The sequence below is a fragment of the Solibacillus sp. FSL K6-1523 genome, from assembly GCF_038005225.1.
Classification (GTDB): Bacteria; Bacillota; Bacilli; order Bacillales_A; family Planococcaceae; genus Solibacillus.
This window is the reverse complement of record NZ_JBBOSU010000001.1, coordinates 2,301,518-2,416,860: the sequence shown is the minus strand read 5'-3', so window position 1 is coordinate 2,416,860 and position 115,343 is coordinate 2,301,518. Positions and strand designations below refer to the sequence as shown.

The window sequence follows — 115,343 nt, the reverse complement described above, 5'->3', positions numbered from 1 at the left end:
AAGAAAAGGTTAATCGAAAATCAATTTATAGGGGTGAATCCACAATGAAAATTGATAAATCGTTGAAGGAAGAGATCAATGAAGAGATGGAAAAAGTCCAGGTCCCGTCTTCAATATACGAATTTGCTAAAAACATTAAGGAAGAGTCAGAAAAAAAATCGGATATTAAAAAATTACCAAAGAGAAAAAGAGGTTGGAGAAAATCTCAATTTGCGGTTGCAGCGGTTATTAGTTTTGGTATATTAACGGGTTCCGTATTCCTAAATCCAACTATGGCGGAAGTGGTATCAAAAATCCCATACTTAGGACAAATATTCCAAAAACCTATACCTGAAGTGATTTGGGAAGTGTTAGAAAAAGAAGGGTATAAAACGGCAGGAATTGGCATGGGTATATGGGAAGGAAAACCACAGTTTGACATACAGCTGCAAGGGACGGAGGAATACGTCAGTCAAGAAAGGGAACATGTATTAACTATTTTGTCCGAAACTTTGAATAATAAAGGCTATGATAATTACGAGTTAAAGGTTTCTGACGTGAAGGAAGTATCTCCTTTCCTAGCTGAGATAGTAAAACAAAGAGAGCAACTAGGAGACAAGTTAATGCAGGATTTACAAGTTGCAGGGTATTCAATTATGAATATTAATGCATATAGCCCTGTTGTTAAAGTGTACATCCCGATAGCCGATGAAGATAAGGAAGTAGAAATCTATAAGGCGGTGATTAAACTTTTGGAAGCAAACAATACACCTAAACAAGTTCAGGTTATAACTCGAAACGTTTCGGAGGAAGAAATTGAGATGCAGTGGAAGCCTTTCATGATGAGCATTGAAGAAGAGTTTTTCCTGAAAAAAGAGTACGGGGTAGCTGACATTAAATATTCCTATAAGCCTGAAAAAGTGACGATTACCATTAAGACAAATATCGAATCAACGGATGTAAAGTCAAATGAGACGGTAACCAAAATCCGAAAAGGAATTACTGAGTTCCTAGATAGTGAAGAAGTAAAAATAAAGGTAGGGAATCAAAAATATGAGCTAATTGTTCGAGATAAGAAAGGCAATGATTTTCCCTTTTAAAGAACTTGCGAATGATAATTACCCCCACTAGTTTTTGATGAAATATCATACTTATTTAATAGGTATGCTAGTAAGGGTAATATATTGAAAATTCTTAATTTAACTAGAGGAAACTATCGATATCAATCAAATAAGTATTGTACAAGGACTTACATTTGATGATAAGAGAAATGGTTAAACATAAAGTCCCGTAGTTGGAGTTAGATTGATTTATTAATTAGTGAAAATAGCTGAGTTGAAAATCCACATCTCAGGGTTTTTTTTTAGCACAGCTATTTATTTAATATGATTAGCGCTATTTGTGTAGACGATATATTTAGATAATGGAATTTCGATTTGTAGTTAATTGTCTGAATTGTTTTAGCACCTGGTGCAGGTTATTTATAAATAATCAAATTTGATGATGTGAAAATTTGGTGGGGGGCTAATTGTATTGAAGAAAACATTTGGTGAGTATGCGACTAATAATGGGTCTATTGAATACTCGATTGTAGGGATAGGAGAACCAGTACTCGTTTTTCATGGTGGACATTCAAATTGTAAAGAAGAATTTGGATATAAAGCATTATTAGAGAATGGCTTCTCAATTATCACACCTTCTAGAGCAGGCTACGGGAAAACTTCTAAGGAAATAGGTGATACCCTTTCCATTGCCTGTGACAATTACGCAAAGCTATTACAGCATTTAAATATAGAAAAAGTTCACGTATTGGCTATATCAGCTGGTGGACCAACAGGGATTATTTTTGCGGAAAAATTTCCACACTTTACCCGTTCACTTACTTTACAATCTGCAGTTACTAAAGAATGGCTCACTCCAAAGGATTGGACATATATGGCAGCATCGATGTTATTTAATTCTAGAATTGAAAAGTATACTTGGGGCATGATTTCAGCGATGAGTAATCGTTTTCCTCACCTTATTTTCAAACTGATGTTTTCTTCTTTTAGCACTTTAAAATACAAAGATGCAAAAGACAAAATTAATGGCAATGACATTGCATTAACTGCTCAAATGAATAATCGCCAACGCTCTGGACATGGCTTCTTAATTGATTTATCACAAACTATGGAACTATCTGTTAAAGATTTGAAATCTATAAATTGTCCTACCTTAATTATGCATAGTAAGTTTGATAGTTCAGTTAGTATAGAACATGCAAAGCTAGCCCACGAAAATATCCTACATTCAAAACTATGTCTATTGGATACTTGGGGACACTTGATCTGGCTTGGTAACTTATCCAAAAATACTGACGAGATAGTCATAAACTTTTTAAAAGAAAATAACAATTGATTAAGTAATTCTTCTCCTCAGCAGTCTAGTTGAATATCGGAGTTGCAACGGCAGGCCTTTTTCTTATTCTAATAAAAGGTTGCAAAGGAACTAGGAATAGAAGGTTATGAGCAATTTTAAAAAAATCAGGTACGATCAATTAATGGGGATGAAAAGTAATGACTGAAATAGACCGTTTAGTGGGATATGGATACGAGAGGTATAGTTAATATGAAATTTTTATTTATAGAAGTAGTAACTATGTTGATTTTATACCTATGTTTTTTTAACTACATTACCACTAAGATAGTAGGACAACACAAGTATAAAATGAACAAATTTTTTTTAAAACTAAAACTGAAATCAATAGATAAGAATCTACGATAATTATTTTTGAACTGAACCCTGAAATAGTGGATCTATTTGAGGGTCAGTTCATAATCATGCAGAATGCTTCTTTTTATTTAAAATTATTGTTGATAAAATCTAAAGTGGATGAATATTTTTTAATTTCACCTTCTTGAAATCTAATACCGTCATCTGAACTCACTTCTATAAAATTATATTCGATCGAAGCTTTTGGCGTAATCGTCTTTTCGAATAAATTGAAAATAGAGTTCAAATCTTGTTCGAGAAAGTTATTTGATTTAGTTAAGGTGTTATCTTTAAAATAGATCGTTACAAAAATATTCGTACATTCCCCATTTGCGTTAACTTCCCTACAATTAAACCAATAATCATCATATTCGGAATCAAAAGTGAATCGATCGTTTTCAATTTTCTTTTTTTCAGATGCCCATTTTTTATTTTGATAAAAACTTGCGATGTTTGCGTTTGTTTTTTTCATTTTAAGCAAAAATTCTTCTTTTGTATTGACATCCTTCAATGCCTTTATTTCGAATACAAAGGATCCTCTTTCATGATTTTCTCTCATATCTGAGACAATAACCTTGTCAAATAACGCCCCGCTTTGTTTTATTAATTTATATAATTCGAATAGGTGGTCTAAATCTTTTTCTTCAAAATTTTTTATTTCCATAGGAAGGTTGGAATATAAGAGACCCCAAATTTCCTTTCCTTCTTCTCCAAAAAACACTCTATTTTCATTATCGAAGGATTCGCTAAATCCAAGTTTTTTGATATCTGGTATAACATTATCTAATTTATGCAGTTCCGTATCTGCTGCTATTGCAGTTGAATAATTGTCTCTGATTAAATGCTTCCCTTTGTAATTAAGTTTAGGTTCATCTTCCGTTATAAATGACTCCACTATAACCGAAAACTCCATTTCTTGATGGTCAACAGGAGCGACAACGTATGAATCTTCACCTAATTCTAACTCATTTTTATATGAATTTTTAATGACAATATCAATGCCATGTGTATCTTTTACATAATCCTTTATTAATTGATCGTTTGAAAGAGAACTACATGCACTTAAAATCATGACTAAAAATAATGAAAATATCGCAAATCCTTTTTTCAATTTTTGTCCTCCAATTTATATTGTAAAATTACATAGTAATTATAGCAGAAGAATAACTTAAAAAATATTAATAGAATGTTACGTTTTACGAAATGAATCGTTTATACAATTGGAAAGATTAAATGGGGGAAGTGAATTGGATGTGAAGTTTGTTGATTTGTATGATGCTTATTTTGATGACATTTATCGTTATGTGTATGTAAAGACGAGTAATAAATGGGAAACGGAAGATTTGGTGAGTGAGGTGTTTCGGAAGGCATTTGAGAAGTTTTCTATGGTGGAGGGGCATCCGAATGATAAAGCATGGCTGTTTACGATCGCGCGGAATACGGTCATTGATTACTATCGGAAAAATAAAAGTGTGCTATTGGGAGATGAATTCGAACAGTATTTGAGCCCGCTTCCATTTGAAGATCCGTTTGAAGGGAAGACGGAGCAGGAATGTTTACAAAAAAGTTTACGGCATTTAACAGAAGCCGATTTAGAAATTACGGAGTTACGCTATTTTGCAGATTTGAAATTTAAAGACATGGCGGTCATTTTGAATAAAGAGGAAGGGTCGCTTCGTGTAAAGTCAAATCGTATTACAAGAAAATTAGGTGTTTTAGTGAAGAAGTGTTTGGGGGGATTGTGATGGAAAATGAAAAAATAGAGAAAACACTTTACAGGTTAAGAGATGAGATTGAAGTCGACACGGATTTAAAAAAACAATTGCGTAAAAATTTTGTGAAGAGTAGCAAGAAGAGAAAATGGAAGCATGCTTGGATACCTTTAATTGCGGCAGCTATTTTGTTTTTAGCTTTTGTATTGCCGAATGAACAACTACCATACGTGAAGGCAAGTTCGTTAAAAATTACGAATGCCATTTCGTTTCTTGATATTGGAAGTGGGGAAATAACCGCCTATACGTACCATGATGGACGTTTGTATCTTTCATTAGAAGGCAGAGGTATTTTTGTTTATGAGAATGAATTGAAACAAGTTTTAGAGGATGTAGCAGATAGTTTTAGTCGTTTGTCTAAGGTGGATAAGCTTCTTTATACGCATAATGGAGATGTGTTTTTGCTAGATGTGAAAACTGCAAAATCGGAAAAAGTGCTAGATAGTAATTCAGATTCTAGTTATATTTATCCGGAATGGAAGGATAAAGACCACATATATTTAACAAAAGTAACGGGTAAGGAAAAACAAATTGTAGAAGTAAATGTGCAAACAAAGGAAGAGACTTTCATTGTAAGTGGAGAAATGGTCTCTTATGTGGAGAAGGAACAAAAATTGGTCTTCGAGCGCCATGGAGAAATTATTATTTATAATGTAAAGAGTGGAAAAGAAAGCATTGTGGATCATGGGAAGAATCCATCAGTTAACAAAGATGGAAATTATATTTCGTATGTGAAAGTGCATTCGGGGGTTGAAGATGTATGGATTTCAGATATGGATTTGGAAACAAAAAACAAGGTCACGACTAATCCGCCCCCACGTTTTGAGCCTTTGGATAAAGGGATGTATCATTATCAATTTCCGATTTGGGGTAAGGATGGGCGTACATTGTATGTTTTGAAAAAGAGAAATAATGGTGAAAACGGACTTGCAAAAATTATGAAAATCGAATTGAGTGAACAATCGAGTACGGAGATTGAAACGGTGGAAAGTTATTTACAAGCATTAATGGTGCGGGATGATGACTTTGCAAAAAGCTTACTCAAAGACCCTCCAGAATTTTTAACGTATTCGAATCCTAAACAAATTGGCTTTCAAATATTGGAGACGATAAAAAATGAGCACTCTACTTCAGTAAAAGCGGAAGTGTATTGGACAGACACAGCTCTTGCTTATTACAAAGTGTCCACGTATGACTTTACTGTTATGAAGGAAAATGAGCGATATGTGATTGAAACAGTGAATGAGCTGTCTGTCACAGAACTATTGTCAAATGAAAAAAATGAAATTGAATTGGTGAAGGATGGCAAAGGGGAGGTACTTTTCTCTTTACAAGACATTCCCCAATCATATATTCAAACGGACAATATTCGTTTCAGTTCCTTACTACGTACACATGATGAAAAGAACTTAATCTTTAGTTTGCAGGGAATGGATGAACCGAGTAACGTAACCTTACTTTCTTTCAATCGTGAAACAAAAACTTTCAATCTGTTAGCAAACCTTGAAGGGGGAGTTATGTATAAAGTGGCACTGGACGCGACTGGACGCTATTTAACTGCCGACTATTATATAGATGATTTAGATCCGAAATTGTTGCTAATTGATATAGAAAAAGGAAAGCAAACACACTTTACGAATGTCAATACTGTATTTTGGAAGGGCGAAAAACTCATCCTAGAAGAAGTGGCGGAAACACATTCGATGTACTATCAATATGATCCACAAACGGGTGGTAAAATAAATTACTAATGAATACAATATTAATACAGTAAATACAAGTAAAAAGATGCCCTCAAATGATTTGAGGGCATCTTTTCATATCGTTTTGCACAGCACGAGCTGCCTAGTGGGACCACAGCCGGTCATGTAATGTCCTACCTGAACCAAACTCTAGGATTTGAAAGATCGTTAAAGTTTAAACGTTGTACTTTAATAGAAGAAGAACTTTGATCGTTGAACGTTTATATTTAAGTGTTGAGCGTTGAACTTTTCTATCTGTTTACAACTTATAATTGTTTAGTTTTGTAGGTTTGTGGCTTGTTTCAATGTTTTAACTCGCGGGAAAGCCACGAAACGCGAGCGACGTTACGTTTGCTGTTTTCGCTAGGCTATGCAAATAAACTATAGTTCAATAAACGTTGTTGCGTTTGATTCGGATAATACTGCATCAACTTCAGACTCAAATTCTTCAATCTGCGCAGTTAACATATCGATAATTTTTTTTACTTGCATTGGATCAATCAGCTCGTATTCATTACGCTTCATGAATGTTTCGGTATGTAATTGGACTTCATCAGGTGATTGCTTGTCCTTATTGCCTAGGATATTAACTAAATACGTTTCAAGTTTTTCAGGTAGTGCCTCGTTAGCTTCAGTCACTTGTGTAATGGCACGTTGGTATTGTCTGCGTAATTTTTCGACAACGTCCTTTTCAAATTGAATGGATTGCTTACGTTCGATTGCCTCAGCTACTGTCATTGTTACTGTGCCGATTTGTACGTTTGTTTGCGCATTCGATGCAACAACGAGGGCCTTTAAGCGGTTACGATACGAGATGAGGCTGATTACTTTATCATAAGAGCCTTGCATCTCCTTTTTGAACTCTTCAATGGGCATCCCGTCGATCTTTTCGTTACTTTTACGATTAGCACGGATGAGTACAACATTTTTTGTAGCAGCGTCTATGCGTTCGTTTAGCATTTTTAACTCAGATAGTGCGCGGTGTAGCGATAGTCTTTTCGATTCCATAGCGTACCTCACTTTTATGTAATTAAGTATTTTTTAATAATACTATAGTTCATCTTCTTTTACCAATTGTGGACTAGGTGGTTAACCGTAAAACCCTACTACGTGAACCTTAGTCAACGTAGTGGGGTTCTTTGTACTTATTTTCTACAAAATATCCTTCAAGCCGTAAAAACGTTTTTGATGTTCCTTTAATTCTTTTTTCACGTCGTGTAATTCCTCTTCAAGTTTAGCTATGTCTTGGCGCATCGCAATACTTGATTTCGAATAGTCTGAACGCTCGTTATTTAGTTCACTCATGCTTTCTTGAATAGCTGCGTACCGCTGTTGCTCCTGTTGTAAAATCGGGCAATTCATTGCTAGGAATTCAGCTACGAGCTGGTTTTCCGTTTGCTCGACCTCTTTTTCTATGGCACGGATTTCGTTTTTTAAAGAATTTTTATCAAAAGCCGAAGTTAACGTATTCCAAAAGCCAGAATGCTTAGAATTGCTCATCATTTGGACTTCTAATGATGCGATATGCTCCTTTTTACTCGCCGATATTTCTAATAAGCTTGTGTAAAGCGCGGATTGTTCCTCAGGTTGAATGCTATAAATCATTTGTTTGAATGAGCGGTGAAGATGCTCCATTTCATCGATTAAATTGGCAATGTCCTTAGAAATTTCACTCGATTTTTTCTCTAATGCTCGAGCATTTTTTTCATTAAATGCAATTTCTTTTAAAAGTTTGTGCTGCTGCGTATTGAGCTCAATTTGTTTCTCCCGTTGATGCTGCCAGCGAGAAATAAACGCCTGAAGATTTTGTTGTTCCTCCTCCTCATGACCAACTCCAACAATTAGTGGCAAAGTCATTTGTAATAGGACAACCGGTACTAATTTTTTGCGTAAATGTTTATTTTGACGGGTTAATAACCAGCCGCCACCACCTAATGCAAGAGGGATAAGGACAAATGGATTAACGATTAATGATAAAAGTGTCGTTGCAAATGTATATACACCAAATGGAAGTGTCACGCCAATAATGGCCATCGACGTTGCAATCGCGGTCGTTAACGTTGTATATGCAGCAAAACCTGCGACCTCCACGATGATGGAGAGAACGATAACAGAACCTTGTGTCAGCATAATTTGTCGGACCGTGTCATTTGTTAAGTCATCAATATTAAGTTTTTCTTTCAGTTGAGCCTGTTTTTCAGCAGGTAATTCCATTAAAAATTGATGGATCTTTTCAGTGAAATCATTGCGTTCTTTTTCATTGAATTCTTTAAATTTCCCATCAAACGTTGAAAATACCTTTTGCATTTGATAATGAATCATGAATTGAAGTGCGGATTTATCATCGGCACTATGTACAAATTCCTTATATTCTTTTTCATCCTTGAGCATTTCTTCATGGGCACTTTGAATAACTTCTGCACATTTTTGTTCAATTTCAAGTGCAGTATCATAATGGGTGCCTTTTAGTTCATAGATTTCAGTAAGCTTTAAAAATAAGTCAATTTGCAGCGCTTCATCCGAAATATGGTCGAGCTTTTCGATTTCTTTTTCGAGTGATGCATTAAAATGATCGACATCCTTATTGAATAAATCTTTTGTTTTCGCGCTAATTAAGCTAACGATGTTTGTTTTAAAGAGCAGCGAATAAATCATTCGTAACTCTTGTCCTTTTAAATGGACTAAAGAAGATGTTAGTAGTTTACCATCCATATATGCATTCCTCCTCTATGTAACTCTATTGTATGATGAAATGAGCTAACTAGCATTATGTATTTTATAAAAATGGAGGAAAACACGGTATAAAAATTTAATTTTCAGAAAACTATTGACTTCTTTTCTCGAACACTTTAAACTTGCTTTCAAGACAACAAAACAAGCCTTGATTGGAAATAGTAGAAATGCCGTATGCTTTTAGAGAGCCAGTGGGTGGTGTGAACTGGTACATACAATTTCGAACTCGTCCATGAGCTACAACCTGAACTTTAAGTAGGGAAGTCGGAAGCCACCGTTAAAGGGCAAGACAGTGTATGCTGTCGTAAAGGGGAACGGATTTCAGCAATGGCCGTTCAATTAGAGTGGTAACGCGAGCAAACCTCGTCTCTATCGGATTTAATCATCCGTGGAGGCGAGGTTTTTATATTTATTCAGCCTGTGTTTCTAGCACTTGCTAAATAAAAAATTCCTCGCGATTCAATAATGAAGACTATTCCTTCACAGGAAGCTTCCACTAGTAAATCAAAATGAACTGGAAAAGGGGTTTTGGAAAATGAGTAGAAAAATTTGGGTATTTGATACAACGTTACGTGATGGCGAGCAAGTGCCAGGTGCGAAATTAAATTTATATGAAAAAGTAGAGATTGCTCAACAACTCAAAAAGCTTGGTGTCAATATCATTGAAGCTGGATTCCCTGCTTCTTCACAAGGTGATTTTGATGCAGTAAAAGCAGTGGCACAAAAGGTTGGTAATACATCGGACATCATGATTACCGCTTTAGCACGTGCGGTAAAAGAGGATATTGATTCGGTCTATAACGCAGTCAAATATGCTGAAAATCCAATGATTCATATGGTGCTTGGTACTTCGGATATTCATGTTGAAAAGAAATTTAGCAAGTCTAAGGACCAAATTTTACAAATTGGTGTAGATGCTGTGAAATATGCGAAAACACTACTACCACAAGTACAATATTCAACGGAGGATGCATCACGCTCTGACTTTGAATACCTTTGGAAGACAATTGAAGCCGTCATGAAAGCGGGCGCGACAATGATTAACGTGCCTGATACGGTTGGGTTTGCAGAGCCAGAGCAATGGGGCGAGCTAATTTACAGGCTGAATGACCGCATGAAAAATTTAGATGATTCGGTATTACTATCGGTGCATTGCCATAATGACTTAGGGATGGCAACAGCGAATACACTGGCTGCGATTAAAAATGGTGCGGACAAAGTGGAATGTACGGTTAACGGTATCGGCGAACGTGCAGGGAATGCGGCGCTAGAAGAAGTCGTGATGGCACTGAAAACACGTGGTGATATTTATGATGTCTTTACGGATATTAATACGAAGGAAATTATGAATACATCACGTCTCGTTTCTAGTTTTATGGGGCTAGATGTGCAGGTGAATAAAGCAATCACAGGAGATAATGCGTTTGCCCATTCTTCGGGTATTCACCAAGATGGTCTTTTAAAATCACGTGATGCGTATGAAATTGTGCATCCAGAAGATGTCGGTCTAGATGATATGGAACTTGTGCTAACGGCGCGTTCTGGTCGACATGCCGTTAAAGATTCGTTATCAAAACTTGGTTTTAAAGACTTTGCAGATGAAGAATTTGAAGGCATCTTTGAAGGTTTCTTAAAATTAGCTGACTCGAAAAAAGAAGTGTACAATCACGATTTATATGTAATTGTTGAGAATTATTATGAAAAGGCAGAGAAAAATAATCCAAATAAGGAAAGCTATTCGAATCAATTTTTTGAACTTGTTGATTTACAAGTTGTTTCGAATGCAACATTCCCATCTGCAAGTGTAAAAATCCAACGTGGTGAGGAGATTTATAAATCAAGCGCGGTCGGATCAGGCCCAATTGATGCATTGTATTCGGCCATTGCTGATACTACAGGCATTGAAGTGAAGCTGATTGAATATAATATTAGCTCGGTTTCTCGTGGTCAAGAGGCGCTTGGTAAAGTGAAAATCACTGTAGAGCATGAGGGCGAAAAGTATATCGCAAAAGCTGCTGATACGGATATTTTAAAAGCCTCTGCACTCGCTTATATTAATGTGATTAATAGCATTGTCGTCGCACAAATTCAACCGCAAAAAGTTGAAGTGAAGGTAACGGTGTAATAACTATATGAAAAGAGTTCTTCATGGCTAACTGGCTGTGAGGAGCTTTTTTGTTTGGATTCAAGAAAACAATTTTGTAAAGAGATTTCCATGGAATATGATTTTTTCTTTATATTTGCAATTCAAATAGTCGATTTGCCTGTTACTATAGCTCCGAACGAGTATTGATTATCCACTTTAAATTAACTATGCTCATAGGAATAAACCTCACAAATCAATCTGACAAAACCGCTTGCTTCATGCTACTAAACACCACTATTATACCCCCAATGATGCACGCACCAATTCCCAATCATGCTATAATCAAATCAACTACAAGAGGTGAAATGCTATTAACAAAAAAGCATTAAAACGTATCCCTTTAGACAAGTTTATTGACCTGAAAATTGATTATTCGTTCAAACAATTATTTGGAAATGAACAAAATAATAAGATTACAATTGTCTTTTTAAATGCGATTTTGCAGAAAACAGGTCGCGACATCGTAAAGGAAGTGCTTTTCATTAACCAAGAACTCGGTGGAGAATATGAAGAGGATAAGCAATCGCGTCTCGATATTGTCGTTATTACGCAGTCGGGTGAACGAATTAATATTGAGATGCAGCTCGCAAACAAATACAATATGTTTAAACGAACAATGTACTACTGGGCGAAATTGTATGAAGGCCAAATGAAAAAAGGGGATGGTTATGAGTCACTATTACCGACGATCACCATTAATATTTGTGCGTTTTCCTTATTCAAAGACATGAAAAATTACCATTCAACTTACCATTTATATGAAGATTCTACATTAGAGCGTATAGAAAAAGATAATGATGTTTTAGAAATTCACTTTATTGAAATGAATAAATTTTTAAAAGCATGGCAGGATTATTTATTAAATCCGTTAAACGATTTATTGGCGCGCTGGCTGTTGCTACTTGGCATGGTTGATGCACGAAAGAATAAAGTTTATGTGGATATTTATAAAGAATTGGAGGAACTCGCGATGAAAGATGAAAACTTGCAGGAAGCGTTAACGGTGTGGGAAAACATGAGTCAAACTCCCGAAACGATGTATGCGTACCAATCTCGATTAAAGTACATGTTGGATGAAGAGGCGAAATATGTAGATACATTGGCGAAGGGGAAGAAAGAGGGGATTGAAATTGGAAAAGAAGAAGGGATAAAGGAAGGTATTGAACATGGAATTAGACAAGTAATTATTAGTTTAATCGAAAATGGATTTACGGATGCCGACATAGCTCAAATGTCTAAACAATCAAAAGAGTATGTACAAGCGATCCGAAGTGAAATGGAGTCAAAGTAGCAATGCTTGATTAATCAATAAAATATCGAATATGCGTTACACTAGATGCACAAATAATGCATATTTAATAGCCAAAAGAAGGCGTGAAAAAAGTGTTTAATAAGAGAATCATCATCCGTATGGCATTTATAGTAATAGTAGGATTTATTATTATCCAAGCTTTACGGTTAGGTATGGAGCCTACACCTAATCCTTATAAACTTCCAATATCAAGATATGAAACATTAGATTCTGACCACTTTTCTGTTACAATTGAAATTTTTAAAGTCGAAAATGCAAAAGAAAAAAAGGGGAAATATGCAACGGTGGCGATATCCCAAAATGCTAACTCGCTCATTTCGTTTCCAGAGGATGCAATTATACCTTTTCAAATAGAGGGAACAGAATTAAAAGGAGAAGCGAAACTAGGTAGTGTTACTAAGATAGAAGGTCCAACAATCCATTCAGAAGAACTACAAAAATTAGTGGAAAATAAAGAGCCAATAACCGTTATTCTTGATGATTACGAACAGGTTCAAATGATTTACCGAACGCCGCAAGAACCGAGTAAGTAGTAAAAAAATTAGTGGTTTTGCTAAAAATCAAAAAGGATTTGAGCACATCCACTCAAATCCTTTTTCTAATAATAAATCGTCAATGTTTGTCCAGCCTCTATAAAATTAGAACTTAATTGGTTCCATTGCATGATAGAAGTAACGGAAACTTCATTCGCTTCCGCAATTAAAGGCAGTGAATCGCCATCTTCTACTTGAATCGTTTTTTTATTTTGAATTGGTTTGTCGTATTGCGCTAAGTCATATTGTGCAATTAACGCATTCAATTTTTCATAGTATTTGGAATCAGTGGCGTAGGAGCCCGTTAAAAATTGGGTCGCATCTTTATAAGACGTGGTATTGCTTTTAAAAACGCTCGTATAATAATGCTTGTTCCAAGACACGCCATTCCGAAGCAAGTTGACATAATCCTTCAATGAATCTTCATAAGAAGCATACTTGCGGAATTCCGCCTGAATTGTTGTCATATTACCCGCGCCATCATCTTCTAACGTTTCAAGCAATACAGAATTATTTTGATGCTGTCCCTTTATGCCAAATAGATTATAGTTCGGAGCGGTAGCGAGTCCACTTTGTCCACTGTTGCTCTCGAGAATGGCTTGCGCAATCATAACTGACGCATATAAATCATTGTCAGCTCCAAGCTTCCGCGCTATTTCTGCGATTTCTCCTATAAATTCTTCAACAGCTGGTCCTTCCTCGATTGGTTGTGGGGTAGCCGTGTTAGATGGGGTAAATATAAAGTAGACGGCGCCGAAAATCAAGATCCCGAGGATGGCACCTAGAACTAAGGTTGCTAGTAAAATCTTTCGAATAAAAGCCATGTCAAATTACGGATGTTGAAAGCTTACAACACCTTCCTCCTTCCTATTGTAATATAATATAAAAAATTAACTGTTAAATAGAGTTTATCATTCTTTTAACGAAATAGGGTGTGAAATAGTTTCAAATTATAGCTAATTACAATAATATTTTGAGCCTCGTTCAAGCGATAAAATATTGTATTAAAGTGTTTGAATTGAAATGACGAATGCTGTAACTTAGTCTTTCAAAAAGGTAAAATGACTTTAAAAAACAAATAACATGAGGTGTTTGAAAATGTACGAGCAAAAAACGAAAGAAACAGACGAAAGTGTTGTTGAATTTATTGAAAAAGTTGAGAGTCCCAAAAAACGGGAAGACGCGTATAGATTGATCCAAATGTTCACAGAAGTAACGGGCTTTGAAGCGAAAATGTGGGGGCCGAGTATTATTGGATTCGGTGCCTATCATTATGTGTATAAAACAGGTCATGAAGGGGATGCACCGCTTGTAGGTTTTTCACCGCGGAAGGCAAAAATTAGCTTGTATTTTGCACCGGGTGATCCAGCACGTGAAGCGCTTCTTGAAAAGTTTGGTAAACATACAACGGGGAAAGCGTGTGTGTATATTAATAAAGTAGATGATATTGATATAGACGTTTTAGAAGAGTTGGTTCGTCAATCCGTTTCGTTTTTACAAAGCTTGTATCCTGAAAAAAAGTAAGCAATCTTATTCACATAAAGCGATCAATCATGCACACAAATCTCATGCAAATTATAAACTAGAGAATAAAGAAAATATGGTACTTTTCAACTTGAAAAGAGGTGTTTATGTGTGCTAAGAGAGTCGGTTCAATCATTAGAAAATGGCTTTCAATTATTCGATTGGTATCACCTAAGTTGGCTGTTGTTAACGGTATTTGTTATTTACATGATGTATAAAATATATCACGGTGCGGATTTAGCAGGACAAAGGAAAATAAAAATACGATGGGCGCTCGTCATTTTGTTGTTGGAAAGTATCAAAAATATCCTATTAATCATACAGGGGGATTTCTCATACGATTCATTACCCCTCCATCTTTGCGGATTGGGCATTTTTATCGTATTAGCACATGCCATTTTAAAAGGACATCATATGGATATGCTACTCTATTGTTTAACGATGCCAGGTGCATTCATGTCGCTCGTAACACCAAATTGGACGGATGTATCCGCGTTTAATTATTTCCATTTTCACAGTTTTTTCTTCCATCTTCTTTTATTTGCCTATCCAGTGACAATGCTATTTTCAAAGGAATTAAAGCTATCGATACGCAAAATATGGCAGCCGATTTTATTTTTAAGTGTGACCGTTCCAATAGTTTACGTTTTGAATGGTTGGTGGGGGACGAATTTTATGTTCCTCAACGCACCGGCAGAAGGGACACCGTTAGTACTGCTTGAGCAATATTTTGGAGAGCAGTATTATATTTTAGGCTTCATTGGGCTCGTAGTTATTTTTTGGTTATTTTTACTTTTACCAATTTTGCTTTTTAAACGTTTCTTGTACGGGAAAAATCATCGTTATTATAAGTAATTAAAAAGTGGATGCGACAATATATTGTGGCACCCACTTTTTTTCCGTTTAACGATTATGTCCATAATGCCCCGGGTTGGCAATGGCATCAATTGTACTAACCCAGCGATTTGTATAATTGAAGAAGCCTGCTATATACGCCGCTTCTAACACTTCATGGTCATTAAAACCAGCTGCTCGAAGTAAATCTACTTCGTTCGTTGTTATTTCATTTGGGTAACGCGTCACGCGATAGGCATAATCACATAATGCACGTTGCTTTTGGGATAATTCCGCTGAACGGTAATTATACGTTAACTGGTCGACCCAGCCTGGATTTTTCGTTAGCCCGCGCAAGATATCGCTATGTGACGTTAAGCAGTAGTTACAATTATTTGTTGAAGATACAACAAGTCCAATCATCTCTTTTTCCGCCGTTGATAAATAGCATGTTTCTTCATTAAATAAAGAATATTTAAAGTCTAAAAAGCCTTTATACTGCGCGGCATTAAGCGGAAGTATTTTAAATAAGTTATTGATGAAACCGTTTTGCTCAAGCTGCTTTTCGACATATCCATCAAATAACTCCTGTAAGTCTTGTGGAATATCTTCTTCGTTTGGCTTTTGTAAATAAGAGAGCTGTTCATTGTATTTACTCATAGCGGTCATTCATAACTCCTCCTCAAAGGTAATTTTCTGAATTTACTATAAACTACATTTCTCTTTAATTCAAACTATTTTAATAGGAATAATGTAAGAATTTTTAATATGAAACGATATATCTTTCTACTAGTGTATGATTACATTATGAATGGAACAAAAATCACATTAGCAAGCGAGGAGTAACAACATGAAAATTACGAGGGATCAACTAGAAAAAAATCAAATTTGGCTATTTGCTATATTCCTTTTGCTTGGGGGGATGGTTGGAAGTTTTAATGAACATTTCGCCGCAAATTTAGAATGGCTCATTTCGCCACTTATCGAGGTACTTATGTATTCGATGTTTACGCAAATTCCATTTTTAAAGCTGCGTGAAGCCATTTCAAATATCCGATTTATCGGAGCATTATTAATAGGGAATTTTATAGCGGTGCCGATTATTGTATGGGTTTTAATCATACTATTTCCGCTTTCGCCACCTATTTTAGTCGGTGTTTGTTTTGTGTTACTTACGCCATGTATTGACTATGTTATTGTTTTTACCCAACTCGGTAAGGGCAATGAGAAATTAATACTAGCCTCCATGCCGATTTTATTTGTAGTGCAAATGCTATTGCTTCCATTATATTTATGGCTATTTATTGGAGAAGAGATGGTGGGAGTTGTCCATATAAAGCCTTTTTTAGAAGCGTTTTTATTATTAATCGTTGCACCACTAATTTTAGCGGTCATTACCCAATTTTGGGCTAAAAAGAACGCATTAGGGGAGAAGGCATTAGATTTAACAGCATGGTTGCCGGTTCCATTTATGGCGATTGTTTTAATGGTCGTCGTCGCTTCACAAATTGGGAAAGTATACAGTGATTTCAAGCTCATTTTGCCTGCCATTCCTTTATATATTTTGTTTTTAATTATTACCCCGTTTGTTTCGCGGTTTATTGCATATGCATTTCGTTTAGATTCGGGAGCAGGAAGAGCGTTAATTTTTAGTACGGGCACGAGAAATTCACTTGTCGTTCTTCCGTTAGCACTCGCTTTACCTGAGTCTTGGGCAACACTAGCCGCTGCTGTAATTGTAACGCAAACGATTGTCGAGTTAGTAGGCGAATTATTTTATATTAAAGTTATACCTAAATTGATGTAAGGATTTACAACGAAAAATAGGAGGTGGATCGTGGTGTTAGCCGCCAAAAATTATATGAGAAAAATGATTGAACCATTTATTACGAGTGACATTGTAAAAGAATTACGGGATGGGGATGCGGTTTATTTTTACGGAACCGCTGAAAAATTGCTTGCAGAAGTTTATTTGGAGGAGCAAAAAATAAGTGAAATCACTTTTTTTCATAAGGAACTGAGTACAGATCCCATTTCTCGGGAGCAATTACACGCGATTATTAAGCAAGTGCAGCAAATTTTTCAAAAGGAAGATTATGTCCTGTACCATATATGGGATTCGGATGATTCATTTGAAATAGAACTTACTTTACAGGAGCCACGATTTCAGCTACCGATTCATTCGACAGGGATGAGATTGGATATTACGAAGGGCGGGCAGCTGGAGGAAATACGCTTTTTACAAGATGATGTTGAAATTACATATCCGGACAAAATCATCTCAAAGGAGCGAGCACGTCAATTGTTAATCGAGCAGCTGTTAATGAAAAAAAGTATCCTGCCTGCGCATAATTGGCAATACGGCTATGCATCGAATCATGAAATAATGGGGATTGAAGTGGATGGTAAAGTGCAATTTACACGTGATCTTCCTGAAATGAAAGGTGCCGCATTTAAAGAATTGCCAATAGTGGAGCAAGCAACTAATTTACAAGTATTTCTATTAGGTGGACGAGCTTGTTCGCTTGAACGGTATGAAAGAGAAGATGGCGAGAGGATTTGGACAGTAGATGATGAGGATTTCGAACGAAAAGTTGATGGAAATCCATTTGACCGCGCCTGTATCGCATTAAAAACGATTGTTGGTGACGAATATGCACATTACTTTTTTGAATCCATACCGAATATTTATGCGTCCCTAGGCATGGAGGATATAGCGGAAGAGATTATTACGTATCGCTTTGTGTATGTAATAGACGACAGCTCATTCGACTTTTTAGCTGTATCGATTTCAGTCCATCAAGCAACGAATCAAATTTGCTCGGTCAAGGTTCCGTATATTCCATTTGAAAAATTGAAACGTGCGACACAGCCGAAAATTTCGTTAGAGGAAGCGAATGCGATTGCACATCGTTTAGTTGATGTAGAATTAACCTTAGTGCTTGAAGGATATGGCTCGAACCGTTATCAATTCGTATATTCAATGGATTATCCAACTTCCCCAACACAAGGGCATATCCATTATATTGATGGTGAAACTGGGGAAGTGCATTTTGTAGAGACTGGGTTTTAAATTTTTGCTATTGAAGTTGATAGAACGATTTGTATTTAATAAATGCGCTACCTCGTATGAATGGTGGCGCCTTTTTTTTCGTACAAAAGTCTAATGTCTATTCGATCATGACGATACAGGGATGGGGTGAAGGGAATGGGCTTCTCAATAGTTACTCGGCTGTTTGTTAGACTTGTCTTTTAATAATAGAATATCAAAAAAATATCTTTTTTTAATAAAAAAGATATAACAACTCGTAATTCTTGCTATTTCTACCTCTATTTCCTATAATTTATATGGAGAGTTTATAGGTAATTACAACTTGTGAATTGTGAAAAATTAATAGAACTAAAGACATAGGTGGAAGTTGCATTTACTGTCCATTTATTTCGCGATATACGCGGATAATAAACTTGTAATTTAAAAAGAATAAGAGAGGGAATATTTATGAAGCTATCCATTAACAACAAATTATTATTAGGTTTTTCAGTCGTAATTTTCATACTAATGCTAACAGTTGGCGTAGGTTATTATCAAATTAATTCGGTTAGTAATACGTATAGTGATTTAGTGCAGGATAAAGCAAAAAAAGCAGTTGATATTAAAGGTTTACAAGTCGCAGCTAAGCAGGAAATACTGAGCATGCGCGGTTATTTAGTGATTAATGATAAGCAATCATTGCAAAGTTATTCGGAAGCAGTGACGGACTTTGCAGAGAAATACGAGAATTTATTGGGTAGATTTAAAATTCCAGAAGCAATCGCATTATTGAAGGAAATTGATCAAGTTGAGGAGGAATACCAACAGTTTACTAAACATGTTTTTGAATTAAAAGAACAAAATCAAATAGAAACAATCAATCAATTGCTTTCTACACAAGGTGCAGATATAGTAAGTAGATTTGATGAAAAGGTCGAAAATCTATCAAGTTATCAAGATGCTTTACTAAATACGGGTGATAGTGAAGCCATTCATCAGGTAGCTAATACGAAATCACAAGTTTTAATATTAGGTGTTCTTGCTATTTTAATTGGAGTTGGAACAGCTTTTATTATGGGGAGACTTATTTCAAAACCGGTAGTGGCATTAGCTAGTGTCGTTTCTAGAGTTTCTGAAGGTGATCTTACTGTGGAAGAGATTAAAATTAGAAATCGAGATGAAATTGGGAACTTGGCAAATTCCTTTAATTTAATGACGAGGAATCTGAAAACTTTGCTCGAACAAGTCAGCTTAAATTCAGCGCTTGTCGCTTCTTCTGCCGAGGAGTTGACGGCAAGTGTTGAGCAAACTACCCAAGCTACCAATCAAATTGCAACTGATATTCAAGATGTAGCAAGTGGAGCGGAAGCACAAGGGCAGGGGGCTAATGAGAGCTCACAAGCAATGGGTGAAATGACAATCGGTATTCAACAAGTAGCAGAAGCAACTTCCTCTGTTTCAGAATTAGCAATCGAAACGGGTAAAGAAGCAAATAGTGGGAATGAATCTCTACAAAAAGTTATTTACCAAATGAATACGATAGACGAAGCTGTAAATAATTCTGCCATTGTTGTTAAAGATTTAGGGGAACATTCAAAGGAAATTGGAAAGATTATTGAGGTCATAACATCCATTGCAGATCAAACGAATTTGCTAGCGCTAAATGCAGCGATTGAGGCTGCACGTGCAGGTGAACAAGGTAAAGGATTTGCAGTTGTTGCGGAAGAAGTTAAAAAACTTGCTGAGCAATCTAAACATTCAGCAGACCAAATATCTCTGTTAATTTATAAAATACAAAGTGACACAACGCATGCAGTAAATGTTATGAATAAAGGAACGGAAGAAGTCAAAGTAGGATTGGATGTTGTTCAGCAAGCAGATGAAGGTTTTGAGAAAATTCGCAAGTTAATTGAGCAAGTGACAGCTCAAATTCAAGAAGCTACTGCGGCATCTGAAGAAATGTCAGCGGGTGTTGAACAAGTGAATGCTTCTATTGAAGAAATTGCTAGAATCGCTCAAACTTCTGCTAATAACACACAAAATATCGCCTCTGCATCAGAAGAACAATTGGCGTCAATGGAGGAGATTGCTTCTTCCACATCTGCTTTATCTCAGATGGCGGAAGATTTGCAGGAACAGGTGAATAAATTTAAATTATCCTAGGCGTGATTTAATGCTATAAGCAAGTTAAGCGCGTTATAGTTTTTATTAAAAATACAACCTTAAGAGTTAATTGCTTAAGGTTGTATTTATTATCGTAACAATTTAAACATTAAAAGAATGTTCATTACCGAATTCTATGAATGGACCAAACAATCCCACCTGAGTTCGCGCCCCCCAAGTTCAGTGTCAAAGTTAAACCATTTGCTTCATAAAAGAGATCAATCGTATCCCCTGCATTTAATTCTACATCCCCAGTGAGTGTAATGGTCCCATTTCCTAAAATTCCACGTATGGTTAATACTAGTACGCTAAGGTTTAATAAAGGAAATAAGCCGCTTATTAAATTGGCCGAACCGTTTCTACGAATAGCGAAAGAAGGGTTAATATTTGAGCCTAGCGTAACGCTAAGGGCCACAGTTGTAGAGTAGTTAATGGTTGCCTCTAAACAATATTTCCCAGCTGTCGGGACTGTAAATATACCCGTCGCAGCATTGAAAGTAGGGGCTGTGTAAAAAGGAGATGCTACACTCCAGTTATTTAAAGTAGTAGATCCACTAACGGATAAAGTCTGTTTGAAAGCCGAAAACCCTTCTATAAAAGCAGGCCCAGTAGCTCCGGTAGGTCCAGTAATTCCCGTTAATCCAGTAGGACCAGTGATGCCAGTAGATCCGGTAGCTCCAGTAGGACCAGTGATGCCAGTAGATCCGGTAGCTCCAGTAGGACCAGTGATGCCAGTAAATCCGGTAGTTCCAGTAGTTCCAGTGATGCCAGTAAATCCAGTAGGTCCAGTAGTTCCAGTGATGCCAGTAAATCCAGTAGGTCCAGTAGTTCCAGTGATGCCAGTAAATCCAGTAGGTCCAGTAGGTCCAGTGATGCCAGTAAATCCGGTAGTTCCAGTAGTTCCAGTGACGCCAGTAAATCCGGTAGCGCCAGTAGGACCAGTGACGCCAGTAGGTCCACGTGGTGAGCAACCACATGAAAATTGCGGCTGACAACCAATACCACCACAAAAGTTATTCGTACAGCCACAGGGGTAACATCTACAATTTGGACAAGTTTGTCGGCTATAATAATCTCCATAAGTCATAATCTCACCGCCTTTCACTACTATTTTATTCAATAGAAGAGATAGAGGCAGAAGATAAGTAACTATAAAATACTATAAAAAATTGCACATAGAAAAAATAGTATTTTCATACTGGGCATGGGCAAATCTTAAATTAATACAATAGGGAGGGGGTTGGAATCAAAATAATTCTAAACTGTACGAATTGATTCTTGCACCACCCCAATTATAAAGATGGAGGCTTAATATTACATGAAGATAAAACTAGTTCTTGACGTGGATGACTGAAAGACCCTTTCAATTCAATAATCACATCATCAACCGATTTTATGCTTTGACAAATGGAAAGAATGATCACAACCTCTATACAATTTGTATTGCTAGAAAAGGAAGGGATAATATGTGCCCTGCAATTCACATCGATTGTTTGACAATGTATTTTTGTTCCAGGAGGGGCGCATAAGAACGCGGTTTCAACTTCAGAAAATGGGAAGACAGATTGGAAACATATTTCTCCAGCATCGTTAAGAAAATGAACGCAAACAAAGCCTTGTATTAAGAAGTCGATACATTGCAACATCATTGTTTCTCCGAGTGCCTTTTGAACATAAACGTTTGATCGATTTTTTGAACTGGTCAATTCTTTCCATGTTACAGAGCAATCACCCATCAAAGAAAGGGGCTTACCATGACAATCAGATAAAAAACAAATCGCCTTCTGAATATCTTGAACGGAATTAAAATTGTTCTGATCATTTGGATGAAAATGAAACATAATTTTAAATTCTCCGTAGCAACTCTCGATATTCCCATTGTTTTCTATACATTGCACTTCAATCGAAGAAAGGTGCGAAAAGGTACCTGAAAATGAATTTCCCTCGTTTACATCCGCCTGTTTTTCACCGTTCACAAACACAGTTAATGGATTGCCATGTCCATTATAATAATTAATGCAGATAGTGCCTCCGATTTGGCTAATTCCGTATGTAGTCCATAAAATGGTCGGACTGATTTCGCCGCAAGGTACAGAAAAATTACAACAAATTAGATCATGAAGCTGTGTGTCATCTAATTGAATTTTTTCTTTTAATTTGATGACCGTAGAGGTAGTGATCCAATCTAACACCCTCGGCACCTTTACACAATGAACGGTAGCTCTTTCATTTGACATCGGTTAATTCGCCCCCTTTCTTCAATGTAGTGCGCTTTTATATCATATGTGTATCAATACAAGAAAGAAACTACTGTCGTCCCGGACAAGAGCATAGTTTTTTGTGAAAATGGATGTTTTCTTTTAAATTATGTATTGCCTATTGATTAACGTGGTAGCCATTGTAAATTTCTTTTAACATGATAGGGCTATTAAATAATAAATGATTGAGAATTTATACCTTAAGAACATTTCAAGAGGTAAATTGGAGCATAATCTCAAATCGAAATCCCAATTGAATATATATTTTAGAGGTTACAAGAGTCTATTCATTTTTAGCAACCACGCATTTAATATAATGTAAGATTAAATTATGCTAGGAAGGAGTTGAAATTATTTTATGTGTCAGAACTCTATGGTGTCAGGAAGTTTTAGTTGTTGTGAGCCGAAAAATTTTGTGCAAGATAAAATATGTAATGATTTCCAAGTGGTAGGTATTGATGAAGCAACTGCGGAAATTCTGTATGCGACAAATCCAAATGATGTGATTTATGCATCTGGATTTGTTAAGAATACAGGACCTCTCCCAATTACTGTACAATTTGTAAAAGGGGCAGACCCAGTTACAGGTGCAGGTGGTACGGTTGTAAGAGAAACTGAAGTTCCAGTAGGAGGAGCATTTACTTTTACAATTTCACGATTTGATACAATTCGTGCATTTTCAGCTACTGCGACAGTAGATTTACCAGCGGCAGGAGAATTTTGTATAACTCCTCGCTATTCAATTAGCTAATCGTTTCATTATTTTTTTCCGTTATAAAAAGTAGGAAAATATAATGGAAGTGCGTTTTTAATTAGAAAATGTAGATTTACCTATATTAAGACGGTAAAGCGTTTATTATGAGACTATAGCGATTACAAGTGCGGGTTCCGTGTTTGTAATCGCTTTTTTGTAACTTAATTAAAATTAGAGGGATGGATGTGATTTAATCAAGGCTTATTATGTATGGATTGAACAAATGTGTGTTGATATTCTATTTTGGAATTTCAAATTTGAAAAAATGCCGAAACGCTGATGTGACTGCGTTTCGGCATTCTTAAATTCAAGTATATTTGATGTGAAGGTGATTAATTAAATCGCCAATCGAATTTCATTAACTAGTTCGATGACATGACCAAATGATACCGTTATTAAGGCCGCCACCTAAATTAAGTCCTATAGTCAAGCCATTTGCTTCATAAAACAGACCAACTGTATCGCCTGCATTTAATTGAACTTCGCCAGCTAGTGTGACGGTTCCATTTCCTAAAATTGCTCGTAAAGTTAATACTAATGCTACGTTGACATTTAATATTGGGAATAAGCCACTTATTAAATTTGTCGTTGTATTAATTCTACGAATAGTGAATGCAGGATTTACTGTTGATCCTAGTGAAAGTGATAGTGCAGCAGTGGTAGTATAGTTAATTGTTGCTTCAAAATTATATTTTCCTGTTGTTGGTACTGTGAATACTCCTGTTGTGGCATTAAAGCCAGATAATGAGAAATAAGGATCTGCTGTATTCCAGTTTGTAATCTGAGCAGATGCGTTAACATTATTAAGTTGGTTTGATGCTGAGAAACCTTCCGTAAATGCAGGTCCAGTTAATCCAGTAGGACCGGTAGCCCCAACTAAGCCGTTTAATCCAGTAGGTCCCGTAGCTCCGATAGGCCCAGTACTTCCAGTAGCGCCGTTTAATCCGTTTAATCCAGTAGGTCCAGTAGCGCCCGTAGCTCCAGTGTCCCCGGTATTGCCGGTAGCGCCATTCAATCCGTTTAACCCGGTAGGTCCCATAGCCCCGGTAGATCCAGTGTTCCCAGTACTACCGGTAGCACCGTTCAAACCATTTAATCCAGTAGGTCCAGTAGCGCCCGTAGCTCCAGTGTCCCCGGTATTGCCGGTAGCGCCATTCAATCCGTTTAACCCGGTAGGTCCCATAGTGCCGGTAGGTCCAGTGTTTCCAGTACTACCGGTAGCACCATTCAATCCGTTTAATCCAGTAGCCCCGATAGGTCCAGTGTTCCCAGTATTTCCGGTAGCACCATTCAGTCCGTTTACTCCGGTAGGTCCAGTAGCTCCGATAGGTCCAGTATTCCCAGTACTACCGGTAGCGCCGTTCAATCCGTTTAACCCAGTAGGTCCCGTAGCTCCAGTGTCCCCGGTATTTCCGGTAGCGCCATTCAATCCGTTTAACCCGGTAGGTCCAGTATTCCCAGTACTACCGGTAGCGCCGTTCAAACCATTTAATCCAGTAGGTCCAGTAGCGCCAGTAGCTCCAGTGTCCCCGGTATTGCCGGTAGCGCCATTCAATCCGTTTAACCCGGTAGGTCCAGTCGCCCCAATAGGTCCAGTGTTCCCAGTATTTCCAGTAGCGCCATTCAATCCGTTTAACCCGGTAGGTCCAGTCGCCCCAATAGGTCCAGTGTTCCCAGTATTTCCAGTAGCACCATTCAATCCGTTTAACCCGGTAGGTCCCGTAGCTCCGATAGGTCCAGTGTTCCCAGTACTTCCGGTAGCACCATTCAATCCGTTTAACCCGGTAGGACCCGTAGCTCCGATAGGCCCAGTATTCCCAGTACTACCAGTAGCGCCCGTAGCTCCAGTGTCCCCGGTATTGCCGGTAGCGCCATTCAATCCGTTTACTCCGGTAGGTCCCGTAGCTCCAATAGGCCCAGTACTACCAGTAGCGCCGTTTAATCCGTTTAACCCAGTAGGTCCAGTAGCTCCGATAGGTCCAGTATTCCCAGTATTCCCAGTATTTCCGGTAGCACCATTCAATCCGTTTAACCCAGTAGGTCCAGTAGCCCCGATAGGTCCAGTATTCCCAGTACTACCGGTAGCACCATTCAATCCGTTTAATCCAGTAGGTCCAGTAGCGCCCGTAGCTCCAGTGTCCCCGGTATTTCCGGTAGCGCCATTTAACCCAGTAGGTCCAGTAGCTCCGGTGTTCCCAGTATTGCCAGTAGCACCGTTTAACCCAGTAGGTCCAGTCGCTCCGGTAGGTCCAGTGTTCCCAGTAGCTCCAGTGCCACCAACAGGTCCACATGGTGCCCACCCGCAATCATTTGGCACCAAACCACCATTAGCCCAAGGGTTATCTATGCAATGACATGGGTAGCTATTACATTTACTACAAATTTTATGTCTAAAATAATCATTAACATTCATTATTTCACCACCTTTCTCGACTATTCTATTCAATAGACTAGAGAGAGAGAGAAGACAAGTAACTAATTAATTAAATTAAAATAGTGGTAAATAGGAAAGTTATTAGAGAAGTTTCATGTATATTAGGACCATTCGTAGAGATTCTTTAGAATGCTTAGTCAACTTCTTTTTTTAAAATTCGGGCAAAGTAATCTTTATTAAATTGGATTTTAGGGTCGTTTGGTATGAAAGTTCCTGCTAGTTCATTATGGGCATTAGCTAATTCATATTGTTTCATTCGATCGTATAGAACGCAAAGTTGGAGATGGGGTAGCCAAGTAGTAAAGATGTTATTTTGGAATGGAGCATGGGGGTGTTGTTTCGTTAGCAGCGCTTGTTCGTACCAGTGAATAGCTTCAAGATTTTTAAACTGTTCCATAAAGTGAAAACCGAGTCTACAACATGCTTCTGGACGAGGAATATCATATTCAAAGGTTCTTAAAATGGCGCTCAGTTTATTTTCTTTATTGTTTAAATGAGTATAACAATCTGCTAGTTTAAAGCAGGCACGAATGTTATCTTCAACCCAACCTAACCCCGAGGTTAAAAACTGTTCGTAGTAAAAAGTGGCTTTTTCATATTGCGCATGGTCAAAAAGTTCATTTGCGTAATAGAAAATATCTCGAGGTGACAATTCTTCGCCAGAAGTTACTAAATGATTGTAAATTTCTATATTTCGATTATGATCATGACTAAGCGGTAAATGGCTCACGGCAACATCGCTTTGAACGATATTTCCGCCAACTTCTAAATACTCGTGGACAGCACCAATCCACCTAAATTGTTTTGCTCTTTTAACAATACGATTTCTCCTAAGAAGAGAATTTACATTTCCTTCTTCATCAAAACTTAAATGATAGTTCATAGACACAGCATCTATATCGGATGTTATTGATTCTTTTAATGCTTTGAACTTTTTTTGATCTTCCTCTGAGAATACATCATCTGCATCGAGCCACAAAATATACTCTTTCGTTGCTTGTTGAAAAGAAAAATTTCGTGCTGCTGCAAAATGATTAATCCATTGAAAGTCAAAAATACGATCCGTGAATTGCCCAACTATGTCTTTTGTATTATCAGTAGAACCAGTATCAACAATATTAATTTCATCTACTAAATCTTTGACGGAAGCAAGACACCTTCTAATGACATCTTCCTCATTTTTAACAATCATACATAAACTAATGGTAATCAACTTGTACCCCTCCTAAAATAATCCTTGTAGTATATGTTAATTTGAGGGATTTGTTAGGATATAAAAAGATTTTTGTTCTTTAACTGGATTGAACCGAATGGTCTTTCTATTACAAATAAATATGAAGGGACAAATAGTAGTACAGTATTAATTATTTTTTAAAGATAAAAATTCAAAATAATAAAGTTTGCATGTAAAAACCAGCATCAAATGACCTAATTTGATCTATCTGAATGTTTCGAAAAAGGTATTCATTTGTTATTTAATCAAAAATAGCTACAAAAAGTATTAGAATTTAAGAAACTTGACCGATAAAAAGGATGAACGGTATTTATCATTTGAAAGGGCAATCAAAAAGAACTTTGCCAACAAGCATCTAAAGCTATATTGAAAAAGGAGTACCATTGCATGAAAATTTTATTTAGAAGTCTTAAAAGTAAGTTGTATATTGCATTTGCACTTGTATTAATTATTCCAGTTGTTTTAGTAGGGAGTCTTTCTTATTTATCAGCAAAAGATTCCATAAAAGAGGAAATCCTTTTTAGTGCCGATGAAAGTGTGAAAGTTTTAAATGCACAAATAGATAAAACGATGAATGAAAAAATAAATCAAATAGGTATTTTCCAAGAGGAAATTAATTCTTCCAGTTATGGTGAGGGGGAAGCGTATTTAAGATCATCGTTATCTCGTTATATTAAGTTAAACACGGATGTATTAAGCATCTATGTTGGTACGACAGAAGGGGAGTTCATTCAAGAGCCAAAATTGGTGACGGATGCTAGTTATAACCCTGTGGAAAGAGATTGGTATAAACAGGCTGTTGAACATCAAGGTGAGCCATTTATTACAGAGCCTTATTTAGGTAAAGGTACTGGAGAAATGATCGTTACCATTGCGAGGCAGTTAAAAGACTGTTCTGGGGTTGTAGCGGTTGATATTAAACTAACAGACTTACAAACTGTTGCTGAATCGATTAATATTGGGAAAGAAGGATATCCTTCTATTTTTGATATCAATACAAAAGTTATTTCACATCCAACGTTACCTGGGGGAGAAGAAGTAAAAGAGAGCTTTTTAGAACCGATGTATGAGTCAGAATCTGGTACATATGATTATGAATATTTAGGGGATCAGCGAATATTACTGTTTACAACAAATGAGTTGACAGGTTGGAAAGTTACGGGGACAATTTTTTCAAACGAAATCGATGAATCGGCAGCATCTATTTTATATACAACATTACTTGTATTAGCCATTTCGATTGTTCTAAGTACGATTGCCGTTCATTTTGTTGTAAGAGGAATTATTCGACCGATTGATAAACTAAAAGAGAGTGCTGTAACAATTAGTAAAGGGGATTTGACTGAAACACTAACAATTACCTCAAATGATGAGATTGGCCAATTAGGACAAGCATTCAATGAGATGCAAAATAATTTGCGAACACTTATACAAAAGGTGGAAGTAAATGCAGAAGAAGTGGCATCTTCAGCTGAGGAACTAACGGCCAATGCGGATCAAACGAGCTTGGCAACGGAGCAGGTAGCTATTGCGATTCAAGAGGTTGCTAGTAGTGCGGATACGCAAACAACGAATATAGGCAAGAATGCGGAATCTTTAAGTGAAATATCAAAAGCAATTCTTCACATTGCAGAAATATCTTCTACTGTAACGGACCTTTCACAAAACGCTACCGTGCAGGCAGATGAAGGTGGAAAAGCAGTACAAGATACGAAGGAACAAATGAATTCAATCCATTTATCGGTTTCAGATTCAAATGCAAAAATTCAAACATTGCATGAACGTTCACAACAAATTACGTCGATTTTAGATGTGATTACAGACATTGCGGATCAAACGAATCTTCTTGCACTAAATGCTGCAATTGAAGCGGCAAGAGCTGGCGAGCATGGGAAAGGTTTCGCTGTAGTTGCGGATGAAGTGCGTAAACTAGCAGAGCAATCTCAACAATCTGCAAAACAAATTTTCGAATTAGTGAACGGTATTCAAGTTGATACGGAACAATCTGTACGCATTATGGCTCAAGTGACAGAAGACGTACAAAGTGGTTTACGCGTATCGGATGAAGCCATCGCTAAGTTCCAAGTCATCATGACGAGTATGCGAGAAATTACTCCGCAAATGGAAGAAGTATCTTCTGCGTCAGAACAGATGTCGGCAAGTGTGCAAGAAGTTACCGCGATTACGGAAGATTTAGCATTCTCAGCAAAGGAAAATGCTGCGACATCAGAAGAAGTGGCTGCTTCAACAGAGGAGCAATTAGCTTCTATGGAAGAAATTAATGCATCTGCGGGGTCACTTTCTAATATGGCGGATGAGTTAAAATCGCTTATTAATCAGTTTAAATATTAACTTGATTCAGCGGGGTTCAAACCCCGACTGAATCAAGTTAAGCCCCGGCGGATGTCACAGATTTTTTAGGGGGTAGGAAGTCAGCTTAAAAACGTCACATCGTGTGACAACGGCTGACTGACCCACGTCCTGTGGGCCCTCGAAAAAATCTGGACGCAATTACGCCAAGGCGTAATTGATATAAAAAAGATGGTTGAAGTTCATTTACTTCAACCATCTTTTTACTTGAAATAATGCGGATATAAGTTTTTATGCGAGCTAATCCAATCGCGCATTTCCATAATCATTTCTTCATAACTCGGTACGGAAAACGAAAAATCTTGACGAGAGTTCAGTAATGTTTTGTCGATTTGTACGGTAGAAGAGGGGAGAATCGTTATTTTATTATCCTTTAAATATCCGTTGAAAAGTTGCAGTAAATCATATTTGTTTATACTTGTGGCATTGGCGAGATGGTACAGTCCAGTTAGATCATCTGTAGTGGCTTTTTCAATTGCTTTTGCTAATGTAAGTGTCGTGACACCGTTCCAAATCGCACCAGTATAGCCGTGAATTGTACCTGATTGTTTCATAAACCAATTCAATAAACCAATGCCATTTTTCTTCATGTCTGGACCGATAATTGAATTTCTAAATGTTAAATGCCTTCCACAATCCACTTCTCCTAAGCTCTTCGTGCGGTCATATAGCGTTTCGCCATCATGTATACTATTTTCATCATAAGGAGCGGCTTTTCCTGAAAAAACACAATCCGTACTTAAATGAATGAGCTTTGTATCGGTATCATTTAATAGATGGACGATTGCATGTGGCAAATAACTATTCAAATAGATTGCTTGATGCGGATTGTTATTACATGCTTCATTTAAAACACCAATGCAATTAATGACCACATCATAATGACCCAACAGCAGTGTCCGTAAAAAAGTAGGTTCCATAATATCTCCCGTCACGAAATCGTGAAAAGGGAGGGGGGTGCGCGAGTAAGTCGTGACGTGATGTCCTTGCTCACGTAAGTAATAGGTAATCGTATGACCGGCCATACCAGTTGCACCAAGCACTAGAAACTTCATCATTTTCCGTCCTTCCATTTTTGTAATTCGTCTTGAATGTATGGAAGTTTTAATAGTTTTACTTTTATTTCTTCGATGGAAAGAATTTTTGTATTCGTAGAATTGTATTCATCGGTTAATGTAATTTTTGGAGAACCTACTTCAAGATACTTGCCATAGTTTAAATCGCGATTATCTGCAGGAATTTTATAAAAGTTACCGAGGTCGATTGCTTTTGCGGCTTCTTCTTTTGTTAAAAGGACTTCGTATATTTTTTCTCCGTGACGGGTGCCGATAATGTCGATTTTATTTTGTGCATGGAATAATTCAAGAAGGGCTTGCGCTAAATGAGTGATCGGTGCAGCGGGCGATTTTTGGACCATAATGTCGCCATTTTCCGCGTGAGAGAAGGCGTATAAAACGAGTTCAACTGCTTCATCAAGACTCATCATAAAACGTGTCATATTAGGGTCTGTAACGGTTAATGATTTACCAGCTTTTATTTGTTCAATGAAAAGAGGGATGACGGAGCCGCGCGATGCCATTACATTGCCGTATCTTGTACCGCAAATGAGTGTTTGGTCCGATGAGAGCATTCTCGATTTGGCGATAAACGTTTTCTCCATCATCGCTTTTGAAATACCCATTGCGTTTACCGGGTAGGCCGCTTTGTCGGTAGAAAGGCAAATTACTTTTTGTACCCCTGCTTGAATCGCTGCAGTTAATACATTTTCGGTGCCAAGAACATTTGTTTTTACCGCTTCAAGGGGGAAAAACTCGCAAGAAGGGACTTGCTTTAGGGCCGCAGCGTGAAAAACGAAATCTACATGATACATTGCGTTATGGATGCTTTGTATATCTCGTACATCGCCAATGTAAAATTTGATCTTATTATTTTGATATAAAGTTCGCATATCATCTTGCTTTTTTTCATCGCGGGAGAAAATCCGGATTTCTTTAATGTCGGTACATAAAAAACGTTCCAATACCGCATTGCCAAATGATCCAGTACCACCTGTGATGAGTAAAATTTTATCTTTGAACATCGTCATTTTATGTTCCACCTCTTAAATGCGTGGGCGTTACTTAAGCCCCCTTTGATGTAAATCGGATTCGGAGTTTTCTCGCGGAAAGTTATACCAATAAGCTAATATACCAGTGTATTTGCTTGACGGATTTTTCTCCATGAGCATGCGATTAAAATCCCAATCTCCCGCGATATCGCGTCTTGTTGTAAATTTCGCATCCCCGATAAAACTTCTTCGGATAATTTTAAATTGACCTGGTAATGAATAACAATTGGATTCATCTTTGAAAAATGAATAGCCCGCTTTCACGTACATATTGTAATAGTAAATGTCATATGTTCCATCGACTTGTGCCAACACATCGCGAATCGCCGGTAAGTAATGGTCATCACTATCAATGATTGCGATATAATCACCCGTTGCTTCTGCAATACATCGATTGTACGATTCACTCGCGCCTAAATTGGTCCCATTTTCTAAAATTTTTAACACAGGAAAATAACGTTGATAGTCTTTTAATATAGCAAGTGTCGCATCTGTGGAGCCGTCATCACAGACGATAATTTCATAAGCATATTCTGGTGGAATACTATTAAGCATCGTCACAATCCAATCCCCACTATTGTAAGCAGGCGTTAAAAAACTAATTTTCAATTATAACCCTCCAATCTGTATTCATTTTTTGTTCAGTAAATGTAATGGGCGTTAAGTACGCTAGTCAAAACGAATTCTGAATGAACGCAAAATGCTTTCTCATACAATATGCATGAAAATAAGTTGCTCGTAGGCTACTGTTCATTTAGAAATGAGAGATTTAAAGGGATTTTTTTGCCGAAAGTAAGAGATGGAAATGATGTATGAAATGAGAGGGAAATAGGTGAATAAATCATGTCAGAAGCCGTTCACATTCTATATCGAAAGAACATATTTTAAATCAATGACTTTTATATGGGGGATATTATGTCAAAAAAAATCGCTTTTATTTGTAGTGTGGAATCATATAAACTTTCTGAAGCTCATTTTTTCAAAGATCTTTGTCTTGTCCCGATTTTACTTGGAAAATATTTAAATTACGATGTAAGTATTTTAACGACTGAATTAAATGAATCTGTACTTCATCAAACATTTCCTTCCGTTAAATTCGAACATATTCCTTTTGAAGGTAATTTTGAGGCAAATATGAATGCTTACTTAATGGAACATGCGCAAGAAATTGATATTGCCTTTGCTATTGGTCCATATCCATCCTATTTATCTATGCTCAAAACATATAAACACTATAATCAAAATGGTAAAATTTACATGAAACTGGATGTCAATCGCTATTGGTTGAGCCGATTAATGACGTATTCTTACTTTGAAGAGTTGCTTCAAGTTTGTGATTTGGTTACTTCTGAATGTGAATCGATTCAAACAGAGATTAATAGCGTGTTGAATGTAGATGTCAAACTCATTCCAAATGGGTATTATGAATATTTTCCGACGGAGCCCGTAGCTTTTGATCAGAAAAAAAATAGGATTTTAACAGTGGGTCGGTTAGATGCGCCAGAAAAACAAATCAAGTTTGCTGTGAATGCTTTTTTAGCAGCGGAACTTGAGGATTGGGAGTTTCGGTTAGTTGGTTCCATGTCAGACCAGTTCAAACAGGAATTAAATGCAATGCTAGAAGGGAGCCCTCATGCAAAACAAGTTGTTATTGTAGGACCCATTTATGATAAATATTTGTTAGAGCAAGAGTATCGGCAAGCGAAAATATTTTGCCTCACATCCACGGTAGAATGCTATGCACATGTGTTCGCGGAGGCGGCTAAAAATGGGTGTTATATTATTTCTACAAATGTAGACGGAGCTTACGATATTACAAAAAATCAACGCTTCGGCAAAATTCATCCAATATATGATTGGGAAAATATCGGGCGAGAAATGAAACGCGCGGCAGCACAAGAAGTAGTTCTTGCAAATACATGCGAGGAAATCCAAAAGTTTGCGAGAGCAGATTTGAACTGGGAAGTGATTGTGAAGAGAATCGCGGATTTGTTAGACGAGTGATAATACGCTTTTAGGTGCAAATATTTTAACGAGCATACTCCAATTAACGAGAGTCCACGTTAATTGGAGTAGTAATGTCTATATTTCAAATAAATTTGCAGTGTCAGTGCAATGCTCATTAAAGCAATGATTAGTAGTAAAATACTTTCAACATTATTCAAATTAAACCTATAAAGTATACCCAAGAAAATGACACAAATGAGCGAGTTGAGACCGAATAAAAGCCCCCAAATAACAAGCTTAAATTTTCGATAAGATTTAGAACCAGTCAAATACTTCATATAAAAGAAACAGACGCAACCTATGCTTACTATTATCAATAATGACTTTATGAAGGATAATGTTAAGGGAATAGGCTCTTCCCAAGGCATTTCAGTAAAAAGAACATTTGAGAAATTGGTCAAATTGAAAACAACGACACAAAGAAGAACATATAAAAATAAAATCTATTCTGCTAAATAAATCATTCGAAATAGAAGCTGTTTCATCATTTATCTTCCTCTACTTTCATAGGTAATCTCTATAAATAAATGACGGAAAATACTGGTAGAGGTTCCGAATGATACGGAACTTTTTTGTGCTATGTTGTAAAATACAATAGGTACACTAATAATATGGAAATAACGGGTATATTCGAGGGGAAAAGAATGATTTAGATGACTCTCATTCTTATTTAAGCTAGTAATGAAAGGATGGAAAGATGAAAAAACGTAAAGGTAAAAATGTAACGATTGTTTTGGGATTATGTATCGTAATGATTGCTTTCATTTGGTTCAATAATACAAGTCAATTTTATTCAAAAGATACGAACTATAAAATTTTGGCGCATCGAGGACTGGCTCAAACGTTTGATATATCAATAGTGGAAAGTGATACGAATACAGCTGAAATCATTTATCCACCAGAGCACCCTTATTTAGAAAATACAATTTCCTCAATGAAAGCTGCGTTTGATCATGGAGCGGATGTAGTAGAATTGGACATTAAATTAACGAAGGATCGCCAGCTTGCTGTTTTTCATGATTTCACATTAGAATATCGCACAAATGGAAACGGCAAAATCAAAGATTATACGATGGAGGAATTAAAGAAGCTAGACATTGGCTACCGGTATACAGCGGATAAGGGCATTACTTTTCCGTTTCGCGGTCAAGGTATTGGGATGATGCCTAGCTTAGATGAGGTATTTGCTGCTTTTCCAAATCAAGAGTTTCTTATCCATGAAAAAGATGGCGATATGGAAACGACGAAAGTATTGTGGGATAACTATTTAAGCGAAATGTCTAAAAATCAATTGAATCAAATAACCGTCTATGGTGATGGAGACAGTGAAGGATTTAACTATTTACAATCAAAGCATAGTAACATGAAGCTGTTAACGAATGATAGGATGAAAAATGCACTTTTAAAATATGAATTAATCGGTTGGACGGGTTATATACCAAAAGAATTGCATAATATGGAGTTGCACCTACCTTTGAATTATGCAAAATATTTATGGGGTTGGCCAAATAAATTTGTGGCTCGAATGGAATCTGTTAATACAAGAGTTGTAATTGTTGAAGGAAATGGGAAATGGTCGGAAGGATTTGACACAAAAGCCAGCCTTAAAAAAATTCCAGCAGGTTATCAAGGATATATTTGGACAAATCGAGTAGATAGGATTACTAAGTAATTTTCGAACAGGTGTATACCGAGTGTACTAGCAAATTCAATCCGAAATGATTCACATGGACTGGATCAATCATGCTATAATAGTCTTAACACTTTGATTTGAATTCTAATAATTCAATATATATTGAACTAACTATTTGTTTTATGAAGTAATACTATAGACCCTATCATCCATTAAAATCAAGTAGATTGTGATGGTAGGACAAATTGTAGGCTTCTTAAGTAAATTTTATTTAGCTAAAAGATGCGTAAAAAAATGAGAAAATCAGATTCCATTTAGGGGGATATTAAATGTTGACAATGTTTCAATCTAAAAAAGAGGATATTGAACAATTTAAATTAAAGATTGATGAACTTAATGCAAAACTTGATACAAAAGACAATGAATTTCAAATCTTTTTAAATGAATTACATAAGGAACTAATTGATACAATCGAACAACATGATAAAGTAAATGATCAACATACGATTTTAGGCGAAATGGTAGGGCAAATTTTAAAAGAGTTTAATAAAGTTGAACAAAGTACGGTTCAATCGACAATGATTTCTGATCGTGCCCTAAGTAATGGCAGCACACTTTTATCTTCATCGGCTGAAATGGTTTCGTTATCTGAAAGTAGTAAAGAAGCAGTGCATGATGTGGAGCGCTTAATAGATTCATTAGGACTGCAATCAGAGAAAACATCAGCGAGCATGGGGGATTTAAGCGAACGTTCAAAACAAATTACAGAAATTGTCCAAGTAATTGGCGATATTTCCAATCAAACAAATTTATTAGCATTAAATGCCTCGATTGAAGCAGCGCGAGCAGGGGAACATGGGAAAGGTTTCTCAGTTGTTGCAGAAGAAGTAAAAAAATTGGCTGAAAGTACAAAAACAAGTACAGAAGATATCGCAAATTTAACGAAACAAATCGAACAACAAATTGCTCAAGCCTATACAGACAATAAAAATAATATGCAATTAGTAACAGAAGGCATTACGAAAAGTGCATCTACTTCATCGCAAATTGATCATTTATTACAAATTATTTCGAACGTCCAATTGGGTGTGAGTGAGCTACTTGCGTTTATAAAAGAACAAAAAACATCAAGTGAAGATGTCATGAATAAATTCAAAACGACAACGGCACTTTTCAATGACACGAATAAAGTACTTACAAATCATATCGACGAGTCCGAAATTGTAACAGGAAAATTATTGCAAGCAGTGGATCAAGTGAAGAACTATACGAAATAATATCGCACGGGATGTACAATCAATAATTCCTATTGTCAAACTAGTAATAGACTTTCACGATGGAATTGTTGTACATGTCTCGCACACAAAAAACCTTTGGATAAAATATCCAAAGGTTTTTATATATACATTATTAAGATACAGTTACAGCTTCATTTTGGTTAGCTGGCACGGCAACCGGTCCCATTGCATTTGTAATAATTTGTTTAATATCTTCAAGAGTCGCCTTGCGTGGGTTTGTTGCAGCGCAAACGTCTAACATCGCATTTTTAGCTAAAATTTCGATGTCTTCGTCTTTAACACCAAGCTCGCGGAAGCCACTTGGAATATTTAAGTCTTGTGCTAACGCTTCAATTGCTAAAATCGCTTCTTCAGCAGCATCGCGTTTGCTTAGTCCGTCAATGTTTGCACCTAATAATTCTGCAATTTTAGCAAAGCGTTCTGTGCGTGCAGTTATGTTGAAACGGCAAACATGTGGTAATAAAATCGCGTTACATACACCATGTGGTAGGTTATAGAAGCCACCTAATTGATGGGCAATGGCATGTACATACCCTAATGATGCGTTGTTGAACGCCATTCCTCCTAAAAATTGTGCGTAAACCATTTGCTCACGTGCCTCTAAATCAGCACCGTTTGCATAGGCGCGCGGTAAATATTCTGGAATTACTTGGAGTACTTTTTCAGCACAAGCATCTGTAATTGGTGTTGCATTCGTTGAAACAAATGCCTCGATTGCATGTGTTAATGCATCTAAGCCAGTTGCTGCTGTTAGTGCTGGTGGTAAACCAACCATCAATTCAGGATCATTAATCGACACAAGAGGGGTAACATGTTTGTCGACAATGGCCATTTTTACTTTACGCGCTGTATCCGTAATAATTGTAAAGCGCGTCATTTCGCTCGCTGTACCAGCAGTTGTATTGATGGCAATTAGCGGAACTAATGGATTTTGTGTTTGATCTACGCCTTCATAATCATGAATGCGCCCACCATTCGAAGCAATAATACCGATACCTTTTGCTGCATCGTGTGCACTGCCGCCTCCAAGCGAAACGATTGAATCACAGTTCTCGGCAACATAAACCGCGATACCTTCTTCAACGTTTTTGTCTGTTGGATTTGGTTCTGCTTTCGGGAAAATTGCTACTTCAATACCAGCAGCTGTAATGATATTAGCAATTTGTTGTGAGAGACCTAATTTGTGTAAGCCCTCATCTGTTACGATCAATGTCTTTTTCACTTCTAAATCGTTTAGTTTGTTACCAACTTCTTGAATTGCACCTGCTCCAAATAAGTTTACTGATGGCATGACAAATTGCTTTAGAACGTCTGACATGTTTCCAACCCCTTTTTCAATGTTAGATATTGCTTGAATGGCGATGAATCACCTTTCGAAACTTATCTTATTCTATTTATTTTGGAAATACAATTGAAAATCTTCCAAAAAATTGTAAAGATTTCGTGAACGTTATTGTAGAAAATTTTATCAATTTTGGTATATTCACTAATAACCTACTAAAAATATGAGAGTGGAACTATTTAATAGAAGGAATTGTTTTTCTAAGAAAATGATGAATTAAGAACGAGACAACACTAAAATCTTTTATTGAATTGAATTGAATTTGTGCGTTCTTTTGAAATGAATTACATTGGAATCTTTATTAAGGGCAGAGAAATCGGCTAGTTACTGAAGAGATTTGGCGAGTAAAACGTGGTTTGGCTAGTAACGCTTGGAAAGTGGCTAGTTTTAACTGGTTAATGGCTGTATAAGTTAAACAAGAGGTTCTATCCTTATTATGTAAATATTTCAATAAAACTTCTAATAAAGTATTTGCTAGTTTAGGCTGGCTAAGCACATGAGGCGCACAGACAATGTTTGCACAAATCTGTACGACTCATCTGTGTGCGCATGTAGGAAGGGCAGCTCTATATAAAGTTTTCCGTCCTAAAAAATCTCCCTCAATCGAGTGCGTCGCTGCCATGGGAGACGACGTATTCTTAGTCAGATTTTCATTTAAATAGGATGCTGGTTTCATAAGTTCAACATATATAGTTTACGCAAATGTTTGGCTATTTCCGGCAGATAAACAGATAAATCTATTGAAGAATTTGCTGTCTCCCATAGCAAGACTTACAACATAGCCATGCACACATTTTAATGAGGAGCCTTAAGTACATTTCTTTTTCTAGTTGAAATTATAAATATTTGAAACGTTTTCCCCAGTTCAAACATCTAACCTATACATAACAGAAAAGAAGGTGACAACTGTGTTCGCAATGTCTTTATTAGCAAAGGCTAAAAAGGGGAATGATCAAGCATTTCTACAACTCATACAAAACGAAAAAGTAAAGCTTTACAAAATGGCGTATATTTACATGAAAAATGAAACGGATGCACTTGATGTCGTACAAGAAACAATTACGAAAGCGTTAAACAATATTCAGACGGTTAAAAATGAACAATATTTTTCGACATGGCTCTTAAAGATCTTAATTAATACCGCACTTGAAACACTTCGTAAAAGCCAAAAAGTCATTTACATGGAGGAGCAATTTTTCGAACAGGGAGAAGCATTTTCTATTGACGAAAAAATCGATTTATTGCAAGCGATTGAGCAGTTAGACGAGAAATATAAAACAGTTATTTTATTAAGATATTATCGAGATATGCAAACGAAGGATATTGCATCGTTACTGGAATGCCCAGAAGGTACAGTTAAAACGAATTTGCATAGGGCGTTAAATGAGTTAAGGAAGCATTTTACAAAAGGGGGTAAAGTGTATGGAGAACAATATTAAAAAATCATTGGATTCTATTGATGTGCCGCTAGACAAGCTTGATGATGCCATTTTAAAAGGTATTCATTCGCAACAAAAGAAGCGCAAATTCCCTATTAAAAAAGGGATGTTAATGATACTTGCGAGTGGTGTACTCATCTTATGTTCAGGGTTTATTTCCCCTAAAGTTGCTACGGTGCTAGCGAATGTCCCACTAATTGGCTTTATGTATTCCATTGAGGAGCATGATGCGGGTCTGTATGATGCACTTTCAGATGATAATAAAGTAGTGTTGAATGAAACCGTTACAAGTAGCGGCATCCCTTTTACAATAGAAGAAGTTGTTTATGATGGTGCCCGTTTAAATATAATTTTTACTATGCCAGAATATGGTGATGTGTATCCATTAACAATTTTAGTGGACGGAGAAAGAATAAATAACAGTGAAAGTTTGCGTGAACTAGATGGGGACGGGGTATTTCGTGGATTGTGGGAAATCCAAGCAACCGAGCCGTTACCTGAAGCTTTCGACTTAACAATTAAAATACATCAAATTGATCATACAAAAGGAGATTGGCAATTCACAACACCAATTCAAAAGGTGAATAATGAAAGTAAGGAGCTTGCTGCTGGTCAAAAGGGGATAGTGGATGATATTGAATTTACTATGGAAAGTGTAGTGACTTCTACAACAATGACAATGGTAGAAGTCAGGTTTAATGAAGATTATAATAAATTATTTTCCGAAAATAGAGCGATTCATCCTACATTTGTAGACCAAAATAATAATCCGCTAGCAGTGCTTAATGCATCAGGTAGCGGAGATGAAAATGGGTTGGTGTATAAGTATTTACTAAATCCGTTAGCAGATGATGTGACTAATATTCAACTGATTTATTATTTCATACCAAATTTGAATAATCAGATTGAAATGAAAGAGCCGATACCGAAACATTTACCACAGCGGATCTCTTTAGGGGAAGCTGGTTATCTTATTATTTCAAATATAGCAAATGATGGGATAGAGTCAACAATGACATTAACAGTAGAAAGTGATATTCCATTTGACCATAACTTCACACCGGGCTTTGTCGATATTAGGAATACAGAAGGTGAGAGCCTTGTGACAGATTATATCCATGCAGTTGCACCAAATGAATATAAATTAACATATCAAAATAATGTAGGTAAAGCATATATCCATACACGTCAGCTACCACAAATACAGGTGGAAGAAACTGCAAAAGTGATGATTCCAATTCAGTAGGAGATGGGGGGATAATTTACATTCAGTGCATGTAAAATACAAGAAACCGGACTTGCATATATGAGATTAAGCAAGTCCGGTTCTTATTTAATGAAAGCTCCCACAAGTTGGGAGTTCAGTTAAAACCTTTCGACTTATACTTGCGGTATAAATTATACAGTAGCGCCAATATAATGAACGCAATTGTTCCCTTGATCGAAAATCTTGCTATCTCTAGAACATAGTCAAATAAATCTTTTTCATAACTCGAATACATACCCTGTGAATTTCTTACAGAAACAGATTTATTTATAAATAAGATTCCAATAGCAAGCGAGCATATAAAACCATAAATGCTTGATTTAACAAGTAGTTTTTCCAAAAATCACACTTCCTTTAACGGATGGGTGGAAACATCTTTAACAATACTTAATCCTGCTTGTTATTTAATAATTGTTCCACCTTCTTTTGTAAATCTTCTATTTTATATTGTTGATTTAGAAAAATTGTGATTAGCAAGGCTAAAAAGAATGCACTAAAAATAATGAGAACCCAAATATTCCCTAAAATTAAATCTAGGAAGAAAAATGAAAAAACTGAACAAATAACAATACAGGTAAAAAATGTGCCAATAAAATCTTTCAATTTTAACAAACCCCTTTCTATAAATAACGAATCTCCATATTCTTGTTTATCAATTTACTCAAATCCTCTAATTGTTGATTTCCTTCTAATCTATGCATATATTTTAACATAAATTTTCAAATTTCCTTTTAAAAATGAAGTGCGCTTGTTAATAAGTAATTGCTCATAAAATATTTAGAAGTACAAAAACTTCTGTTTTAAATTCCACAATTTACAATAATTATGAAACTATTCTTTGCTACATTCGTATAATAATTAATTATGAAAAAAGTGGGTGGAAATTTGAAAGTAGAACGTGTGGATCTGATGGACGCATTAAGGGGTTTTGCACTAATTGGTATTTTGTTAGCAAATATGCTTCATTTCCAATTTGGTTCATCAGGCGCAGAAATTATTGAATCGGCAAATGCGCTGAATAAAGTAAGTTATTACTTTGTGAAAATTGTAATAGAAGGTTCAGTTTATCCGATTTTTGGTTTTGTGTTTGGTTATGTTTTGATAAAGATGATTGAATCACGTGAGAATGCCGAGTTAAAGTATAAAAATATTGTATTTCGACGGGCAGTGGGACTATCGATTTTAGGAGCTTTGCATCTTACACTTTTATGGGAGGGCGATGTGTTATTAACATATGGCTCAACGCTGTTCGTTTTATTATTGTTTTTCTTAAAGCGTCGCGTCAAAACATATTTTGTGTGGGGGATCATTTTAACAGCTATTCTCGGAGTGGGTGCCTTCTTTGGCAGCAATTTTGTACAACTCATGAAGCCTTTAACCGCGGCGGAAATCATGATTTATCAGGAAGGTACATATGTAGAAATATTGACGCAACGAGTGGGTGAGATAATCGGTGGTGGTGGCATTGGATTAGTTTTCACACTACTTATTATATGGATTGCCTTTTTAATTGTCAGCTTCCTTGCAGTAGGTCCATTCGTATTGTTTGGGATGGGTATGGCGAAAAAGGACGCGTTTATACAGTTGGAAAAGGGGCTACAATCATATAAGAAGGTGGCGCTACTTGTACCAGTAGGGTTATTACTAAAAGGGAGCATTATTTTTGATACGCCATTTAGCTTATTTATGTATTCGGCAGGGACGTATGTGTTAGCGATTGGTTATATTGCTTTATTTGCATGGCTATTTAACCGCTATCAAACGCAAATGAATCATTATTTTGCCCCAATCGGGAAATTATCGCTCACGAACTATTTAATGCAAACGATTATTTGTACGACGATTTTTTATGGTTACGGATTCGGATTGTTTGGGAAATTAGGTGTATTTGTTGGAATCCTTTTATCAATCATCATCTATGGGATTCAGTTAAAGATCAGTCAGCTCTATTTAAAACGCTTTTCAATCGGACCGGTAGAAATGATTTTAAGGTCGTTTGTTTATTTGAGAAAACCACGGAAAGTAAATTGAACTTAAAGTGAAATAGAATGTTAATAAATACAAAATGCCGAAACGTTTATTCATTAGCGTTTCGGTATTTTTATTGTTTTTAATATATGATTTAGGTTTAATTAACTACTAAAACGGTAATGAGTAATTATATAATACTGGTTCTTAAATAGTAGCTAGTATAATCCAATAGATTGAAATCCATACAAATGAAGTTCATAAAACTACTAACTTTTAGCGGTTATTGCACAAGAGTAGGGGGAAATCATATGCCAAAAGAATCAATTCAATTCGAAGTAACTTCACTATCACACTTAATGAGCCCATTGGATGAATTAAATAAGCCAAAAGAGGCGTTGATACAGGAATTAGAAGATTTGAAGTATGCACTGGACCAATCCTCTATTGTTGCAATTACAAATCAAAGAGGAATAATCTTCTATGTAAATGATAAATTTTGCGAAATATCGAAGTATAAGAGGGAAGATTTAATCGGACAAGACCATCGCATTTTGAATTCAGGCTACCATCCAAAGGAATTTTTTAAAAAGGTTTGGGCAACAATTGGATCAGGAAAGATTTGGAGAGGAGAAATACGAAATCGGGCTGGTGATGGTTCATTTTACTGGGTAGATACGACAATTATCCCTTTTTTAAATGAGCGTGGAAAGCCGTATCAATATGTATCAATCCGAAATGATATTACGATTCGGAAAGAAATAGAGGAAGAAATGCGAAAAAATGAAGATAAATATCGTTTGATTACAGAAAACTCATCGGATTTAATTTCAATTGTTAGTAGAGCAGGGTACTTTCAATATATTTCTCCTTCTCATCGGAAAGTATTAGGCTACGGTATGCTTGATCTGGCAGATAAACAACTATTGCAATTTGTACATGAAGAGGATCGAGAAATATTATTTACGGAATTAGCTTTAGTAGCTGAAAAAATAAAGGAATTTTCTCAGTTAGAGTTTCGAATTAAAACGAATAGAAATACGTATAAGGATATCGAAACAAGCATCAATCCAATTATAGACAAGGACGGGCATATTGAAGACTTCGTTTTCGTCATGAGAGACATAAGTGAGAGGAAAAAGTCAGAGAAAATGATTTACCATTTAGCTTACCACGATTCTTTGACAGGTTTACCAAATCGCAGACTTTTTATGAAACAGCTTCAAGGAGAAGTTGAAAAAGCGAATCGCTGTTCTTCCAAGCTCGCTGTCATGTTTGTAGATTTAGATTATTTTAAATTTATAAATGATTCATGGGGACATGATGTAGGGGATCTCGTATTAATTGAAGTGGCCCGGCGACTGAATAACTCCACTCGCTCTACGGATTTAGTTGCTCGATTAGGTGGAGATGAATTTGCAGTGTTGTTAACGGACATTTCGATTGAAGAGCTAGAGCTGCTAGCAAAGCGAATCCATTCAAATTTTGAAAAATTATTACCATTTATTAAATCTCAATATCAACTTTCATGTAGTATTGGCATTGCTGTTTTTACCCACACAGGTGAAACGGCAGATGAACTATTAAATAAAGCGGATCTCGCACTTTATTCTGTTAAAGAGAATGGGCGAAATGGTTATTCATTTTTTAGAAGGAAATGAAGGAAAGATATAATGCGCACCGAAAGCATAAATAATAAAGAGGAATGAATTTAAAAAAATCATTCCTCTTTATAGTAATTAATTCTCATAACCAGATCTAAATCAATACAACTATGATTTATTGACTTGTATAACTAATTGATCTAATTTATGTGCAACTTGATCTAAAGATAAAGTCGTTTCACTTAGTACTTGTGTAGTGGCACTTTGCTGTTCGGATGCCGCCGAAATACCTTCTATATTTGCTAAAGAGTGATGAATGGATTGTGTTATTTCCTCAATCAAAGTATTGGTTAAATTTGCTTGCTCTAGTAAAATAGTTGTTGCTTCTGAGACATCATCAATTTCTTTTTCAACTTCGATTGTTGCCTGATGGATGGAATCAAATGCCTTTTCACTCACGAGTATTTTTTCCGTACCTTTATCAATTTCTTGCATGCCGCTACCCATCTCATTCGCCACTTCTTTAATTTGCGCTTGAATAGAGCCAATGACTAATTGAATTTTAGCAGCTGATTTTTCAGTACCTATCGCTAAATTGCGTACTTCCTCGGCTACGATCGAGAAGCCTTTCCCATGTTCACCAGCACGTGCGGCTTCTATAGAGGCATTGAGTGCTAATAGTTTCGTTTGATTTGAAATGGAAGTAATTACTTGCAATAATTTACCTACTTCAGAAGACTTCAATTCTAAATCCTCTACTAAGTTTTTAATAAAACCTACTGTCTCCGTAATAATAACCATTTGAAATGCAACCTCTTGTAATGCCGATACTAATATTCACATAAAATTCAGTACCATCAATTAAAAATGCTTCTTTAAGCAGTTCGATAACAGATTGTGCAAGTAAATATACATTATATTCATAATCGATTATAATAACAAATTCATCTCCGTGTAAACGATAAATATTTACGCCATTAACAATTAAACTACGAAGGCGGTTCGCAAATTCAATTAAAAAAAGATCCCTAACAGAATGCCCAAAGCTATCGTTTATTTTTTTAAAATCATCAATATCCATGAATAGAACACCGTATTTGCCATGGGATTCTTTCTGCGTTCGTCGAAGTAATCGTGCCATTTTTATCCGTAATTGCGACAATAGTCGATTGATCAAGCACATACTTTATAACTTTCAACTCTTCTAATGTATAATCTGCATCAACATAATTTGTTCTTTCTTATAATTGGTTAATTATTACAATAGTACCTCTCCATTTCGTAATTCTATCTTACCTAACTATTAAACAAATATAAGTAACTTTTAAGAGTTCTTTTGTTCGTTACCTAATTTGTTACATAAAAGGGACGGTTATTCCTTGATTTTTTGTAAACAGGATAGTCTTTCAAATGACACTGCCGTATGATGGTGTAGTACTATGCATACCATGTTTATTTTATTTATTTAATAATATCGAATACATCTCACAAATTTCTCAAATATCAAATGTAACAGAGGGGATTTATGGGAAATAACAGAAAAGTTTAATATTTGCCATTTTTTTAATCCCATTTTTCATATTTGTATTCTATCAACTCGTTAATCCGGAATCATTAGCAGAAATGCCTAAAGCAAAGGTAGGTGTTTTAGATCTTCGTACATGGGACTTTGCCCAAACAGGAGTTGTTAAACTAGACGGTGACTGGGATTATTATGAGGGGGATGGGCTTAGAATTGTGAAAATAGAAAATGCCGAAACGTTAATTGAACAGCGTTTCGGTATTTTTAAATTGGTATTTTAGGGAGGAGGATTTTTATTTTTTTAAAGGTATTATCATTCAATTCCCTGTAAATCTCCCGGAAATTAGCAAGAACTACATTTTGGGAATATTACGTTAACGTCATACACTAAATAAAGTTTATCATCACAAATAATAGCTTGCTTAAAATCTACATCAACTTTTGAATCGCAAAGGTCTACAGGACTTTCGTAGTCATTTTCTGCAACATAGCAAAGTACTTGGTCCACGAAACCTGTTCCTTGACCTGCTGCTGTTCTAAAATCAAATTTTCTCTCACATTTGTTTAAAAAGACTTCTTCAAAATTGAACCAGTAACCGAATTTCCCGATAATATGAACAGCGTTAACTTTTGTTTTTACCTGTTTTTGCTTACAGCCGTAAATATCAATCGTTGCTTTTGTAACACATGGTTTAATGACAATATGAAGATCTGAAAAATCTGCAACAGGGTTTACTCCATTAGAAACAGCTACTAAATTTAATGGTGCTTCTTTAATAAAACATGTAGAGAATTCACGCTTACATGGTTTATCACAAATGGAAGATTCACATTTTAGAGTGTTTGAGTACTTTTCCATCATCTCTTCTTTCGAATTAATGAAATTGATTTCTTTTACACCATACAATGCTTCAATTTGTTGGATTAAACTAGAATTACTTTCAAATTGAGCTACTTTATAATATTTATCTAACATTATTATTTTCCTCCTTTCCATTTAAATTAGACTACAGTTATAATCTATTCATTTTCAAGAAAAGGTTATGGATAAATAACCTAGAATCTATTAATTTTTCAAATTGATAGATTTAATTTTTATTAGTACAAGAGCCGTACTAGATTGATGGCATGGAAAGGGGCTCACTAATGTAATGAATAATAGAGGGTTTGTATGGATTGAGTTATAAAATGCGATTTATTCTATTTTATGTACAATTATTTCTCGGGAAATTATTTTTTCGAGATAATACCCTAGTGAGTATAAAATGAAAGGTCGGTGCAATAAAAAATCATGGTAACTTATTGGACGATACAAACAATGGATAAATGGAAGGTTGTACAAAATGTTGGATATTTGACAGGAAATGCCGAATTTATTTGGGAAGAATTTGTTGAACCATATAAATGGATGATGGCACAAATGGGAAATCGGCTCTCCAATTATGTGGGAGAATATCTGACATGGCTGTGGACAGAGCGACCGGATTTAAGGAGAAGCGGTCATTTAGCGAAAGGTGAACAAGGCGTCCTTATAAAGGTGGAAATTGATGATGAAGATGTGTTACTAAGTGATTTTCAAGCATGGCATATAGTTTTAAATTATGACTATATGAGTTTAAATGTGGACGAAGTTGATCAGGATTATTCAGATGAAGAAATACGTAAAAGCTGGGAACTTATATTTGAACTCGAGAAGCTAAAGGATTCTGAAGGATGGGGAGGACTGCTTCATTTACAAGGCGTAACAGGAGAAATAAGAGCTAGTCAAATGAAGATTGTTAAGACGTTTATTGCAAGGTAGAAGTAAAAGGATAACAATTATCAAATGGATTAATGTTTGGAAATAACATATGGTAATTGTGGGGGATTTTTGATTGGTTTGTTTTGTAAGAAAATGATGTATTAGATAAATAGTAAATAAACCCAACTATTCGAAACCTTTACCAATGTTATTGCGTAAAATATAATAGATAAAATTTCAAATAGCTAAGAGGTGAATAATATGTCAATAGCTGTTAAGGGAATATTTGTATCTGTTATTTCTGCAGTACTGGTTTCAATATTTGCAGTTGGTGGGAGTACCATAGCAACTTTTATATTTTATTCCCTAAAAGGAGAACCATTTGGCGAAATTATTTCAACATCTCGGGTAATATGGTTCTTAATTTTATTTGTCTTATCATTTATCTTCCTATTATTTGGATTGGATAAGAAATATAGGACATAACCACAGATTTTAATAGGAAATCTATTTATGTGATAGAAAAGCTAAAATTAAAAGTGGGATAAATTATTTGTGGGGGATGTAGGGATGAAATTGAAACTCTTTAAGTGGGCAATGATTATTCTAAGTATTTTCGCAATAATAGGTATTTTTCTTGTTTATCAATTCGGTCCAGTTGTAGGTGCACAATTCGGGAAACCAGTTTATATTTTTCCACCGAGCGCTGAAAGGTATGGAAAAGTTGCAATTGATATGATTGAACTAAATGGGTATTATGCGACAGGTGAAAAGTGGGAAGAAACGAAAGCAAAACTTGAAAAAAAAATGAAGAAAGTTTCAGTTTATGAGGATACATATCCATTCCTAAAAGAGGCTTTACAAGAAGGGGGAGGTAAGCATTCTTTTTTACTGACGAAAGAAAATAAACAAGCACTATCTGCTCAAGACGAGATGCCTGTGGTTACACGTGAAGGTGATGTGCTCCTTATAAAATTACCGCAACATTCAGATGCTGCTGCATACGGGAAACAATACGCTGAAACTGCCCTACAAGAAATTCAAATAAATACTGACATAAAAGGAGCGATTGTCGACCTTCGTGGAAATAGTGGGGGAGATATGGGGCCGATGGTTACAGCCGTTTCTCCATTTTTAAAAGATGGGGATCTTTTTTACTTTGAATTTTTAGATGGTGAAATGGGTGTTAAATTGGAAGACGGGAAGTCCATTGGAGGGGGAACGCAGGTTGCAACAGACAGCGCTCCTTTTAAACTGGACGTGCCGGTAGCAGTTTTAATAGATGATCAAACAGCGAGTTCAGGGGAAGCAGTATTAATGGCATTTATGGGCCAACCACATGCAAAAACATTTGGTCAACCCACGGCAGGATATGCTTCTGCAAATATGACGCTTCCTTTATATAATGAAGCAATGATTAACGTAACGGTTGCTTATAATAAAACACTAGATGGAGAAATGTTTTTTGACAATCCAGTCCCACCGGATGTTGAAACCGATGAGCCACTAGAAAAAGCGAAAGAATGGTTAACTCAATAAGAGGTGCTTAAAATGTAAGAGCAACCCCCGCCATAAAAATGTTTTATAACGAGAATCTGGTTGTGTCGGGATACTTTGGTTGCTCAATTTCCCACTTCCATTATGTAAAAAACAAAAAACAAAATGAGATGGGGATTTCCATCTCATTTTGTTTGAGTACATATACTAGCTTTACAAAGAGCAAGTCTTACTTCTCATCTGAAAGCACAAGCTTCGGATTGTTTAATTTTTCTTCTTTCTTTTCTTCCATACGACTAAAAATGGTAGCAAGTATTGGACCGGATATATTGTGCCATACACTGAAAATCGCACTTGGTACAGCCGCTAAAGGAGAGAAGTGTGCAACGGCTAATGATGCACCTAGACCCGAATTTTGCATGCCCACTTCAATTGCAATAGCTTTCTTCTTTGCTAAGTTCATACCAAACATCTTTCCGAATAAATACCCGATTAAGTATCCTAAACAGTTGTGTAAAACAACAACAGCAAAGATCATCAAACCAGTTTCAGCAATTTTTTGTTGATTACCCGCAACTACCCCAGCTACAATAGCAACGATTGCTACTACGGAAATAAGGGGCATTACTTTCACGCTTGCTGCCGCTTGCTTGTTAAAGAGCTTTTGTACAATAAATCCTAATGCAATCGGAATAATAATTACTTTAATAATTGACATAAAGAGTGCACTAGGCGCAACATTAATATACTCACTTGCGAATAAATAAATAAGTCCAGGTGTAACGAACGGCGCTAATAAAGTTGTGATTGATGTAATCGTCACCGATAAAGCCACATCACCTTTGGAAAGGAATGTCATAACATTAGAAGATGTCCACCTGGGCAACAGCCTACTAAAATTACACCGATTGCAATTTCGGGTGGAAGATTGAAGAGTTTCACGAGTAGGAATGCTAAACTGGGCATAATCAAAAATTGGCCAAGTACCCCAATAGCCACATCTTTCGGTCTCGTTAACACTTCTTTAAAGTCCGCAACAGTTATTGTTAATCCCATCCCAAACATAACAATCCCTAGTAATATCGTAATATAAGCCCCAAGCCAAGAAAATCCGTTTGGAACAAAAAAGGCAAATGCAGCAAAAAGGAGCACCCAAATCGCAAAGGTACTGCTAACAAACTGGCTAAATCGTTCTAAAGTTTTCATTCTGCACCTCTTTCGAATATTTATTAGTTTAGTAGATTATACAAGGGAAGTTAAATATTTGCAATAATTAGAATTATTAATCAAATTAGGTGTGTGTTATGAATAACTTTCAGCAGTACATAGTAAAATTTGCGTTTGTAAAATCTCACCTAAATGAATAGCGACCCTCTATTTAAACATATAGTGTCAAAAGCGATGATGATTCAAAAAGGATGGTGTGGCTGGCAAATCAATTAGATTTACTTTTAGTACTTCAATTAGGGATGGCACTGTTTTGGATTTTGACGTACATATTGATTATATTCAGGGGATTTCGAGATGAAGCTTATGGCATGCCAATGGTTGCAATTTGTGCAAATATTTCATGGGAATTCATCTTCGCCTTTATTCACCCGCAAAATGCATTACAACAAAAAATTACGATGGTTTGGTTTGCCTTGGACATTATTATACTACTACAATATTTAATCTACGGTCGCAAAGAATTTAAAAAGTATCTTTCTGGCATGCGATTTTATGCAAGCTTTTTCTTCACATTAAGTGTTACCTTTCTCATTATTTTAACAATCACACAGGATTTTAATGATTTTGATGGGAGGTATACAGCTTTTTCCCAAAACTTAATGATGTCGGGGCTATTTATTTCCTTACTATTTTGGAGGGGGAATGTAAAAGGTCAGTCGCTAGCCATTGCATTTTGTAAAATGTTCGGTACTCTTTGCGCTTCGATTGCGTTCTATATGTATTTCAGAACCAACTTGATCACGATCATTAGTGTTGCTATATTATTTTTTGATTTAATGTACATTGGTTTTGTGTATAAGTTAAGTAGAAAAAATAGCGATAGTGCGACTAAATTTTCTTAGTCTTATTGACAAGTTGGTTGAATTAACTTAATATATTAAAAATTCCAAAATTAAATCAATGAACGGAAGTAGTAGGGGACTTCTGTACCTGCCGCTTCGCTTTCGGTACAAATACATTTGCTGAATCAAGTTGAATTAATCAATTAGAGTGGTACCGCGAAATAATCTTCGTCTCTTTTTTGAGGCGGAGTTTTTTAATTTGAGGAGGAAGAGGAAATGGAAACAACACAATGGCAAAGACAAGACGTCACACAGCATTATTTGGAACAAGTAAGGGGAGGAATACCATTTGGAGCAGAACAAATCAATGTTATGCTTCAAGTAATTCAGCATTTCAAACAGGATGTACAAAAAATAATGGATTTAGGGTGTGGTAATGGTTTTTTAGGTAAAGTACTTTTAGATACATACCCAAATGCACAGGCAATATTCATCGATCATTCTGAGCCAATGGTTGAACAAGCAAAGGAATATTTAGCTGCCTATGAAAATCAAAGCACAGTAATACATGGTGATTTTAGCGAATCTTTAAGTACGCTTGCTGAACCGAATTCAGTAGATTGTATCGTTTCTGGTTTTGCAATTCATCATTTACCTCATGATAAAAAGAAGAAACTTTATGCTGAAATTTACGCACTATTAAAAGACGGTGGTATTTTTATTAATATTGAGCATACAGCTTCTGCTACAACGAAACTAGAAAATTTATATGACGAACAGTTCATACAACACCTAGCGAACTATAATAAAAAATCATCTGAGGAAGTAGCTAAAGAATATTACAGTCGCCCGGATAAAGAGGATAATATTTTAGAACGTGTAGATATCCAAGTCAATTGGTTAAGAGAAATTGGTTATCAGCATGCGGATTGTTATTTTAAATTGTTTGAGTTGGCTGTTTTTGGTGGGGTGAAATAACTTTTAAGCAGCTTTTTTATGATCCCATTCCAATCTGATTATGATTTGAATATAATTAAAGTGTTAATACGTCTTGAATAATATTATAACGGAGTGGAATAAATATGAAAAGAAGTCTTATCGGAATTGCAATAATGGCACTACTTTTCACAGTATTTGTATTAAATAATCACAAACAGCTCCCGACTAAAGATGACGTATTAAAAATAACAGAAGGCTATATTCCAGCAATAGAAAAAGTTTATTTAGTGGAAAAGTTAGATGATGAATGGATTACTTTATATAGGAATAATAAAACAATTATGGTGGCGAGGTTAGTGCAAAATTGGTTAGGGTATTGGGAAATAAAAGATGAACTTGGCAACGAGAATTCATTGGCAACATCGGATTATTTACCTGTGCGTGACACTGAACTTATTTATAGTGCAAGTTCAAAAGCGAATACAACAGCATACTACTTTGGTCAAATAATCAATCCTAATATTAAGAAAATCGAAGTAGAAACACAGAAAAATGTGTTTAAAGAAGCTCATATAATTAGTGATGGAAAAACTCAATTTTTCTACGCGAAAGCTGAAGGAGAAATATTTATGCCTGTAAACATAAAAGGTTTTTCTGAATTAGGTATCATGAATTATTCTTCCGTTAAAAAATATTAAATAAACTCAAAAACCTGTACCGAAAACAAAAGGAACTTGTTATTTAAATGTTACACTAAAAAAAATCACGGCCATCAATGCGAGACCGTGATTTTTTTACTTTTGATTTCTCGTAAACAAAAATAAGTACTCTTGTTTAATTATTATTTTTTCAACATTTCCTCACCAAGCAATCGGTAAGCAGTTAATCGTTGTTCGATCGAATACAGATTACAGTTAATCATCGCTTCATCAAAACCATATTGTTGTCGCTCTTCTAAAATTTGTGTTGCGACTTCTTTTGCTGTGCCAATAAGCATGAGTGGACGGTTTTGATCTAATATTGACTTGTCCATTTCTGTTAGTGGGTAGTCATTGGCTTCCTGTGGTGTAATCGTAGGAAGTAAGCGTCCGCGCATTAAATTTAAGCGCATAATTTGCATCGGCATGGAATTGTACTCGGCTTCCTCTGTTGTTTCAGCAACACTCACTGCATAGGTCGTAATAATTTGCGGTTTCTCCATAAAATAAGAAGGCTGGAAGGAATCGCGATACGCATCAAAAATTGCTTTTGACATTTGTCCGTTAAAAAACTGTGCAAATGAATAACCGATACCTGCCGCGCCTGCTTGTCTTGCACTTTGACCACTTGATCCGAGCAACCAAGCTTGTGGCAATGTCACTTTAAACGGTGTTGCGACAACTTGATCGTAAATCGGTTCACCTGTGCTTTTTTCATTCATCAAGTTCAAAATAATTTCGAGCTTATCATATTGCTCTGTCATTTCCGGTCTGCGTCCACTTGCAAGCGCGGTCATCGCTGGGCCATCCCCACCTGGAGCTCTCCCTGCACCAAAATCAATACGGTTCGGTGCTAATGCAGCTAATGTTTTAAATACTTCTGCTATTTTTAATGGAGAATAGTGCATCATCATAATCCCGCCCGTACCTAAACGGATGCGGTCCGTTTTAGCCGCTAAATAGGCAGCCGTAATTTCTGGCGCAGAACTTGCGAGTGATGTTGTATTATGATGTTCTGCCAACCACATACGTTCATAGCCCATTTCATCCCCAAGCTGTGCAATTTTTACGCTATTTGCCAGTGCCTCTGTGGAAGTCATTCCTTTAGAAATCGGCACTTGGTCTAAAATACTTAATTTCATATTTACCGCCTCGTTTCATACTACTAAAATACCGAATCTTGAGTAGGAAGTAAAATGATTGAACCAATACACCCCATAATTACTTTAACTATGTACTTTTCAATCACGTCCGTGAAAGTGATAGTCTAACTAATAATATTATAAGCCACCAGTATCATATACTTTAAAATCAGTACATATTGGGGGAGATATTATAAATGTAGTTATTGTAATATTTGAAATTATTATTCGTAAGACATTAGCAAAAAGGGGGGCTTTAAATGGTATGGGATTATGAATATGATGTTGTCGTAGTTGGCTCTGGTGCATCGGGTTTTTCGGCTGCCATTACAGCAAAAAAAGAAGGATTACGAACGTTATTAATTGAAAAAGAACAGTATTTCGGAGGAGCTTCCGCCTTATCGGGTGGTGGGGTATGGATTCCGAATAATAAATATTTAGTCGAGGCCGGTGCTGCCGATAGTTTTGAGGAGGCAAAGTTATACTTGGATTCTACTGTTGGTGATATGGTGAACGATAAAATAAAAGAAAAATATTTAAAAAAGGGTATTGAAATGTTGGACTATATGCACAATTTAGGTCCACATATGAGATTCACATATGCTAATAATTATTCGGACTATTACCCGACATATCCAGGTGGGAAAGGGAAGGGAAGATCTATTGAACCGGAAGTTATTGATGTTAATAAGCTACAAGATTGGAAAGCTAAACTTCTACCCCCGACCATCGATACAAAAGGTTTTGTTATGACGGGACAGGATTTTGTTAAAGTGAATATGATTACGAGAACTTGGGCAGGAAAAAGAGCATCGCTTAAACTTGGTTGGCGGTTAATTAAGCATAAATTATTTAAAAAAGATTATGCCGCTTTAGGGAGGGCCTTAATTGCGCGCATGGCTTTAACGTATAAGGAGTTAAACGGTGAACTTTGGCTTGAAGCACCATTTGTTAATTTTATTTATGAAAATGACAAAGTAACGGGTTTAACCGTCAATAATCAAGGTGAACAAGTAGCAATCAAAATCAACAAAGGTTTAATTTTTGGTGCGGGTGGATTTTCGAGAGATCAAGAAAAGCGAGATAAATATCTTCCAAGTCCACAAGAAGTGAATTGGACAAGTTCGCCAAAAGGTCAAACGGGGGATATTATTGAACCGTTTGCAAAATTGAATGCCAAATTTAGTTTAATGGACAGAGTTTGGGGGGCACCAACTGTTATAAATCATTTGGGCATGCCATTTTTCTTAGTAGCTGATCGTGGCATTCCGAATATGATTATCGTTGACCAAGACGGCAATAGATATATTAACGAACCGACCCCATATCATGAATTCGTCGATAAAATGTATGAACATAATGAAAAAACAGGTGGTAAAGCGATTACTTCGTGGATTATTTTAGATGCGCGGGCTAAGAAAAGGTATATCTTTACTGGGTTATTTCCAGGTCAAGATTTCCCAAAAGAATACTACGAGAATGATATTGTTTTAAAAGGGAGCACAGTAGAAGAATTAGAAAGTAAATTAAATATGCCAACCGGAAATTTAGTAAAAACAATGGATAGATTTAATGAATTTGCTCGGAATGGGAAGGATTTAGACTTCCTTAGAGGAGAAACCGCGCATGATCAATATTACGGCGACCCTACGTTACCAAACCCAAATTTACTGGAAATCAATGCGGCTCCTTATTATGCAATGAAAGTTTATCCGGGTGATATTGGGACAAAAGGTGGTGTTGTGACGGATGAATGGGCAAGGGTAGTAAAAGATGACGGAACTGTATTTGAAAATGTCTACGCTTGTGGCAACTGTTCCGCATCAATCATGGGTCATTCTTATCCAGGTCCAGGAGCAACATTAGGACCGGGTATGACTTTTGGCTACTTAGCTTCCATGCACTGTAAGGATAAAGTTTAACTTGATTCAGCAGAATTCCTCCACTTCTATAAGTGGGGGATGAATGTCAAAAAGTGCAATTCTATTCAGTGGGGGTTCAAACCTTGGCTGAATCAAGTTAAGCCCCAGCGGATGTCACAGATTTTTAAGGGAAGTTTTTCGAGCGAGCTCGAAAAAATCTGGACGCAATTACGCCTTGGCGTAATTGATAAGACAATTTTTACCGCCAATTCCTATCATACGGTTGTCCGTAATGGGGGGAGTGCGGTTTTTTTATTTTTTAAAATCATGTACATATTGGAATAATGCGCATATATTTTCCTTAAGGAAACTTTCATTCCCTAGTGAAAGTTATAAATAGGAGATGGTCTCCATGAACAAAAGAGAGGAAAGTAGTGGAAATGGAGAGTATAAAGATTTTAGGGAGGCAACATCTTCTCCAAATTGACTGAAAAGATTTTGGATTTTTCTTGGACCCGCTTTTATAGCCGGTGTAGCTTATATTGACCCTGGAAATTTTGCAACAAATATTAGTGCTGGTTCTGATTACGGCTATCTACTGCTTTGGGTCGTTCTCGTTTCAAATTTAATGGCAATTCTCATTCAAACATTATCTGCAAAATTAGGTATTGCTACAGGTAAAAACTTGCCTGAAGTATCAAAAGAAAACATGTCTAAGCCTGTATCAGTTGCGATGTGGATTCAAGGGGAGCTTATAGTTATTGCAACAGATCTTGCCGAATTTATAGGAGCAGCATTAGGCTTGTATTTATTATTTGGAATACCATTGTTTACAGCGGCAATTATTGCTGCAATAGGTTCTTTCATTATTCTAGAATTACAACGTCATGGTATCAGAGCACTTGAAGCTGGAATTACTGGAATGGTATTTATCATTGTACTTTCATTTGTGTTACAAGTATTCTTTTCCCAACCTGATGCTAATGCAGTTTTACTTGGACTGTTTACACCTCAATTTGATGGTGTAGATAGCGTAATGTTAGCGGCTGGTATATTAGGAGCGACCGTTATGCCTCACGCAATTTATCTCCACTCATCATTGACACAAAAAAGAATTATTGGTCGCAATGAACTTGAGAAAAAAAGAATCTTTCGTTTCGAATTCATCGATATTTTAATTGCAATGGTCATTGCAGGTACTGTGAACGCATGTATGCTCATCGTTGCGGCAGCATTATTTTTCCACAATGGGCTAAGTGTACAAAGTTTAGAGGTGGCATTTACGTATTTAGGTGAACTCATTGGACCATTTTCTGCGATATTATTTGGAGTGGCTTTATTATTTTCGGGCATTGCAAGTTCTACAGTTGGAACGATGGCTGGAGATGTGATTATGCAGGGGTATATCCATCGTCGAATCCCAATCTACTTAAGACGAACGATTACGATTATTCCACCGCTTTTTGTCATTGGAATGGGCGTAGATTCAACACTTGCATTAGTTATTAGCCAAATTATTTTGTCTTTCGGTATTCCATTTGCATTAATTCCTTTAATTATTTTTACAAGCAAAAAAAGAATTATGGGCAGTCTAGTGAACCATAAGATTACGACATTTGTAGCTTGGTCTATTGCCTTGATTATTATCGCGCTAAACTTTTTTTTGATAGCCCACACGATTTTTACGTTTTTATAATTAGTAAAATAAGAATGTTCACTGCGTTGTTAGGTGGGCATTCTTTTATTGAATATGTCCAATTAGGGTTATAGGCTAGTGTATTTATGCAAACGATATGTACTTAAGGTTACCTAATTATTTTCTCACCAAAAATAAGGTCGATTCAAAATCAACTCTTTAAACCTCATAGAACCTTGATTTAGCAATGTGGCAAGGCATGAAGTTGAATTTGTCTATATTAAACAAATTGATACTGCATTTAGTATACAATTATTGGAAGGTTGGAGCCCGTTTATATAAAGAATAGCAACCCATTTAAACTTCAAAAAATATATGTTTATAGCATGTATACAACGTTATTACGGCTATTAAAGAACTAGGAAATGTAATTGAAGATGAATAATGTCCTGCAAATAAAACTAAACCAATTGAGCATAATTTTGGAAATTTCGATTCTGTAAAATCGGTTAATTCTCGGTGATGAATTATTTTAGGTATTGCTAGTCATATAAGAATGAGGAAGATACATAAGGTTTTCAGCTTAAAAAACGAACTATTATGCGGAAATCCCGTTTAGAGACTCAAAATAGCTCGTTTTTAGAGTATTATTGTTAGCATGTTATTTGTCTTTAGATGTGAAGAATTTAGGTGTGTTTCAGCCCCTAAAAATTACAGGTTTTCTTTATTTATAATCCTCATCTATATCAAGTGCTATATCCGCCGCAGCTTCGTCTGATTTACTCACCTCGATTTTCGCAACATAACTAGAGAATAAATTGTTTAATTGAGTTGACTTTTCTGTATGGTCCGAAAGTTTTTGATAAAATTTTAACGATTCGGTAACTAGCTCAAGGTGTTCATCAAATAACTGGGTCAAATTAGTGATGTAATTATCCGAATGCTTAATGTATTCTGCCTGGATTAAGTCCTCAATAGAAGATTTTATTTGACCTAATTGACTGTAGGATAGGGATCTGTTCCAATAATAAGCATTATCTTCTGGTTCTAGCTTAATTGCTTGGCTAAAGTCCTCAATGGAGGATTCTAAATATTGATTCTTCTTTTCTTCACTTTTTACTAAGTAGTTTAACTGTAAATAACATCTCCCTCTAGTATTATAGTTTCTTACGAATTGTTTTATTGACTGAGCTTTCATCAATTCAATGCTTTGTGACAACCAGTTTATTGCTTCTTCAAATTTCTCCGCTTTTAAATCAGTATCTTGATCTGTTTTAGCAAGCAGGAAATAGCTATATCCTATATTTGCCAAATAAACACTTTTAAAATCATAATTCTCAGGGTTGTTAATAGCTAAATCATACATCTTGATAGCATCATTATAGCGTTTATTATTTCGATAGCAATTGCCTAATAGATTATAATACATAGCGGGGATATAACTTTTTTCCGCCTGCTTAAGACCATATTCTAAGAAGGTGATTGCTTTATCTATATTGGTATTTTTATTGTATACTTGAGCAATATTAAACAACCAATCGCTGTCAACAATTTTTGATTGTAAAAGTAAATCTTCCTTTTCTTTCAGTTTGTCGGAATCAGCATCTTTTTCATTAATCATGTCGATAATTTCTTCTGCAATATCTAATAACATGCCCTCATGTTCTAATTCCGGAATCAAGTCTACCATACCGTCCTCGGATATTATTACAATGACGCATTTCTTTTGCCCATTGTCTTTCAATTTGTGCAAATAACGCTGTGCTGAATTATATCGTGCACCTCGGCTAGAGTCGCCGATATCTACCTTAGCTACACCGTCCAAAATAACCCCGATGGCATGGCAATTTCCATCAGTATCAAAATAAATGGCACCATCGATAGCAGTTAAAAATTTAATATATTCCGGATTTATAATTCTAGGCTCTATAAGTGTTGACTGTTTACTTAGTTGTCTCATCTCTTCTTTGGCGGTCGTTGGTTCGGTTATGACAACCATAGTGCCCTGTTTTTGCTCCCGCGCTTTGCGAACTATCTTATCGAGCCGCTCTAATTTGTGTGAAATTTGAATATGCTCGGTGTGATTTTCCCAAAAAATGTTTTTCAATAAGTTTGTGAATTTCTCAGAACTGTATCCATCTTCCCCAAGTCTTGGATTTTTGAAGGAGACAGAAATGAGGTTTGTTTCGATTAAGCTAAGATCCGAACGGTAAAATTTTCTCTCGTCTTCAACCAACAATTCGCCTTTACTAATAAGCCCTGTCTCTGTTCGAATGAGAACAAAACTATATTTGGATAACCCAGTAAAATCAATTCGCAGAGCTAGTGCATCTTTTTGGAGATTCCAATTCACTTCACCTAAACCGTATATTCCATTTTCATCAGCAATAAGGTAGAGGTCCTTGTCAACATTTGTAAGTTCTAGTAGCTTCCTTATCCGCTTGGCATCCTCTAATAGAATACGATCTTCTTTGGTAAATTTAACTGTGAAATGTATGATTGATGGCTGAGCTATGATGTCTTTATTCATGAATAAGATTGATCCGAAAGGGCTAGCACTTTCATAGGTTAAAGTTGAAATATCATCCATTTTCTCAAGTAAATTATTGACGTAATATTGTTGGTTATGTTGCTCATGCTCGAAATTAGTGCCGAAATGATTGTACGAAGTATTGTCCAGAAGATACTTTTGCATTTTTCCGAAAAATAGCCTTGTTAATCTTCTGTTGAACTGGGTGTTATCCTCGTTATATTTTTGAGAGACAGTGCCGTCGTTGTTTATCTTTACACAGTTATTTGTAAGAGCAAAATAATCACTAAAGAAGTAATCCAATAGCATTCTTAAGAAAGAAATTTCTGGTTTAGTATAAAAAAGCTGATGGTTCTCATTTTCGACATTCCGTATTTCTAATATGTATACGATTGAAAAAGTATTTTTCTCTGTTTGAAAAGGGATTTGATTCGCGTAAAGTATGCGCGTTTCATTTATATGATTATCTTCATTTACTGTGCTTTCAGCTTCGATATCAGTCGATGATATTGTTGGTTGTTCGGCGTTATTTGTGTCTATTTGTGGATACTGCTTGTACCATTTATGATTCACATATTTTTTGATATCGTCATATGTATTTTCCACGTTTGTTGTCTCGATTTTGAGCTCGGCAAAAACATTCGTTATATTTTGCATCGTATCCTGAGAGATTGAAGATTGATTATTTGCTTTAGCTACAGTTTTCTTCACACGGATAGTCTCGACAAATTTTTGATCCTTGTCGTAAGCAAGCGCATACAGTTTAATGTGAATTCGTTTGTTCATTTTTTTTAAGATACCAGACAAATTGGTGTAAATGACCTCATTTAATAAATTTAATTTATTTACTTTGGTTTGCAAAATATCACCTCGCTAAATATAGTTGAAATATCTAATCTTTTACATGATACTATAATAAAATACAAATATCACCAATATAATTTATTTGCTCCCTTCTGGTAAAGCAAAATTCATAAGTAGGAAACTTTTCCGACCATATAATGAAGACGAATCTTGAATACATAAGGGCGTTTTACAATAAATATGAATGTTACTAATAAACATTAAGCTGTAAGAGCCCTACAATTTATTATTTCTATGGTCTACTTGATAGGGAGCTGTTAAAAAAAAAAATTTCGATATCTTGACGTGAGTGCATAAAAAACATAAAAATCCCTACAATTCATAAAAATTATGATTTGAAGGGACTTTACCCGAATTTTAACAGAATATCTATTGACGAAGGAGTTTATCAACAGAATGGAATATTTAATATTTGAAGAATTAGTAAGGTCAATTTATTTCAAAAAGGAGGATACAAATAGCTATACTATTATTATTAATAATCTGCCTTTATGGAATGTCCATAAAGAGATTTTTCAAAGCTCTAGAACCCCTTTTCCTTTAAATTAATTAATAACTAATTTACCTACTAAAGAGAGAAATGAAAATGAATTATTTATAGATATTGCAGCATTGAAAGAAAATGATATACTACCTCAATTTGTAGAAGACATAGAGGGAAAAATTCATGGCATTAAAATTTTAAAAGAGTGGATAAAAAAGTATGAATCTAGTACAAATATCATTTCCAACCCTCTTTCTGATATATTAGCTTTAAAAAAGTCATAATTGTTTTATATAATTTGGACTAATTATAGCTATTATAAATAAGCCTAATAGAGAAATAATCTTGATTAAGCTTATATATTTTATTTAAAACGGTCCTTAGTTGTGATAAGGTTCAGCTAAGTGATACTAAATTTTGAATTGTTTTGAGGGATGCATGTGCAGGTCTCCGTACATTTATCTATTTTCAAAACCTGTGACAACCCTTAGACAATGTGTATTTTTGATTAGAGTGTTGAACGGCTCACTGCCCAACAACATAGGTCTTGAGCAGTGCTAACCGTTCACGTAGGCGCATTTTGGCTTCGACGATTTTCGGGGTAGGGGCAGCGACGATATCTGGTTGAAATCCAATCTTTTCAGCTAAATAGCTTGCACGTTTTAAGTGGAAATCGTTCGAAATAATGGTGATCTTCGTTACATCCTCAGGCAGTAATCGTTTGGAATAGAGTAAATTTTCATATGTAGATGTTGCTTCATCCTCCACGAGTATGCGCTCAGGTGCAATGCCTTCTGCGAGTAAATAGTCCTTCATTACCGATGCTTCTGTCCGGTCCTCATCCGCGCCTTGCCCGCCAGAAACAACGGCGATGACATGCGGATATTTATGTAAGTAGTCTGTTGCGACTTGCAAACGGTTCGCTAATGATAAGGATGGAACACCACCTGGATTGACTTTCGCGCCTAAAATAATGGCGTATTCATTTTCGCCAGATGCCTTTTTTTCAACACCACGATCCATTTCATTCCCTAACCAAACGTATAAAACACCGCTACTTATTATCGTCACACCAAAAACGACGAACAGCCATTTCTTCATGGAAAATCACTCCTTTTATAAGTAGTACGTGTTTTCATTGTAAAAAGTTTCCGATTTATAAAGAATGAAAAATACGACTTTGACCACAGCCAAAATCGCATTTTCCTTTTCGTATATTTATTTTTGCATAATAAAGCTCAAATGGCGCCCAGCTTGTTTTGATTGACGATAAGAAAAACCAGATTCATCTAAAAACGTGCACATCGGATCAAGTTGAATATTTTCAGTAGGTACACCAGCTAATTCACATTGCTTTTGCACGGTTAACTGGTTGTCAATATGATATTTATTCGTTGCATCATTGTAATACATAAAATCATCCGCATAGCCGAGTGCTTTGAATTGTTCATACACATCGGTATCCACCTCAAATTTTTCCTGACTGAGTGCAGGACCGATGAAAACTTGTAAATCACTCATTTGACAAGCTTCATTTGTTTTTAAGTGCTCGAATAAATGGCGCGTAATTTCCTTTACGGAGCCTTGCCAGCCTGAGTGAATCGCACCAATTAATTCGATTTTCGGATTGTAAAAGAGCACTGGGACACAATCCGCAGTAAAACTACTAATGACAATGTTTTTTTCAAATGTGTACAAGGCGTCGGTATTTAAAACGGAACTTTCATAATCATGCGCACCTAAACCGATATGCTCTTTTTCCACCTTTAAAAAATTGGCACTATGCGTTTGATTGGCACAAACAAATTGACCGATATCCGTTTGCAGCACATCAGCAAGCTGTTGTCGATTTTCCAAAACTGAAATTTTGTTTTGGCAAACATTGAATGCCATATTATTTTGTTCTGCATGGGAGGCATCCTTTAGTGTAATGCCCGCGATTATTTTTTCATTTTGCACGTAAAATTTTTGCTTCATTTCTATCACCAACTGTACTATATCGCATCGGTCAATTTTTGTATAGTTGAATGGGATTTGTTATAATAAAGGAAAATTGTAGGTGATGGAATGCGACCAATACAAGTTTTGATTTCTTCGCTTCTACCATTTCTAATTGGGCTTTTGATAATTTACTTGATGCTTTTCACAGCAGGTGGAGTCAATTCATTTCCATTTGAATTGTTTGTCATCATAGTTTTTTATATTTTTCCAGTGTATAGCATATTTTGCCTACCATTTTACTTTGTCATTTATTATCTTCAAGGGCAACTGAAGCGCAGTATTTATTACATTACCGTTATCATATTCATTTATATACAAAGCTTTATTGCTTCATTCTTATTACATTTACCGCTTTTTGATGAGGACATGGTAAGCGTTGTTTTCCCGCTATTTACCATTATGATGTTGACGTTTGTTTGCTGTATTTTTATTTTCACAAAACGGATGAAACGAATCAGTAGAATTAACTAGATACCTCTAGGGGATACTGTATAATAATAGTGATAAGTAAGGAGTGAAAACCTATGGAATATGAAACAAAAACAAAAAGTCGTTTAAAACGCATAGAAGGTCAAATTCGTGGAATACTGCGCATGATGGAAGAGGGGCAAGACTGTAAAGATGTCATTACTCAGCTGTCAGCAGTCCGTTCTGGTGTAGATCGTACAATTGGTGTCATTGTAAGTGAAAATTTAGTGACATGTGTACGTGAAAGCGAAGGCGACGAAGAAAAAATGAATGATTCAATTCAACAAGCCGTAAACTTACTAGTAAAAAGCCGTTAATTTATTTTAGCCTTCATTCGCATCTATAAATGAGAAGAATGAAGGTTCTTTAATATGCAATAAATTATTATATGAGTAGGAGATGGGAGTTTGAAATTATCCATTGAATGGCATTATGTAACGAAGAAAAACCAGCAAACGATTTTTACGAGTGAGCCGTTAGCTGCTGCCCATGTGTATACGCTTGTTGACGATATGCAAAAAACAGGTCGGGTCAAACAAGTGATTTTAACAGACGAACATGATAGTACGTGGACAATGAAGGAATTGAAAAAATATTTAACCGAAATGGAAACGGAACCGCATGATGTGACGGTTTATTTTGATGGTGGATTTAATCGAGAAGAACGACTTGCAGGACTTGGCGCGGTCATTTATTTTCAACAAAATTCGAAAAATTATCGCTTACGAGTGAATCAGCAGGCGGACTATTTAGTTTCGAATAATGAAGCGGAATACGCAGCACTTTATTTTGCATTGGATTTATTTGATGAGCTCGGTGTGCACCATCAGGAAGTGGCGATTTATGGTGATTCGCAAGTGGTTATTAAGGAATTGAATGGTGAATGGGCAGTGACCGATAATGTACTTTCGAAGTGGGCGGATCGCATTGAACATAAGCTCGAACAATTGGGAATTACACCTGTTTATACACATATTGACCGAGCAAAAAATGATGAAGCGGATCAACTAGCCAATCAAGCGCTTGCAGGGACTGCTATCCATGCGCAAAAAGAGATTCGGAAAAGGTAAATTTGTAAGGGGGGATGACCTTGAGATTAATTGTTTCAATATTGGGAGTTCTTGCACTACTTCAAATTGGTAGCAGTTGGTATGCAAAATCAAAGGAAATTGAGCCAATCGTTTTGGCGGTTGATTATGATGAGGATTACCGTTCACTTGCAAGCTCTTTTTTGAATAATCTTCATGAAACAAATGTCATTGCTTGGATCGAGATTAACGGCAGGCAATTTCAGCCGTATGAATATTTTCAACCATTCTTTACTAATTTACCACAGCAAATACAAGATAACTATGCAAACTATACATACTATGCGATTCGGAATAAAGAATTTCGGCTAAGCGATGAAGATCATACGTTTTTGCAGCAACAAAAAACGGGTGCTATCGTAACTGTTCATTTTATTAATGGACATATTAAAACCTATCCACTACAAGTAAATGAGCGTGCAAAAGATCAGTGGGTTGCATTCACAAGTGGAGGTGGTAGCACAACATACGCTCTGACAAATGAAGTCGTGAAACCCTTTATTTTAGAAGAAATAACGATCGATGATGAGACCATTCATGTTGACAGATTAACCATTGGCGGTAAAACGATTACTTACCCATTGACAGAACCGATAGCGCTACAAGAGGGGCAAATTATCCATTTTGTTACGACAGGTGGGGTGTCCCTTCATATGAATACCCAGTTTCCGATATGGTTTTCCGGCAAAGATGCGGATGGAATGGCGGTAAAGGAAAAGATTTATGGCCATACGCACACCCCTCCAACGACTGAAATGGTGGATGAGTGGGTGAAGGAGGCGAAACAAGATTAATTTTCATAAATGGATTTTAGCGGGGCTCTTTTTCATAATCTTAGATTTTTGGATTGTCATCGATATTTTGCCAGATTTTATAGGTGTGTTTTTCATCGCATACGCATTTTCAAAAGCGGAGGGAAAGCATGCGAAATGGGGCTACTGGAGCTCGCTTATTTTAGGGGTGTTGCTAATACCGTGCATTTTTGCGGAGATAGCGAATATGCCGGCAAATGAACAAAACACATTTTTCGTGATCACAAACCATCTCATTAGCTATTTGTATGTCATCTTGTACGCGGCGTTTTTCTACGTTTCAAACGAATGCATTGGGGAAGTGCGATTCGGGAAATTAGCGCGGGCTTTCCTTACGTTTCAGATTCTTATCATCGTGGGTGGAATTGTTTCCCCTCATATGCCTTATACGACAGTGCAAGATCTAGGGGTTTTCATTTTCTTAATATTGGCTATTTACGCGGTCGTATATATTGTTTTGATTGTACGGATTTGGAAACGGATAAAGATTGAGGGTACGTTCATGCAGACGAGTTTGGAGAATTCATCAGAGGGTACAGAGTAATTTTTTAGGGGGATTATGGTCAAAATTCAAAAGTATAAACTGAATAGGAGTAATAGAGTATGAAAAAAATAGTAGTTGGTGTTTCATTATTGCTCATTGCAACGGTCCTTTTTTCAAGTCAACTTATTGCCGCAGCTATTTATAGTGAATGGACCATGCAAATTGGAAATGGAGTAACGCTATTTTGGTCGGCCTTTTTCAAGATTGGTTCTTGGTGGCTCATTTCCATTACGTTGCTAATTGCGATCGGTGGCTATGCACTTGTTATGAACGGGATGAAGGAAAAAGTGTGATGTATACTAAAATATGAAATTATAATAAATGAGATTTTGATAGTAGAGAAGAGGGTCCGAGTTGGGTATAATTATAATTGTATTAATAGTAGTTGCCGTACTCTACATGCTTATACAAGCAGAAATGACGTACATCCGTGCCGATAAGATGAAAAAGCAACAATACATAGAGCAACAAAAGAAAGAGGGTAACTCACAATGATCCGTTCCGTTGGGGCAGGTAGCACAGGACTTAGCAATCAAACGCGCCGCAAAACTCCGCAAGAGCAAACGATGTCATTTCCAAAAGTAGGAGATGGCGCGATTTCGCTGGATAAAAAGGAAATACAAGAAACCGCACCGGGCAAGGCACCACTAATGGTAGGTGTCAAAGCAAAGGCTGAACTCAAATCCATTTTTGATGAGGAAAATGGTGTCGTCAAATTAAATGCAGATGGTGACAGCTTAGAAGTAAGTAAGCGCGCCATTTCAATCGCTAAGGAAAAATTGTTTTATTAATATGAAGTCATCCACCGCAATCGGATTTGAGCGGGTGGATGGCTTTTTTGTTGGAATTCGTAGCTATTAAAATAGAAGCTTAAAAAATATAAAAAGTTTCCCCAAAAGATCCCCTCATAAGTAAGTTGAATTATGTATAGAATGAATTAATAGATTTGAAAGTCCACATACTAGAGGGGAAAAGGATGGTGAACAATTGATGGATGTAACAGGAGGTTTTGAATTCGAACGTCGTCAAGAGGCATTGAGTAGGGCCTACTACGAGATGCAATTTACTGAGGGGTTACCAGTCATAAAAACAGGTAAAAACCTATCAGGAACTGCCCAAAAACGGGCACTTTCTAGACGCAGAAGAATCACAGGGACCCAAACGATGTTATTTGATGATAAAACTATGCAGAGCCTTACGAGAAAAAGACCGCCATTAAAAAGGAAGTACGTCTCCATGATCAATGCGAACGATATTGGGAAACATAGACTCGTCATGGGTTTCGTTCAAAAAGTAGAACTTATAGATAATGTTGCGAAGGTTACGCTTCTTGAAAGTGATAGGGAAATTGATATTATATTTGAGGAATCCTTTATCGCAGAATCTAAAAATCAAAGTTATTTAAATAAATTTGCTGTAATCCAACACTTGGCCGACCATCATTTAGAAATCGCCTTTACAGCAATTGGAGAAGTGAGATTTAATCGTAATAATGATCGTTTCGAACAGGTAATCTTATTTGGGACAGATTTTAGGATTGAGGATATGGACTTATTAGTGTTTGCGGCTAAAATGGAATTGAATGAATAGGGGGAGGGAATGACCCACTAGTCACAATTTTACTATGGCAGTGGGCTCATCTATTAATGATAAGATTCAATAGTAGAAACTTCCTCATGGTTATAAATCCGCATGATTTTAAAACTCAATCTAAACAAAAGGCTCTCTCATATCGAAGAAGCCTTTAACTTAATTCAGCAAATGTATTTGTACCGAAAGCGAAGCGGCAGGTACAGAAGTCTCCACTTCTGTAAGTGGGGGATGAATGCCAAATAGGTAGTTCTATTTAGTGAGGGTTCAAACCCCAGCTGAATTGGGGAACAAAGGCTAAAACCCGTCACGTCCTGTGACAACGGCTTTGTGATCAACATCGTGTTGACCCAAGCCCCGGCGGATGTCACAGATTTTTTAAGGGAGAAGGAAGTCAGCCTAAGGACGTCACATCGTGTGACAACGGCTGACTGACCCACGTCCTGTAGGCCCTCGAAAAAAACCTGGACGCAATTACGCCGAGGCATAATTGATATTTTCAATGCACTTAAACCTCTAACCCAGCAATCCCAAATCCCCCGGGACCAGAATGGGTAGAAATCATAGCACCCGCTTGAATCCACAATATATTTTTGAATCCATTTTCTTGCGCAACTACAGTCATTTGTTGCTTAATCGTTTCACTAAGTCCGATTGAATACATCAAATAAATTTGATTTCTGTCAATGTCATATTGATTTAAATAATCATGCATTAATTTTTCTGCAACAGTGCTCATTTCTCCACGATATTTTCTAGTTGAAACAAGCTTTCCTTCTACTAACTCAATGCATGGTTTGATTTTCAACAAAGCACCTCCGAGATAAGCTAAATTACTTACTCGCCCACCTGCTTTTAAAAAGTCCAAGCTACCAGGAATGAAAGCAAGCCTAGATTTCGGAACTTTGGCTTCGATTTTTTCTATAAGTAGGTCAGGAGAAATGGTAGGCTCTTTTTCTAGCAAGTTAACAGCGTACATCACGATTGCAGTTAATCCACCTGTAACGTTCAAAGCGTCGATTAAATAAAGGTCCTGAAAATCTTCTGCTGCAATTAACGCATTTTGAAAAGAAGCAGATGCCTTTGACGTATAACCAACATGGATAATGATACTATCAGGGAAATCGGCTCTAATTTTCGTGAAAAGTTCATGATACTCATGGACATTTGTAGCAGATGTAGACGGAATCTTTTTTGTGCGATCATAATAATCATAAATATCTTGTACAGGCAGATGTCCATCTGAATAATCCCGCCCCTCCATAATTACGTGCATCGGTACGACATGTACATTATGTTTGTTTGCTAAATCTTTCGGCAAATCGGCTCCGCTCTCAGTCGATAAAATAATTTTCCTCATTGTAAATCTCCTCCCAAGCTTAAATTTTATTCGTGTTTAGATAATATAATTTATTCTTACTATACATGAAATAAGGGAATATTTGTTTAAAATACTTAAATTGTAAAGGGGTGGTTTTTTAAAATTCACGCAAAGATAATTTTAAATGACTCCTGTAATTTACAAAAAAAGAAGTATTTATTAACATAATTTGATATAATAATAGGTAAATATTAATAATAATACGCGAAAAGGACTATTATTGTATGTCTTTTGTATGTACTATTATGATGTTAAATTTTGTATCACTATTAGCGCGCAAAATGTAACTTTATTTCCTAAAGAGAATGGGAACGGGTAAATTCGAAAATGGAAATAACCAACAATGAAGGAGGGAATGCCAGTGAAATGTTTAAAATGTTCACAGCAAAATGAGGACAGTAGTAAGTTTTGCTCAAATTGTGGAGGTCCCTTGCAACTGGTTTCGAAAAAGGGGATCCCTGTATGGTTTTGGGTAACATCGCTCGTATGCTGTTTAGTACTTGGTGGTAGTAGTTATGCGCTGTTAGATTATTACTTTGAAAACAAACAAAAAAGCGAGACAGCGTTTTCAGAAACGGCAAGTGATGCGGAAAATGTGCAGCAAGTATCGATCGAAACAATTGAGCAAAAGCAATTGGAAGTAAAACAAGAAACAGACCGAGTGGCACTCATTAAGGAAGTGCAACAAAAAGTGTTTACAGTCATTACTTCATACGGTGCAGGATCAGGCTTTCTTTACAAAAGAGGTGGGTATGTCATTACGAATGCGCATGTTGTGGAAGGTGAAGTAGATGTCATTGTTCGCAATTCAAAAGGGAAAGAGTCTGAAGCGACCATTATAGGCATATCTGACAAGTATGATATTGCACTACTTTTTGTGAAAGATTATGCAAATGTCGAACCGCTCGCTGTTGAATCGAAAGAATCTTCTGTTGGGGTAGAGGTCATTGCTTTAGGGACTCCGCGAGGCTTTGAAAATAGTGCTTCGATAGGTTATATTACAGGCATTGGACGCAATATGAATTTTGAAAACTTTATTTATAAGAAAATCTATCAAGTAGATGCACAAATCGACCAAGGGAGCAGTGGCGGTCCGTTAGTTGATGCAAAAACGGGGAAAGTAGTCGGAATAAATTCACTTGTTTACACGAGTGAAACAGCAACGAATTTTGCATTTAGTATCCCTTTGTATAGCATGCTTGAACAATTTGATGCATGGGCAGCGAATCCACTCACTTCGACTCAGGTTTTACAAGTAGCAGGTGTTTACGATAATTATATGCCTGAAACAACAGTATCATATGATTCAGCTCTAGAGGCAGCTGGACAATATATTCAATCATTCCGCATGTATTATGAAAATGCTTTAAACGAAGGCGATTTTTATTGGATCGCTGACATGTTACAAGGTGGTAGTAAAGCATATATCGAACTTGAAGACTATGTAAATGATATTGCGGGTCAGGGGCATACTTTTGATTTCATTGATAATATTGTGTTAGACGTGACCTATGAAAATGGAAAATATATTGTTCAAATGAATGAAAAATTTGACTTTTATAGTGCAAATGGCGAGTATGAGTATTTTGATCGCTATAAAACATATACAATCACAAAAGACAATAACGGGGTATATAAAATATCGTTCATTAATATTCATTAGATGTTGAATTAATTTGTTCATTTAATGATAAAAAAATCCCCGACCTTGAGTTATGTGCCAAGATGGGGTTATTCGTCTAGGAAGACAGCTAGTCCTTTTGTTGGAATCTGCTAGAGACTACATGATGATCGACCATCATGTAGTTTTTTTTCATTATACGTTTTGAGGTGTTTTTTACATGATGAACGTTGGCAATAATTATATCAATTAATTAATCATTGCCACATCACAGGATAAATTAATCGCTCTTTATCCAAAAAAGAACACGTCCCGACCAAAACGATCGAGAGGTGTCCTTTGAAATTGTCTTTATTATTTAAGTGAAGCTAAACCTTTTTCACCAGCAATACCTGGTTGTGTTAGCTCGAATGGATTTAAAATGATGTTTAATTGCTCTACTGTGAAGTATTTGTATTCTAGGCATAACTCACGAACAGATTTGCCGCTATGTAATGCTTCGCGGGCAATTTGGCTTGAACGCTCGTAGCCTAAATGTGGTGCTAAAGCCGTAACAACACCTATTGAACTTTCCACATAGTCATGCAAACGACCTTCATTTGCTTCGATATGATCTAAGCAGTGTGTCGTAAATACAGTGAAACCATTTGTCATAATTTCAATTGATTGTAATAAGTTGTGTACTAATACTGGTTCCATTACGTTTAACTCGAATTGACCAGCTTCAGATGCCATAGAAATCGTTACGTCATTACCCATTACTTGGAAAGCGATTTGGTTAATAACTTCTGGCATAACTGGGTTTACTTTACCTGGCATAATTGAAGAACCTGGTTGGCGCTCTGGTAAACGAATTTCGCTGAAGCCTGTTTTCGGACCTGAAGCCATTAAACGTAAGTCATTGGCAATTTTCGAAATGTTCGCCATCGCGATTTTTAACATCGCTGAAACTTCTGTATATGAATCGGTATTTTGCGTACCGTCAACTAAGTTATCTACTTTAGTGAATGGGAATCCACTATATTCAACAATATTTTTCACGGCTTGTGTCATATATGCTGGATCGGCATTTAAGCCTGTTCCAATCGCAGTTGCACCGATATTGATTTCTAACATCGTTTGTCTAGCGTTTTTCACACGTTGGATATCACGTGCAATTACTGCTGCATAAGCGCCGAACTCTTGTCCAAGACGAATTGGAACAGCATCTTGTAAGTGTGTACGACCCATTTTCACGATAGAATCAAATTCAGTAGCCTTTTTTAAGAAGCTTTCTCTCATGTTTTCCATTGCCGTAATTAATTTATTTAATGTTGCCACTGTTGCGATATGAATCGCTGTTGGGAACGCGTCATTTGTTGATTGTGCCATATTTACGTGGCTGTTCGGACTAATAATCGAATAAGAACCTTTTTCTTCACCAATAATTTCTAATGCGCGGTTCGCAATGACTTCATTGGCATTCATGTTCATTGAAGTACCAGCGCCACCTTGAATTGGATCAACTAGGAACTGATCATGGTATCGACCTTCTATAATATCATCAGAAGCTTGCGCGATTGCATTGGCAATTTTCTCATCTAATTGGCCAATCGCTAAATTGGCAAGTGCCGAGCTTTTTTTCACAACCGCTAATGCACGCACTAATTCAGGATGCATCGTCATGTTCGTAATTGGGAAGTTTTCCATTGCTCGTTTAGTTTGCACGCCATAATATGCGTCCTTTGGAATTTCTAATGTGCCTAAAAAGTCTTTTTCAATACGTGTACTCATCTGTACAAACCCTCCAAGAGAATTGAATAATATTGTAAGGTGAATCGTCAGTTGGTGAGAAGTTAACTTAAACTTCGCCAGTTGTTACAATTCACTAATCGGGCCTTTACGGGCAGTCCATCTTCGTTTTAGATAGTGGAAACGAAAAGCTTCTGCTCGCTCATGCGGGACAAACAACTACATTATACGTCATATTTTATAGAAAAGGTAGTTGTTTAATTAACTATAATTTAATTCCTTTAAAATAGCTTTTAGTTAGCATTTATAACTGATTAGTCTCAATATTTAGCGAAATGTAAGCGCTGTCGCATAAATAACGTGTGACGTAGGTACTTTCAAATAAATTGGTGATCGTAAAATATATAATGTGATAGGTATGGCAAAAAATTCAATGTCAACTTTAATAAAACCGATTGTATTTTTCATGTTGAATTATCATTGCATATGTTAAAAAGAAAAGAGGCGTTAATCTTGGGAAAAACAGAAGTTATAGCTTGGACGGAAGAATGGAAGAATTTATACAATTTAGAGGAAGTAATATTGAAAGAAGTATTAAAAGAAGAATTATTGGATATTTTTCATATTGGAAGTACATCTATACGAACAATAGGCTATGCAAAACCTATAATTGATATGTTAATTGTTGTAACAAATATTAATCAAGTGGATTTTTATATAAATGAAATGGTAGCAATGGGTTACGAGCCAAAAGGTGAAAATGGGATTGCTGGAAGAAGATACTTTACTAAAGGGAAAGAATCTAGAACGCATCATCTACATATTTATCAGATTGGAAATGAACATATCAACAATCATATATATTTTAAAGAATACTTATTAAATAACCACTCAGAAGCTAAAAAGTATGGGGATTTAAAATTAAGTTTAGCAAAGCAGTTTCCTAATGAACATCTGAAATATCAAGAAGGGAAACAACAGTTCATCAATGAATTAGTTTCTAAAGCAAAAAAATGGGGGATGCAGAACAGAAATTTTTGCGAGAGATAAAAGGGGCTTTAAAAATTTCTGAATCATTACCTTGTTTTATTAGATAATAAAATATGGTTAATTATAACAATGAAAAATGGTATAATAGCTGTTCACAGATGTTAATAACAATACATACAACGAGAAAACTTTAGGAGAGGTACAAATGAACTTAACATTTAGCCTTATTTATAACCCGGGGATCATTGAAAAAGAGTCCAATAATTTCAGTCATCTTGCATTTATGGAGGTGCCAGAAATGTATGATGGCAATTTTATTAAGTGGAAAGAAATGCCGACGCTCGTAATGCTCAAGCAGGTGGAAAATTATATGAAGGAAACGCATCTCGCGCGTGGGCAAAAGCATGTGAAATTTGTTTTTCCGCAAGACAAAAAAATTCCAGATGCACTTGTAGCGTATTTAATGGAGCAGCGGTATGATATTGGTTTATTGGAAATGTATGCAATTGATCCGAAAACATTTCCGACAGATGTAAGTAGCTCGGCACACGTCCAATTTATTACAGAGGAAACTTTGGAAGCATACTGTAATATTCATTATGAGGAAGCAAAGCAATGGGGCGAGTCGTATGCGTTGTCGAAGCGAGAGTTATTGAAAAAGGATTTCCGCGACCAATGTAAACAGCAAATTATCGCGCTTGTGGATGGTGAAATCATCGGCTCAGTCGATATCGTTGTACATGAGCAAACCGCGGAAATTGATAACTTTTTTGTGTTGCCAGCATTTCAACGACAAGGAATTGGATCGAAAATTCAGCAGTTCGTTATGCAGCAATATGCAGATAAGACGGTTATTTTAGTAGCGGACGGAGAAGACACACCAAAGGATATGTATGTGAAGCAAGGTTATCATTTTATCGGATTTCAATACAATGCACTGAAGGCGGAAATTAAATAGTGAAAAGAGTGTATTCCGAAAAACGGGAATGCACTTTTTTAATTTTTTTTCGTTATTTTTACTAATTACCTTTATCCGTTCGTCTAACTATGTAAGAGAGGTGAGAGCCATGGACTTTGAGCAAATATATGAGCAGCATTTCGGGAAAATATACCAATACATACGCTATATGGTGACGAATGCCGAGTTGGCGGAGGATTTGACGCAGGAAACATTTCTCCGAGTGTATAAAAATGCGTTTCGTCATGAGGCAAGCATTACAACTTATATTCGCCAAATTGCTCGTAACATTGTGTATGACCATTATCGTAAAAAAGCGTTAATTCAGTGGTTACCGTTTACAAAATCACATGAGCAGGAGGAAATGACTTATGTGCCTCATGATTGGATTGTGCAGTCGGAAAACAGAAGAGTATTGTATGAGGCGTTGCATAAATTGAAGCCCATTCAGCGAGAAGTATTAATTTACCGAAAAATTGAGGAATTATCTATTCAAGAAACATGTGAAATTATGGGCATCCCTGCGATGAAAGTGGCGAACACGCAGCGCAGTGCAATGAAAGCATTGGAGCAATTTTTGGGAGGTGAGCGAGATGGATATTGAAAAAGAGCTAGCGGAATTGAATCAAATGCCAGAGGATGAACAGCTAAAGCGAAAAATTCAGGTCTCCATTGTCGCGCAAAATGCACAGAGAAAGCGGGGGAATGTGTGGAAAGAGATCGCGATGATTGTGGCGATTTGTAGTATTGCTTTCTTTTTATTAGTGACGGGTACATCACATACAAACCAAGCGACGAGTAATGAAATTGAACATATTTACACGTACTTTGGGGGAGAGGAAAAAGAGTTTCGTGCGCGGACTTCAACACTATATGTAGGTGTTCAGGAAAAAACGAATGAAAAGACAATTTCTTTTTTTGAACAGGTTGAGACGATGAAAAGAATGGAAAAGGGCTATTTGGATGATTATATTGTTGATATCATTGTCGTGCAAAATAATAAGGAGCATCGCTATCAAATATCTAGTGTGTCATTATATGATGTGGATAACGATATTTATTATAATGGTGAGGGTGCACTTTTTGAGGAAACATTCCAAGTGCTTCATACACCTAAATTAAATTCATATTTTTATATCGTCCCTATAGGAATTATTGCGATAAACTTTATATCGTGGTTTTACTATAAATCCCGTAGAATTAAAGCAGAAAATCCATTTGAAGATCATTGGGGTTTCATTGCCACATTAATACTTGCTTTTGTATGTATTTATGCGTACAACTCGTTTATCGGTCCACTATATAAACCAGCTCTAATGGTATTGGGGATTTTGTATGGCTATTTGTTACTAAAAGTTGTTCGACGTCATGCAAAAACATATATCACTTTAAAAATCGAAACATATAAAGCTATTGCCATAACAATTCTACTCATTATTTTTATTTTGTTATTATAATAAAATACCTCAATAACTGTAGAGGGAAGGCCCATCTTATTCAAATTTGAATGAGGATGGGTCTATTTTTATTCCATAAATTTGAACTAGAAAAAATGTAGGAAGCGTGCCTAATACGACGGTGCGTAGTAACAAACCAATTTTCATAAAACACGTTCTAAAAGAATATTCAGAATAATTCACAAAAACTGGTTGCATAATCCGATTGGAAGTAATATGATACTAATCATAAATAAATTCATAGTTAACTTATAAGGATTGTAGGGGGTTGTTTTATGACTAAAACAGATGAGTTATTATTAGAGCGCTTATTTGCTGAAGTTGAGAAGAATTTTGACAATGTAGTGGAGTGGCGTAGACATTTACATGCAAATCCAGAGTTATCTTTCCAGGAATACGAAACGAGTGCATTTATCGATAAAACACTTACTACATTAGGTTTCAATGTGCAACGGAATGTTGGTGGTACAGGACTTGTTGCCTTATTAGAGGGAGGGCATACTGGTAAGACGATTGCATTTCAAGCAGATTTCGATGCATTGCCAATCCAAGAGTTAAAAAAAGTGAGCTATGCATCAAAAAAACTGGCATTTCCCATTCATGTGGGCATGATGGGCATACAGCGGCATTATTGGGCTTAGCAAAAATACTAGTAAATTATAAAGAGCAATTACACGGCAATGTTTTGTTTGTATTCCAGCATGCTGAGGAAAAGCCGCCTGGTGGAGCAAAAGAAATGATTGCACAAAATATTTTAGATGAAGTGGATTACGTCTTTGCAGCCCATTTAGATTCTTCACTACCCGTAGGCAAAATTGCGGTTGGTTCGGGCTATAAACTAGCTGCAGTGGATTATTTTAATATAGCACTCCAAGGCCAAGGTGGACACGGAGCTAGTCCACATGAAGCAAAAGATGCTCTCGTTGTTGGAGCGGAACTTGTTGGGAGTTTACAAAAGATTGTAAGCCGTACAGTGAACCCATTAAAATCAGCGGTTGTGTCTATCGGACAATTCCATTCGGGCACGGCATTTAATGTGATTGCTGAAACAGCTACAATCGAAGGGACTGTCCGCACATATGAAGAATCAGTTCGTCATGATGTAAAACAACGTATTGAAAATATTACAAAAGGAATTGCACTTGCTCATAATGTAAATTTTGAAATCGACTATTTACTCGGGTATCCAGCCTTATTTAATGATGAAGAGCAAACGAAAATTGTACGAACAGCATTAGCTAAACAGCTTCTTAAAGCGAACATTGTAGAAATGAATCCTTCAATGGGTGCCGAAGATTTTGCTTATTTCTTAAAGGAAAGACCGGGCACATTCATTAAGGTGGGCTCTAGAAATGAACAGATTGAAACGCAATTTGCGCATCATCATGGCAGCTTTGATATTGATGAACGTGCATTGAAAAATATTCAAAAGGCTTTTTTAGTTATTGTTGATGAATACTTACTTTAATTTTTTGTTTTAAAACCTAGTATTCAACTGAGTTAAATTGTGTTTTGAAAGGAAGTGAGTTGTATGATCGAGTTTCGACATGTTGTAAAAGAATTTAAACAGAAAAAACAAATCGTTACAGCATTAAATGATGTTTCTTTAAAAGTTGAAAAAGGGGATATTTTCGGTGTCATTGGTTATAGCGGGGCTGGAAAAAGTACGTTGTTGCGTATGGTTAATGGTTTAGAGGAGCCAACGACGGGCCAAGTGCTTGTAAAGGGAAAAGATTTAAAGGCACTAACTGCGAGCGAACTTTCCCAGGCGAAGAAAAAAGTGAGTATGATTTTTCAGCATTTCAATTTATTAGAATCTAGAACTGTATTTGAAAATGTTGCATTACCACTTATTCTTACTAAAACAAGTAAAGAGGACATAAAAAAAAAGGTTACGGAATTACTAGATTTCGTGGGGCTTGCTAATAAACATAAAAGCTATCCTCATCAGTTATCAGGAGGGCAAAAGCAGCGTGTTGGTATTGCACGGGCACTAGTTATTAGTCCAGAAATATTACTTTGTGATGAAGCGACATCTGCACTTGATCCTAAAACGACCGATTCTATTTTGAAATTGTTAAAACGGATAAATAACGAGTTCAACATTACGATTGTCATGATTACACATGAAATGGAAGTGATCCGGGCACTTTGCAATAAAGTAGCTGTTATGGAAAATGCACAGGTGATTGAGTCAGGTGATGTTATTTCAGTCTTTGGAAATCCACAGCAACAAACAACGAAGGATTTTGTGAAAACAGTTATTTTTGATGAAATTCCACCGTCTATTGTGCGAGAACTAATGGAAACGAAGAGAAATAAAGTGATTTTTAAGCTGAAATTCATCGGACATAATGCATCACAGCCTCTACTAAATAATATTGCGAAAAATTTCAAAGATATCGAAACAAATATCGTTTTTGCCAATGTAACGGAACTACAAGGCATGACTTTAGGTGTGATCACAACCGTTTTTTATGGGGAGGATGCTGATTTAATACGGGTCAGAAACTATATTGAAGAAAATGATGTAGTGGTAGAGGAGCTGAAACTATGAATCAAGTTACAACAGAAATTATTACGAAAGCACTGAATGAAACGGTCTATATGGTGTCGGTTTCTTTATTTCTTGGGACATTACTTGGTTTACCTTTAGCGCTAATATTAGTACTTTCACGACCGGGGGGAATTAAGCAAAATAAAATCATTTTTCTAATCGTCAATACGGTTGTTAATATTGTTCGCTCCATTCCATTTATCATTTTACTCGTTGCCATCGTGCCACTTACAAAGCTAATTGTCGGTAAAACTTATGGCACAGAAGCTGCGATTGTCCCGCTTATTATATACATAGCACCATTTATCGCTCGCCTAGTAGAGAACTCATTATTAGAGGTGAATGCAGGGATTATCGAATTAGCGAAATCGATGGGGGCAAGTACATTTCAAATTGTCCGATATTTTTTAATACCAGAGGCACTTGCTTCCATTGTGCTTACATTAACAACTGCAACAATTGGATTAATCGGTGCAACAGCGATGGCAGGAACTATTGGAGGCGGAGGAATTGGGAACTTAGCGATTGCTTATGGCTATCAACGATTCAATACTTACGTTATTATCCTAACAGTCGTCATTTTAGTCGTGATCGTTCAAATTATTCAAAGCTTGGGGAACCGAGTCGCGAAAAGAATTAGACATGAATAGGGAGGAAGAGGAAAAATGAAAAAAACATATTTAATGTTATTATTAGCTATAATGGCAACGGTTTTAGTCGCTTGCGGAGGGAAAGATGAAGAAGGCGGTGCAGAAAAAACTACGATTAAAGTTGGCACTTCACCAGGACCTTACAGTGAATTATTTTTAGATGCTATTAAACCAATTCTTGAAAAAGACGGCTATATAATTGAAGCAACTGAGTTTACGGAATTACGTCAAGCAGATATAGCTTTAGCAGATGATGGTGTAGATTTAAATGTTGACCAACACACAGCATATATGAATAATTTTAATACAGAAAGTGGTGCTGAGTTAGTATCATTAACGCCAATTCCAACAGTGCCAGCTGCATTATTCCCTGGCAAAAAATCGTCCTTAGATGATATTGCGGAAGGGGATGTCATTGCAATACCACAAGATCCATCAAATGCAGCACGTGCCTATGCCATTTTACAAAAAGCAAATTTAATTAAAATAAAAGATGGGGTAGAATTAATTAAAGCAACAGCCGCAGATATTGAAGAGAATAAATTAAATTTAGAAATCGTAGAAATGGATTCAGCTCAAATCCCGCGTACTTTAGGGGATTTAGATTATGGCGTAATTCCGGGAAGTATCGTATATGCTTCAAAAACTGATCCAAGCCTTGCATTACTCCAAGAAGATGTTGTTAAGCAGTATGAGTTAGTTGCGGTAGTGAACAAGAAAAATGAAGATACAGAGTGGGCTAAAGCAGTTGCTGCAGCTTATACTTCAGATGAATTTAAAGCATTTTTAGAAGAGAATAATAATGAGGGGTATTGGTTTGTACCAGAGGAATTGAAGTAATTACTAATGAGATTGCCCATTGAAAAGTGGCTATTTAAAAAGCAGCAGTCTGTAAAATTCAGACCGCTGCTTCAATGCGTTGGTAAAGAAGGGTACATATTAATCCGACTTTAACGCAATATAAACCATCATAAATAAAATGAAAGAAGTTCCAAACCATTGAAATGCGCCAAATGGTTCTTGAAGCCATATAACTGTTGCGAGCACAGCCGTAAGTGGCTCAACATTACCAAGCAAGCTCGTTTCTTTTGCCGATAATGTTTGTAAGCTTTCGATATAAAACCAAAACGACAGCATTGTCCCAAAAATGACGACAATCACAAGGTAAATACCTGTTGATGCTGTCCAGTTGCTCACGTCCACTTGCCATGGTGGATGGAAGAAGCTCATCGTCAACCCAGCTAGCACCATTGCCCATCCAACAACAACAAGCGAATCGAATTGCTTGAGCAGTGGAATGGCATACAGTGTGTAAAAGGCTAGTGACACACCCGATAACAGCCCCCAAATAATGGCTGGCATCGGAACTGAAAGTGTGGATAGAGAGCCATTCGTTAATAAAAAGAAACTTCCAGATAATGCGAGAACAATAGTAACGGCATCTTTTTTCGTGAATTTCGATTGACCGCGTAATGCCACGTATACAATAATCATGACCGGTGCTAAATATTGAAGCAATGTAGCAACCGCCGCATTACCTTCTTTAATGGAGGCCATATATGTATATTGCACCGCAAGCATTCCCACAATCGCAAAAATAACAAGGCGAAATGCAGTAAATTTTTGCTGCCAAATAGCGAGTATTTGTGTACGGTCTTTAAATAACGCTTGTGTAGACAAAAGCAATATTCCCGCGATCAAAAGACGAGTAGAGACAAGCCAACTAACTTCTATGCCTTCTGAGAAAAGCTGCTGGGAAACCGTTCCACCAATCCCCCAAAAAAAGCACCCCGTAATAACAAGTATAAATCCTATGTATCGTTTATTTTGCATGATGAACCTCTTTATCTAGTAGTATTTCTATTTTACCGAAAGTTCTGCCAAAATACTATACAGTTAACGAATAACCTAAAAATATGGGTATTTATTATGTAAATTTCACTAAAATAAAATTTTTTAAAAATAATTGTAACCTTTTTGGTCAACATACTACTAATCTAACGAGAACACGGAGAGGAATGACATAAAAATGAACATGAATATGAAACGCATTACACCATTAGCACTATCAGCATTATTACTAGGAACAGTAGCAGTAGGTGCAGAATCACCAACAAAAATTAACATAGTACCAATAAGTGAGGAGATAACAGAAATTAACCAAGTTACTTCATTTATACAAGTACAAGGAACGATCGATACTATTGAAAATCGCAATGACCAAAAGTTTTTCAGCACAACGGATAAAGAAAATCCATTTAATTTCACAACAAATGAAGAAACACTTGTTTTCGATAAAAAAGGAAATAAAGTAGAACTGAAAAAAGGCGATAAAGTTTCAATCTATACGCATGCCAATCAGCCAATGCTTGCGATTTATCCACCACAGTATAACCCTGCAGTTATTATTGTAGAGGATGAGGAAGTAGCAAGCTCTGTAAAAGTGACGAATTTCAATAAAGAACTTTTAAGTGAAGATCAAGATTTAAAATTAAACATTGGCGATGACACAGTAATCGTCAATGAAAAAGGCGAAAAAGTGAATAAGGAAGCGCTAGCTGGTAATGATGCAATTGTCTTTTATTCATTTGCAACTTTCAGCATACCAGCACAAACAACACCTGAAAAAATTGTCGTATTATCAAAAGAGCAAAACGAACCAACTGAAGAGCAACCAGTCCTTGAAGTGGCACCATTTGCAAATGTAAAAGGGGCGATTGGCTCAGTTGAAAAACTGGCAAACGGTACGACTCAGTACAGCGTAACGGATGAAAACAACCCATTCCATTTCACGACTGACCAAAATACAATTGTATTAGATAAAAAAGGTAATAAAGTAGAGTTGAAAAAAGGCGATAAAGTTTCATTGTATATGCATGCTAATCAGCCGATGCTTTTAATCTTCCCGCCACAATATAGCCCAGCAGTAGTTATTGTAGAGGATGAAAAATCACCAACAAATGTCGTTGTTACAGATTTTAATGAAGATTTCATCAATAAAGAAAACGATTTAAAATTAAATATTAGCGACGACACAGTAATCGTTAATGTAAAAGGTGAAAAAGTAGGTAAAGAAACACTTTTTGCAGATCATCACGCGATTGTTTTCTACGGCGCAACAACACGTAGCATTCCAGCACAAACATCACCAGACAAAATCGTTGTATTCCCGAAAGTAACGAATGAAATTGTTGCAGAAGAAGGCGAAAAGGCAGCTGTTTTGGAAGAAGCAAAAGAAGTGAATGAAGTAGTTGTAGAAGAAGCAAAAGAAGTTGCTATAGATAAGACGGAAGAACAAGCAGCAGTTACAGAAGAAGCAAAAGAATTTGACGCTAAAATTGCTGCATTAATCGGTAAAGATATCCGTGAAGTAGATGGCAAAGTAATGGTGCCACTACGCAAAGTTGCAGAAGGATTAGGTTTTAAAGTAGAGGCAAACAAAACGGGTGCTCTTCTGTCAAAAGATGCATTATCATACACAATTACACGTGGTGAAAAAATGTACGGACATAACCGCGCGTTAGCACAATTCGAAGTAGCACCGGCAATACTTGAGCCAGGTAAAACATATGTAGAATATGATTTTGCGCTACAATTATTAAAATAAAAAATCCAATATTGCTCGGAAGTGATCGCATGAGAATCGAAAGCTGATTCTCATGCTTTTTAAATGGAGCTGCGCTATAAGCGATGTGATTGCAGAATTTTATGAAAAGAGCTATACCTTTTGAAGAGTGAAAATTAACAAAACCACGTGGAAATCCATCCGGCAAGACGAAAGGGAGCCATCATTCGGTTATTTTTGCAAGAACATGTCATATGTAATGCAATTGTAATGGGAATGTAACAAAAATTTGATGTTTATTCCCATTTTACCTATATATCTTTCGTATTGACTCGGATACAATAGCTAGTGAGCAGCTTTGGAAAGGAACAGATATTAATGAAACAAAAATTGATTACATTCATTACTGCGATACTCCTTTTTTGTACACTTGCCGCGAATCCAACTGCAGCGAGCGTCAAATTTGTAGATGTTGCAACAACCCACCCAGCATATGATGAAATTCAGTACTTAATTAGCCTTGGTGCAATTAGAGGTTATGATGAAAACGGAAAAACGTATTATAAACCAAATATTAGTGTGACGCGTGGACATGCAGCGAAAATGGTTGTCATTTCTGCAGGTCATGAACCATTGAAAGTAAGTAAATCAACATTCACTGATGTAAAAGCTGGCACAGAAATTTCTGGTTATGTAGAGCGTGCGATTGAGCTTGGCATATTCGAAAAGAAATCGACTAAATTTTCTCCAAATGAGCCATTAACACGTGAAGAAATGAGTTCTGTTTTAGCAAAAGCGTTTGATTTAAAAGTAGCGGATTATCAAAGTTTACCAATGGTATTCCCAGATGTCCCTGCAACAAATACATATGCTTCATCGATTAAAGCCATTTATTATAATGGTATAACAAACGGCAGTGATGGAAAATACATGCCGAAAAGCGCGGTGACACGTGCACAGTTTGCATCTTTTATCGCACGTGCGAAAAGTGATAAATATCGTTTAGATTTACCAGAAATTCCTGAGCAAGTAGATACATCACAAGTTATTGGGACGATTGCAGTGACAACGGATGGATTAAATGTCCGTAAAAAACCTAATACAAATGCAACTGTGCTAGGGAAAGTGAATACAGGTGGCAAGCTTTCAGTTTATGCGATTGAAGGGAGCTGGCTAAAAGTTTCTTATCAAGGTCAGTATGGATATGTGAGTAAAACATATACAAAATACCTAGATGTTAATGGAAACCCAATTGGTTCGGCAATAAAAAAAGTGACAGCAAATGAAACATTAAATGTGTATTATAAAGCGACATCAAGTTCGAAAAAGATTGGAACAGTTGCACAAGATGAAACCGTTTCAGTTTATAAAGAAAGTGGCGGCTATTATTTAACAACAGTTGACGGTTTACCAGGATATATTGTGAAGGCAAGTACGACGACTGTGGAAAATGAAATTGAAAACCCAGATGTAGAAAATCCAAAGCCAACACCAAATCCTGACCCAAATCCAGATGATTCAGTAACAATGTCTGATTTGATGGGAAAAGTAACGGTTAACGGATTAAATATGCGTGAATCAGCAGATAATAGTTCGAAAGCAATTGCAACATTATCAAAAGGTTCGATGGTTTCGGTTCACTCAATGTCTGGTTTTTGGGCAAAAGTAACAGCAAATGGTCAAACAGGCTATGTGCATAAATCGTATATTAAGCTTATCAATCAAGCAGGTAGTGCAGTAAAAAATCGCGTCATTATTATAGATGCAGGACATGGTGGAAAAGATCCGGGTACTTCTAAAGATGGACATACTGAAAAAGCCATTACGCTCAAAGTTTCAAATTTAGTGCGTCAAAAGTTAGAGGCTGCTGGTGCGACGGTTCATATGACAAGAACAGGTGATTCGTATCCGACACTACAAGACCGCGTCGCTTTTACAAAAGCAAAGCATGGCGAAATTTTTGTTAGTGTCCATGTCAATTCCGCTTCATCCACTTCTGCAAGTGGTACGGAAACGTATTATAATGTATCCACTGGTGACCAATTTGAAGAGGATAAATTATTAGCGAAATATATTAATAATGAAATTGTTAAAAATGCGAATATGAAAGACCGTGGTGTAAAAGAAGGTCCGTTTTATGTGATTCGTAATATGATTATCCCGTCTGTGTTAGTAGAGCTTGGTTTCCTAACGAACGCATCAGACCGAGACAAGCTTGTAAGCGATAAGTATGCAGAGATTTTTGCACAATCGATTTACAACGGAATCGTTCAGTATTACTCAAAGTAAACATGATAACCTGTCAAATCCTATTTTGGAAATGGCAGGTTTTTTATTTAGTGTAAATATAACACTTTCCTTATACTGGGTTTTGATATTGTCTTCAAATAAATGAAACTTATTAATCTAAAGAACGTATAAAAGATTATGAGAAAATGGTGATGAAATGTATTTTCTTTCAAAGAGAACTATGGAAAAATTAATATTGTGGAGGCTTAATTAAAAGGAATTAATACTTCAAGAAATTTAGGGGGGAAACGGGTGACTTTACAGTTAGAACATGTAACAAAGCGTTACAAAGATTTTACCGCAGTACAGGATCTGAACTTTACCATTGCAAAAGGCGAGATTTTTGGTTTAATCGGTCAAAATGGTGCAGGAAAAACGACGACATTCCGTATGATTTTGGATTTGCAAGATACAACGGAAGGCAAGATTATGTGGGATGGCAAACCCATTAAGAAAATTAATCGTGATATATTAGGTTATTTACCCGAAGAGCGCGGCATCTTTCCACAAATGAAAGTGGAAGATCAGTTGTATTTCTTTGGTGAATTGCGGGGAGTAGCGAAAGAAACATTAAAAAAGGAAATTGATTTTTGGATTACGCGTTTTGATTTACAAGAAAAACGTCATGACAAGGCGGAAACATTATCAAAAGGAAATCAGCAAAAAGTGCAGCTAATTGCGAGCTTCCTCCATCGACCACAATTTTTAATTTTAGACGAACCGTTTAGCGGACTGGATCCCGTGAATATGGAGCTTCTGAAAAATGCGATTTTGTACTTAAAAGAGCAGGGAATGACGATTTTATTTTCAAGTCATCAAATGGATAATGTGGAGGAATTATGCGATCATTTGTGTTTGTTAAAGCGCGGTGAAGCACTGTTTTCAGGCTCATTACTCGATTTGAAGAAGCAGTATGGCAAAACGAAATTAACGGTGCAAACAGATTTGGCACAAAGCGAACTTGAAAAGCTACCAGGAGTAAAACAAGCCGGCTATGATCGCGACGGGCATGCAGTGTTGACATTAGAGGATGAATCTTATGCGCGCACATTATTCGAACATTTTTCGAATGGCCAATACATTGAAAAATTCAGCTTAGATTATTTATCTCTTCATGAAATTTTCAAAGAGAAAGTAGGTGCGGCCCATGTCTAAATTTTCTGTGCTCGTGAAGCAATTATATAAGCAAAAAATCCGCACATTAACATTCCGTTTAATGACCTTGTTATATTTGGGACTGATTTGTGCGTTTATCTTTTGGCCGGAAATTAAAGGGTTACTATTTTCAGATGATGCCGAAATCGTAGGCGTTGTGAACGAAACGAATTTTGACGTGGCACCATTTTTAAAAGGCAATGATCAATTTGATTGGCAAGTAGTTGATGCGGACAGTGCGAAAGAAAATGTAGAAGAGGGCGAGTATTACGCACATGTCACACTTACTGATGACCAAGGAAAGCTTTCTGCGAATATTACGTCGTTAGATCCACTACCTCTGAATGACCAGCAATCGATTTCAGGTCTTATAAGTCAAATGGGTCAAATGTATGCGATGGCGCAAATGGATTTAACAGAAGAGCAGCAAGCGGTATTACTCTCGGCAGAGCCCATCATTTCGATGCAAACGATAAATGAGCAAGCAAATGATGGCAAGTCGACAGAAGAAAAACAAGCGGGTATTTTTGTTTCTTATGCAATAGGTTTTGTTATTTATATATTTGTCGCAACGTACTTATCGATGATTACGACAGAAGTTGCATCGGAAAAAGGTTCACGTGCGTTAGAAATGCTACTTGTAAGTGTGAAGCCTGAAACACATTTCCGTTCGAAATTGATTGGGGTCTTTTTAGTCGCCCTTACACAATTCACCATTATTTTTGGTGCATTGTTCCTGTTGCTGCGCTTTACGTATGGCGGCGAAAAATGGACGCTCGTTACGGATTTACTCGATTCAATGTCAATGGGTTATTTCCTATACGTGATCGGCTTTTTATTTGGAACGATCTTAATGTACTTAATTTTAGGGGCATTATTCGGCTCACTTGTATCTAAAGTCGAGGAAGCTGGACAGGTGATGATGCCGGCACTCATGATGACATTAATCGGTTTTTACGTGATGATTTCAGGTATGGGCAATCCAGATACATTACTAATTAAAGTATTCTCGTACATTCCATTTACGTCTGGAATGGTAATGCCGATGCGTATTGGTGCAACAGATATTCATAGTATCGAACCAATTATCTCATTCGCACTTTTAGTAGCAACAACGTTAGTGCTTTACTTTATTAGCTTAACGTTCTACAAACGCAGCGTACTAACGTATTCATCAGGAGGACTCATTCAAAAAATTAAAACCGTGTTTAAAGTAACGACTTAATTTGCTCGATTGATTAGAAGTTTCATATAAGTAGCAGAGATTTTGGAACAGATGAATGAAATCTTGTGTTTTGAAGAAAGATTCTTATTGGTGTTGGTGGAGGTATGTCAGACTGGCTGGGCTATGATATGCACAGTCAAATCACCTTTAGGATCCAAATATTTTTTATATGTGGGGCGCCGCTTCCAGTGGGAGGCGGCGATTTTTTTGAAGAATTTCCTTTGTTGTGGAAATTTCACATAGATACGTTTTTTTCTTATTGAACAGCCAAATCATTATCGTTCGTGCAAATAAAATAATATCGGTAAGAGATTAGCGTATTAAGTAGTATGAAGTGCCATGATTTTTTTACAACGCCGACGAAAAAGGCAACAATTGAAATGAAAAATGAGGGTTGCCATAAAAGTAACATATAATCACCCCGTATTGTATAAAGTAGATTTTCCAGCATGATGGTTATTCAAAGACGCCACTTCTAAGTAAAGAAAAATCAACATCTACATTTACTTTCATTTCTTTATACATTTCATGCCACATCTCTTCGGTTAGTTTAGAATGACGTACAGAGCTTTTATAAAATTCACCATATCCAAAAATGTCCGAATCAATTTTTTGACAGTAGGCAATTACTCTTGATATTTCACTTGCTAAATATTTACCGATTATTTTTTCAAGTTCTTTCACTTTTTCAGAATCCCCCGTTTCCAAGTTTGGTTTCACTTCTAATAATCTCGCTTGTACATTGAGATGCAAGTCGAATTCGGGTATTGTTTGATTGACTAACTTTAGATCTTTATGCGTTTTAATCGGATCGAATACTAAATTAATTTCATTAGGAGGTTCCTTTAGTAGTGATGAAGGAAAATCATCCCCTTTAATCTTTATTTCGAGTGTACCGTTTTGATAATCATCTCGACTTAGCTTCACGTAAAAACTATCTTCAACCGACATTTTCCCTATCATTTTGTCCTTTCTAAATAAAGCGATGCCTGAAATCGATACAAGTTCCTTATCTTGTTTGATAATAGGTATGGCAATGTCTCTGCCTATGGAATAATAATCAAACGCTACTTCATGAAGTGTAGATGAAACGACCTGTTCACTTTTAATATTTTGATCTAAAAGCTTATAAACATGTTCACCAATTTCATCGATATTTGGATATTGATATTCAAGTAATGGCCTTGCCTCTCCTTCGACTATCGCCAAAATTAACCCTTCACTTATCGTAGCATTTTTCGAAAGGGTATCAATATAATGACCAATGCCATTTTTAGCAAACTCCTCACCGAATAAAACGCTCCTCAATTGTCCAGACATTAATTTTTCTGCTACCCTGTGATTAATTTTTGCGCGCGTACCTTGAGATGTATCGTTTTCAGCAGCTATAATGGCAACATTACTTTGTAATTCTGTACCGACTTGGCGAACAATAGCTGTTGTTTCCACTGCTTCTTCTTTCCCTATGTCATAGCCAATTAAAGTGACTAAACTAACCCTTTCTAGTATTTTGGATTCTGCACATCCGACTAAACTAACGCAGCAGGCTAGTAGTAAAAAATAAATCCTGTTCATTCCATTTGCCCCTTATGTGATTTAACTTTATTTTTTATTTTCGCTATCACGTACAAGATGATAGGGTAAACAAAAACAATATAAAATGCCACCTGGTTAAAGTAATCGTTAAACGTATTAATTTGAGTTCGAGTTTTTATCGTTAAGCTAATCATGAATAAAATAAAGGTGAAAATCCAGATGAATTTATTTGCACTTATATTTACCATGCGTTTAAATCCGCGAAAAGCAGACCATACAAACAGACAAAGATTTGGTAATATAATCAACATCCAAAAACAAACGACGAAATATTCAATTCGTTCAATGAATGGTAATTGAACAATGCTAAATAAAGACAAGGTCGGCCATATCGTTTTCGTTAATTGTTGCCCACTAAAGTAAGTTAACGAAATGAGTATGATAATAAGGTAAAACAAGGTTGTCACGAATAGACCAAGATGAATATATTTTTTTGCATTCAATTTATCCTTTACAAAAGGATAGATTATATAGATTATTTCAAATCCAATTATCGTAAATGTCATGGACCGCATACTATGCAGTATTCCACCTATATCGGCCTCTAAGACAGGAAGTAGATTTCGTGATTCGATATACTTCATCGGAAAAGCTAACATCGGGAAAAGCCATATGCTAAGTACAATACTAAAAAAAGTAACGCCAACAATTACACGAAGCCCACCAGTAAATGTATAAATCACGATTAATAGCAATGTGGCAGTAAGAAACCAAGTACCCACATTTGGAAAAACCCATGTTTGTACAACTTCAATATAGTTGATCAAAACGGTAAAAAACGCCGTTGAACAATATAAAATATAAATAGTATTAAAGAAATTTCCAATCCATTTACCAAATATATTTTGATGAATGCCGTATAAATCATTTGAACCGTATATTTGCAATATTTTAATCATAAAAAAAACGATGACATGCGTGGCAACACCTGCAAGTATGACAGAAATCCATGCATCATGCTTAGCGCCCTCGTATACGACCCGCTGAAATCCATGTAGCCCAACCCCAATTTGAGCACCATGTATGATGAAAAAAAGTAGAAATGCGTTAAATGTATCATTAGGATTGAGTTGTATAGAACGATTCATTCATTTCACCTTCTGTTCATTTTTTTCAGGATTTATCGGTTCAGGTTCATATTTTTTTTCATCTCCGGGTCTCGTATTTGAAGGCCTTTTATATATGAATGGTAACGGTAATCTAACAAGACTATCCCGCCAATCAATGAGACGAGGTGGATAGAAAGGGGCTGTATACGGAGACCCCAAACTTGTTTGGCGCAATAGATGAGTTAGAATGAAACAAAATCCCAGCATGATACCATAAAAGCCCCAAAGTCCTGCTAATATTATTAATGGGAACCGAATGATTCTAATGACATTACCCATCATGTAACTTGGTGTGGTAAAAGATGATAATGCCCCTAAAGCAACAATGATAATTAATATATTACTCGTAAAGCCGGCTTGTACCGCCGCAGTTCCAATGACGATACCGCCGACAATACCAATAGTTTGACCAACCTTTGATGGTAATCTGATACCTGCTTCCCGGAGCAATTCTATAATAAGCTCTAACAGCAGTGCCTCAAAAAATGGGGGAAAAGGAACTAATGCTCTTGATTCACTTAACGTAATGACGAGTGTTTGTGGAATGACTTCGTAATGAAATGTTAATGCCGCTACATATAAAGGCGTTAGAAAAATAGAAAGAAAGACCGCACTAAATCTTAATAAACGGGCAAACGTAGCAATCTGCCATCGAAGATTTAAATCTTCCTGACTTTGGAAAAATTCAAGAAAGGAGTGTGGGCAAACGATTGCCAGGTTACTTCCATCCACAAATACCCCCAATTTCCCATTCAATAGTTCACCGCAAAGCTTGTCCGGTTTTTCTGTTAGTAACATTTGGGGGAAAATTGATAAAGAGTTATCATCTATCAATTGTTCCAAAATCGAACTATCTAATATCGAGTCCAATTTAAGATTGGTAATTCTTTGGCGTAGCGTATTCACCATTTCCTCGGAAGCAATGTCTTTAATGTATAACATTGACACTGTTGTTTTCGTGCGTTTTCCAACTACTATCTTTTCGTTGCAAAGGTTTGGATCCTTTATATATCTGCGAACTAAGGAGACATTCGTTGAAAGACTTTCATTAAATCCAACTTGTGCACCGATTACTTGTGATTCGTTTTCAGAGGCTGATAAAGCTCGCGATTCACTCGTAGGGATTATTGCCACCCCAACTTGCGAGTGCCCTTCAACATGAATAAGTACAGCCCCAGCCAACATTGCAGAAATGGTTTCATCTGTGCTAGACGTTAACTTGATCTGAGGAATTGTCAGGATAGATAAAATACGTTCTGGTGAGATATCTTTACTTTTGAACAAGTCCTGAATAATATGATTTTTTAGTACTTCATCATCCACTAAAGTGTCTATATAAATGAGCGTTACATTTGGTGCTATTGATTTAACCGTTAAATCAGATGTGTGATGAACGATGTTACGTACTGCTTGGATAAAATTGATCGCTGAAGGCGAAACTGTACTGTCAATTTTTTCTTCAATAGCTATTCTTTTTTCATTTATGGCTACAGATTGTTCTTTTTTGTTCAACGTATGGAATCTTTTGCGAAATATATGAATCACCTCATTACTAGCTTTGTTTCTAAAATTGACTAGAAAAAGACAATCTATACACTTTACCTGGAATTTGAGACATTCCTTAATGGGTCGTCGAATCATACTGCGGCACCATCCGTCCTAAAGTTTACAACCAGCCTTATTCGAAAAAAATTCGAATTCCGAAGAAATTCCATGTGCAATATATCAAAATATTTCATCTTTTGCTAAAATAATGAGAATTGAAATAAAGAAGGTGGACATGTTGAACGTATTTTTTAAATTAGGATGGTTTTTCAAAGAGCGAAAAAAACAGTATGCTATTGGATTAATTATGCTCACAGTTGTTGCGATTTTACAGCTAATTCCCCCAAAAATTATTGGCTACACAATCGATGAAATTGGGGAAGGAACGTTGACGAAAGAGGGCTTATTTAAATGGCTAGGGCTCATTGTAGCTGTTGCGTTAGTCATGTATGTACTGCGCTATTATTGGCGGCAAATGATTTTCGGCTCTTCCAACTATTTAGCCAAAATATTGCGCCAGAAGCTACATCAACATTTTACGAAAATGGCGTCGTCGTTTTATCAAAAGCATCGTGTCGGGGATTTAATGGCTCATGCAACAAATGATATTAACGCGGTTCAGCAAACGGCCGGTGGTGGAGTGCTCACATTATTTGACTCGATTACGACAGGTGGTTTCGTCGTTTTAGCAATGGCCTTTACGATTGATTGGCGCTTAACGTTAATCGCATTATTGCCGATGCCGATTATGGCTTTTTTAACGAGTTATTATGGCAAGCTGTTGCACGAACGCTTCCGTCATGCACAAGCAGCTTTCTCTGATTTGAATGATAAAACGCAGGAAAGTATTTCGGGCATTAAAGTGATTAAAACATTCGGTCAGCAACGGCAGGATGTAGAAGATTTTACTAAATTATCAAATGAAGTCGTGGAAAAAAATCTGCGTGTGGCGAAAGTCGATTCTTTATTTGACCCGACAATTAGCTTTGTTGTCGGTTTGAGTTTTATGCTGAGCCTCGGTTTTGGTACGAAATTTATTTTAGAAGATGCGATGACGCTTGGTGATTTGGTGACATTTACGACGTATTTAAGTATTCTCGTTTGGCCGATGCTTGCGATTGGGATGTTATTTAATATCGTCGAGCGAGGCAGTGCGTCATATGACCGGATTGAAAAAATATTGAATACTCTCGCGGAAATTGATGATCAACCGAATGCAATTGCGAAGATGCCAAGTGGTGATGTATCGTTTCAAGTAGATTCATTTACTTTTCCAGATGACCAAAAACCGACGCTCCATCATATTCATTTTGAATTGAAACGTGGAGAAACACTCGGCATTGTGGGAAAAACAGGTGCTGGAAAAACGGCTATTTTAAAGTTAATTTTACGTGAATTCGAAGGATATGAAGGGAAAATTATGTTCGGTAATTATAGTATAGATGCGTATCAAAAAATGAAGTTACGTGAGGCAATTGGCTATGTTCCTCAAGATCACTTCCTATTTTCATCCTCGATATATTCGAATATCTCGTTTGCTAATCCGGATGCAACACGAGCAGAAGTGAAGGCTGCTGCGCAAATTGCTTCTATTGATAAGGATATTGAAGGCTTTACCGAAGGTTATGAAACGATAGTTGGTGAGCGTGGAGTTTCACTTTCTGGCGGGCAAAAACAGCGTCTTTCCATAGCCCGTGCGTTACTTATGAAGCCGGAATTACTAATTTTAGATGATTCATTATCAGCTGTAGATGCCCGCACAGAGGAAGCGATTTTACATGCATTGAAGGAAGAACGAAAAGATGCAACGACGATTATTACGTCCCACCGATTAAGTGCGATACAGCAAGCGCATGTCATTGTCGTTATAGATGAGGGCAAAATGATTGAAAAAGGTACGCATGATGAGCTAATGGCATTGCAAGGAAGTTATTATGAAATGTATCAATTGCAGCAACTCGAACAATTAGTAGCGCAAGGAGGCGACAGTCATGGCAAATGAAACGATTTCAAGTAAGGAACAGCGCGTCATACTCCGCCGCCTATTTCGCTATTTACAACCGCATAAAAAGTTGTTGATATTTTCTTTATTATTACTTGTTTTGACGGTAATCGGGGATTTGGTTGGCCCGTATTTAATTAAAGTGTTTATTGATGATTATTTAACGAATCTTCAATTTGACACGAAGCCAATCGTCCTTTTGGCGGTTAGTTACTTCATCATTCAAGTACTGAATATCGTCATTACGTATTATCAAATGTTGAAATTCCAAGAGTTGGCGCTAAAGGTCATTCAGCAGCTGCGCATAGATGTGTTTTCAAAAATTCACAAATTAGGTATGCGTTATTTTGACCAAGTGCCAGCGGGTTCAATCGTTTCACGTGCGACGAATGATACTGAAGCCATTAAAGATATGTTTGTTTCGGTACTCATTAGTTTTGTACAGGCTGCATTTTTAATTGTCGGCGTGTATATCATCATGTTTATGATGAATGCAAAATTGGCTTTTGCCATGTTACTTTTATTGCCAGTCCTCATTTATATTGTTTATTTATATCGTAAAATGAGTGCGGTCGTATATATGAAAATGCGTGAAAAGCTAGGGGAGTTAAATGCGCGCTTAGCGGAAACCTTATCTGGTATGAGCATTGTCCAAGTTTTCCGTCAAGAAGAGCGTTTTAATGATGATTTTGACAAAACAAATGAAGAACATTTTCAGGCGATGATGGCCAATACAAAGATGAATAGTTTATTGCTTCGACCTATTATTGATTTAGTCTATTTTACGGCCATTGTTATTTTGCTCTTTTACTTTGGTTGGACATCTTTTGAAACGGCAGTGGAGGTCGGAGTTGTGTACGCCTTTATTACGTATATGAACCGCTTCTTTGATCCAATTAATCAAATGATGGAACGACTGGCTTTGTTTCAACAGGCGATTGTTGCAGCATCCCGTGTCTTTTCGCTGTTGGATAATGAAGAGCTAGAACCTACCCAGAAAAACGAACCACTTCATGTATCGAATGGACGAATTGAGTTCAAGGATATTTCGTTTAGCTATGATGGCAAGCAAGATGTACTAAAAAATATTTCGTTTACCGTTAACCCAGGAGAAACGGTGGCACTCGTAGGCCATACGGGCAGTGGAAAAAGCTCGATTATCAACTTATTAATGCGCTTTTATGAATTTGAACGTGGAGATATTTTAATTGATGGGAAGTCGATTAAAAACTACCCACAACAGGAACTTCGGGATAAAGTCGGGCTCGTGTTACAAGATCCGTTTTTATTTTACGGAACGGTGGCGTCAAATATCCGATTATTCAATGACAAACTAGCATTAGATGATGTGAAGGAAGCGGCAGAATTCGTACAGGTGAATAATTTTATTGAGGCACTGCCAGACGGTTATTCGAATAAAGTAACGGAGCGCGGTTCGACGTTTTCAAGTGGGCAACGTCAACTCATAGCCTTTGCGCGGACAATTGCGACGAATCCAAAAATACTTGTGCTCGATGAAGCAACCGCAGCCATTGATACGGAAACGGAAGTGGGCATTCAGCAATCGCTTGAAAAGATGCGTAAGGGACGTACAACGATTGCCATTGCCCATCGTTTATCAACAATTCAAGATGCCGAGCAAATTTTAGTGCTACATAAGGGGGAAATAATCGAGCGCGGAACCCACCAACAACTCATCGCACAAAAAGGGCTATATGAGAAAATGTATTTATTGCAGAATGGGATTGTGGAGTAATTTATGCGGTAAGTATTTCAAATGAAGGGGAGGTAATAAAATGAAACAGATCTTTGCTTTCGAAACAAAAGAAGAATATGAAAATTGCCAAGAAATGATTGAAAGATTTAATAAGAAATTGAAGAGATACCAAGCTGAATTAGAAGAAAATTATGAGCTAAAAGATTTACCAAAAGCCATAATATGGACTTCGGAAGAATTGGCAACAACTGTATTTTCTAACATAGCAATACCCGCATTCACAAATAAGGACATTATTTATATTTCCCCTGAACTATTAAAATGGAGAAAGTTATTTTTAAGGCAATTAGAGGAAAAAGGAGACCGAAAAATAGAAAAATTTTATGAAAACATGTCTGAAAATCATTTATTAACGATTGTTGGACATGAACTAACACATCATATAGATCTATTTGTGGACGATTTTGATGATGAAAGGAGAGATTCAATATGGTTTGAAGAGGACATGTGTGATTATTTATCAAGAAAGTTTATTCTTAGCGACAAGGAATTTAATGAAATTACAAATATTGAGTTAGAACTAGTTGCAATGTTTCAAGAAAAGTATGGAAATTTTTCGCTAGATAAGTTTGGAACTTCTAGTTATGAAGGTAGTTTAACGAGTATTATGTTCGATTACTGGCGGAGTTTTCTCGCTGTTAAACATTTGGTTGAAGAACGGGCTAATGATGATATCACACTCGTATTTAGGGCATATCATAAGTGGCATAATGAGGGACGAGTGAAACCGTTGATGGAATATTTTGATGCATGTAGCTTATTTAATTAGCAATCGTGCAAGATTAGCATATTGTTTTGGGCGCAGTTGTTGGATGGCAACTGCGTTTTAAATTGGTCAAATAAAGGAGGGTTTCATATAAAATAACAAAATTTAAAAATAAACGGAAGAAATCCACTTGCGAACATATATTCCCTTCTGGTAAAATGAAAAAAACAAGATGATTCGATTGCTGATCTATTTCTATAGTCAGGTTCTGTGAAATGACAATGGAAATCAACAAGCATAAAAAGGGGAGATATAAATGAGGGTTAACTTTGGCAAATATGACATACCATCTACACTTCAAACATTAATTGATTTAGCAAATGAACTTGGCGATGATGAACAATTTTACCTTTGCCATAATTTCTATCTCTCCTTAGAGAATTTCAGATATTTTAACACACCAAGCGATGTCGTTGTTTTTGGGAATATCGGAATGGACGGTATACATTACGGGTTTCTTACTGACTATGGGTCTGTAACGGAACTTGATGTGGCACCTATTGTTTGTGTTAGTCCAATGGATTTTGATCGTCCAACGCGCGTAGTCGCAAACAATCTGCGTGAATTTTTACAGGTTAATTTGACTGACAGCGGACTGTTCTATAATCATTTTGACTGTGAGGAGGATTATGTGGCGGCTAAAAATCAATGGTCCGCAGAAAACGTATACCAACCATCTGAAAATGAAAAATTAATGAGAGTGCACGCAACAAAATATTTGTCGGATCATATTTCGATGCCTGTTATTGAAAATCCGTATCGTTATGTTCACCATATAGAGCTAGAGCGACAAAAAAATGTAACGATTCTAACTCAAGATCGAATAGGGGTTGTGACGCCAATTTTGCAAGGTGAGGAACCTAAACAATTCCTAATTCACAAAGAAATAGATCCTGATTTACAGTTGTTGCGGGAATACCTCCAATCTGCACCAAAGGCCTCATGTCTTGCATTATTTAGAGACATTCAGCTTAACTTTATTATAAAAGATAACCCAAAACTATTTAAAGTTGTAACGGCAGCAATGATTAATATGGAGCTATTTGATGAAACGAACCGATTATTGGAAAGTATCTAACAAAAAGCAACTACGGGAAATGGCTTGTCCATTCTCGTAGTTGCTTTTGTTATTTATTGAACTATTCATTCTCCGGGGTTTGCGCACGCTTGATAAAGAAAGCGACTACAACGGCAAGTAGTGCAAAACCAAAACCAATTATGAATGCATTGTGTACACCCGAAATCATTGCTTCAGTCAATTGAGTCGGATCAGTTGGATTAGATGATTGTGCCAAGAAATCCTTTTGTCCAGAAGCCATAATACTGATGAAGAAAGCAACACCAATCGCGCCTGCTACTTGCGATAAAGTGTTCAAAATAGCTGTTCCGTGCGGGTAAAAACGTCGCGGAAGTTGGTTTAAACCATTCGTTTGTGCGGGCATCATAATTAATGAAATCGCGACCATCATACAAACATGTAAAAGGATGAACGTTGTTTTTGAAGTGTCCATCGATACTTGTGTAAAGAACCACATCACAGTTGCTAAAATGATTGTCCCAGGAATAATCAGCGCTCTTGGACCAAACTTGTCAAATAGCTTCCCAGAAACAGGTGAAAGAATACCATTTAATAAACTACCTGGAAGCATAATAAGGCCCGTTGCATAAACGGTTAAGCCTAATGCACCTTGGAATAAGAATGGTAATAATGTCATTGTTGAGAACATCGTCATCATCATAATAATTAATAAAATAGTTGTTAATGAAAACAACGGATATTTGAACGGACTTAAGTCTAATAACGGTTCTTTTAGTTTCAATTGGCGTAACACAAAGAAGAAAAGTGCAATCAGTCCAATGATAATAATTCCGTATACTTGGAAGCTATCCCAGCCTTTACCCGAACTACTAAATCCGTAAACAATCCCACCAAATCCGATTGTCGATAAAATAATGGATAACACATCTACTTTTGGTTTAGTCGGTTCTGAAACATTCTTTAAAAAGATGAAAGCGAAAATGATAGAAAAAATCGCAAATGGAATTACGATATAAAACAGCCATCTCCAGCTCAATGAATCAAGAATGATACCCGAAAGCGTCGGTCCAATAGCAGGAGCGAACATCATAACGAGTCCGATACTTCCCATTGCGGCACCGCGTTTCTCTGGCGGGTATAGGAAGAGAATCGTATTCATTAATACCGGCATCATTAATCCTGTACCTGCCGCTTGTAATAAACGACCGACTAATAAAACAGAAAATCCAGGTGCAAGTGCACTTACTAAAGTACCGAAAGTGAAGATCATCATTGCTCCTATAAATACTTGTCTCGTTGTAAACCACTGTACTAATAAAGCCGAAGCAGGGATTAAAACAGCCACAACGAGCATGTACCCAGTTGACAGCCATTGAAGTGTTGCTGGTTCCACATTTAACTCAATCGTTAGTTGAGGAAATGCAACGTTTAATAATGTTTCGTTTAAAATAGTGAAAAAGGCTCCAATAATCATGGAAATTAAAATTGGCAGTCTTTTTATATTTTCAAACTCCTTTGATTGTGTATTCATAAATTCCTCCTTGTACGCATGTATAATCTTTCATTATTTTTATTTTCACACAGTGCAAGCTGACTGAAGAAAAATAAACTCAAGGTAATACTATACATTAAAACAAGCAAAATCACAAAAATGTAATATCCAATAGTAAAAAAGGCTTTGACAATCTACTTCAATGAACATTTAAACGAAAATGAATGAGTTTATCTAATCCGTGAATTTAAATATCATATTTGCAGTAGATAGTATCCATACTTTAATACACTCGACCAACTTCGGATGAATTAGCTGCTAAAAAAAATAGTTGTCGATAATCGGCGCGTTACATTCATTCAAATTCCGAATTCAGAGCACCATATTTCCAAAATAAAAATGAGCTGAGAGTTTTCCTCTAGCTCATTTTTGGCATACATATGATTTCGGTGTTTTAATTCCTCCATAATTTTTGGGGGTCCTCAATTTAAAATCCCATTTTGGTATAAAAATGCGACTGCATGTGTACGATTAAGTGTATTTGTTTTGACCATGACACTTTTAATATATTGTTTGATTGTTGTTTCACTAATTTCTAGTAAAGAGGCTACTTGTTTTGAACTATGGCCAAATGCGATACACCTCATCACTTCGTATTCCCGTTTGGATAGTTTTATTTCGTCTTTTTTCTTAGAACTTGGATAGGTGAATAGGATTTCGCCTACTTTTTTAGTATAAAGTTCTGCTTCCATTAACATTTGCGAATCCACCTTTTGTTTGAATTTCGTACTTAAAAAATAGCCAATCACGACCGAATTGAAAATAATCGGAACAACAAGTAGTGCGTTTTCCGTTTGAGCGATAACATACTTTCTAGGTAAATATAAATGAAAATCATTGCCTTCATAATATTGCGGATTTCGTTTTTGGATTGCCTCAAAAATGGGCGGAATTGTTGTTATATCATCGCGTACAGATGTGATACTTCTAAATTTAAATGCAGTTGCTGAAAAGATTCCTTCTGCTAAATGATCGATAGGAGAATAGCGAAAAAGTAGTGCTTCTTCTAATGAGAAAGTGGAGAGGAAATTTTCCATTAACAACTTAATTTTTTTGTCAGGATCTTCTAGTGATTTTATTTTTTCTAAGTCATTTTCCCAACTTGTAATGCCTATCATCAAATGAACACCCCTTTTAAAATCCTTTATTATTCTACTTATGTTTTAGACTACAGAAAGTTTACAATACATTCGAATTTTAATACGAAAGTATATAGTATTTTCTCAAAAAGTAGGAATATCTATTTTTAGTGAAAATAATAAACTATTAATGTAGGCGATTACAAAATTCTTTTTATCTAAGAGGAGGAAATAAAATGGCAAATTTAACTGAAAACGCAAAAGCATATTTAGAGGCATTTTATAGTGGACCAAAGATTGAATCATTTGATCCGATTGAATTTAAGGCATTACAGGCACAAGCCCCAGTAGCACCGCAAAATAATTTACCAAGTATTCATCAAACCGAGGATCGATCTATTAAAGCGCAGGACGGACAAGATATCCGCATTCGTATTTATACACCTGAAGGAGAGGGGCCATTCCCTGCGTTAGTGTATTATCATGGCGGTGGTTGGGTAATTGGTTCGATTGAGATGTTTGAAGGAGCAAACCGATTAATTGCAATGGAGGGAAAGGTTGTAGTTGTATCTGTTGATTACCGTTTAGCACCAGAACATCCGTATCCAACTCCGATTGAAGATTGCTATGCTGCATTGGAGTGGGTAGCTGCAAACGCGGAAGAAATCAATGTCAATCCGGCTAGAATTTCAGTTGGTGGGGATAGTGCTGGCGGAAATTTAGCAACGGTAATTGCGAAAAAAGCTTTAGATCAAAATGGACCAGCCATTCAATCACAGGTTTTAGTTTATCCTGTAACTAATTTGGAATTTACGACCGATTCATACAAGGAATTTGCTGAAGGGTTTGGACTGGATATTCATTTAATGAGATGGTTTGGTAAGCATTACTTGAGCGATGCAACACAAGCAGGTGAGCCAGATGTTTCCCCGTTAAAATATGATTCTGTTAAAGGGCTGCCACCAGCTATTATTATCGCTGCGGAAAATGACGTACTGAAGGATGAGGGCGTTGCCTATGCTGAAAAGTTAAAACAAGACGGCGTTCACGTTCAATACGAGCTCATCCCAGGTGTTATTCATGCTTACTATAGTAATTTAATGTTCTTCGAGGAAGAAACGAAGCAATCCGTGCAACATATTGTAAAATTCCTAAATAAGGTCGAGCAAACGATCTAAAAATTCTTTATTTGTTTTTAACTAGTAAAAAGGCATTGCAATATTGGAAGGAAGGGGAATATGCATGGCAAATCATTTTGATGCAATCGTTATTGGCGCTGGATTTTCAGGGATTTATATGACGTATAAATTGCGTGAAGATGGCTTTACAGTGAAGACCCTCGAAAAGGCATCCGGGGTAGGAGGCGTTTGGAATGTAGCGCGTTATCCTGGTGCGCATTGTGATTCGGATAGCCATTGCTACAATTTTATGTTCTCGGAAGATTTATATAGAAAATGGTCCTGGTCAAAACGTTTCGCTCCGCAAGAAGAAATTTTACGCTATTTGAATTTTGCTGCGGATGAGTTAGATGTAAAGAAGCAAATGCAATTTCATACTGAGGTAACATTAGCTAATTGGGATGAAGATAAAGCGCGTTGGCATGTCTTAACGAGTGAGGGAGAAGAATTTACAGCAACATACTTAATTTCAGGAGTAGGTTGCTTATCGACTTCGAATATTCCAAACTTTGATGGGAGCGATAATTTTGAAGGGGACAGCTATCACACAGGAGCTTGGCCATCCACTCCTGTCGATTTAAAAGGCAAACGTATAGGTGTGATTGGGACGGGCTCTAGTGGTGTACAATCCATCCCTGTTATTGCACAAGAAGCGGGGGAATTGTATGTTTTCCAACGAACGCCACAATACACTGTGCCAGCTCGAAATCGGGAATTAACAGAAGAGGAAATCGCACAGCTAAAAGAAGATTATACTGACATACGCGAAAAAATATTTGCTTCTCATGCGGGCTATCCATTTGTTCGATCGACTAAATCTGCTGCTGGAACCCCGGAAGAGGAGCGCCTAGCGATTTTAGAAGATGCATGGGAGAAAGGGAGTTTGAGCTTTGGTACTTCCTTTAATGATATTGCGATTAATACGGAATCAAATGAAATCGTTTCAGAGTTTCTGCGTGGTAAAATTCGAGAAACAGTGAAAGATCCAGAAACCGCAAAAAGTCTATTGCCATATTATTATTACACAACGAAACGACCAATCATCGATACAAATTATCATGAGACATATAATAAGGAACATGTAACCTTAGTAAATTTAAAAGAACAGCCAATTGTAGGTATTACAAAAAATGGTATTCAAACAACAGAAAAGGAATACCCATTAGATGTAATCGTTTATGCTACTGGTTACGATGCCATGACGGGTACACTTTTAAAGCTGAATATTAAAGGACGCGACGGAGTATCCTTAAAAGAAAAATGGGCAAACGGAGCAAATGTTGAAACCTATTTAGGTCTAGGTGTTTCCGGATTCCCGAACTTCTTTACAATTACAGGTCCACAAAGTCCGTCGGTGTTAACGAATATGCCTTCATCCATTGAGCAGCATGTGGAATGGATTTCGGACTGCTTGAATTATATGAAGAAGAATCAAATTAAAACGATTGAGCCAACAAAAGAAGCGGAACAACAATGGAGTAAACAGTGTATGGAAATTGCCAATAGTACATTATTTACAAAAACAGATTCCTGGTATACAGGGTCCAACATAGAAGGGAAACCACGTGGCTTTTTAATCTTCTTAGGTGGCTTGGATAAATATCGTCAAATATGCAACGAAATCGCTGAAAAAGGGTATGAAGGTTATGAATTAAAGACTACCGAAGCGATAAAATAACGCCATAATTTAACTGGAAAGGATGCTCCTTTTGTGCAAGTGGGGGCATCTTTTTGGGTTGATAAAAGCGTGAGAAAACTATTAATGTTTTTTGGTATTTTATTTACAAATCATGAATGGAACGTTATTGTTATGTTATACGATATATCGCGTAGCATAATAGTGGAGGTGTTGAAGATGTCTTATAATGGTGGACCGATGACAGAGGCAATGTATTACGTTCTATTAGCGTTAATGCGTCCGAATCATGGTTATCAACTGATGCAATCGATTACAGAAGTCTCAAATGGGCGGTTAAAAATGGGACCCGGCACATTATATGGGGTACTTTCACGAATGCAAAAAGATGATTTGATCGTTTTATCGAAGGATGATGGTAGAAGGAAAACGTATGAGATTACATCAGAAGGTGAGCGAGCTTTGAGAATGGAGTATGAGCGTTTAAAATCCTTAATTATTGATAGCGCAATATTGGAGGAGGAAAGGCATGAATAAAAATGTGCGTAAAGTTCGACCTGCCGACTATTGGCGCATTGGGGAACATGAAAGCTGGTTTTCTGACATGTCTGCAAAAGGATGGCATCTTCATAAAATGGGTATACAATTTGCACATTTTAAAAAAGGTGATCCAAAGCGAATGGAATACCGAATTGAGGTTACGGAAAAAAAGGGAATGTCCCTTGAACAAAGTGAAATGTATGAGGGAAATGGCTGGGATTATGTGACGAGTTATCATTATTTCCACGTATTCTCATCCCCTGAAGAAAATCATGCACCAGAGTTACATACAGATCCAATGGAGCAATCTTTTACTTTAGATCAACTGAATGAAAAGCTTATTTTTAATTTTATAGGAACTTTAATTGGGTTTTTGTTAATTATCGGGATGTTATCGGCTGTTTGGTTTTTAGATGGTACACCAATACTAAGATTAGTAGAAGGATTCGTCGTTCAACAAACATTTATAAGTCTAATCATATTTTATAATGTTTTTATTTCAACAAGAGCAATGTTATCTATTCAAGCTTTACGAAGAAATTTAAAAGAAGGAAAAACAATTGATCATCATGCACCGTGGGAAAAGCGTTTGCGAAGGAATACAGTATTATCAATTATAATTGCAATTACGATTATAATCGGCACTATACTTCCATTCATTCAACTATTTAAGTATGAAACATTCACCTTACCAAAGGAGGATACAAACTTACCGATTGTCCGATTAGCCGATATTGAGCAAAATCCGTTGCTCATACGGGATGAATATTATATCGATGAGATTGATTGGGGAAATCATTACACTTCTAATTGGAGTATCATCGCCCCTGTGCAATATGAGTCTAATGAAAATGGTGTGATTGAAAATCAAAAATGGTTGGATGAAAGCGGTATTTATTCACCTAGTTTATCCTCAGAAGTCTATTATTTAAGATCAAAAATATTCGTAAAGCCACTAATTTCTGACTTAATGAAATGGCATTTATATGGAGATGAGACTAAGCTGTTTGTTGAAAAGCAGCATCCTAGTTTTGATCAATTAATGATTTGTGAAGATAAGGGGTGGAAACAATTAGTTGCCTCAAAAGGTAAGGTTGTTATGTATATACGATATTCTGGAAATGCAGAGATGAATGTTTTAATTGAAAATGTTGCTCAAAAAATAAGTGTGCTTGCTGGGAAGTAGTATGCTACACATCTGTTATTCAAATTTTTTGGACGGGTGAACTACTTACTACCTGTTATGTATCGTAAGAAGGGAGTTAATTAGGATGAAAAAGTTTCTTGGAGGAGTTTTTTTCTCGCGTTGAGCGTCCTATTATTAGGGTGTTCACCTGATGAAGTGATTCAAGTGGGCACGCCTTTTAATGAAAATGGAAGTGAAGGTGTCCTATTCGATAAGGATATTACAGATTCTGAATCAATCGAAAGTTTAAGGGAAGTTATTAAAAAGCTTGAGGATATTGAGGAACCGGAAGCATTAAACAATGAAGCGAATATTTCTTTTAGATTGGATAGACCAAATGAAGGCGTAGTTGAAATATGGCTGTATGTATTTTATCAAGAGGATGGCAGTTCCATTTTGTATAATGAATCAAGCGGTTACTATGCACTTACAAAAGAATATACGGATGAGTTAAAAGGAATATTAGAACAATATATTCTAAAATGTATAAGTATGTGGCGCCATACTGCATGGCGCTTCATCCATATGACTGTAATTTGCGAAATAGCATCTTTTCAAAATAAAAAACAGCGTTAATAATGCGTTTTTATATCTTCTGTAAGGGTTGCTACTATACATGAAGCATCGGATAATATCGCACCGGGACTTTTGGGTTCAACTCCATATATTTCAAATAGTTCATTTTCTAATTTCATCATTTCAAATCTTACGTCGTTTAATCTTTCAATAATCCTCTCTTTTTCCATTCCGAACTTCCTTTCGCGCGGCATAATTTGAGATGTGAATATTATTAGTGAAATAAAAGTTGGGGCAAAAAACTGCTTCTTAATTGTTTTATCTTTCTCATTTCTCAGTAATTTGATGCGCGGCTTGTGCAGTCATTCGTCTATTATCACAACTTTCACCATATGAGAATCGAAGTTATTATTCTCCAAAACGTCATTACTTATTTGTTGTACCTCTTTTTTTAACTTTTCGCTAATCGGATTAGCAATTTTTATCATTATCTTTGTAAATTCGGAAGAAATTTCATAATCGAAGTGGAATTCTTTCAAGCCTTTATCCAACAAAGGGGAACGAATGGACTCCATTAAATCATAATAGCTAAGTCGATTTGCTGTTTTGGTTGTAGATTGTGCGGAATTAAATTGTTCAATTTGAAACGTGGCAGGATTGAAATGTTGTTGTGTTATCAACTGGATGATGGATTTTTCTAGTTTCTCAAATTCCCTTGGTTTGAGTTTTTTATTTCCATAGTTTTTAATGAGAATTTCAACTTTTTCATCTTTTAACATAGCGAAATCAATTGTTAATGGATCGCCTTGTATCTGTATATTTGTAAGGATAGAATGCATGAGGCTCGCATATTTTTCATGAAATTCAATTAGTTCTTTGTTGCTATACGTAGTTGTTTCGGAATTTTTAGCAATGTTCGCAAAAGGATTAGTGAGAATAATATATAACGCACTCGTAAGGATTGCGAATGGTAAAAGGTATCTTTTGAAAAATTGCATAAAGGACATGCCAACCCCTCCTAAAGTGGTTAGTAAAGGATATGTTTGCTGTTTGGGAATAGAATGGAAATGAATGGACCGTAAAAAAAATCATGATTGAAAGGGTATTTACATATTGTAGGGAATTATAATGAATAAAGAAATCAATAGAGGAGATTATTATGGGAAAAAAATTACGCAAATATTTTTTTAACTTTCTCTTAATCATTACTATGATGAATTTCATTAAACTCATTTACGATGAAGCTTTTGATGCGCCCAAACCACTTTTAATTTACGGTTATGTCGCTTTTTTTAGTATAACTTTTGTATTTATCGTAATACGAAATATTCTAAAGCTATTGGGAGAAGAGAAGGGGAAAGTAGAACAGATTTTTAAAGGGTTGATTTTTGTATTATCTGTGCAACTCTTTATTATTTCAATTGTTGTGGTAAGTGCATTATCGCTTATGTTTTCAATGGGGATGATGGTTATTTTATGTATAGATTTTTATCAGATTTTTAATAATAACAAACGAAAAACAGTACCCCCTGAATAAATTGCTGATTCAGGGGGTATTTTTAATGCTTCTAAAATTAGATTACAGCTTAGCCCATCGTTCCTCTAACCAAGCCATAAATTGATCACCTTTGTCGCCTTCAAACGCATCATATACATCTATGCGCATACGTTTAAGCTTCTCTGCAAAGTCTTCCAATGTGTGGTCCTTTGGTAAGCTTTTTTTCACACGTAGGAAAATTTTATTCGGGTTTTTAATAACATCAAAACGTGCAGGTGTAGGTTTTTCTACGTTTTCACCGAACGCTACAAGTGCGCTGTAGGCTGCCATTTGTACTTTAAAAACTGTGTCATTTTTCATACGATTGTTTAATAAATCGATTACTTTTTCATGTTGATAAGCGGATAACGTTGTAACTGCGTCTAAACGATCGCGCCAGCTAGACGTATAATTAGCTTTTTTCTTTAATGCATCATATTGTTCTGGTAATTCTTTTTCAAACGATTTCAAGTTATTGCACCTCTTTTTTTAACTAGAGGAAAAATAGAATTCTTCTTCTGCTTCTTTAATTATACGTTGTCTTGGTGAAAAAAGCGAAACAAATCAATTCCGTACCGGCTAACTTTTATCCAGAAGTTTTTCGAGCTCTCTTGAAAAACTTCTCTTAAATTTTATTTACTTTACAAAATCCGACCTCTATAATTGGTTTTATCAATTAAATATAGTAAGAGGTGCAGCAATGAGTGAACATAATAAAGGCGTGTTGAATGCGATTGTCGCGTATGCATGTTGGGGCGTATTTCCGCTCTATTGGAAACTGTTAGAACAAGTGACAAGTATGGAAATTTTATTGAGTCGCGTCATTTGGTCCTTCTTATTTACGACGCTTTTTATTTTACTCATCGGACAACGAAAAAATCTTCTGCAAGATATCCGCTTTTTATGGGCCAATCAAAAACAATTTTGGTCATTGTTCGTGGCTTCTATTGTTATCTCAATCAACTGGTTTACATATATATGGGCGGTCACACACGAACAAGTATTGCAGTCAAGCTTAGGTTACTATATAAATCCACTCATTTCTGTGTTGTTTGGGATGCTTATTTTCCGTGAAAAACTATCGAGAGCCACGATTATCGCTGTGTCGATTGCAGGCGTAGGGGTTGCAGTCATGACTTTTTCAGCAGGAACGGTACCATATATCGCAATAACGATGGCGATATCTTTTTCGATTTACGGTGTATTAAAGAAAACGATTCAGCTTGACGCCGCGCGTGGATTAGCGATAGAAACACTCTTTATGCTACCAGTTGCACTTATTTATTATGTGTATATTTGGAATTCAAATGAAGTGCATTTTTTACAAGGCGATATTAAAACTAATCTTCTATTAATGGGCGGCGGAATCATCACAGCAATTCCACTCGTTCTTTTTGCGAAAGGCGCACACCGGATTCCGTTGTATTTGATGGGCTTTATCCAGTTTTTATCCCCAACGATTACATTATTTTTAGGCGTCTTGTTATTTAAGGAGCCATTTACGAAATTAGAATTTTTCACATTCGGTTGTATTTGGATTGCAATTGTTATTTTCTCGGCATCTAAATTTATTGAAGCAAAACGTCGCTACCAAACAGCTTAGCTTTTTTTAATATTCATTATCCACTTTTAAAATGGCTTGGTGAATCAAAATGCAATTACACCAAACTATAATGAATTACATGAAAGTAAATTGTCCTAGTACAGTTTGCTTTTTTGTTTTGGAAAAAAATATTGCGTAAATTACTGTAAGGTCAACTTAATCGGAAAATTTAAAATTTTTAGAGGGATTGCGCGAAATTTAGCGAATAGTATCGATTGGGGGAACATTTCGAAAGGGGATGAAGTTGTGTTTGTTATAATTAATGAAGAACAATTTGATTTTCAAAAGGTAGAAATCGATGTGTTAGAACAGGGGATTCGAAATTTGTTTTCTAATTTTGATAAAATGACGCTTCAGGAGCTTATATGCCAAAAAAAGTATGAACAACTAAAAGACAACACAGAAAAAAACTTTGCAGATTTACTCGAACAACCTGCTGGTAGGGCCATCCAGCAAATGAAGGATTATGGTCATCCATTTTACAAACAATTTTTGAATAATTATGGGGATTTGGAGTATTCAAGGTTTGTAGTGAAGGGCAATGATGAAGCACTTCGGAAAAACGGTGTGTACACGATTATTGCCGATGAGGAGCTCGTTTTTTGTGGTGTTTGTGCGCGGACTTTTAAGGAAAGAATTAATCAACATATTGGTAATATTTATGCGAAGGGTTGTTTCCGCGACGGTACAGCAACGCATTGTCATGTCAACGCGAATATTACGCAAAAAATGCAAACCTCCAAAGTCCATTTTGGCATTTGCCCAATCGATGATAAAAAAGAAATGAACCAATTAAAAAATGCCATCATTAAAAGATTTGAACCCGAGTGGAATTTACGATCCAATCAAGTAGTGATGAGTTTAATTCAATAAGAGAGTAGCTAAAAAGCAGGTAGTTCACATGCCATTTCGCATGAATGTTTGAAACCATCGCATGAAATTTATCGACAGCACATAGTTTATTATGACATGAAAAGAGGGAATAATAGACGAAAATGTATGGGTAGGTGATCATCTTGCGAATGGCATTGAAATTATTTCGGCAAACGCATATCGAATACTTATGGCTTCATTTTCTGATGGCGCTCGTTTTAATTTTTACATCCGTTTTTTGGTTTGTATTACCGTACTTTATTATTAGCTACGGGACTTATTCTCCTTCAATATGGTTACAAACGTTTCTACTGCTAGCTTTATTTATTTTACCGTCTCTTTTCATTACAGTGCATTGTTGGTTCATCAATTTTCAGGCAGCACAAAAATGGAAGACGGAGCATCCTCACGAAAATATTTGGCGCTGGTTTTTCCGCTTTCAAAGCTTCACATTTATTATTGTCATAACATTTACCGCGATTATTTATTCACTCCTTTTTATAATTGATCAAATGAGATAAAGAAACCTTCAATTAATTAAGTCAATTTTCTATTTCACAGCTACCTCACATGTCGGTCAAAAAAAGTTCACATGTTAAAAGGCAGTAATGTTCTGCTAAATTTGGTACGATTGAGGCATTAATGTGAAGGAGAGACAGAAGACACTATGAATACAGACATCAATATCTTTTTAGCCTTAGGTGCAGGATTTTTAAGCTTTATCTCACCATGTACGTTACCACTTTACCCAGCTTTCTTGTCTTACATTACAGGTATGACGCTGGATGAACTAAAAAATGAACGAGGAATGCTACAAAAACGTGCGATCTTACATACGCTATTCTTCTTACTCGGTTTCTCTATTATTTTTATTGCAATCGGATTCAGTACGTCATTTGCAAAAGAGTTCTTCGTACAATATCAAGAATTACTACGCCAAGTCGGTGCTATTTTAATCGTTATATTCGGTTTAATGATTGTTGGACTTTTACAAATTGACTTTTTAATGAAAGATCGAAAATTTCAATTTAAAAATCGTCCATCTGGTTATTTAGGCTCGACATTGATTGGTTTAGCGTTTGCTGCGGGATGGACACCATGTACTGGACCAATTTTAATGTCGATTATTGCATTAGCGGGTACAAATCCTGATTCAGCGATTTGGTATATGTTAGCGTACTTCCTTGGCTTTGCGGTTCCATTTTTCGTATTATCTTTCTTTGTTTCACGCATGGGCTGGATTCGAAATCACAGTCAAAAGATTGTGAAAATCGGAGGCTGGATTATGATCGCGCTCGGCATACTCTTATTTTTTGACGGCTTAACGTATATCATTACGATTTTATCACCGATTTTTGGTGGTTTTACAGGATTCTAACTAGGGTAAATGAGAAGACCGCGATCCATATGAAAGTGAGAGGATTGTCATGCCAACTATTTTAATCGTTGATGATACACTATTTATGCGTGTTGCCATAGGAAATATGGTGAAGAATTGGGGCTTTGAAGTCGTTGGGGAAGCTGCGAATGGGCAAGAAGCCGTGCAGCTTTATGAACAGCTACAGCCCGATATTGTCACAATGGATTTAACGATGCCTGTTATGAATGGGCTGGATGCTGTCAAAAAAATTATCGCAAAAAATCCAAATGCTAAGATTATTATGGTGACGGCACTAGGGCAACCGCGTATAATGGTAGATGCAATTGAAAATGGTGCGAAAGATTTTATTACAAAGCCTTTTACACCAGAAAAATTAAAAAGTGTTCTTTACCAGGCTCTAAATTTAGTAGAAGATTCGTCAATGTAGAGGAGGATTAAGATGCTTGACAATATACCTTCTCAATTTTTAATGATTGGTTCGACGATAATGGCAGTAGTAATGGGTACAATTGTCATGATTGTTCGACTGCGCTCACAAAAGAAACCAGTGTCAACGAAAAAAATCATTATTCCGCCAATCGCGATGTCTACTGGAGCACTCATGTTCTTATTTCCGGAGTTTCGCGTTGAACCGTTACAAATTGTAGAGGCAGTGGTCGTCGGTTTATTGTTTTCGACGGTGCTTATCGCCACATCAAAATTTGAAATGCGGGATAATACGATCTACATGAAGCAATCAAAAGCATTCCCGTTTATATTAATTGGGCTGCTTGTGCTACGCATCATTTTAAAGCTCGTTTTCTCAAACAGTCTAGATGTTGCGGAATTAGGCGGCATGTTCTTCATTTTGGCGTTTTCGATGATTTTACCTTGGCGTTTAGCAATGCTCATGCGCTATAAAAAATTACAAAAGACGCAATTGAGTGCATAAAAAATCCTTACAGGGCAAGTTAAATAGCCTTGTAAGGATTTTTTTGTTTATGGGGAAATTTCTAAGCCTGCAATAAATGGTCATATGGGGATGTATCTATTTGCATTTGCTTTAGCTTTTTACGTAAAAACTTATGATCACGCTTTGGTGAAGCGATAATATAGCCACGAACAATTAAATCTAAATTGATTTTTGTTGCGTGTTCCTCTAATGCAAGCTCGCCAATTTTACCTGCAATTTTCTCTTTTGCCACTTGACGGAAAAGCTCGGGCACCGGACTAACAAGCTCTAACAGTAATGCCTTTTCTTCGTCCCCCCACAGATGAATGGTTTTATCGAGAAACATATTTTGCCAATCTAAATCTGATTTGCCATCCGCTTTTGGCAATACCTTTAAAAACTTGCGGAACATGAAAAAACCGCCGATTGCCATTAATGAAATAAGAACAACTACCCAAAATAAAATAAACCATAAAAACCAACCACTTAAATCCACGATACTCACCTCTTTATATACTCTCTATATTAACTCTCTTGTCCATTATAGAAGGTTTTGCCAATATTTTCACCCTCCTTGTCCCTTTTTTCATGAAATCGTGACATGTATAGAGTAAGGAGGTGAACAAGATGAACCCATTCGTATTCCAATCGGCAACAATGACTGTTTTTTATCAAGCTAGTGTAGATGAACATGGTGAGCCAGTAGTGAAGGGCGCGACGTATCGTAATTTGATTAAAACGGTAACAGGCGAACAAATTCAAACTGTTGCGCAAACGCTTATCGGTTTAACGGATTTTGCTTATATCGAATCCGTAAAGACGCAAAAAGATTTAATTGGTGTGTAGTGACAAGCTGGTAAAAACAGAAGAAGGGGGGATTTTCAATGACACAAGTATTGCAATTAACGTTTGCCAATGCGCTAAACAATACGATGACATTAAACATTGCGGATCCAAAAGCAAATTTATCGGAAACGGAAATTAATGCGGCGATGCAAATTATTGTGGATCAAGGCATTTTTGCGAAAGATGGCGCGGTTTTTAATATTAAAAAATCGGCGCGTGTAGTAGAACGTCATGTAACAAGCTTCGATTTAGACATATAATGAAAAGCCGGTGAAGTGTCAAACTTTACCGGCTTTTCATTCTTTCATGGTGGAAGGAGGGGGCATATAATGGAACAGTGGTTTGCTATCATTCAAGAAATTAGTTTTCCAATCTTTATATCATTTTATTTGTTATATCGCATTGAAACAAAACTTGATGCAATTCACAGTGCGCTGATTTCATTGAAAAGCTCAAGCTAATCTTGAATCAATTGTGAAATCGATTTTCACAATATCGCCACACAACATTTCATAGGGAAAGTATTGTGTAAATGCGCCCGTTTCGCTAAGATGAGTGTAATGATGTGTAGAGTGGAGAGAGAGAAGCATGAAAAAGAAATCGTTAGCATTAGCACTATTGCTCGTCGTTTCAATCGTCATGAGCGCTTGTAGCAACTATCAATTCAAACCAACAACGAGTTATGAAATTTCGAATTTCACGGTAACCGATCATCGCGGGGAAGAAGTTTCACTTGAAAGTTTAAAGGGTGAGCCATGGTTGGCAATGTTCATCTTTGCCAATTGTACGACCATTTGTTCACCAATGACGTACAATATGAGTTTAATTCAAGAAGAACTTGTGAAAAAGGGCGTTGAAGATTATAAAATTGTGGCATTTTCAGTAGACCCAGCCAATGATTCTCCTGAAGTATTAACAGAATATTTAAGCCGCTTTAATGTCCCAGATGAATCAAAGTGGCATTTAGTAACAGGCTATGACCAAAAATTCATTGAGCAATTAGCAGTCGGTTCTTTCAAATCTTTAGTAAAAGCGATTGAAGGGGACGACCAAGTAATGCATGCGAACACATTTTATTTAGTCGATGAACAAGGCGTTGCAGTTAAAAATTACACAGGCTATTCTCAGACAGAAGACGGTGTGCCTTATGATACAATTGCAGTGGACTTACAATCATTAATTGAAGAACGATTAGGAAAATAATTTTAATTGTACGAGTATAAACCAATATGCGTTTATGCTCTTTTTTTACGATGTAAAGGACAATGGAAGGGGTGTGAAAGATGTTTTTGAAGGCGGTCAAGTTAAAGGATGATTTCGTGCCAAATCAAGAGCATTACCCGTTTTCGATTCCCGCATTGGCGCAGCTAGATGAGCTTTCTTTTGATCATGCTGTTACGTTTTTTGTCGGTGAAAACGGCTCTGGAAAATCGACGTTGCTCGAAGGTATAGCGGATCAAATCGGTTTTAATCCTGCAGGAGGCAGCAAGCAAAATTTCCAAGTGTTTGATGTTCACGCATCCGAATCCGCACTTAGTGAGTATTTGCGCCTTTCGTGGATGCCGCGTGTCACAGATGGGTTCTTTTTACGTGCCGAAACATTTTATCAATTTGCTTCCCATATAGATGATGTTGACTGGACAGGCTACCGAGATTACGGGGGGAAATCTTTGCATGCACAGTCGCATGGGGAATCTTTCTTTTCGTTATTCCAACATCGCTTTAAGGAAAATGCTATCTATTTATTAGACGAGCCTGAAGCGGCATTATCGCCAAATCGGCAGCTTGCATTTTTAAGATTAATGCATGATTTACTAAGTAAGGGCAATGTACAGTTTATTATTGCCACGCATTCGCCCATTTTGCTTGGCTATCCAGATGCGCAAATTTATCATTTTGATGAAACAGGCATTGAATCGGTTGCTTATACCGATACCGAGCATTATCAAGTAACTTCATATTTTTTACAGCACCGTGAGCGCATGCTAGAGCAATTATTTATGGAGGACGAATGAAGATATGAAAAACAGCAACAAGACAGGGAATAATCCCGATCTCGTTGCTGTTTTTTCATGGTTAATGTTTGTGTGGGGCGATCTTGCCAGTAAAATCAAACACGGTAATAGACATCATGCCCATATAAAAACAAATGGCAATTGCTAAACATAACAATATCGGAATGAGTAGTGGCGCTCGTTTAATAAAGCTCACAATAAACAGCCCGATAAAGACCGCTGTTAAAATAAAGAAAATGACCCCAGTCCCGTTCATTTGAAAATGCCCCATCATACCAGTTTCAAGTGGCGTGGAAAGCATCCACTGCATGAGCAACGATAAATTATCGCTTTGTGCGGTAGGCATCGGTGGCTGGTGCTCACTAAAAATAGCTGTTACGAGCACGATTAATAGTAGTAATACCGCCTCTATTTTCGTCCAAATGGTTGGATTGAAATTCGGTTTTGTTAGCTGTAATTTGATCAACACGCCATTCGCAAAAATGAGGCAAACGAGCGGAATTAACAGCACATGTTTCATAAATAACCAATGCCCATATGGACTCGACCAACCTGTAATATAATCCGGCACAATCGTCTCTGTTAAAAAGATACCGCTAAGTGCCATGGCAGTGACAGCGACAATTGCAGTCGGAGAGAACCATTTTAAAAACACTTCCCAATTTTCATAAGAAATCGCAAAAAAGCTCACTTGTAAAAGAATGCCGACCCAAACGCTAATGGCGAATAAATGGATAAAGTCTAGGAAGAATCCTGTAGTCGAACCCATTGCATGTGCATGACTGGCAAAAGCGATCGCTGCAATTATCGCAGTTAAAAGAAACAGATAAATGACTGTGAACAAATGACTCACGCGCTTTTGGCTCACTGTAAAGAGTGCGGCTAAAATCAATGTAAGCACAGCAGAAGCGAGCCAAGAATGTCCGACCTGATAGTTTGTGATAATTTTTAGTAAACTCGGAAACAACCCAAATTGTTTTGTTAAAATAACGAGCAGTTGTAAAATAGGTGCAAACGTCACAATAGGAATACTCCACAAACTTACATAAATCCATCTAGCTGGAATGGAGATTTCTGGCTTTAATGACGTGGGAATGAGTCGCATAATAAATGCGCCCATTAATATGGATAAGCTCACGTATAAAATAAATTGACTTAAAATCGTTACTACAATCATACTTATTTTTTACGCTTCCATAATACGACTGCGCTAATTGCGATTAAAACACCTAGAATGACACCTGCAATTACTAACGGTGAAGATGAATTTTGTTTATCCTTTTCTACTTCTACAGGGGACGTCGGATTTTCCGATTCAAGTTCGATGTTTTCGATGTCTGCCAGATCCTCTGTTTTCACTTCTTCAATCGATTCCGTTTCTACTTTGTCTAC

Annotated in this window: 107 protein-coding genes, 2 pseudogenes and 1 other annotated feature (2 of these 110 running past the window's edge); of the genes and pseudogenes, 74 read left to right on the top strand and 35 right to left on the bottom strand. The window is 36.4% G+C overall.

What is annotated here, in order from left to right; all coding sequences use genetic code 11:
* The 3 genes from MHI10_RS11445 to MHI10_RS11435 form a co-directional block, all read left to right on the top strand.
* Positions 1-48 carry the final stretch of an RNA polymerase sigma factor gene (locus tag MHI10_RS11445; RefSeq protein ID WP_340785542.1) on the top strand. The gene continues 507 nt to the left of window position 1, outside the view, so 48 of the gene's 555 nt are visible here — the last part of the coding sequence; its start codon lies beyond the left edge, outside the window; its stop codon occupies positions 46-48.
* On the top strand, positions 45-1,079 hold the full coding sequence (locus MHI10_RS11440) for a DUF4179 domain-containing protein (protein ID WP_340785541.1): 1,035 nt from the start codon (positions 45-47) through the stop codon (positions 1,077-1,079). The genes MHI10_RS11445 and MHI10_RS11440 overlap by 4 nt, the downstream gene beginning before the upstream one ends.
* A 433-nt stretch (positions 1,080-1,512) precedes the next feature.
* Positions 1,513-2,376: an alpha/beta fold hydrolase gene (locus tag MHI10_RS11435; RefSeq protein WP_340785540.1), complete on the top strand. Its 864-nt coding sequence runs from the start codon at positions 1,513-1,515 to the stop codon at positions 2,374-2,376.
* Positions 2,377-2,815: 439 nt separating this feature from the next.
* On the opposite strand, the gene MHI10_RS11430 is transcribed toward MHI10_RS11435, so the two are convergent.
* The gene (locus MHI10_RS11430) at positions 2,816-3,841 is read right to left on the bottom strand and encodes a hypothetical protein (protein ID WP_340785539.1); all 1,026 of its coding nucleotides are present in this window, start codon (positions 3,839-3,841) and stop codon (positions 2,816-2,818) included.
* A gap of 142 nt (positions 3,842-3,983) precedes the next feature.
* Here MHI10_RS11430 and MHI10_RS11425 point away from each other — a divergent pair, with 142 nt between their 5' ends.
* The gene (locus MHI10_RS11425) at positions 3,984-4,475 is read left to right on the top strand and encodes an RNA polymerase sigma factor (protein ID WP_340789214.1); all 492 of its coding nucleotides are present in this window, start codon (positions 3,984-3,986) and stop codon (positions 4,473-4,475) included.
* Positions 4,475-6,253, top strand: coding sequence for a hypothetical protein (locus MHI10_RS11420; RefSeq protein WP_340785537.1), 1,779 nt, complete (start codon positions 4,475-4,477; stop codon positions 6,251-6,253). The genes MHI10_RS11425 and MHI10_RS11420 overlap by 1 nt, the downstream gene beginning before the upstream one ends.
* A gap of 372 nt (positions 6,254-6,625) precedes the next feature.
* Here the strand turns inward: MHI10_RS11420 and MHI10_RS11415 are convergent, their stop codons facing one another.
* A complete protein-coding gene (locus tag MHI10_RS11415; RefSeq protein ID WP_340785535.1) occupies positions 6,626-7,252 on the bottom strand; it encodes a hypothetical protein in 627 nt (208 codons plus the stop codon).
* 144 nt (positions 7,253-7,396) lie between these two features.
* Positions 7,397-8,956, bottom strand: a complete 1,560-nt coding sequence (locus MHI10_RS11410; RefSeq protein ID WP_340785533.1) for a hypothetical protein — start codon at positions 8,954-8,956, stop codon at positions 7,397-7,399.
* 160 nt (positions 8,957-9,116) lie between these two features.
* Positions 9,117-9,351, top strand: a binding site (T-box leader).
* 161 nt (positions 9,352-9,512) lie between these two features.
* Here MHI10_RS11410 and MHI10_RS11405 point away from each other — a divergent pair.
* From MHI10_RS11405 to MHI10_RS11395, 3 genes are all read left to right on the top strand, one after another.
* Positions 9,513-11,102 (top strand): 2-isopropylmalate synthase, encoded by a 1,590-nt coding sequence (locus tag MHI10_RS11405; protein ID WP_340785532.1) that lies wholly within the window; start codon positions 9,513-9,515, stop codon positions 11,100-11,102.
* A 331-nt stretch (positions 11,103-11,433) separates the two neighbouring features.
* Positions 11,434-12,414 carry an Rpn family recombination-promoting nuclease/putative transposase gene (locus MHI10_RS11400; protein WP_340789213.1) on the top strand — a complete coding sequence of 327 codons (981 nt, stop codon included), beginning with the start codon at positions 11,434-11,436 and terminating at the stop codon, positions 12,412-12,414.
* A 92-nt stretch (positions 12,415-12,506) separates the two neighbouring features.
* Entirely contained in the window at positions 12,507-12,968 is a 462-nt protein-coding gene (locus tag MHI10_RS11395) for a hypothetical protein (RefSeq protein ID WP_340785531.1), read from the top strand.
* A 65-nt stretch (positions 12,969-13,033) separates the two neighbouring features.
* Here MHI10_RS11395 and MHI10_RS11390 read toward each other — a convergent pair whose 3' ends face one another.
* A complete protein-coding gene (locus MHI10_RS11390; RefSeq protein WP_340785529.1) occupies positions 13,034-13,792 on the bottom strand; it encodes a glucosaminidase domain-containing protein in 759 nt (252 codons plus the stop codon).
* A 274-nt stretch (positions 13,793-14,066) separates the two neighbouring features.
* On the opposite strand from MHI10_RS11390, the gene MHI10_RS11385 reads away from it, so the two are divergent.
* Positions 14,067-14,492, top strand: a complete 426-nt coding sequence (locus tag MHI10_RS11385) for a DUF1801 domain-containing protein (protein ID WP_340785528.1) — start codon at positions 14,067-14,069, stop codon at positions 14,490-14,492.
* A 111-nt stretch (positions 14,493-14,603) separates the two neighbouring features.
* Positions 14,604-15,347 (top strand): YwaF family protein, encoded by a 744-nt coding sequence (locus tag MHI10_RS11380; RefSeq protein ID WP_340785526.1) that lies wholly within the window; start codon positions 14,604-14,606, stop codon positions 15,345-15,347.
* A gap of 48 nt (positions 15,348-15,395) precedes the next feature.
* Here MHI10_RS11380 and MHI10_RS11375 read toward each other — a convergent pair whose 3' ends face one another.
* Entirely contained in the window at positions 15,396-15,995 is a 600-nt protein-coding gene (locus MHI10_RS11375) for a peroxidase-related enzyme (RefSeq protein WP_340785525.1), read from the bottom strand.
* Between the two features lie 181 nt (positions 15,996-16,176).
* Between MHI10_RS11375 and MHI10_RS11370 the strand changes: the two genes are divergently transcribed.
* From MHI10_RS11370 to MHI10_RS11355, 4 genes are all read left to right on the top strand, one after another.
* The gene (locus tag MHI10_RS11370; RefSeq protein WP_340785524.1) at positions 16,177-17,133 is read left to right on the top strand and encodes an arsenic resistance protein; all 957 of its coding nucleotides are present in this window, start codon (positions 16,177-16,179) and stop codon (positions 17,131-17,133) included.
* A gap of 33 nt (positions 17,134-17,166) precedes the next feature.
* Positions 17,167-18,399: a hypothetical protein gene (locus MHI10_RS11365; RefSeq protein WP_340785523.1), complete on the top strand. Its 1,233-nt coding sequence runs from the start codon at positions 17,167-17,169 to the stop codon at positions 18,397-18,399.
* 426 nt (positions 18,400-18,825) lie between these two features.
* Positions 18,826-20,520: a methyl-accepting chemotaxis protein gene (locus MHI10_RS11360; RefSeq protein ID WP_340785522.1), complete on the top strand. Its 1,695-nt coding sequence runs from the start codon at positions 18,826-18,828 to the stop codon at positions 20,518-20,520.
* A gap of 572 nt (positions 20,521-21,092) precedes the next feature.
* Complete coding sequence (locus tag MHI10_RS11355; RefSeq protein WP_340785521.1) at positions 21,093-21,512, top strand: hypothetical protein; 420 nt, start codon at positions 21,093-21,095, stop codon at positions 21,510-21,512.
* Positions 21,513-21,812: 300 nt separating this feature from the next.
* On the opposite strand, the gene MHI10_RS11350 is transcribed toward MHI10_RS11355, so the two are convergent.
* On the bottom strand, positions 21,813-22,757 hold the full coding sequence (locus MHI10_RS11350; RefSeq protein ID WP_340785520.1) for a DUF3992 domain-containing protein: 945 nt from the start codon (positions 22,755-22,757) through the stop codon (positions 21,813-21,815).
* A 379-nt stretch (positions 22,758-23,136) separates the two neighbouring features.
* Between MHI10_RS11350 and MHI10_RS11345 the strand changes: the two genes are divergently transcribed.
* Positions 23,137-23,529: a DUF3992 domain-containing protein gene (locus MHI10_RS11345; protein ID WP_340785518.1), complete on the top strand. Its 393-nt coding sequence runs from the start codon at positions 23,137-23,139 to the stop codon at positions 23,527-23,529.
* A gap of 361 nt (positions 23,530-23,890) precedes the next feature.
* On the opposite strand, the gene MHI10_RS11340 is transcribed toward MHI10_RS11345, so the two are convergent.
* Positions 23,891-25,945: a collagen-like protein gene (locus tag MHI10_RS11340; RefSeq protein WP_445683185.1), complete on the bottom strand. Its 2,055-nt coding sequence runs from the start codon at positions 25,943-25,945 to the stop codon at positions 23,891-23,893.
* Between the two features lie 154 nt (positions 25,946-26,099).
* Positions 26,100-27,179: a glycosyltransferase family 2 protein gene (locus MHI10_RS11335; RefSeq protein WP_340785517.1), complete on the bottom strand. Its 1,080-nt coding sequence runs from the start codon at positions 27,177-27,179 to the stop codon at positions 26,100-26,102.
* A gap of 408 nt (positions 27,180-27,587) precedes the next feature.
* On the opposite strand from MHI10_RS11335, the gene MHI10_RS11330 reads away from it, so the two are divergent.
* Positions 27,588-29,552, top strand: a complete 1,965-nt coding sequence (locus MHI10_RS11330) for a methyl-accepting chemotaxis protein (RefSeq protein ID WP_340785515.1) — start codon at positions 27,588-27,590, stop codon at positions 29,550-29,552.
* Positions 29,553-29,773: 221 nt separating this feature from the next.
* Here the strand turns inward: MHI10_RS11330 and MHI10_RS11325 are convergent, their stop codons facing one another.
* From MHI10_RS11325 to MHI10_RS11315, 3 genes are read right to left on the bottom strand one after another with little or no spacing between them, the layout of a single operon-like run.
* Positions 29,774-30,628: an SDR family oxidoreductase gene (locus tag MHI10_RS11325; RefSeq protein WP_340785513.1), complete on the bottom strand. Its 855-nt coding sequence runs from the start codon at positions 30,626-30,628 to the stop codon at positions 29,774-29,776.
* Positions 30,625-31,650, bottom strand: coding sequence for a polysaccharide biosynthesis protein (locus MHI10_RS11320; protein WP_340789212.1), 1,026 nt, complete (start codon positions 31,648-31,650; stop codon positions 30,625-30,627). The genes MHI10_RS11325 and MHI10_RS11320 overlap by 4 nt, the downstream gene beginning before the upstream one ends.
* 36 nt (positions 31,651-31,686) lie before the next feature.
* Positions 31,687-32,286 carry a glycosyltransferase family 2 protein gene (locus tag MHI10_RS11315; protein ID WP_340785512.1) on the bottom strand — a complete coding sequence of 200 codons (600 nt, stop codon included), beginning with the start codon at positions 32,284-32,286 and terminating at the stop codon, positions 31,687-31,689.
* A 306-nt stretch (positions 32,287-32,592) separates the two neighbouring features.
* On the opposite strand from MHI10_RS11315, the gene MHI10_RS11310 reads away from it, so the two are divergent.
* The 3 genes from MHI10_RS11310 to MHI10_RS11300 all read left to right on the top strand — a co-directional run bounded on the left by MHI10_RS11310 (position 32,593) and on the right by MHI10_RS11300 (position 36,594).
* On the top strand, positions 32,593-33,681 hold the full coding sequence (locus tag MHI10_RS11310; protein WP_340785510.1) for a glycosyltransferase family 4 protein: 1,089 nt from the start codon (positions 32,593-32,595) through the stop codon (positions 33,679-33,681).
* A 700-nt stretch (positions 33,682-34,381) separates the two neighbouring features.
* Entirely contained in the window at positions 34,382-35,356 is a 975-nt protein-coding gene (locus tag MHI10_RS11305) for a glycerophosphodiester phosphodiesterase family protein (protein WP_340785508.1), read from the top strand.
* Between the two features lie 290 nt (positions 35,357-35,646).
* On the top strand, positions 35,647-36,594 hold the full coding sequence (locus MHI10_RS11300) for a methyl-accepting chemotaxis protein (RefSeq protein WP_340785506.1): 948 nt from the start codon (positions 35,647-35,649) through the stop codon (positions 36,592-36,594).
* A 133-nt stretch (positions 36,595-36,727) separates the two neighbouring features.
* Here MHI10_RS11300 and MHI10_RS11295 read toward each other — a convergent pair whose 3' ends face one another.
* Positions 36,728-37,933: an iron-containing alcohol dehydrogenase gene (locus tag MHI10_RS11295; RefSeq protein ID WP_340785505.1), complete on the bottom strand. Its 1,206-nt coding sequence runs from the start codon at positions 37,931-37,933 to the stop codon at positions 36,728-36,730.
* Between the two features lie 941 nt (positions 37,934-38,874).
* Between MHI10_RS11295 and MHI10_RS11290 the strand changes: the two genes are divergently transcribed.
* Entirely contained in the window at positions 38,875-39,396 is a 522-nt protein-coding gene (locus MHI10_RS11290) for a sigma-70 family RNA polymerase sigma factor (protein ID WP_340789211.1), read from the top strand.
* On the top strand, positions 39,380-40,642 hold the full coding sequence (locus MHI10_RS11285; RefSeq protein ID WP_340785503.1) for a DUF4179 domain-containing protein: 1,263 nt from the start codon (positions 39,380-39,382) through the stop codon (positions 40,640-40,642). Before MHI10_RS11290 ends, MHI10_RS11285 begins: the two co-directional genes overlap by 17 nt.
* 408 nt (positions 40,643-41,050) lie before the next feature.
* On the opposite strand, the gene MHI10_RS11280 is transcribed toward MHI10_RS11285, so the two are convergent.
* Positions 41,051-41,266 carry a hypothetical protein gene (locus MHI10_RS11280; protein ID WP_340785502.1) on the bottom strand — a complete coding sequence of 72 codons (216 nt, stop codon included), beginning with the start codon at positions 41,264-41,266 and terminating at the stop codon, positions 41,051-41,053.
* Positions 41,267-41,548: 282 nt separating this feature from the next.
* Between MHI10_RS11280 and MHI10_RS11275 the strand changes: the two genes are divergently transcribed.
* Positions 41,549-42,694, top strand: coding sequence for a DUF418 domain-containing protein (locus tag MHI10_RS11275; protein ID WP_340785501.1), 1,146 nt, complete (start codon positions 41,549-41,551; stop codon positions 42,692-42,694).
* Positions 42,695-42,942: 248 nt separating this feature from the next.
* Complete coding sequence (locus tag MHI10_RS11270; RefSeq protein WP_340785500.1) at positions 42,943-44,292, top strand: diguanylate cyclase domain-containing protein; 1,350 nt, start codon at positions 42,943-42,945, stop codon at positions 44,290-44,292.
* A gap of 111 nt (positions 44,293-44,403) precedes the next feature.
* Here MHI10_RS11270 and MHI10_RS11265 read toward each other — a convergent pair whose 3' ends face one another.
* Positions 44,404-45,036 (bottom strand): methyl-accepting chemotaxis protein, encoded by a 633-nt coding sequence (locus MHI10_RS11265; protein WP_340785498.1) that lies wholly within the window; start codon positions 45,034-45,036, stop codon positions 44,404-44,406.
* Positions 45,002-45,418, bottom strand: a complete 417-nt coding sequence (locus MHI10_RS11260; RefSeq protein WP_340785497.1) for a GGDEF domain-containing protein — start codon at positions 45,416-45,418, stop codon at positions 45,002-45,004. Before MHI10_RS11260 ends, MHI10_RS11265 begins: the two co-directional genes overlap by 35 nt.
* Before the next feature lie 440 nt (positions 45,419-45,858).
* Between MHI10_RS11260 and MHI10_RS11255 the strand changes: the two genes are divergently transcribed.
* Complete coding sequence (locus MHI10_RS11255) at positions 45,859-46,038, top strand: hypothetical protein (RefSeq protein ID WP_340785494.1); 180 nt, start codon at positions 45,859-45,861, stop codon at positions 46,036-46,038.
* A 62-nt stretch (positions 46,039-46,100) separates the two neighbouring features.
* Here MHI10_RS11255 and MHI10_RS11250 read toward each other — a convergent pair whose 3' ends face one another.
* On the bottom strand, positions 46,101-46,733 hold the full coding sequence (locus MHI10_RS11250; protein ID WP_340785493.1) for a hypothetical protein: 633 nt from the start codon (positions 46,731-46,733) through the stop codon (positions 46,101-46,103).
* A 315-nt stretch (positions 46,734-47,048) separates the two neighbouring features.
* Here MHI10_RS11250 and MHI10_RS11245 point away from each other — a divergent pair, with 315 nt between their 5' ends.
* The 3 genes from MHI10_RS11245 to MHI10_RS11235 all read left to right on the top strand — a co-directional run bounded on the left by MHI10_RS11245 (position 47,049) and on the right by MHI10_RS11235 (position 49,037).
* On the top strand, positions 47,049-47,558 hold the full coding sequence (locus tag MHI10_RS11245; protein WP_340785491.1) for a DUF3841 domain-containing protein: 510 nt from the start codon (positions 47,049-47,051) through the stop codon (positions 47,556-47,558).
* Between the two features lie 201 nt (positions 47,559-47,759).
* On the top strand, positions 47,760-47,984 hold the full coding sequence (locus tag MHI10_RS11240; protein WP_340785489.1) for a hypothetical protein: 225 nt from the start codon (positions 47,760-47,762) through the stop codon (positions 47,982-47,984).
* Positions 47,985-48,068: 84 nt separating this feature from the next.
* Positions 48,069-49,037, top strand: coding sequence for a S41 family peptidase (locus tag MHI10_RS11235; protein ID WP_340785488.1), 969 nt, complete (start codon positions 48,069-48,071; stop codon positions 49,035-49,037).
* A gap of 187 nt (positions 49,038-49,224) precedes the next feature.
* On the opposite strand, the pseudogene MHI10_RS11230 reads toward MHI10_RS11235, so the two are convergent.
* Positions 49,225-50,201, bottom strand: a pseudogene (locus MHI10_RS11230) (bile acid:sodium symporter family protein).
* A 212-nt stretch (positions 50,202-50,413) separates the two neighbouring features.
* On the opposite strand from MHI10_RS11230, the gene MHI10_RS11225 reads away from it, so the two are divergent.
* The 3 genes from MHI10_RS11225 (at position 50,414) to MHI10_RS11215 (ending at position 52,644) form a co-directional block, all read left to right on the top strand.
* Positions 50,414-51,067, top strand: a complete 654-nt coding sequence (locus MHI10_RS11225) for a transmembrane-type terpene cyclase (protein ID WP_340785487.1) — start codon at positions 50,414-50,416, stop codon at positions 51,065-51,067.
* A 216-nt stretch (positions 51,068-51,283) separates the two neighbouring features.
* Positions 51,284-51,985, top strand: a complete 702-nt coding sequence (locus tag MHI10_RS11220) for a class I SAM-dependent methyltransferase (RefSeq protein ID WP_340785486.1) — start codon at positions 51,284-51,286, stop codon at positions 51,983-51,985.
* A gap of 104 nt (positions 51,986-52,089) precedes the next feature.
* Positions 52,090-52,644 (top strand): hypothetical protein, encoded by a 555-nt coding sequence (locus MHI10_RS11215; RefSeq protein WP_340785485.1) that lies wholly within the window; start codon positions 52,090-52,092, stop codon positions 52,642-52,644.
* A 143-nt stretch (positions 52,645-52,787) separates the two neighbouring features.
* Here the strand turns inward: MHI10_RS11215 and MHI10_RS11210 are convergent, their stop codons facing one another.
* Complete coding sequence (locus tag MHI10_RS11210) at positions 52,788-53,786, bottom strand: LLM class flavin-dependent oxidoreductase (RefSeq protein WP_340785484.1); 999 nt, start codon at positions 53,784-53,786, stop codon at positions 52,788-52,790.
* A gap of 260 nt (positions 53,787-54,046) precedes the next feature.
* Here MHI10_RS11210 and MHI10_RS11205 point away from each other — a divergent pair, with 260 nt between their 5' ends.
* Complete coding sequence (locus MHI10_RS11205) at positions 54,047-55,708, top strand: FAD-dependent oxidoreductase (RefSeq protein WP_340785483.1); 1,662 nt, start codon at positions 54,047-54,049, stop codon at positions 55,706-55,708.
* Positions 55,709-56,135: 427 nt separating this feature from the next.
* Positions 56,136-57,344: pseudogene (locus tag MHI10_RS11200) on the top strand (Nramp family divalent metal transporter); the annotation flags it as partial.
* Positions 57,345-58,008: 664 nt separating this feature from the next.
* Here the strand turns inward: MHI10_RS11200 and MHI10_RS11195 are convergent.
* The 3 genes from MHI10_RS11195 to pgeF all read right to left on the bottom strand — a co-directional run bounded on the left by MHI10_RS11195 (position 58,009) and on the right by pgeF (position 63,139).
* Positions 58,009-60,675: a tetratricopeptide repeat protein gene (locus tag MHI10_RS11195; protein ID WP_340785482.1), complete on the bottom strand. Its 2,667-nt coding sequence runs from the start codon at positions 60,673-60,675 to the stop codon at positions 58,009-58,011.
* A 1,012-nt stretch (positions 60,676-61,687) separates the two neighbouring features.
* Positions 61,688-62,263: a YdcF family protein gene (locus tag MHI10_RS11190; protein WP_340785481.1), complete on the bottom strand. Its 576-nt coding sequence runs from the start codon at positions 62,261-62,263 to the stop codon at positions 61,688-61,690.
* A 117-nt stretch (positions 62,264-62,380) separates the two neighbouring features.
* Complete coding sequence (gene pgeF / locus MHI10_RS11185) at positions 62,381-63,139, bottom strand: peptidoglycan editing factor PgeF (protein ID WP_340785480.1); 759 nt, start codon at positions 63,137-63,139, stop codon at positions 62,381-62,383.
* 548 nt (positions 63,140-63,687) lie between these two features.
* Between pgeF and MHI10_RS11180 the strand changes: the two genes are divergently transcribed.
* The 7 genes from MHI10_RS11180 to MHI10_RS11150 all read left to right on the top strand — a co-directional run bounded on the left by MHI10_RS11180 (position 63,688) and on the right by MHI10_RS11150 (position 67,665).
* Complete coding sequence (locus tag MHI10_RS11180; protein ID WP_057983009.1) at positions 63,688-63,948, top strand: metal-sensing transcriptional repressor; 261 nt, start codon at positions 63,688-63,690, stop codon at positions 63,946-63,948.
* 90 nt (positions 63,949-64,038) lie between these two features.
* On the top strand, positions 64,039-64,701 hold the full coding sequence (locus tag MHI10_RS11175) for a reverse transcriptase-like protein (protein ID WP_340785479.1): 663 nt from the start codon (positions 64,039-64,041) through the stop codon (positions 64,699-64,701).
* A 20-nt stretch (positions 64,702-64,721) separates the two neighbouring features.
* Positions 64,722-65,513 carry a hypothetical protein gene (locus MHI10_RS11170; RefSeq protein ID WP_340785478.1) on the top strand — a complete coding sequence of 264 codons (792 nt, stop codon included), beginning with the start codon at positions 64,722-64,724 and terminating at the stop codon, positions 65,511-65,513.
* Between the two features lie 621 nt (positions 65,514-66,134).
* Entirely contained in the window at positions 66,135-66,368 is a 234-nt protein-coding gene (locus tag MHI10_RS11165; protein WP_340785476.1) for a hypothetical protein, read from the top strand.
* 61 nt (positions 66,369-66,429) lie between these two features.
* On the top strand, positions 66,430-66,570 hold the full coding sequence (locus tag MHI10_RS11160) for a hypothetical protein (RefSeq protein WP_340785475.1): 141 nt from the start codon (positions 66,430-66,432) through the stop codon (positions 66,568-66,570).
* Positions 66,567-66,866, top strand: a complete 300-nt coding sequence (locus MHI10_RS11155) for a DNA primase (RefSeq protein ID WP_340785473.1) — start codon at positions 66,567-66,569, stop codon at positions 66,864-66,866. The genes MHI10_RS11160 and MHI10_RS11155 overlap by 4 nt, the downstream gene beginning before the upstream one ends.
* 196 nt (positions 66,867-67,062) lie before the next feature.
* The gene (locus MHI10_RS11150; RefSeq protein ID WP_340785472.1) at positions 67,063-67,665 is read left to right on the top strand and encodes a hypothetical protein; all 603 of its coding nucleotides are present in this window, start codon (positions 67,063-67,065) and stop codon (positions 67,663-67,665) included.
* Positions 67,666-68,173: 508 nt separating this feature from the next.
* On the opposite strand, the gene MHI10_RS11145 is transcribed toward MHI10_RS11150, so the two are convergent.
* On the bottom strand, positions 68,174-69,025 hold the full coding sequence (locus MHI10_RS11145) for a DegV family protein (protein WP_340785470.1): 852 nt from the start codon (positions 69,023-69,025) through the stop codon (positions 68,174-68,176).
* Positions 69,026-69,407: 382 nt separating this feature from the next.
* Between MHI10_RS11145 and MHI10_RS11140 the strand changes: the two genes are divergently transcribed.
* On the top strand, positions 69,408-70,709 hold the full coding sequence (locus tag MHI10_RS11140; RefSeq protein WP_340785469.1) for a trypsin-like peptidase domain-containing protein: 1,302 nt from the start codon (positions 69,408-69,410) through the stop codon (positions 70,707-70,709).
* A gap of 312 nt (positions 70,710-71,021) precedes the next feature.
* Here MHI10_RS11140 and aspA read toward each other — a convergent pair whose 3' ends face one another.
* Positions 71,022-72,440, bottom strand: a complete 1,419-nt coding sequence (gene aspA, locus MHI10_RS11135; protein ID WP_340785467.1) for an aspartate ammonia-lyase — start codon at positions 72,438-72,440, stop codon at positions 71,022-71,024.
* Between the two features lie 471 nt (positions 72,441-72,911).
* Between aspA and MHI10_RS11130 the strand changes: the two genes are divergently transcribed.
* The 9 genes from MHI10_RS11130 (at position 72,912) to MHI10_RS11090 (ending at position 79,850) form a co-directional block, all read left to right on the top strand.
* Positions 72,912-73,448 carry a GrpB family protein gene (locus MHI10_RS11130; protein ID WP_340785466.1) on the top strand — a complete coding sequence of 179 codons (537 nt, stop codon included), beginning with the start codon at positions 72,912-72,914 and terminating at the stop codon, positions 73,446-73,448.
* Between the two features lie 145 nt (positions 73,449-73,593).
* Positions 73,594-74,346: a GNAT family N-acetyltransferase gene (locus tag MHI10_RS11125; protein WP_340785465.1), complete on the top strand. Its 753-nt coding sequence runs from the start codon at positions 73,594-73,596 to the stop codon at positions 74,344-74,346.
* Positions 74,347-74,455: 109 nt separating this feature from the next.
* Entirely contained in the window at positions 74,456-74,950 is a 495-nt protein-coding gene (locus MHI10_RS11120) for an RNA polymerase sigma factor (RefSeq protein WP_340785464.1), read from the top strand.
* Positions 74,940-75,803 (top strand): hypothetical protein, encoded by an 864-nt coding sequence (locus tag MHI10_RS11115; protein ID WP_340785463.1) that lies wholly within the window; start codon positions 74,940-74,942, stop codon positions 75,801-75,803. Before MHI10_RS11120 ends, MHI10_RS11115 begins: the two co-directional genes overlap by 11 nt.
* A 275-nt stretch (positions 75,804-76,078) precedes the next feature.
* Positions 76,079-76,444 carry a hypothetical protein gene (locus MHI10_RS11110; RefSeq protein WP_340785462.1) on the top strand — a complete coding sequence of 122 codons (366 nt, stop codon included), beginning with the start codon at positions 76,079-76,081 and terminating at the stop codon, positions 76,442-76,444.
* The gene (locus tag MHI10_RS11105) at positions 76,435-77,271 is read left to right on the top strand and encodes an amidohydrolase (protein WP_340785460.1); all 837 of its coding nucleotides are present in this window, start codon (positions 76,435-76,437) and stop codon (positions 77,269-77,271) included. Before MHI10_RS11110 ends, MHI10_RS11105 begins: the two co-directional genes overlap by 10 nt.
* A gap of 63 nt (positions 77,272-77,334) precedes the next feature.
* Positions 77,335-78,360: a methionine ABC transporter ATP-binding protein gene (locus MHI10_RS11100; protein ID WP_340785458.1), complete on the top strand. Its 1,026-nt coding sequence runs from the start codon at positions 77,335-77,337 to the stop codon at positions 78,358-78,360.
* Positions 78,357-79,010, top strand: coding sequence for a methionine ABC transporter permease (locus MHI10_RS11095; protein WP_340785457.1), 654 nt, complete (start codon positions 78,357-78,359; stop codon positions 79,008-79,010). The genes MHI10_RS11100 and MHI10_RS11095 overlap by 4 nt, the downstream gene beginning before the upstream one ends.
* A gap of 15 nt (positions 79,011-79,025) precedes the next feature.
* The gene (locus MHI10_RS11090) at positions 79,026-79,850 is read left to right on the top strand and encodes a MetQ/NlpA family ABC transporter substrate-binding protein (protein WP_340785455.1); all 825 of its coding nucleotides are present in this window, start codon (positions 79,026-79,028) and stop codon (positions 79,848-79,850) included.
* 99 nt (positions 79,851-79,949) lie between these two features.
* Here MHI10_RS11090 and MHI10_RS11085 read toward each other — a convergent pair whose 3' ends face one another.
* Positions 79,950-80,843 (bottom strand): EamA family transporter, encoded by an 894-nt coding sequence (locus tag MHI10_RS11085; protein WP_340785453.1) that lies wholly within the window; start codon positions 80,841-80,843, stop codon positions 79,950-79,952.
* 196 nt (positions 80,844-81,039) lie between these two features.
* On the opposite strand from MHI10_RS11085, the gene MHI10_RS11080 reads away from it, so the two are divergent.
* From MHI10_RS11080 to MHI10_RS11065, 4 genes are all read left to right on the top strand, one after another.
* Complete coding sequence (locus MHI10_RS11080; protein WP_340785452.1) at positions 81,040-82,617, top strand: stalk domain-containing protein; 1,578 nt, start codon at positions 81,040-81,042, stop codon at positions 82,615-82,617.
* Positions 82,618-82,953: 336 nt separating this feature from the next.
* Positions 82,954-84,864: an N-acetylmuramoyl-L-alanine amidase gene (locus MHI10_RS11075; RefSeq protein ID WP_340785451.1), complete on the top strand. Its 1,911-nt coding sequence runs from the start codon at positions 82,954-82,956 to the stop codon at positions 84,862-84,864.
* 252 nt (positions 84,865-85,116) lie between these two features.
* Positions 85,117-86,019 carry an ABC transporter ATP-binding protein gene (locus MHI10_RS11070; protein WP_340785450.1) on the top strand — a complete coding sequence of 301 codons (903 nt, stop codon included), beginning with the start codon at positions 85,117-85,119 and terminating at the stop codon, positions 86,017-86,019.
* Positions 86,012-87,244, top strand: coding sequence for an ABC transporter permease (locus MHI10_RS11065; RefSeq protein WP_340785449.1), 1,233 nt, complete (start codon positions 86,012-86,014; stop codon positions 87,242-87,244). Before MHI10_RS11070 ends, MHI10_RS11065 begins: the two co-directional genes overlap by 8 nt.
* 456 nt (positions 87,245-87,700) lie before the next feature.
* Here the strand turns inward: MHI10_RS11065 and MHI10_RS11060 are convergent, their stop codons facing one another.
* Genes MHI10_RS11060 through MHI10_RS11050 form a run of 3 tightly spaced genes read right to left on the bottom strand, consistent with a single transcriptional unit; the run spans position 87,701 to position 91,461 of the window.
* Positions 87,701-88,819, bottom strand: coding sequence for a Ger(x)C family spore germination protein (locus tag MHI10_RS11060; protein WP_340785448.1), 1,119 nt, complete (start codon positions 88,817-88,819; stop codon positions 87,701-87,703).
* Positions 88,816-89,928 carry a GerAB/ArcD/ProY family transporter gene (locus MHI10_RS11055; RefSeq protein ID WP_340785447.1) on the bottom strand — a complete coding sequence of 371 codons (1,113 nt, stop codon included), beginning with the start codon at positions 89,926-89,928 and terminating at the stop codon, positions 88,816-88,818. Before MHI10_RS11055 ends, MHI10_RS11060 begins: the two co-directional genes overlap by 4 nt.
* Positions 89,929-91,461 (bottom strand): spore germination protein, encoded by a 1,533-nt coding sequence (locus MHI10_RS11050; protein WP_445683184.1) that lies wholly within the window; start codon positions 91,459-91,461, stop codon positions 89,929-89,931.
* A gap of 271 nt (positions 91,462-91,732) precedes the next feature.
* Between MHI10_RS11050 and MHI10_RS11045 the strand changes: the two genes are divergently transcribed.
* From MHI10_RS11045 to MHI10_RS11030, 4 genes are all read left to right on the top strand, one after another.
* On the top strand, positions 91,733-93,496 hold the full coding sequence (locus tag MHI10_RS11045) for an ABC transporter ATP-binding protein (protein WP_340789208.1): 1,764 nt from the start codon (positions 91,733-91,735) through the stop codon (positions 93,494-93,496).
* Positions 93,486-95,252 carry an ABC transporter ATP-binding protein gene (locus MHI10_RS11040; protein ID WP_340785446.1) on the top strand — a complete coding sequence of 589 codons (1,767 nt, stop codon included), beginning with the start codon at positions 93,486-93,488 and terminating at the stop codon, positions 95,250-95,252. Before MHI10_RS11045 ends, MHI10_RS11040 begins: the two co-directional genes overlap by 11 nt.
* A 40-nt stretch (positions 95,253-95,292) precedes the next feature.
* Positions 95,293-96,042 (top strand): hypothetical protein, encoded by a 750-nt coding sequence (locus tag MHI10_RS11035; protein ID WP_340785444.1) that lies wholly within the window; start codon positions 95,293-95,295, stop codon positions 96,040-96,042.
* A 253-nt stretch (positions 96,043-96,295) separates the two neighbouring features.
* Positions 96,296-97,117, top strand: coding sequence for a hypothetical protein (locus tag MHI10_RS11030; RefSeq protein ID WP_340785443.1), 822 nt, complete (start codon positions 96,296-96,298; stop codon positions 97,115-97,117).
* A gap of 61 nt (positions 97,118-97,178) precedes the next feature.
* Here MHI10_RS11030 and MHI10_RS11025 read toward each other — a convergent pair whose 3' ends face one another.
* Together MHI10_RS11025 and MHI10_RS11020 are read right to left on the bottom strand one after the other, a co-directional pair.
* Positions 97,179-98,609, bottom strand: a complete 1,431-nt coding sequence (locus tag MHI10_RS11025; protein ID WP_340785441.1) for an MDR family MFS transporter — start codon at positions 98,607-98,609, stop codon at positions 97,179-97,181.
* Between the two features lie 443 nt (positions 98,610-99,052).
* Entirely contained in the window at positions 99,053-99,748 is a 696-nt protein-coding gene (locus MHI10_RS11020; protein ID WP_340785440.1) for a response regulator transcription factor, read from the bottom strand.
* A 197-nt stretch (positions 99,749-99,945) separates the two neighbouring features.
* Between MHI10_RS11020 and MHI10_RS11015 the strand changes: the two genes are divergently transcribed.
* The 5 genes from MHI10_RS11015 to MHI10_RS10995 all read left to right on the top strand — a co-directional run bounded on the left by MHI10_RS11015 (position 99,946) and on the right by MHI10_RS10995 (position 104,825).
* Positions 99,946-100,887 (top strand): alpha/beta hydrolase, encoded by a 942-nt coding sequence (locus tag MHI10_RS11015; protein ID WP_340785439.1) that lies wholly within the window; start codon positions 99,946-99,948, stop codon positions 100,885-100,887.
* Between the two features lie 64 nt (positions 100,888-100,951).
* Positions 100,952-102,565 (top strand): flavin-containing monooxygenase, encoded by a 1,614-nt coding sequence (locus MHI10_RS11010; protein ID WP_340785438.1) that lies wholly within the window; start codon positions 100,952-100,954, stop codon positions 102,563-102,565.
* A gap of 177 nt (positions 102,566-102,742) precedes the next feature.
* Positions 102,743-103,060 carry a PadR family transcriptional regulator gene (locus MHI10_RS11005; protein WP_340785437.1) on the top strand — a complete coding sequence of 106 codons (318 nt, stop codon included), beginning with the start codon at positions 102,743-102,745 and terminating at the stop codon, positions 103,058-103,060.
* A complete protein-coding gene (locus MHI10_RS11000; RefSeq protein ID WP_340785436.1) occupies positions 103,053-104,249 on the top strand; it encodes a DUF2812 domain-containing protein in 1,197 nt (398 codons plus the stop codon). The genes MHI10_RS11005 and MHI10_RS11000 overlap by 8 nt, the downstream gene beginning before the upstream one ends.
* 120 nt (positions 104,250-104,369) lie before the next feature.
* A complete protein-coding gene (locus MHI10_RS10995) occupies positions 104,370-104,825 on the top strand; it encodes a hypothetical protein (protein ID WP_340785435.1) in 456 nt (151 codons plus the stop codon).
* On the opposite strand, the gene MHI10_RS10990 is transcribed toward MHI10_RS10995, so the two are convergent.
* Complete coding sequence (locus MHI10_RS10990; protein ID WP_340785434.1) at positions 104,822-104,995, bottom strand: hypothetical protein; 174 nt, start codon at positions 104,993-104,995, stop codon at positions 104,822-104,824. The two genes, MHI10_RS10995 and MHI10_RS10990, sit on opposite strands and share 4 nt — an antisense overlap.
* A 132-nt stretch (positions 104,996-105,127) precedes the next feature.
* Positions 105,128-105,772, bottom strand: a complete 645-nt coding sequence (locus MHI10_RS10985; RefSeq protein ID WP_340785433.1) for a hypothetical protein — start codon at positions 105,770-105,772, stop codon at positions 105,128-105,130.
* A 152-nt stretch (positions 105,773-105,924) separates the two neighbouring features.
* Here MHI10_RS10985 and MHI10_RS10980 point away from each other — a divergent pair, with 152 nt between their 5' ends.
* Positions 105,925-106,302 (top strand): hypothetical protein, encoded by a 378-nt coding sequence (locus MHI10_RS10980; protein ID WP_340785432.1) that lies wholly within the window; start codon positions 105,925-105,927, stop codon positions 106,300-106,302.
* 42 nt (positions 106,303-106,344) lie between these two features.
* Here the strand turns inward: MHI10_RS10980 and MHI10_RS10975 are convergent, their stop codons facing one another.
* A complete protein-coding gene (locus tag MHI10_RS10975) occupies positions 106,345-106,773 on the bottom strand; it encodes a HEAT repeat domain-containing protein (RefSeq protein ID WP_340785431.1) in 429 nt (142 codons plus the stop codon).
* A gap of 229 nt (positions 106,774-107,002) precedes the next feature.
* On the opposite strand from MHI10_RS10975, the gene rarD reads away from it, so the two are divergent.
* From rarD to MHI10_RS10945, 6 genes are all read left to right on the top strand, one after another.
* Positions 107,003-107,905 carry an EamA family transporter RarD gene (gene rarD, locus MHI10_RS10970; RefSeq protein WP_340785430.1) on the top strand — a complete coding sequence of 301 codons (903 nt, stop codon included), beginning with the start codon at positions 107,003-107,005 and terminating at the stop codon, positions 107,903-107,905.
* Between the two features lie 246 nt (positions 107,906-108,151).
* Positions 108,152-108,778 carry a hypothetical protein gene (locus MHI10_RS10965; RefSeq protein WP_340785429.1) on the top strand — a complete coding sequence of 209 codons (627 nt, stop codon included), beginning with the start codon at positions 108,152-108,154 and terminating at the stop codon, positions 108,776-108,778.
* A gap of 149 nt (positions 108,779-108,927) precedes the next feature.
* Entirely contained in the window at positions 108,928-109,299 is a 372-nt protein-coding gene (locus tag MHI10_RS10960; protein WP_340785428.1) for a hypothetical protein, read from the top strand.
* 146 nt (positions 109,300-109,445) lie between these two features.
* Positions 109,446-110,156: a cytochrome c biogenesis CcdA family protein gene (locus MHI10_RS10955; RefSeq protein WP_340785427.1), complete on the top strand. Its 711-nt coding sequence runs from the start codon at positions 109,446-109,448 to the stop codon at positions 110,154-110,156.
* Between the two features lie 49 nt (positions 110,157-110,205).
* Positions 110,206-110,586, top strand: a complete 381-nt coding sequence (locus tag MHI10_RS10950; RefSeq protein ID WP_340785425.1) for a response regulator — start codon at positions 110,206-110,208, stop codon at positions 110,584-110,586.
* Between the two features lie 12 nt (positions 110,587-110,598).
* Positions 110,599-111,090, top strand: coding sequence for a CcdC family protein (locus MHI10_RS10945; protein ID WP_340785424.1), 492 nt, complete (start codon positions 110,599-110,601; stop codon positions 111,088-111,090).
* 61 nt (positions 111,091-111,151) lie between these two features.
* Here the strand turns inward: MHI10_RS10945 and MHI10_RS10940 are convergent, their stop codons facing one another.
* Positions 111,152-111,586 (bottom strand): DUF2621 domain-containing protein, encoded by a 435-nt coding sequence (locus MHI10_RS10940; RefSeq protein ID WP_340785423.1) that lies wholly within the window; start codon positions 111,584-111,586, stop codon positions 111,152-111,154.
* A 131-nt stretch (positions 111,587-111,717) separates the two neighbouring features.
* Here MHI10_RS10940 and MHI10_RS10935 point away from each other — a divergent pair, with 131 nt between their 5' ends.
* From MHI10_RS10935 to MHI10_RS10915, 5 genes are all read left to right on the top strand, one after another.
* Entirely contained in the window at positions 111,718-111,936 is a 219-nt protein-coding gene (locus MHI10_RS10935; protein ID WP_340785422.1) for a DUF1659 domain-containing protein, read from the top strand.
* 38 nt (positions 111,937-111,974) lie between these two features.
* Positions 111,975-112,196: a DUF2922 domain-containing protein gene (locus MHI10_RS10930; RefSeq protein ID WP_340785420.1), complete on the top strand. Its 222-nt coding sequence runs from the start codon at positions 111,975-111,977 to the stop codon at positions 112,194-112,196.
* 69 nt (positions 112,197-112,265) lie between these two features.
* The gene (locus MHI10_RS10925) at positions 112,266-112,397 is read left to right on the top strand and encodes a YvrJ family protein (RefSeq protein ID WP_340785418.1); all 132 of its coding nucleotides are present in this window, start codon (positions 112,266-112,268) and stop codon (positions 112,395-112,397) included.
* A gap of 127 nt (positions 112,398-112,524) precedes the next feature.
* Complete coding sequence (locus tag MHI10_RS10920) at positions 112,525-113,139, top strand: SCO family protein (protein WP_340785417.1); 615 nt, start codon at positions 112,525-112,527, stop codon at positions 113,137-113,139.
* 80 nt (positions 113,140-113,219) lie between these two features.
* On the top strand, positions 113,220-113,951 hold the full coding sequence (locus MHI10_RS10915; RefSeq protein ID WP_340785416.1) for an AAA family ATPase: 732 nt from the start codon (positions 113,220-113,222) through the stop codon (positions 113,949-113,951).
* A gap of 61 nt (positions 113,952-114,012) precedes the next feature.
* Here the strand turns inward: MHI10_RS10915 and MHI10_RS10910 are convergent, their stop codons facing one another.
* Positions 114,013-115,128, bottom strand: coding sequence for a copper resistance D family protein (locus MHI10_RS10910; RefSeq protein WP_340785415.1), 1,116 nt, complete (start codon positions 115,126-115,128; stop codon positions 114,013-114,015).
* Between the two features lie 2 nt (positions 115,129-115,130).
* Positions 115,131-115,343, bottom strand: the 3' end of a protein-coding gene (locus MHI10_RS10905; protein ID WP_340785414.1) for a copper resistance CopC family protein. The gene runs 339 nt beyond the window's last position; only the last 213 of its 552 coding nucleotides appear in the window; its start codon lies off the right edge, out of view; the stop codon is at positions 115,131-115,133.

What these genes read in the sequence shown, in the direction of transcription:
- MHI10_RS11440 (WP_340785541.1), top strand. Translation starts at nt 45, where the DNA reads ATGAAAATTGATAAATCGTTGAAGGAAGAGATCAATGAAGAGATGGAA.
- MHI10_RS11420 (WP_340785537.1), top strand. Translation starts at nt 4,475, where the DNA reads ATGGAAAATGAAAAAATAGAGAAAACACTTTACAGGTTAAGAGATGAG.
- MHI10_RS11415 (WP_340785535.1), bottom strand. Translation starts at nt 7,252, where the DNA reads ATGGAATCGAAAAGACTATCGCTACACCGCGCACTATCTGAGTTAAAA.
- MHI10_RS11410 (WP_340785533.1), bottom strand. Translation starts at nt 8,956, where the DNA reads ATGGATGGTAAACTACTAACATCTTCTTTAGTCCATTTAAAAGGACAA.
- MHI10_RS11405 (WP_340785532.1), top strand. Translation starts at nt 9,513, where the DNA reads ATGAGTAGAAAAATTTGGGTATTTGATACAACGTTACGTGATGGCGAG.
- MHI10_RS11390 (WP_340785529.1), bottom strand. Translation starts at nt 13,792, where the DNA reads ATGGCTTTTATTCGAAAGATTTTACTAGCAACCTTAGTTCTAGGTGCC.
- MHI10_RS11385 (WP_340785528.1), top strand. Translation starts at nt 14,067, where the DNA reads ATGTACGAGCAAAAAACGAAAGAAACAGACGAAAGTGTTGTTGAATTT.
- MHI10_RS11375 (WP_340785525.1), bottom strand. Translation starts at nt 15,995, where the DNA reads ATGACCGCTATGAGTAAATACAATGAACAGCTCTCTTATTTACAAAAG.
- MHI10_RS11370 (WP_340785524.1), top strand. Translation starts at nt 16,177, where the DNA reads ATGAAAATTACGAGGGATCAACTAGAAAAAAATCAAATTTGGCTATTT.
- MHI10_RS11360 (WP_340785522.1), top strand. Translation starts at nt 18,826, where the DNA reads ATGAAGCTATCCATTAACAACAAATTATTATTAGGTTTTTCAGTCGTA.
- MHI10_RS11350 (WP_340785520.1), bottom strand. Translation starts at nt 22,757, where the DNA reads ATGTCAAATGAAAGAGCTACCGTTCATTGTGTAAAGGTGCCGAGGGTG.
- MHI10_RS11345 (WP_340785518.1), top strand. Translation starts at nt 23,137, where the DNA reads ATGTGTCAGAACTCTATGGTGTCAGGAAGTTTTAGTTGTTGTGAGCCG.
- MHI10_RS11340 (WP_445683185.1), bottom strand. Translation starts at nt 25,945, where the DNA reads ATGAATGTTAATGATTATTTTAGACATAAAATTTGTAGTAAATGTAAT.
- MHI10_RS11330 (WP_340785515.1), top strand. Translation starts at nt 27,588, where the DNA reads ATGAAAATTTTATTTAGAAGTCTTAAAAGTAAGTTGTATATTGCATTT.
- MHI10_RS11325 (WP_340785513.1), bottom strand. Translation starts at nt 30,628, where the DNA reads ATGATGAAGTTTCTAGTGCTTGGTGCAACTGGTATGGCCGGTCATACG.
- MHI10_RS11320 (WP_340789212.1), bottom strand. Translation starts at nt 31,650, where the DNA reads ATGTTCAAAGATAAAATTTTACTCATCACAGGTGGTACTGGATCATTT.
- MHI10_RS11310 (WP_340785510.1), top strand. Translation starts at nt 32,593, where the DNA reads ATGTCAAAAAAAATCGCTTTTATTTGTAGTGTGGAATCATATAAACTT.
- MHI10_RS11305 (WP_340785508.1), top strand. Translation starts at nt 34,382, where the DNA reads ATGAAAAAACGTAAAGGTAAAAATGTAACGATTGTTTTGGGATTATGT.
- MHI10_RS11300 (WP_340785506.1), top strand. Translation starts at nt 35,647, where the DNA reads ATGTTGACAATGTTTCAATCTAAAAAAGAGGATATTGAACAATTTAAA.
- MHI10_RS11295 (WP_340785505.1), bottom strand. Translation starts at nt 37,933, where the DNA reads ATGTCAGACGTTCTAAAGCAATTTGTCATGCCATCAGTAAACTTATTT.
- MHI10_RS11290 (WP_340789211.1), top strand. Translation starts at nt 38,875, where the DNA reads ATGTCTTTATTAGCAAAGGCTAAAAAGGGGAATGATCAAGCATTTCTA.
- MHI10_RS11285 (WP_340785503.1), top strand. Translation starts at nt 39,380, where the DNA reads ATGGAGAACAATATTAAAAAATCATTGGATTCTATTGATGTGCCGCTA.
- MHI10_RS11270 (WP_340785500.1), top strand. Translation starts at nt 42,943, where the DNA reads ATGCCAAAAGAATCAATTCAATTCGAAGTAACTTCACTATCACACTTA.
- MHI10_RS11265 (WP_340785498.1), bottom strand. Translation starts at nt 45,036, where the DNA reads ATGGTTATTATTACGGAGACAGTAGGTTTTATTAAAAACTTAGTAGAG.
- MHI10_RS11260 (WP_340785497.1), bottom strand. Translation starts at nt 45,418, where the DNA reads ATGTGCTTGATCAATCGACTATTGTCGCAATTACGGATAAAAATGGCA.
- MHI10_RS11255 (WP_340785494.1), top strand. Translation starts at nt 45,859, where the DNA reads ATGCCTAAAGCAAAGGTAGGTGTTTTAGATCTTCGTACATGGGACTTT.
- MHI10_RS11250 (WP_340785493.1), bottom strand. Translation starts at nt 46,733, where the DNA reads ATGTTAGATAAATATTATAAAGTAGCTCAATTTGAAAGTAATTCTAGT.
- MHI10_RS11245 (WP_340785491.1), top strand. Translation starts at nt 47,049, where the DNA reads ATGGTAACTTATTGGACGATACAAACAATGGATAAATGGAAGGTTGTA.
- MHI10_RS11240 (WP_340785489.1), top strand. Translation starts at nt 47,760, where the DNA reads ATGTCAATAGCTGTTAAGGGAATATTTGTATCTGTTATTTCTGCAGTA.
- MHI10_RS11235 (WP_340785488.1), top strand. Translation starts at nt 48,069, where the DNA reads ATGAAATTGAAACTCTTTAAGTGGGCAATGATTATTCTAAGTATTTTC.
- MHI10_RS11225 (WP_340785487.1), top strand. Translation starts at nt 50,414, where the DNA reads ATGGTGTGGCTGGCAAATCAATTAGATTTACTTTTAGTACTTCAATTA.
- MHI10_RS11220 (WP_340785486.1), top strand. Translation starts at nt 51,284, where the DNA reads ATGGAAACAACACAATGGCAAAGACAAGACGTCACACAGCATTATTTG.
- MHI10_RS11215 (WP_340785485.1), top strand. Translation starts at nt 52,090, where the DNA reads ATGAAAAGAAGTCTTATCGGAATTGCAATAATGGCACTACTTTTCACA.
- MHI10_RS11210 (WP_340785484.1), bottom strand. Translation starts at nt 53,786, where the DNA reads ATGAAATTAAGTATTTTAGACCAAGTGCCGATTTCTAAAGGAATGACT.
- MHI10_RS11205 (WP_340785483.1), top strand. Translation starts at nt 54,047, where the DNA reads ATGGTATGGGATTATGAATATGATGTTGTCGTAGTTGGCTCTGGTGCA.
- MHI10_RS11190 (WP_340785481.1), bottom strand. Translation starts at nt 62,263, where the DNA reads ATGAAGAAATGGCTGTTCGTCGTTTTTGGTGTGACGATAATAAGTAGC.
- pgeF (WP_340785480.1), bottom strand. Translation starts at nt 63,139, where the DNA reads ATGAAGCAAAAATTTTACGTGCAAAATGAAAAAATAATCGCGGGCATT.
- MHI10_RS11180 (WP_057983009.1), top strand. Translation starts at nt 63,688, where the DNA reads ATGGAATATGAAACAAAAACAAAAAGTCGTTTAAAACGCATAGAAGGT.
- MHI10_RS11165 (WP_340785476.1), top strand. Translation starts at nt 66,135, where the DNA reads ATGAAAAAAATAGTAGTTGGTGTTTCATTATTGCTCATTGCAACGGTC.
- MHI10_RS11155 (WP_340785473.1), top strand. Translation starts at nt 66,567, where the DNA reads ATGATCCGTTCCGTTGGGGCAGGTAGCACAGGACTTAGCAATCAAACG.
- MHI10_RS11145 (WP_340785470.1), bottom strand. Translation starts at nt 69,025, where the DNA reads ATGAGGAAAATTATTTTATCGACTGAGAGCGGAGCCGATTTGCCGAAA.
- aspA (WP_340785467.1), bottom strand. Translation starts at nt 72,440, where the DNA reads ATGAGTACACGTATTGAAAAAGACTTTTTAGGCACATTAGAAATTCCA.
- MHI10_RS11125 (WP_340785465.1), top strand. Translation starts at nt 73,594, where the DNA reads ATGAACTTAACATTTAGCCTTATTTATAACCCGGGGATCATTGAAAAA.
- MHI10_RS11120 (WP_340785464.1), top strand. Translation starts at nt 74,456, where the DNA reads ATGGACTTTGAGCAAATATATGAGCAGCATTTCGGGAAAATATACCAA.
- MHI10_RS11115 (WP_340785463.1), top strand. Translation starts at nt 74,940, where the DNA reads ATGGATATTGAAAAAGAGCTAGCGGAATTGAATCAAATGCCAGAGGAT.
- MHI10_RS11110 (WP_340785462.1), top strand. Translation starts at nt 76,079, where the DNA reads ATGACTAAAACAGATGAGTTATTATTAGAGCGCTTATTTGCTGAAGTT.
- MHI10_RS11100 (WP_340785458.1), top strand. Translation starts at nt 77,335, where the DNA reads ATGATCGAGTTTCGACATGTTGTAAAAGAATTTAAACAGAAAAAACAA.
- MHI10_RS11095 (WP_340785457.1), top strand. Translation starts at nt 78,357, where the DNA reads ATGAATCAAGTTACAACAGAAATTATTACGAAAGCACTGAATGAAACG.
- MHI10_RS11090 (WP_340785455.1), top strand. Translation starts at nt 79,026, where the DNA reads ATGAAAAAAACATATTTAATGTTATTATTAGCTATAATGGCAACGGTT.
- MHI10_RS11085 (WP_340785453.1), bottom strand. Translation starts at nt 80,843, where the DNA reads ATGCAAAATAAACGATACATAGGATTTATACTTGTTATTACGGGGTGC.
- MHI10_RS11080 (WP_340785452.1), top strand. Translation starts at nt 81,040, where the DNA reads ATGAACATGAATATGAAACGCATTACACCATTAGCACTATCAGCATTA.
- MHI10_RS11075 (WP_340785451.1), top strand. Translation starts at nt 82,954, where the DNA reads ATGAAACAAAAATTGATTACATTCATTACTGCGATACTCCTTTTTTGT.
- MHI10_RS11065 (WP_340785449.1), top strand. Translation starts at nt 86,012, where the DNA reads ATGTCTAAATTTTCTGTGCTCGTGAAGCAATTATATAAGCAAAAAATC.
- MHI10_RS11060 (WP_340785448.1), bottom strand. Translation starts at nt 88,819, where the DNA reads ATGAACAGGATTTATTTTTTACTACTAGCCTGCTGCGTTAGTTTAGTC.
- MHI10_RS11055 (WP_340785447.1), bottom strand. Translation starts at nt 89,928, where the DNA reads ATGAATCGTTCTATACAACTCAATCCTAATGATACATTTAACGCATTT.
- MHI10_RS11040 (WP_340785446.1), top strand. Translation starts at nt 93,486, where the DNA reads ATGGCAAATGAAACGATTTCAAGTAAGGAACAGCGCGTCATACTCCGC.
- MHI10_RS11035 (WP_340785444.1), top strand. Translation starts at nt 95,293, where the DNA reads ATGAAACAGATCTTTGCTTTCGAAACAAAAGAAGAATATGAAAATTGC.
- MHI10_RS11030 (WP_340785443.1), top strand. Translation starts at nt 96,296, where the DNA reads ATGAGGGTTAACTTTGGCAAATATGACATACCATCTACACTTCAAACA.
- MHI10_RS11025 (WP_340785441.1), bottom strand. Translation starts at nt 98,609, where the DNA reads ATGAATACACAATCAAAGGAGTTTGAAAATATAAAAAGACTGCCAATT.
- MHI10_RS11020 (WP_340785440.1), bottom strand. Translation starts at nt 99,748, where the DNA reads ATGATAGGCATTACAAGTTGGGAAAATGACTTAGAAAAAATAAAATCA.
- MHI10_RS11015 (WP_340785439.1), top strand. Translation starts at nt 99,946, where the DNA reads ATGGCAAATTTAACTGAAAACGCAAAAGCATATTTAGAGGCATTTTAT.
- MHI10_RS11010 (WP_340785438.1), top strand. Translation starts at nt 100,952, where the DNA reads ATGGCAAATCATTTTGATGCAATCGTTATTGGCGCTGGATTTTCAGGG.
- MHI10_RS11005 (WP_340785437.1), top strand. Translation starts at nt 102,743, where the DNA reads ATGTCTTATAATGGTGGACCGATGACAGAGGCAATGTATTACGTTCTA.
- MHI10_RS11000 (WP_340785436.1), top strand. Translation starts at nt 103,053, where the DNA reads ATGAATAAAAATGTGCGTAAAGTTCGACCTGCCGACTATTGGCGCATT.
- MHI10_RS10990 (WP_340785434.1), bottom strand. Translation starts at nt 104,995, where the DNA reads ATGGAAAAAGAGAGGATTATTGAAAGATTAAACGACGTAAGATTTGAA.
- MHI10_RS10985 (WP_340785433.1), bottom strand. Translation starts at nt 105,772, where the DNA reads ATGTCCTTTATGCAATTTTTCAAAAGATACCTTTTACCATTCGCAATC.
- MHI10_RS10980 (WP_340785432.1), top strand. Translation starts at nt 105,925, where the DNA reads ATGGGAAAAAAATTACGCAAATATTTTTTTAACTTTCTCTTAATCATT.
- rarD (WP_340785430.1), top strand. Translation starts at nt 107,003, where the DNA reads ATGAGTGAACATAATAAAGGCGTGTTGAATGCGATTGTCGCGTATGCA.
- MHI10_RS10960 (WP_340785428.1), top strand. Translation starts at nt 108,928, where the DNA reads ATGGCATTGAAATTATTTCGGCAAACGCATATCGAATACTTATGGCTT.
- MHI10_RS10955 (WP_340785427.1), top strand. Translation starts at nt 109,446, where the DNA reads ATGAATACAGACATCAATATCTTTTTAGCCTTAGGTGCAGGATTTTTA.
- MHI10_RS10950 (WP_340785425.1), top strand. Translation starts at nt 110,206, where the DNA reads ATGCCAACTATTTTAATCGTTGATGATACACTATTTATGCGTGTTGCC.
- MHI10_RS10945 (WP_340785424.1), top strand. Translation starts at nt 110,599, where the DNA reads ATGCTTGACAATATACCTTCTCAATTTTTAATGATTGGTTCGACGATA.
- MHI10_RS10935 (WP_340785422.1), top strand. Translation starts at nt 111,718, where the DNA reads ATGAACCCATTCGTATTCCAATCGGCAACAATGACTGTTTTTTATCAA.
- MHI10_RS10930 (WP_340785420.1), top strand. Translation starts at nt 111,975, where the DNA reads ATGACACAAGTATTGCAATTAACGTTTGCCAATGCGCTAAACAATACG.
- MHI10_RS10925 (WP_340785418.1), top strand. Translation starts at nt 112,266, where the DNA reads ATGGAACAGTGGTTTGCTATCATTCAAGAAATTAGTTTTCCAATCTTT.
- MHI10_RS10920 (WP_340785417.1), top strand. Translation starts at nt 112,525, where the DNA reads ATGAAAAAGAAATCGTTAGCATTAGCACTATTGCTCGTCGTTTCAATC.
- MHI10_RS10915 (WP_340785416.1), top strand. Translation starts at nt 113,220, where the DNA reads ATGTTTTTGAAGGCGGTCAAGTTAAAGGATGATTTCGTGCCAAATCAA.
- MHI10_RS10910 (WP_340785415.1), bottom strand. Translation starts at nt 115,128, where the DNA reads ATGATTGTAGTAACGATTTTAAGTCAATTTATTTTATACGTGAGCTTA.